The sequence below is a fragment of the Chryseobacterium geocarposphaerae genome, assembly GCF_002797535.1.
GTDB lineage: Bacteria > Bacteroidota > Bacteroidia > Flavobacteriales > Weeksellaceae > Chryseobacterium > Chryseobacterium geocarposphaerae.
Genome location: NZ_PGFD01000002.1, coordinates 632,687 through 748,029 on the forward strand (window position 1 = coordinate 632,687; position 115,343 = coordinate 748,029).

At 35.2% G+C, this 115,343-nt stretch carries 111 protein-coding genes, 2 tRNA genes and 2 pseudogenes (2 of these 115 running past the window's edge); 47 read left to right on the forward strand and 68 right to left on the reverse strand.

Annotation, left to right across the window (positions count from 1 at the left end; all coding sequences use genetic code 11):
• From mutL to CLV73_RS14575, 6 genes are all read left to right on the forward strand, one after another.
• Window positions 1-1,658, forward strand: partial view of a DNA mismatch repair endonuclease MutL gene (gene mutL / locus CLV73_RS14550; protein WP_100377593.1) — the 3' portion only. 136 nt of this gene lie to the left of the window's left edge; only the last 1,658 of its 1,794 coding nucleotides appear in the window; the start codon falls outside the window, past its left edge; it ends in the stop codon at window positions 1,656-1,658.
• A gap of 2 nt (window positions 1,659-1,660) precedes the next feature.
• Complete coding sequence (locus CLV73_RS14555; protein WP_100377594.1) at window positions 1,661-2,374, forward strand: rhomboid family intramembrane serine protease; 714 nt, start codon at window positions 1,661-1,663, stop codon at window positions 2,372-2,374.
• A 9-nt stretch (window positions 2,375-2,383) separates the two neighbouring features.
• A complete protein-coding gene (locus CLV73_RS14560) occupies window positions 2,384-3,379 on the forward strand; it encodes an endonuclease/exonuclease/phosphatase family protein (RefSeq protein WP_100377595.1) in 996 nt (331 codons plus the stop codon).
• A gap of 72 nt (window positions 3,380-3,451) precedes the next feature.
• Window positions 3,452-4,423 carry an endonuclease/exonuclease/phosphatase family protein gene (locus CLV73_RS14565; protein WP_100377596.1) on the forward strand — a complete coding sequence of 324 codons (972 nt, stop codon included), beginning with the start codon at window positions 3,452-3,454 and terminating at the stop codon, window positions 4,421-4,423.
• A 4-nt stretch (window positions 4,424-4,427) separates the two neighbouring features.
• Window positions 4,428-4,784, forward strand: a complete 357-nt coding sequence (locus tag CLV73_RS14570) for a membrane lipoprotein lipid attachment site-containing protein (protein WP_100377597.1) — start codon at window positions 4,428-4,430, stop codon at window positions 4,782-4,784.
• Window positions 4,785-4,796: 12 nt separating this feature from the next.
• A complete protein-coding gene (locus tag CLV73_RS14575) occupies window positions 4,797-5,141 on the forward strand; it encodes a hypothetical protein (RefSeq protein ID WP_100377598.1) in 345 nt (114 codons plus the stop codon).
• A 29-nt stretch (window positions 5,142-5,170) separates the two neighbouring features.
• Here CLV73_RS14575 and CLV73_RS14580 read toward each other — a convergent pair whose 3' ends face one another.
• The 18 genes from CLV73_RS14580 to mraZ form a co-directional block, all read right to left on the reverse strand.
• On the reverse strand, window positions 5,171-6,685 hold the full coding sequence (locus CLV73_RS14580) for a GH3 auxin-responsive promoter family protein (RefSeq protein ID WP_100377599.1): 1,515 nt from the start codon (window positions 6,683-6,685) through the stop codon (window positions 5,171-5,173).
• Window positions 6,686-6,791: 106 nt separating this feature from the next.
• A complete protein-coding gene (locus tag CLV73_RS14585) occupies window positions 6,792-7,202 on the reverse strand; it encodes a BrxA/BrxB family bacilliredoxin (RefSeq protein ID WP_047099553.1) in 411 nt (136 codons plus the stop codon).
• 534 nt (window positions 7,203-7,736) lie between these two features.
• Entirely contained in the window at window positions 7,737-8,183 is a 447-nt protein-coding gene (locus CLV73_RS14590) for a GatB/YqeY domain-containing protein (protein WP_100377600.1), read from the reverse strand.
• A 102-nt stretch (window positions 8,184-8,285) separates the two neighbouring features.
• On the reverse strand, window positions 8,286-10,196 hold the full coding sequence (gene ftsZ / locus CLV73_RS14595; RefSeq protein WP_100377601.1) for a cell division protein FtsZ: 1,911 nt from the start codon (window positions 10,194-10,196) through the stop codon (window positions 8,286-8,288).
• Window positions 10,197-10,287: 91 nt separating this feature from the next.
• The gene (gene ftsA / locus CLV73_RS14600) at window positions 10,288-11,679 is read right to left on the reverse strand and encodes a cell division protein FtsA (protein ID WP_100377602.1); all 1,392 of its coding nucleotides are present in this window, start codon (window positions 11,677-11,679) and stop codon (window positions 10,288-10,290) included.
• A gap of 22 nt (window positions 11,680-11,701) precedes the next feature.
• Window positions 11,702-12,658 (reverse strand): cell division protein FtsQ/DivIB, encoded by a 957-nt coding sequence (locus tag CLV73_RS14605; protein WP_185116778.1) that lies wholly within the window; start codon window positions 12,656-12,658, stop codon window positions 11,702-11,704.
• 36 nt (window positions 12,659-12,694) lie between these two features.
• On the reverse strand, window positions 12,695-14,053 hold the full coding sequence (murC, locus tag CLV73_RS14610; RefSeq protein WP_100377603.1) for a UDP-N-acetylmuramate--L-alanine ligase: 1,359 nt from the start codon (window positions 14,051-14,053) through the stop codon (window positions 12,695-12,697).
• 55 nt (window positions 14,054-14,108) lie between these two features.
• Window positions 14,109-15,212: an undecaprenyldiphospho-muramoylpentapeptide beta-N-acetylglucosaminyltransferase gene (gene murG / locus CLV73_RS14615; protein WP_100377604.1), complete on the reverse strand. Its 1,104-nt coding sequence runs from the start codon at window positions 15,210-15,212 to the stop codon at window positions 14,109-14,111.
• Window positions 15,213-15,220: 8 nt separating this feature from the next.
• On the reverse strand, window positions 15,221-15,463 hold the full coding sequence (locus CLV73_RS14620) for a hypothetical protein (RefSeq protein WP_100377605.1): 243 nt from the start codon (window positions 15,461-15,463) through the stop codon (window positions 15,221-15,223).
• A gap of 11 nt (window positions 15,464-15,474) precedes the next feature.
• Window positions 15,475-16,713 carry an FtsW/RodA/SpoVE family cell cycle protein gene (locus CLV73_RS14625; protein ID WP_100377606.1) on the reverse strand — a complete coding sequence of 413 codons (1,239 nt, stop codon included), beginning with the start codon at window positions 16,711-16,713 and terminating at the stop codon, window positions 15,475-15,477.
• 22 nt (window positions 16,714-16,735) lie between these two features.
• Window positions 16,736-18,073, reverse strand: a complete 1,338-nt coding sequence (gene murD, locus CLV73_RS14630) for a UDP-N-acetylmuramoyl-L-alanine--D-glutamate ligase (RefSeq protein ID WP_100377880.1) — start codon at window positions 18,071-18,073, stop codon at window positions 16,736-16,738.
• Window positions 18,074-18,154: 81 nt separating this feature from the next.
• Window positions 18,155-19,396, reverse strand: a complete 1,242-nt coding sequence (mraY, locus tag CLV73_RS14635) for a phospho-N-acetylmuramoyl-pentapeptide-transferase (RefSeq protein ID WP_100377607.1) — start codon at window positions 19,394-19,396, stop codon at window positions 18,155-18,157.
• 28 nt (window positions 19,397-19,424) lie between these two features.
• Entirely contained in the window at window positions 19,425-19,814 is a 390-nt protein-coding gene (locus CLV73_RS14640) for a four helix bundle protein (protein ID WP_228424386.1), read from the reverse strand.
• 45 nt (window positions 19,815-19,859) lie between these two features.
• Window positions 19,860-21,320, reverse strand: coding sequence for a UDP-N-acetylmuramoyl-L-alanyl-D-glutamate--2,6-diaminopimelate ligase (locus tag CLV73_RS14645; RefSeq protein ID WP_100377609.1), 1,461 nt, complete (start codon window positions 21,318-21,320; stop codon window positions 19,860-19,862).
• Window positions 21,321-21,339: 19 nt separating this feature from the next.
• Entirely contained in the window at window positions 21,340-23,331 is a 1,992-nt protein-coding gene (locus tag CLV73_RS14650; protein ID WP_100377610.1) for a penicillin-binding transpeptidase domain-containing protein, read from the reverse strand.
• Entirely contained in the window at window positions 23,315-23,680 is a 366-nt protein-coding gene (locus tag CLV73_RS14655; RefSeq protein ID WP_100377881.1) for an FtsL-like putative cell division protein, read from the reverse strand. The genes CLV73_RS14650 and CLV73_RS14655 overlap by 17 nt, the downstream gene beginning before the upstream one ends.
• 91 nt (window positions 23,681-23,771) lie before the next feature.
• Entirely contained in the window at window positions 23,772-24,665 is an 894-nt protein-coding gene (gene rsmH, locus CLV73_RS14660) for a 16S rRNA (cytosine(1402)-N(4))-methyltransferase RsmH (RefSeq protein WP_100377611.1), read from the reverse strand.
• Between the two features lie 42 nt (window positions 24,666-24,707).
• Window positions 24,708-25,166 carry a division/cell wall cluster transcriptional repressor MraZ gene (gene mraZ / locus CLV73_RS14665; RefSeq protein WP_100377612.1) on the reverse strand — a complete coding sequence of 153 codons (459 nt, stop codon included), beginning with the start codon at window positions 25,164-25,166 and terminating at the stop codon, window positions 24,708-24,710.
• A 273-nt stretch (window positions 25,167-25,439) separates the two neighbouring features.
• Between mraZ and CLV73_RS14670 the strand changes: the two genes are divergently transcribed.
• The 3 genes from CLV73_RS14670 to CLV73_RS14680 all read left to right on the forward strand — a co-directional run bounded on the left by CLV73_RS14670 (window position 25,440) and on the right by CLV73_RS14680 (window position 27,336).
• A complete protein-coding gene (locus CLV73_RS14670; RefSeq protein WP_100377613.1) occupies window positions 25,440-26,201 on the forward strand; it encodes an alpha/beta fold hydrolase in 762 nt (253 codons plus the stop codon).
• A 69-nt stretch (window positions 26,202-26,270) separates the two neighbouring features.
• Window positions 26,271-26,894: a ribosome biogenesis GTP-binding protein YihA/YsxC gene (yihA, locus tag CLV73_RS14675; protein ID WP_100377614.1), complete on the forward strand. Its 624-nt coding sequence runs from the start codon at window positions 26,271-26,273 to the stop codon at window positions 26,892-26,894.
• A complete protein-coding gene (locus CLV73_RS14680) occupies window positions 26,887-27,336 on the forward strand; it encodes a GNAT family N-acetyltransferase (RefSeq protein ID WP_100377615.1) in 450 nt (149 codons plus the stop codon). The genes yihA and CLV73_RS14680 overlap by 8 nt, the downstream gene beginning before the upstream one ends.
• Before the next feature lie 60 nt (window positions 27,337-27,396).
• On the opposite strand, the gene CLV73_RS14685 is transcribed toward CLV73_RS14680, so the two are convergent.
• The 13 genes and pseudogenes from CLV73_RS14685 to CLV73_RS14740 form a co-directional block, all read right to left on the reverse strand.
• Window positions 27,397-28,278, reverse strand: a complete 882-nt coding sequence (locus CLV73_RS14685) for a hypothetical protein (protein WP_100377882.1) — start codon at window positions 28,276-28,278, stop codon at window positions 27,397-27,399.
• 10 nt (window positions 28,279-28,288) lie between these two features.
• On the reverse strand, window positions 28,289-29,629 hold the full coding sequence (locus tag CLV73_RS14690) for a beta-carotene 15,15'-monooxygenase (RefSeq protein WP_100377616.1): 1,341 nt from the start codon (window positions 29,627-29,629) through the stop codon (window positions 28,289-28,291).
• Between the two features lie 5 nt (window positions 29,630-29,634).
• Window positions 29,635-30,042: a hypothetical protein gene (locus CLV73_RS14695; RefSeq protein WP_100377617.1), complete on the reverse strand. Its 408-nt coding sequence runs from the start codon at window positions 30,040-30,042 to the stop codon at window positions 29,635-29,637.
• 5 nt (window positions 30,043-30,047) lie between these two features.
• Complete coding sequence (locus CLV73_RS19265; protein WP_169925770.1) at window positions 30,048-30,218, reverse strand: hypothetical protein; 171 nt, start codon at window positions 30,216-30,218, stop codon at window positions 30,048-30,050.
• A 21-nt stretch (window positions 30,219-30,239) separates the two neighbouring features.
• A pseudogene (locus CLV73_RS19270) lies at window positions 30,240-30,449 on the reverse strand (DUF6804 family protein); the annotation flags it as partial.
• A gap of 10 nt (window positions 30,450-30,459) precedes the next feature.
• Entirely contained in the window at window positions 30,460-30,675 is a 216-nt protein-coding gene (locus tag CLV73_RS14705) for a TM2 domain-containing protein (protein WP_100377883.1), read from the reverse strand.
• Between the two features lie 4 nt (window positions 30,676-30,679).
• Window positions 30,680-31,306: a PH domain-containing protein gene (locus CLV73_RS14710; RefSeq protein WP_100377619.1), complete on the reverse strand. Its 627-nt coding sequence runs from the start codon at window positions 31,304-31,306 to the stop codon at window positions 30,680-30,682.
• A 16-nt stretch (window positions 31,307-31,322) separates the two neighbouring features.
• A complete protein-coding gene (locus tag CLV73_RS14715) occupies window positions 31,323-31,838 on the reverse strand; it encodes an SH3 domain-containing protein (RefSeq protein ID WP_100377620.1) in 516 nt (171 codons plus the stop codon).
• A gap of 2 nt (window positions 31,839-31,840) precedes the next feature.
• Window positions 31,841-32,911 carry a type I restriction endonuclease gene (locus tag CLV73_RS14720; protein WP_100377621.1) on the reverse strand — a complete coding sequence of 357 codons (1,071 nt, stop codon included), beginning with the start codon at window positions 32,909-32,911 and terminating at the stop codon, window positions 31,841-31,843.
• Between the two features lie 4 nt (window positions 32,912-32,915).
• Window positions 32,916-33,254 (reverse strand): YegP family protein, encoded by a 339-nt coding sequence (locus CLV73_RS14725; RefSeq protein ID WP_100377622.1) that lies wholly within the window; start codon window positions 33,252-33,254, stop codon window positions 32,916-32,918.
• A gap of 126 nt (window positions 33,255-33,380) precedes the next feature.
• The gene (locus tag CLV73_RS14730; protein ID WP_100377623.1) at window positions 33,381-34,043 is read right to left on the reverse strand and encodes a response regulator; all 663 of its coding nucleotides are present in this window, start codon (window positions 34,041-34,043) and stop codon (window positions 33,381-33,383) included.
• A 14-nt stretch (window positions 34,044-34,057) separates the two neighbouring features.
• A complete protein-coding gene (locus CLV73_RS14735) occupies window positions 34,058-35,707 on the reverse strand; it encodes a tetratricopeptide repeat-containing sensor histidine kinase (RefSeq protein ID WP_100377624.1) in 1,650 nt (549 codons plus the stop codon).
• Window positions 35,708-35,770: 63 nt separating this feature from the next.
• Window positions 35,771-35,995, reverse strand: coding sequence for a hypothetical protein (locus CLV73_RS14740; RefSeq protein ID WP_100377625.1), 225 nt, complete (start codon window positions 35,993-35,995; stop codon window positions 35,771-35,773).
• Between the two features lie 375 nt (window positions 35,996-36,370).
• Here CLV73_RS14740 and CLV73_RS14745 point away from each other — a divergent pair, with 375 nt between their 5' ends.
• The gene (locus CLV73_RS14745) at window positions 36,371-37,183 is read left to right on the forward strand and encodes a hypothetical protein (RefSeq protein ID WP_100377626.1); all 813 of its coding nucleotides are present in this window, start codon (window positions 36,371-36,373) and stop codon (window positions 37,181-37,183) included.
• A gap of 54 nt (window positions 37,184-37,237) precedes the next feature.
• Here the strand turns inward: CLV73_RS14745 and msrA are convergent, their stop codons facing one another.
• The 10 genes from msrA to CLV73_RS14795 form a co-directional block, all read right to left on the reverse strand.
• Window positions 37,238-37,792, reverse strand: a complete 555-nt coding sequence (gene msrA / locus CLV73_RS14750; protein ID WP_100377627.1) for a peptide-methionine (S)-S-oxide reductase MsrA — start codon at window positions 37,790-37,792, stop codon at window positions 37,238-37,240.
• 199 nt (window positions 37,793-37,991) lie between these two features.
• A complete protein-coding gene (locus CLV73_RS14755) occupies window positions 37,992-38,144 on the reverse strand; it encodes a bacteriocin-like protein (protein WP_157798810.1) in 153 nt (50 codons plus the stop codon).
• Window positions 38,145-38,299: 155 nt separating this feature from the next.
• A complete protein-coding gene (locus CLV73_RS14760; RefSeq protein WP_100377629.1) occupies window positions 38,300-39,268 on the reverse strand; it encodes an ROK family protein in 969 nt (322 codons plus the stop codon).
• Window positions 39,269-39,339: 71 nt separating this feature from the next.
• Window positions 39,340-40,566, reverse strand: coding sequence for a PepSY-associated TM helix domain-containing protein (locus CLV73_RS14765; protein ID WP_100377630.1), 1,227 nt, complete (start codon window positions 40,564-40,566; stop codon window positions 39,340-39,342).
• A gap of 74 nt (window positions 40,567-40,640) precedes the next feature.
• Window positions 40,641-42,758: a TonB-dependent receptor gene (locus CLV73_RS14770; protein WP_100377631.1), complete on the reverse strand. Its 2,118-nt coding sequence runs from the start codon at window positions 42,756-42,758 to the stop codon at window positions 40,641-40,643.
• Entirely contained in the window at window positions 42,755-43,960 is a 1,206-nt protein-coding gene (locus CLV73_RS14775) for a PepSY-associated TM helix domain-containing protein (protein ID WP_100377632.1), read from the reverse strand. Before CLV73_RS14775 ends, CLV73_RS14770 begins: the two co-directional genes overlap by 4 nt.
• A gap of 41 nt (window positions 43,961-44,001) precedes the next feature.
• Complete coding sequence (locus CLV73_RS14780) at window positions 44,002-46,182, reverse strand: TonB-dependent siderophore receptor (protein ID WP_100377633.1); 2,181 nt, start codon at window positions 46,180-46,182, stop codon at window positions 44,002-44,004.
• Between the two features lie 150 nt (window positions 46,183-46,332).
• Complete coding sequence (secA, locus tag CLV73_RS14785; protein WP_100377634.1) at window positions 46,333-49,407, reverse strand: preprotein translocase subunit SecA; 3,075 nt, start codon at window positions 49,405-49,407, stop codon at window positions 46,333-46,335.
• 124 nt (window positions 49,408-49,531) lie between these two features.
• Entirely contained in the window at window positions 49,532-49,753 is a 222-nt protein-coding gene (locus tag CLV73_RS14790; protein ID WP_027382805.1) for a DUF2795 domain-containing protein, read from the reverse strand.
• A 131-nt stretch (window positions 49,754-49,884) separates the two neighbouring features.
• Window positions 49,885-50,916, reverse strand: a complete 1,032-nt coding sequence (locus tag CLV73_RS14795) for a GDP-mannose 4,6-dehydratase (protein ID WP_100377635.1) — start codon at window positions 50,914-50,916, stop codon at window positions 49,885-49,887.
• 91 nt (window positions 50,917-51,007) lie between these two features.
• Between CLV73_RS14795 and CLV73_RS14800 the strand changes: the two genes are divergently transcribed.
• A complete protein-coding gene (locus CLV73_RS14800; RefSeq protein ID WP_100377636.1) occupies window positions 51,008-51,805 on the forward strand; it encodes a DUF2797 domain-containing protein in 798 nt (265 codons plus the stop codon).
• A 29-nt stretch (window positions 51,806-51,834) separates the two neighbouring features.
• A complete protein-coding gene (locus tag CLV73_RS14805; RefSeq protein ID WP_100377637.1) occupies window positions 51,835-54,489 on the forward strand; it encodes a hypothetical protein in 2,655 nt (884 codons plus the stop codon).
• Window positions 54,490-54,508: 19 nt separating this feature from the next.
• Here CLV73_RS14805 and CLV73_RS14810 read toward each other — a convergent pair whose 3' ends face one another.
• A complete protein-coding gene (locus CLV73_RS14810) occupies window positions 54,509-54,859 on the reverse strand; it encodes a hypothetical protein (protein WP_100377638.1) in 351 nt (116 codons plus the stop codon).
• Window positions 54,860-55,010: 151 nt separating this feature from the next.
• Between CLV73_RS14810 and CLV73_RS14815 the strand changes: the two genes are divergently transcribed.
• From CLV73_RS14815 to CLV73_RS14845, 7 genes are all read left to right on the forward strand, one after another.
• Window positions 55,011-55,205 (forward strand): hypothetical protein, encoded by a 195-nt coding sequence (locus tag CLV73_RS14815; protein WP_100377639.1) that lies wholly within the window; start codon window positions 55,011-55,013, stop codon window positions 55,203-55,205.
• A 123-nt stretch (window positions 55,206-55,328) separates the two neighbouring features.
• Complete coding sequence (locus CLV73_RS14820; protein WP_100377884.1) at window positions 55,329-56,372, forward strand: PA0069 family radical SAM protein; 1,044 nt, start codon at window positions 55,329-55,331, stop codon at window positions 56,370-56,372.
• A 164-nt stretch (window positions 56,373-56,536) separates the two neighbouring features.
• On the forward strand, window positions 56,537-58,066 hold the full coding sequence (locus CLV73_RS14825) for a vitamin K epoxide reductase family protein (RefSeq protein WP_100377640.1): 1,530 nt from the start codon (window positions 56,537-56,539) through the stop codon (window positions 58,064-58,066).
• Between the two features lie 75 nt (window positions 58,067-58,141).
• On the forward strand, window positions 58,142-58,387 hold the full coding sequence (locus CLV73_RS14830) for a bacteriocin-like protein (protein WP_100377641.1): 246 nt from the start codon (window positions 58,142-58,144) through the stop codon (window positions 58,385-58,387).
• Between the two features lie 54 nt (window positions 58,388-58,441).
• Entirely contained in the window at window positions 58,442-60,634 is a 2,193-nt protein-coding gene (locus CLV73_RS14835; protein WP_100377642.1) for a peptidase domain-containing ABC transporter, read from the forward strand.
• Window positions 60,635-60,742: 108 nt separating this feature from the next.
• Window positions 60,743-60,955, forward strand: coding sequence for a bacteriocin-like protein (locus CLV73_RS14840; protein WP_100377643.1), 213 nt, complete (start codon window positions 60,743-60,745; stop codon window positions 60,953-60,955).
• Between the two features lie 76 nt (window positions 60,956-61,031).
• The gene (locus CLV73_RS14845) at window positions 61,032-62,333 is read left to right on the forward strand and encodes an HlyD family secretion protein (RefSeq protein WP_100377644.1); all 1,302 of its coding nucleotides are present in this window, start codon (window positions 61,032-61,034) and stop codon (window positions 62,331-62,333) included.
• A gap of 89 nt (window positions 62,334-62,422) precedes the next feature.
• Here the strand turns inward: CLV73_RS14845 and CLV73_RS19285 are convergent, their stop codons facing one another.
• The 3 genes from CLV73_RS19285 to CLV73_RS14855 form a co-directional block, all read right to left on the reverse strand.
• A complete protein-coding gene (locus CLV73_RS19285) occupies window positions 62,423-62,590 on the reverse strand; it encodes a bacteriocin-like protein (RefSeq protein WP_449384842.1) in 168 nt (55 codons plus the stop codon).
• Window positions 62,591-62,816: 226 nt separating this feature from the next.
• Window positions 62,817-63,767 carry an isopenicillin N synthase family dioxygenase gene (locus CLV73_RS14850; protein ID WP_100377645.1) on the reverse strand — a complete coding sequence of 317 codons (951 nt, stop codon included), beginning with the start codon at window positions 63,765-63,767 and terminating at the stop codon, window positions 62,817-62,819.
• A 120-nt stretch (window positions 63,768-63,887) separates the two neighbouring features.
• The gene (locus CLV73_RS14855) at window positions 63,888-65,279 is read right to left on the reverse strand and encodes an RCC1 domain-containing protein (RefSeq protein ID WP_100377646.1); all 1,392 of its coding nucleotides are present in this window, start codon (window positions 65,277-65,279) and stop codon (window positions 63,888-63,890) included.
• A 270-nt stretch (window positions 65,280-65,549) separates the two neighbouring features.
• On the opposite strand from CLV73_RS14855, the gene menD reads away from it, so the two are divergent.
• Complete coding sequence (menD, locus tag CLV73_RS14860; RefSeq protein ID WP_100377647.1) at window positions 65,550-67,226, forward strand: 2-succinyl-5-enolpyruvyl-6-hydroxy-3-cyclohexene-1-carboxylic-acid synthase; 1,677 nt, start codon at window positions 65,550-65,552, stop codon at window positions 67,224-67,226.
• A gap of 49 nt (window positions 67,227-67,275) precedes the next feature.
• On the opposite strand, the gene CLV73_RS14865 is transcribed toward menD, so the two are convergent.
• Together CLV73_RS14865 and CLV73_RS14870 are read right to left on the reverse strand one after the other, a co-directional pair.
• Window positions 67,276-67,902 (reverse strand): aminotransferase class IV, encoded by a 627-nt coding sequence (locus CLV73_RS14865; protein ID WP_100377648.1) that lies wholly within the window; start codon window positions 67,900-67,902, stop codon window positions 67,276-67,278.
• Complete coding sequence (locus tag CLV73_RS14870) at window positions 67,886-68,863, reverse strand: aminodeoxychorismate synthase component I (RefSeq protein WP_100377649.1); 978 nt, start codon at window positions 68,861-68,863, stop codon at window positions 67,886-67,888. Before CLV73_RS14870 ends, CLV73_RS14865 begins: the two co-directional genes overlap by 17 nt.
• Window positions 68,864-68,910: 47 nt before the next feature.
• Between CLV73_RS14870 and CLV73_RS14875 the strand changes: the two genes are divergently transcribed.
• The 4 genes from CLV73_RS14875 (at window position 68,911) to CLV73_RS14890 (ending at window position 71,791) form a co-directional block, all read left to right on the forward strand.
• Window positions 68,911-69,633 carry a hypothetical protein gene (locus CLV73_RS14875; protein ID WP_100377650.1) on the forward strand — a complete coding sequence of 241 codons (723 nt, stop codon included), beginning with the start codon at window positions 68,911-68,913 and terminating at the stop codon, window positions 69,631-69,633.
• Between the two features lie 67 nt (window positions 69,634-69,700).
• Window positions 69,701-70,438 carry a beta-carotene 15,15'-monooxygenase gene (locus tag CLV73_RS14880; RefSeq protein WP_100377651.1) on the forward strand — a complete coding sequence of 246 codons (738 nt, stop codon included), beginning with the start codon at window positions 69,701-69,703 and terminating at the stop codon, window positions 70,436-70,438.
• Complete coding sequence (locus tag CLV73_RS14885) at window positions 70,438-71,526, forward strand: AI-2E family transporter (RefSeq protein ID WP_394336980.1); 1,089 nt, start codon at window positions 70,438-70,440, stop codon at window positions 71,524-71,526. The genes CLV73_RS14880 and CLV73_RS14885 overlap by 1 nt, the downstream gene beginning before the upstream one ends.
• A gap of 10 nt (window positions 71,527-71,536) precedes the next feature.
• The gene (locus CLV73_RS14890; RefSeq protein ID WP_100377885.1) at window positions 71,537-71,791 is read left to right on the forward strand and encodes a DUF3820 family protein; all 255 of its coding nucleotides are present in this window, start codon (window positions 71,537-71,539) and stop codon (window positions 71,789-71,791) included.
• Window positions 71,792-72,075: 284 nt separating this feature from the next.
• Here CLV73_RS14890 and uvrB read toward each other — a convergent pair whose 3' ends face one another.
• The 3 genes from uvrB to CLV73_RS14910 form a co-directional block, all read right to left on the reverse strand.
• Window positions 72,076-74,067 carry an excinuclease ABC subunit UvrB gene (uvrB, locus tag CLV73_RS14900; protein WP_100377654.1) on the reverse strand — a complete coding sequence of 664 codons (1,992 nt, stop codon included), beginning with the start codon at window positions 74,065-74,067 and terminating at the stop codon, window positions 72,076-72,078.
• Window positions 74,068-74,135: 68 nt separating this feature from the next.
• Window positions 74,136-75,938, reverse strand: a complete 1,803-nt coding sequence (locus tag CLV73_RS14905) for a M56 family metallopeptidase (protein ID WP_100377655.1) — start codon at window positions 75,936-75,938, stop codon at window positions 74,136-74,138.
• Window positions 75,939-75,941: 3 nt separating this feature from the next.
• Window positions 75,942-76,313, reverse strand: a complete 372-nt coding sequence (locus CLV73_RS14910) for a BlaI/MecI/CopY family transcriptional regulator (RefSeq protein WP_100377656.1) — start codon at window positions 76,311-76,313, stop codon at window positions 75,942-75,944.
• Window positions 76,314-76,423: 110 nt separating this feature from the next.
• Here CLV73_RS14910 and CLV73_RS14915 point away from each other — a divergent pair, with 110 nt between their 5' ends.
• Entirely contained in the window at window positions 76,424-77,635 is a 1,212-nt protein-coding gene (locus CLV73_RS14915; RefSeq protein WP_100377657.1) for a PQQ-dependent sugar dehydrogenase, read from the forward strand.
• Window positions 77,636-77,715: 80 nt separating this feature from the next.
• Here CLV73_RS14915 and CLV73_RS14920 read toward each other — a convergent pair whose 3' ends face one another.
• The 6 genes from CLV73_RS14920 to CLV73_RS14945 form a co-directional block, all read right to left on the reverse strand.
• Window positions 77,716-78,873 (reverse strand): pyridoxal phosphate-dependent aminotransferase, encoded by a 1,158-nt coding sequence (locus CLV73_RS14920; RefSeq protein ID WP_100377658.1) that lies wholly within the window; start codon window positions 78,871-78,873, stop codon window positions 77,716-77,718.
• Between the two features lie 3 nt (window positions 78,874-78,876).
• Entirely contained in the window at window positions 78,877-79,962 is a 1,086-nt protein-coding gene (locus tag CLV73_RS14925) for an FAD-dependent oxidoreductase (protein WP_100377659.1), read from the reverse strand.
• Window positions 79,963-80,140: 178 nt separating this feature from the next.
• Entirely contained in the window at window positions 80,141-80,758 is a 618-nt protein-coding gene (locus CLV73_RS14930; RefSeq protein ID WP_100377660.1) for a DUF502 domain-containing protein, read from the reverse strand.
• A gap of 10 nt (window positions 80,759-80,768) precedes the next feature.
• Complete coding sequence (gene miaE, locus CLV73_RS14935; RefSeq protein ID WP_100377661.1) at window positions 80,769-81,350, reverse strand: tRNA-(ms[2]io[6]A)-hydroxylase; 582 nt, start codon at window positions 81,348-81,350, stop codon at window positions 80,769-80,771.
• Between the two features lie 68 nt (window positions 81,351-81,418).
• Entirely contained in the window at window positions 81,419-82,516 is a 1,098-nt protein-coding gene (locus tag CLV73_RS14940) for an acyltransferase family protein (RefSeq protein ID WP_100377662.1), read from the reverse strand.
• Window positions 82,517-82,626: 110 nt separating this feature from the next.
• Window positions 82,627-83,514, reverse strand: coding sequence for a neutral zinc metallopeptidase (locus CLV73_RS14945; protein WP_100377663.1), 888 nt, complete (start codon window positions 83,512-83,514; stop codon window positions 82,627-82,629).
• Window positions 83,515-83,695: 181 nt separating this feature from the next.
• Here CLV73_RS14945 and rplU point away from each other — a divergent pair.
• Window positions 83,696-84,067: pseudogene (gene rplU / locus CLV73_RS14950) on the forward strand (50S ribosomal protein L21); the annotation flags it as partial.
• A 33-nt stretch (window positions 84,068-84,100) separates the two neighbouring features.
• Window positions 84,101-84,358 carry a 50S ribosomal protein L27 gene (gene rpmA / locus CLV73_RS14955; RefSeq protein WP_089857756.1) on the forward strand — a complete coding sequence of 86 codons (258 nt, stop codon included), beginning with the start codon at window positions 84,101-84,103 and terminating at the stop codon, window positions 84,356-84,358.
• 71 nt (window positions 84,359-84,429) lie between these two features.
• Here the strand turns inward: rpmA and CLV73_RS14960 are convergent, their stop codons facing one another.
• Together CLV73_RS14960 and CLV73_RS14965 are read right to left on the reverse strand one after the other, a co-directional pair.
• The gene (locus CLV73_RS14960) at window positions 84,430-85,257 is read right to left on the reverse strand and encodes a T9SS type A sorting domain-containing protein (RefSeq protein WP_100377664.1); all 828 of its coding nucleotides are present in this window, start codon (window positions 85,255-85,257) and stop codon (window positions 84,430-84,432) included.
• Window positions 85,258-85,383: 126 nt separating this feature from the next.
• Window positions 85,384-87,912 carry a DUF5686 family protein gene (locus CLV73_RS14965; protein ID WP_228424388.1) on the reverse strand — a complete coding sequence of 843 codons (2,529 nt, stop codon included), beginning with the start codon at window positions 87,910-87,912 and terminating at the stop codon, window positions 85,384-85,386.
• A 307-nt stretch (window positions 87,913-88,219) separates the two neighbouring features.
• Between CLV73_RS14965 and CLV73_RS14970 the strand changes: the two genes are divergently transcribed.
• A complete protein-coding gene (locus CLV73_RS14970; RefSeq protein ID WP_100377665.1) occupies window positions 88,220-89,287 on the forward strand; it encodes an alpha/beta hydrolase family protein in 1,068 nt (355 codons plus the stop codon).
• Window positions 89,288-89,401: 114 nt separating this feature from the next.
• On the opposite strand, the gene CLV73_RS14975 is transcribed toward CLV73_RS14970, so the two are convergent.
• The 4 genes from CLV73_RS14975 to CLV73_RS14990 form a co-directional block, all read right to left on the reverse strand.
• Window positions 89,402-89,475 (reverse strand) — tRNA-Asn (locus CLV73_RS14975).
• Between the two features lie 193 nt (window positions 89,476-89,668).
• Window positions 89,669-89,745 (reverse strand) — tRNA-Asn (locus tag CLV73_RS14980).
• An 81-nt stretch (window positions 89,746-89,826) separates the two neighbouring features.
• On the reverse strand, window positions 89,827-91,173 hold the full coding sequence (gene rseP, locus CLV73_RS14985; protein ID WP_100377666.1) for an RIP metalloprotease RseP: 1,347 nt from the start codon (window positions 91,171-91,173) through the stop codon (window positions 89,827-89,829).
• A 104-nt stretch (window positions 91,174-91,277) separates the two neighbouring features.
• Window positions 91,278-91,718 carry a DUF6646 family protein gene (locus tag CLV73_RS14990; RefSeq protein ID WP_100377667.1) on the reverse strand — a complete coding sequence of 147 codons (441 nt, stop codon included), beginning with the start codon at window positions 91,716-91,718 and terminating at the stop codon, window positions 91,278-91,280.
• Between the two features lie 102 nt (window positions 91,719-91,820).
• On the opposite strand from CLV73_RS14990, the gene CLV73_RS14995 reads away from it, so the two are divergent.
• Window positions 91,821-92,573: a nitrilase family protein gene (locus CLV73_RS14995; RefSeq protein WP_100377668.1), complete on the forward strand. Its 753-nt coding sequence runs from the start codon at window positions 91,821-91,823 to the stop codon at window positions 92,571-92,573.
• A gap of 36 nt (window positions 92,574-92,609) precedes the next feature.
• On the opposite strand, the gene CLV73_RS15000 is transcribed toward CLV73_RS14995, so the two are convergent.
• Window positions 92,610-92,909 carry a thioredoxin family protein gene (locus CLV73_RS15000; protein ID WP_100377669.1) on the reverse strand — a complete coding sequence of 100 codons (300 nt, stop codon included), beginning with the start codon at window positions 92,907-92,909 and terminating at the stop codon, window positions 92,610-92,612.
• A 175-nt stretch (window positions 92,910-93,084) separates the two neighbouring features.
• Complete coding sequence (locus tag CLV73_RS15005) at window positions 93,085-94,494, reverse strand: MBL fold metallo-hydrolase (protein WP_100377670.1); 1,410 nt, start codon at window positions 94,492-94,494, stop codon at window positions 93,085-93,087.
• Window positions 94,495-94,763: 269 nt separating this feature from the next.
• On the opposite strand from CLV73_RS15005, the gene CLV73_RS15010 reads away from it, so the two are divergent.
• The 16 genes from CLV73_RS15010 (at window position 94,764) to CLV73_RS15085 (ending at window position 111,084) form a co-directional block, all read left to right on the forward strand.
• On the forward strand, window positions 94,764-96,290 hold the full coding sequence (locus tag CLV73_RS15010; protein WP_100377671.1) for a helicase HerA-like domain-containing protein: 1,527 nt from the start codon (window positions 94,764-94,766) through the stop codon (window positions 96,288-96,290).
• A gap of 133 nt (window positions 96,291-96,423) precedes the next feature.
• A complete protein-coding gene (locus tag CLV73_RS15015; protein WP_100377672.1) occupies window positions 96,424-97,647 on the forward strand; it encodes a 3'-5' exonuclease in 1,224 nt (407 codons plus the stop codon).
• A 16-nt stretch (window positions 97,648-97,663) separates the two neighbouring features.
• Entirely contained in the window at window positions 97,664-97,855 is a 192-nt protein-coding gene (locus CLV73_RS15020; protein WP_100377673.1) for a DUF5808 domain-containing protein, read from the forward strand.
• 233 nt (window positions 97,856-98,088) lie between these two features.
• The gene (lysA, locus tag CLV73_RS15025) at window positions 98,089-99,291 is read left to right on the forward strand and encodes a diaminopimelate decarboxylase (protein ID WP_185116779.1); all 1,203 of its coding nucleotides are present in this window, start codon (window positions 98,089-98,091) and stop codon (window positions 99,289-99,291) included.
• Between the two features lie 184 nt (window positions 99,292-99,475).
• On the forward strand, window positions 99,476-101,209 hold the full coding sequence (locus tag CLV73_RS15030; protein ID WP_100377675.1) for a thiamine pyrophosphate-dependent enzyme: 1,734 nt from the start codon (window positions 99,476-99,478) through the stop codon (window positions 101,207-101,209).
• On the forward strand, window positions 101,209-102,447 hold the full coding sequence (locus tag CLV73_RS15035; RefSeq protein WP_100377676.1) for an MFS transporter: 1,239 nt from the start codon (window positions 101,209-101,211) through the stop codon (window positions 102,445-102,447). The genes CLV73_RS15030 and CLV73_RS15035 overlap by 1 nt, the downstream gene beginning before the upstream one ends.
• Window positions 102,448-102,533: 86 nt before the next feature.
• A complete protein-coding gene (locus tag CLV73_RS15040; RefSeq protein WP_100377677.1) occupies window positions 102,534-103,019 on the forward strand; it encodes an energy transducer TonB in 486 nt (161 codons plus the stop codon).
• A 5-nt stretch (window positions 103,020-103,024) separates the two neighbouring features.
• Complete coding sequence (locus CLV73_RS15045) at window positions 103,025-103,447, forward strand: energy transducer TonB (protein WP_100377678.1); 423 nt, start codon at window positions 103,025-103,027, stop codon at window positions 103,445-103,447.
• A 54-nt stretch (window positions 103,448-103,501) separates the two neighbouring features.
• Complete coding sequence (locus CLV73_RS15050) at window positions 103,502-104,224, forward strand: hypothetical protein (RefSeq protein ID WP_100377679.1); 723 nt, start codon at window positions 103,502-103,504, stop codon at window positions 104,222-104,224.
• 156 nt (window positions 104,225-104,380) lie between these two features.
• Complete coding sequence (gene miaB, locus CLV73_RS15055; RefSeq protein WP_100377887.1) at window positions 104,381-105,817, forward strand: tRNA (N6-isopentenyl adenosine(37)-C2)-methylthiotransferase MiaB; 1,437 nt, start codon at window positions 104,381-104,383, stop codon at window positions 105,815-105,817.
• A gap of 57 nt (window positions 105,818-105,874) precedes the next feature.
• Window positions 105,875-106,303 (forward strand): hypothetical protein, encoded by a 429-nt coding sequence (locus CLV73_RS15060; RefSeq protein WP_100377680.1) that lies wholly within the window; start codon window positions 105,875-105,877, stop codon window positions 106,301-106,303.
• Window positions 106,304-106,378: 75 nt separating this feature from the next.
• Complete coding sequence (locus CLV73_RS15065; protein WP_100377681.1) at window positions 106,379-107,671, forward strand: sigma-54 interaction domain-containing protein; 1,293 nt, start codon at window positions 106,379-106,381, stop codon at window positions 107,669-107,671.
• A gap of 15 nt (window positions 107,672-107,686) precedes the next feature.
• Window positions 107,687-108,394, forward strand: coding sequence for a hypothetical protein (locus CLV73_RS15070; RefSeq protein WP_100377682.1), 708 nt, complete (start codon window positions 107,687-107,689; stop codon window positions 108,392-108,394).
• A complete protein-coding gene (gene lptE / locus CLV73_RS15075; RefSeq protein WP_100377888.1) occupies window positions 108,384-108,932 on the forward strand; it encodes an LPS assembly lipoprotein LptE in 549 nt (182 codons plus the stop codon). Before CLV73_RS15070 ends, lptE begins: the two co-directional genes overlap by 11 nt.
• 1 nt (window position 108,933) lies before the next feature.
• On the forward strand, window positions 108,934-110,883 hold the full coding sequence (locus CLV73_RS15080) for a hypothetical protein (RefSeq protein ID WP_100377683.1): 1,950 nt from the start codon (window positions 108,934-108,936) through the stop codon (window positions 110,881-110,883).
• Between the two features lie 9 nt (window positions 110,884-110,892).
• On the forward strand, window positions 110,893-111,084 hold the full coding sequence (locus tag CLV73_RS15085) for a hypothetical protein (RefSeq protein ID WP_100377684.1): 192 nt from the start codon (window positions 110,893-110,895) through the stop codon (window positions 111,082-111,084).
• A gap of 59 nt (window positions 111,085-111,143) precedes the next feature.
• On the opposite strand, the gene CLV73_RS15090 is transcribed toward CLV73_RS15085, so the two are convergent.
• The 4 genes from CLV73_RS15090 to CLV73_RS15105 form a co-directional block, all read right to left on the reverse strand.
• The gene (locus tag CLV73_RS15090; RefSeq protein ID WP_100377685.1) at window positions 111,144-111,749 is read right to left on the reverse strand and encodes a DUF4126 domain-containing protein; all 606 of its coding nucleotides are present in this window, start codon (window positions 111,747-111,749) and stop codon (window positions 111,144-111,146) included.
• A gap of 53 nt (window positions 111,750-111,802) precedes the next feature.
• Complete coding sequence (gene rnpA / locus CLV73_RS15095; protein ID WP_100377686.1) at window positions 111,803-112,177, reverse strand: ribonuclease P protein component; 375 nt, start codon at window positions 112,175-112,177, stop codon at window positions 111,803-111,805.
• A gap of 130 nt (window positions 112,178-112,307) precedes the next feature.
• Window positions 112,308-113,033: a tRNA threonylcarbamoyladenosine dehydratase gene (locus CLV73_RS15100; RefSeq protein WP_100377687.1), complete on the reverse strand. Its 726-nt coding sequence runs from the start codon at window positions 113,031-113,033 to the stop codon at window positions 112,308-112,310.
• Window positions 113,026-113,652 (reverse strand): TatD family hydrolase, encoded by a 627-nt coding sequence (locus CLV73_RS15105; protein ID WP_100377688.1) that lies wholly within the window; start codon window positions 113,650-113,652, stop codon window positions 113,026-113,028. The genes CLV73_RS15100 and CLV73_RS15105 overlap by 8 nt, the downstream gene beginning before the upstream one ends.
• A 97-nt stretch (window positions 113,653-113,749) precedes the next feature.
• Here CLV73_RS15105 and CLV73_RS15110 point away from each other — a divergent pair, with 97 nt between their 5' ends.
• Together CLV73_RS15110 and CLV73_RS15115 are read left to right on the forward strand one after the other, a co-directional pair.
• The gene (locus CLV73_RS15110; RefSeq protein ID WP_100377689.1) at window positions 113,750-114,379 is read left to right on the forward strand and encodes a TetR/AcrR family transcriptional regulator; all 630 of its coding nucleotides are present in this window, start codon (window positions 113,750-113,752) and stop codon (window positions 114,377-114,379) included.
• A 101-nt stretch (window positions 114,380-114,480) separates the two neighbouring features.
• Window positions 114,481-115,343 carry the 5' portion of an outer membrane protein assembly factor BamD gene (locus tag CLV73_RS15115; protein ID WP_100377690.1) on the forward strand. It continues 133 nt past the right edge of the window, so only the first 863 of its 996 coding nucleotides appear in the window; it begins with the start codon at window positions 114,481-114,483; the stop codon falls past the right edge of the window.

The following is a 115,343-nucleotide window of genomic DNA, read 5'->3' on the forward strand; positions in this document are numbered from 1 at the left end:
TGATTATAAGAGATGCTGGGAAAAACCTTATTCAGGTGGTGGATGATGGAAAAGGAATGTCTGAAACTGATGCAAGAATGGCTTTTGAAAGACATGCAACTTCAAAGATCAGAGGAACGGAAGATATTTTTAAAATTGCGACCAAAGGTTTCAGAGGTGAGGCTTTGGCTTCTATTGCGGCCGTTTCCCAGGTTGAACTGAGAACCAAACAAAAAGATGCAACGATTGGAACCAACATTTACATCGAAGGAGGTGTTTTCCAATTCCAGGACCCCATACAAACCGCAGACGGATCTAACTTTTTAGTGAAGAATCTATTCTATAACGTTCCGGCAAGAAGAAAATTCCTGAAAAATAATAATATAGAATTCAGACACGTCATCGACGAATTTCAAAGAGTTGCGCTGGCTCATGAAAACCTGGAATTTTCCTTATTTCATGATGATGAAGCTGTTTTCAGACTGAGAAAAGGAAGTCAGATGCAGCGTATTGTGGATATCTTCGGAAGAAAGCTTCAGCCACAACTGATCCCGATTAAAGAAGATATTATCTGGTGCAAACTTCACGGGTTCGTTGCAAAACCGGAGGGGGCCAAAAAAACAAGGGGCGAACAGTTTCTTTTCGTTAACGGAAGATATTTTAAAAGCCCATATTTCAATAAAGCTGTTCAGGAAGCATTTGAAGGACTGCTTTTACCGGGATATATTCCAACGTTTTTCCTTTTCTTAGAGCTTGATCCTGAGAAAATAGATGTCAATATCCACCCACAGAAAACAGAAGTAAAGTTTGAAGACGAACATCTTATTTTTGCTTTATTGCGTTCAACAATTAAGAGATCGCTGGGAATTTATAATGTAGCTCCGAGTCTTGATTTTGAGAAAGATCCGCAACTCGATGAAATGCTGCAAAAAACGTTTCCAAGTAAAAGTAACAGTGGAGGAGGAAGTGGATTTATTAAAATGCCGGAGATCATTGTAGATAAGGACTACAATCCTTTTTTGGAAGAAAGGGGTGCGATAAAGCAGGCTGAAATTCAGAATCTGGCAGAAATGTATCATCAGAATATCGCTGCAGAGCCATCGAAAATCAATCTGTTTGAAGATGAGGATTTTGATGAGGATCTGATGAGACTGCCCAACGGATACTGGCTTTTCAATAAAGGAGACAGAACGCTGATGCTGGATTTGGGAAGAATGCATAGATTAATGGTTTCGGAAAACAATAAATCCGACAAAAAAGGATCTTCTCTTAGTCATGCCCTTCTTTTTTCTCTGGAATATCATATGAACGAGATTGAGAAAAATAAATATAAATCTATAAAAAAATACCTTCCGGAACTTGGATTTGAAATGAGTATTGCTCATGAAAATGTACTGAGAATAGATGCCGTTCCCGAAGGATTGAAAGAAACCCAGGTAATGAAGTTTCTGGAAAATCTTTTTGATATTCTTGAATATAAAACGGAAGAAGAATTTATGCAGTTTTATCAGAACCAATGGAATAAAATGCAGTCTAAATCCCGTTTCGATTTCATTTATAAAAAAGATGCAGAACAACTTATCAGAGACTTTACAGCATTAGGTTTCCCGGAATTTCTTCCCAATGGGAAAAGATGTTTCTATGAAATTCCGTTTAATGATTTTAAAAACAAATTTTAAAAATGTTTAATAACATACCACCGATTACCAGGAATATTATTATTATAAATGTTATAGTATTTATTGCTGTATTTTTTTTGCCACAGTTAAATGACTTACTTTCCGCATATTATCCTTTTTCTCCAGAATTTAAATCATGGCAGATTATTACCCATATGTTTATGCATGGAAATCTGATACATATTTTATTTAATATGTTGACTCTTTATAGCTTCGGACCTATTTTGGAATACAGACTGGGAGATAAAAAGTATTTACTTCTTTACTTTTTAAGCGGTTTAGGAGCTTTTTTCCTATATAATCTTTGGAATTTTATTGAAGTTCAGCAATTAGTTTCAGAACTTCAATCGATGAATATTGATGCAAAAGATTTTTTGAATTCATTGATAGACAATCCGGATAAAGTATTAATTCATAATGAGGCGGAACAAAATTTGGCAGGAATTTATTTTGGAAGAATGGTAGGAGCCTCCGGAGCAATTTTCGGAGTTATTGCTGCTTTCGCAACATTATACCCTGAAGCAAAAATTGGAATCATGTTTATTCCGGTTCCTATGAAAGTAAAATATGTGATTCCTATCGTTATTGTGATCTCGATTTATTTAGGCGTTTCAGGAAACGGAGGAGGAATTGCTCATCTTGCTCACGTTGGAGGAGCTTTGGTAGGATGGATTTTAGCCAGAATCTGGAAGAAACATTTATATAGATTTAATTAAAATCATTCTGTGAAAGTTTTTCGTCTTATCCTCTTCATACTGCATTTAGGAATTTTCATTCTCTTATTGGGAGTATTGATGAACAGTATTGTTCCGCCTAAAGTATTCCCGTGGCTCAATTTACTTTCCTTAGGATTTCCCATTTTAATTAGTGCATATATTCTGCTTACTTTTTTCTGGATTATAAGCTGGAAAAAACGGGCTTTTGTATTTCTTTTATTTGGATTATTGTTTTTTAAACCCGTTATAAGATGGGTAAACTTTTCATCAAAAAAAGATCAGGAAGCGAATCTGAAAATTGTTTCTTTAAATGCAAAAGGAGGAAAATTTGGAGCAGATCAAATCCAGGATTATATTGACAGGCAAAATGCAGATGTAGTTTTTTTGCAGGAACCTTCTATTCCTGATATTAATCTTAAAAATCTTTCGGGGAAAAGTAATATGCCTGTACTTTCTTTTTATTCCAGGTATGAAGTGGTAAACCATAAAAATCTTTTTGAAGGCTTAGAAAATAAAGATATAACGGCACAGTGTGAAGTGATTGATATTAACATTCGGGGGAAAATCTACCGGTGTATTAATGTGCATTTGGAGTCTTTTGGTATTGTAAAAGATATGGTAAAACTCAATGGCAATAAAGATGAAGATGAAATAAAGACGAAAAATGTTCTGAGAAAGCTTCTCAGTAATTTTAAAAATCATCAGGATCAGATTGATAGTATAAAAAAAGAAATAGAGAATTCTCCTTATCCCGTATTTGTGGTTGGAGATTTTAATTCTGTACCCAATTCTTATGAATATTACAAAGCCTCCGACAATCTTACAGATGCTTTTGTAGAAGTCGGAAGAGGAAGCGGGACCAGCTTTCACGATTTTAAATTTCCGTTACGTATCGACTATATTTTTACCTCAAAATCCATACAGCCGGTGAGCTATAAAGTCGATCATCATGTACAGATTTCGGACCACTTTCCGGTGATAGCTACCTTTAAACTAGCAGATTAAAAATCATAAAAAGCGTTAAATAAATTCAATTGGTAGGGTTTTTGTTAAAACAAATGTGATTACACCGTTTTTATGAAGCCGAGCCAGTTATTGTTATTTTCTCATATCCTCGTTGCAATTCTATTGTTATGTACTTTAGGAAATGCCTGGATTGCGCCTAATTTACTCGGGAATTTGAATCTGCTTTCTCTGGCGTTTCCCTATCTTATCATTATTCATATTTTGTTGACCATGGTATGGGTTTTTAAAAGAAAAAAAATTGCTGTTGTGTTTGCTTTGGGAACGCTTATTTTTTTGAACCCTATCCGAAGATGGATCAATTTTTCTTCTAAAACAGATAATGTCAGAAGTATAAGAGATATTAAAGTACTGACCTTTAATGTTAAATACGGAGATTTTGGATGGGAAAAAGTGAAAAAATATATAAGAGATCAAAATGCGGATATTATATTGGTGCAGGAAAAAGATACCAACAGGGCTTTGCGTAAAGATATGGTGAAATATCCTACAGTAATCTTAAAAACTAAACACAGAATCGTAAGACAGGAGGAACTGATTACGGATAAATCAAGAGGAAATTCCTTTTATGCGGATGTCGATATTAACGGAAAAATCATTCGTGTGGTCAATGTATATCTGGAACCGTTTAGACTAAATAAAGGGATGTTTAATTTTGCAGATTTTGGAAAAGAAAACAAAATCAACACTCTGCTTTCCCATATGATTCCCACGTTTCAGGCTCACGAAAACCAGATCAAAAAAATCAGAAAAGTTGTTGATCTGTCTCCTTATCCTGTAATATTGGCTGGAGATTTTAATTCTGTACCCAATTCTTATGAATACTATAATCTTGGTAAAGATCTTCAGGATGCATATTTAACTGCAGGAAACGGTATTTCCACAAGCTTTCACGATTATAAGGTTCCACTTAGGCTAGATTATATATTTAGTTCAAAATCAATTATTCCATTGAGCTATAAAGTTGATCATTCGGTTAAATTATCAGATCATTATCCGGTAATTGCAGAATTTCTATTAAATTAGTTCCATGAAAAATATTTTCTCAGCGATACTTATTTTATTAATTTTAAGTGCCTGTTCGAATAAAGAACCGGTTTCTGTTGATCATTCACAGGATTTGAAACCTAGTTATGATACTACGGCAATAGATTCTTTTTCTGCGGGAGCCACTTCTGAAGCTGTGATTATGAAAATAAAAATGTCTTCTCAGCAATATCAGGATTCTATAAAACAGGCTGCGAAGCTTCAGGCAGAAGAAAAAAGAATTGCAGAGGAGCTGGAGAAAGAAAACAAGAAGAAACAGGAAGAGGAAAAGAAGAAAGCCAGTGAAGAAAAACAACAAAAGACATCAGAATCTTCAGAAGTAAAAACTGAACAAAACTAAAATTATATAAATATGAAAAAACAAATTTTATCCGCATTGGCTATTTCCATTTTAGCCGTTTCTTGTACTAAATCCACTACCAAAACAGAACAGGTGGAAAATCCGGACGGATCTGTAACCACAACTACAACTACGGTTACTGAAACTCCTTCAGGAGTAGATTCTACTAAAATCAATGAAACGAAAAAAGAAATACACGAAAAAGTAGAAGAAACAGGCAATAAAATAGATAATGCAGCTCAAGATATTAAATCTGGCGCTCAAGAGGTTGGTAAAGATGTAAAAGATGCCGCGGCAAAAGGAGCTGAAAAAGTGGAAACCGGAGCCAAAAAGCTAAAAGAAGACTTGAAAAAATAATAAAAAAACCGCAGTAATTTGCGGTTTTTTTATTTATTCATTTCCAATAAAGGATCAATGTATTCCCGGTCGTTGCTTAGTCTTGGAACTTTATTTTGTCCCCCTAACTTTCCTTTTGATTCCAGCCAGTTGTAGAATAAGTTTTCTTTTGCAATATGTACAATAGGCCTTTTTAGGGTCATATTATTATACCTTTTAGCTTCGTAATCAGAATTTATTGATTTTAAATGCTGATCAAAAATATCAATAAACTGTTCCAGGTCTTCCGGTTGCTGGCAGAATTCAAAGATCCATTCATGGGCCCCGCTTTCATTGTTTTTCATAAAAACAGGAGCCCCGGTAAATTCGGTAATCTTTGCGTTGGTAAGTTCGCAAGCTTTGGTAAGGGCAGATTCCACATTGGTAATCATGAGCTCTTCTCCAAAGGCATTGATATAATGTTTTGTTCTTCCTGTAATTTTTATTCTGAACGGATTAACTGAAGTAAATACAACTGTATCTCCGATCAGGTATCTCCATAAACCACCATTGGTCGTAATGACCATGGCATAGTTTTTCCCTACTTCCACATCTTCTAGACTTACAACCTTAGGGTTTGAAAAATGAAACTCATCCATAGGGATAAATTCATAGAAAATACCATAATCAAGCATAAGCAGCATTTCATCACTATTAGGTTTATCCTGGATTCCAAAAAAGCCTTCAGAAGCATTATAAATCTCATAGTAATTGATGTTTTTACCTATGATCTGTTTAAACTGTTCTTTATAAGGTTTAAAGCTGATTCCGCCGTGAAAAAATACCTCCAGATTCGGCCACAATTCTGAAATGTTTTTAACCTCAGTTTCCTTTAATACTCTTTGCAAAAGAACCATCATCCAGCTCGGAACTCCAAGAATACTTCCTACATCTTCATTCTTAACTTCTGAAGTAATTGCCTTAAGCTTGCTTTCCCACTCCCCCATCAAAGAAACCTTTTTACTCGGAGTGGTGGTAATTTCCACCCAAAATGGTAAATTATCGATTAAAATAGCAGATAAATCCCCAAATTTGGTGTTAAAATCCGCATACAATTCCGAACTCCCTCCTAAACGTAAGTTTTTATAATTGAACAGCTGATTTTCCGGATGGTTATTGGCATAAATGGAAACCATATCTTTTCCGGCCTTCATATGACAGTATTCTAGGCTTTCATCAGAAATAGGAATGAACTTACTTTTGGCATTGGTAGTTCCGGAAGATTTGGCGAAATACTTAATATATCCCGGCCAGCTTACATCCTTTTGCCCCTGTCTTGCTTTTTCAATATAAGGCTCAAAGTCTTCATACGTAACAATCGGGACTTTATTTTTAAAATCCTGATAGCTCGATATGGAGTTAAATCCATACTTTTTGCCATATTCCGTATCCTCGGCATGAAACAATTGAGAAAAAAGAATACCTTTCTGAGTCTCAATAGGATGATTCATAAAATTCTGAATCTGATCCATCCTTTGGCGGATAAACCAGTTGACGACAGTATTGAATAGTGCTTTTGTTGCCATTTCAACAAATATAATGATATTTGGATTTTCAGGGAATTTTTTAAGAGGATAAATAAAAAAACCGCTACAAATTTTGTAACGGTTTGATATTTAGATTTATTGTTTCTTAGCAATATTCATCATAAGCTGCCTGAAGGTTGGCTGCGATAGCTCCTGCAGGATTTCCTTCAATATGATGTCTTTCAAGCATATGAACCAGTTCACCATCTTTAAATAAAGCTACACAAGGAGAGCTTGGAGGGAATGGAGCCAAATGTTTTCTTGCCTCTACTACAGCTTCTGTATCGAAACCTGCAAAAACAGTAGTTAAATGATCAGGTTTTTTATCTCCTGTCAAAGAATATACAACTCCCGGTCTTGCAGCTCCTGCCGCACATCCGCATACAGAGTTGATCACCAATAGAGTGGTTCCTGATTGCTTTAATGCTTCTTCTACCTGAGCCGGAGTTGTCAAATCTTGGAAGCCTTTATCTGTAAGTTCAGCCTTCATAGGCATTACTAAATCTGTTGGATACATGTTTTGTTTTTTTAGTTCTACGCAAATTTACAACATTTCTAAGTTTTTCATTAATTTATAATAACTATCATTCAATTTATTAAACCAAATAGTTTTGTAATTAGAATATTAAAACAATAATAAATTTCAACAATGTTTGATTTATATGTGCTAATATTGGAAAATATTTATTAATTTTGAAACAGATTCTAAAAACAATCTTCCATGAAAAAAAACTTATAATTAAAATATAAGGATTATATCGGGTGTAAAAATCTGATTGATAGTGTATTCCCTCACCTTTAGTTTATCCGTATTATGTTTTTAGAATTGACATCGGATAAATGAAGAACTACAATAAAAGCCTGTAACAATTGTTATGGGTTTTTTTATTTGCCTGATGTCTTTGTATAAATGAAGCCCGGAACCTAGGTTCCGGGCTTCTTTAATCAAATCGATATGCAAAGGTTGAATATCCGTTTTTAAAATTGGTTGATGGGTTTTAGTTGATAGTTGACAGTATTAATCCAACAACCAACAACTACTAACCAACAACTAAGAAAGCAGCTTCTTAGCCATCTCGGAGATACTTTTTCCGTCAGATTTTCCGGCCAATGTCTTTGATGCTACTCCCATTACTTTTCCTAAATCTTTTACAGATTCAGCGCCTGTTTCAGCGATAATGTTTTTCATTTCTGCTTCAAGTTCTTCTGCAGAAAGCTGTTTGGGAAGAAATTGCTCTATGACTTTCATTTGGGCTTCCTCCACTTCTGCAAGGTCATTTCTTCCTTGTGCAGTAAACTGATCGTAAGAGTCTTTACGTTGTTTTACCATTCTCTGAAGAATAGCAATTTCTTGTTCTGCTGTAACTTCTGCTCCTACAGCTTCCGTCTTTAGCAGTAATATTTGAGATTTTACAGCACGAAGAGAATCCAAGGCCACTTTGTCTTTGGCTCTCATTGCTGTTTTTATCGCTTCGTTTATTGTATTTTCTAAACTCATGTTATTAATTTGAAAATTTGAAAATGAAATAATTTGAAAATGTAATAACTATTTTATGAAAGAATTGAAGAATTTTCAAATTACCACATTTTCAAATTAAATTTAGTCTACATCTTTATTTAAAAATCTGTTTTCTCTGATCTGCATATTTCCGTTATTATCGGAAAGATAAGTATTGATGTTCTGGTCAGAAGCATTGTTCCCATCAATGGAAATATTCTTTCTCTTGAATGCAGGTACAGATTCAAACTCACTTGAGCTGTCAAAACTTTGATAACGTGAGTTGAACTCTTTTAGTTTATTTCTTCTCTCAATAATTCTATCCTGATCAATTGTCTTGTTCACAAAAGTGAACTCTTCTTCTGCCGGTTTTGAAACTTCAGCTTCTGTTTTGTTCTCAAAAGTTGATCTGGTTTCCATTTTAGGCTCTTCTTGTTTCGTCTGGAAGAAGGTTTCAACTTTTTGAGCAGGCTCCTGAACTATTGTATTGCTTGGAGTTGTAAAGTCTGTTTTAGGTTGCCCGAAATCAGCTTTAGGCTCATTAATCGTTTCGTTGACAAAGAAATTAAACTCTACCGGCTTCTCTTCTGAGTAAGAATTGCTGAAGGTATTTGTCTGAGGTTCTTCTTTTTTATTATCGAAATCGAACTTGAAAGATTCAATTTCCAGATCGTTAGGATCTTCTGCTTCCTCATCTAAAGAAAATAGGTTGAAAGACTCTTCCTGTTCTTCTTCATTTCTCCAGTTCTGAGCAGGGTTATCTAATGTATCTTCCTCTTTATCAAAGAATTTTATTTCAGTTTTTATTTCTTCACTGTCAACAATCATTTTTTTTTCAGTAGTCGTAGACCCGAACTGTGGAGTATCGTTGTCATCATCCAGCCTGAATAGGTTTTTACCTCCAAAATCATGTGTTTCTTCTGTTGTTGCCTCTCTTTCTTCTCTTGTTTTGAAAGGAGAAGCTTTTGGAGTATCAAAAGTATCATTTAGGCTGATCTTGATCTTTTCAGTAGGCCCTGAAAACTTTTTATTGTCATTTGAAAAACCTGTAGCAATAACAAGAACGCTTACAGAATCTCCTAATTCTTCATCGGCACCAACCCCGAAAATGATATCAGCCGTATTTCCTGCCTCTTTCTGGATATGATCCATAATCACCCCGATTTCATCCATGGTAACTTCTTCTACACCACTTCTGATCAACAATAGGACGTTTTTCGCTCCGGTAATTTTGTTGTCATTCAATAATGGAGAATCTAATGCTTTTTTCACTGCTTCTTCAGCTTTGTTTTCGCCCGAAGCAATACCTGTAGACATCAAAGCCGTTCCTGAATTTTGAAGCACAGATTTAGCATCTCTAAAGTCAATGTTTACATCGAAGTAACCTGTAATAACTTCTGCCATTCCTTTGGCAGCGTTTGTTAAAACTTCATCGGCTTTGGAGAACCCTTGCTTAAATCCAAGGTTTCCGAACTGTTGTCTTAATTTATCGTTATTGATGACAATTAATGAGTCAACATTATTTCTTAATTTATCAAGGCCGTTTTCTGCCTGCTCCAATCTTCTTTTTCCTTCAAAGCTGAAAGGAACGGTAACAATCCCTACGGTAAGAATTCCCATATCTTTTGCCACTTTAGCAATAACGGGAGCAGCTCCGGTTCCTGTTCCACCACCCATTCCGGCAGTGATGAATACCATTTTGGTATTTTGTCCCATAGCTGCTTTGATGTCTTCGATACTTTCGATAGCCGATTTTTCTCCTACTTCAGGATCAGCTCCTGCACCAAGACCTTCTGTGATGGTTGTTCCCAACTGTACTTTGTTGGCAACCGGGTTATTGTCTAATGTCTGAGCATCAGTATTACAGATCACGAAATCTACTCCGTGAATTCCTTTCTCGTACATGTGTTTTAGTGCGTTGTTTCCACCGCCACCTACACCAATTACTTTGATGATCGATGAATTTCCTTTTGGTAAATCAAATGAAAATCCCTGTGTACCTATATTTTCCATAACTGTTCTTTTAATAATTATAATTGATAATTGATGAATGATAGCTGATAAGGAAAAGATCGTTTATCGTTTATGATCCATCATTTATAATTTACTCTACTTCTTCGAAGAATTTTTTTACTTTTTCCATAAGCGACTGTCCGAAAGTAAGCTTTGCCGCTCTTTTGTTCTCGTTTTGTTCTGCTGCAACTTCTTGGTGCTGTACGGTTTCAATAGGCTGAACAGGCTGTTGCACTGTTTCCGTTTGAGTCGTTACAGCTTCCGTTTTTGGCTGAGGTTGCTCCATAACAGGTTCTTCTTCAATACTATTAATCTTTTTATCTCTGATTTTCAAACTTTCCATTAGTAATCCAATAGAAGTCGCAAATTCAGGTCCTTTAAGATATTGATTTTTATCATTCGCAATGTATTCGTTTGCAAAACCTATTCTGCTGTCGAAACCTGTTGTATAGTTAGCCAGCTGACGAAGATGTTTCAGGTTTGAACCACCACCGGTCAGAACAATTCCAGCAATCAGTTTTTTCTTTTGTTCGAAAGCACCGTAAGCTTTTAGTTCCGTATTTACCATTTCCAATATTTCTTCTACTCTTGCATTGATAATCTGTGCCAGAGTTTTTAATGAAATTTCTTTATCCGGCCTTCCGTGAAGTCCGGGAATGGTAACATATGTACTGTCTTTTTCCAGTTCAGGAACTGCAGAACCGAACTTCACCTTTAATTGCTCGGCGTGCTTTTCAATAATTGAACAGCCTTCTTTAATGTCTTCTGTAATAATTCCTCCTCCGTAAGGAATGACGCAGGTATGACGAATGATATTGTCTTTAAAGATGGCAATATCCGTTGTTCCACCACCGATATCCACGATGGCTACCCCCGCTTCTTTTTCTTCTTTTGTAAGAACAGCTTCTGAGGATGCTAAAGGCTCCAACGTAAGGGCTTCCATTTCTAAGCCGGCTTCACGAACGCATCTCGCAATGTTTCGGATGCTTCCCATTTGCCCCACTACAACGTGGAAATTGGCCTCCAGACGTTTCCCGTGCATTCCGACAGGCTCCTGAATTTCACCTTCGGAATCTACTTTATATTCTTGAGGAAGTACATGGATAATTTCTTCACCAGGAAGCATTACCAGTTTTTTTACCTGGTCTTTCAATGCTTCAATATCATCATCTGTAATGAATTTATCCGGATGTTCACGCATAATATAATCGGAGTGCTGCAGAGAACGAATGTGTTTTCCAGCAATTCCCACCGTTACTTTACGGATAGGAACTCCTGCGCTGGACTGTGCTTCAGAAACAGCAGCTTTGATTGAATTAATGGTTTGCGAAATATTATTCACAATACCTTTGTGAACACCAAGACTCTTTGCCTTTCCTACACCGAGAACTTCTATTTTCCCGTGTGCATTCCTCCTTCCGACAATGGCGACAATCTTTGTTGTCCCAATGTCCAGACCTACTGAATACTCTTGATTTTCCATTTGTTGATATCGATTTGATTTTTTATTCTATTTTAACTTTTGCTTTAGGCCTTGCGGCCGCTGCTTTTTTCTCTGTTTTCTTCGTTTCCTTGGGCTTGGTTGTAGCTTTGGGTTTTGAAGAGGTGGAGCTTGTTTTTTTTACTGCCGCCGCTTTGGGAGCTTCTGGTGTTTTCCTGACTGCGGGTGGTGTCGTTGAGGCTTTTGCCAGTTCTTTATTTCCTATATTCAGAATACTGTCATTTTCTTTAAAATACGGATTCAAAGTCGTGACAATCTGGTTCTGATATTTTACAGAAATCTTGTTGTATTTCTGAGGATCCTGATAAACCAGATATTTTTCTACGAAGGCCTTGAAACCTTTTACTTTAAATTCAATATTATCTAAGTCTCCGATTTCCACTTTATAATTTCCCTCACTGGTCAGGAGGTTATAATTTCCTTTATAATCTTTTGATATTCCTATAAAGTATTTTTTACTGAAATCATCTTTATCAATTTTTTCAACTAACTCGGCCAGCTGACGGTATTCATCTTTCTGTACATCTCCGGTTACCAGCATACAAGGATGCGAATAAGTTTTTGAAATCGGAAACTCGGTTCCTTTTTCATCCACATAAAAATCTCTTCCTTCTTTGTTTAACCTGAAAACCGGGACTCTCTGTTTAATGTCTAAATTTAATTTTCCATTTAGATTCAAATAAACATTCGCGCTGTCAACAGCCGGAAGATTATTGATTTTCTTTTCCAGGGCCGGAATATTTAAATCGCCAACTTTTCCGGAAGGGTTTTCTTTTTTTACGATCTCCCGGATGTCCTTTTCATCAACAAAATACACCGGAGTTTTCCCACTATTCATTTTTACAGAAATCCTATCGTCCGTAATCTTCTGTCTGCTGAATTTTCTCAAGGAGAAACTCAACAGAAATCCTAGAATGATTACTGTAATGACAATTTTTAATATTCTGTATTTATTTTTCATAAATGAGTTCCGGTTTTGGTTTTTTGGGTCCGGGTTTTATTTTTTACTTAACCACTCACAGATAGGATCGTACAGGGTATCAATATTTCCTGCACCTACTGTAAGAAGGATATCAAAATCTTTTTCTTTTATTTTATTGAAAGCATCACTTAAAGTAGATACTTCCTTTTTATCTAATGTTGCTTTATCTAATAGCCAGCTTGAAGTAATGCCTTCAAAGTTTTCCTGAAGTTCTCTTGCCGGATAAATATCAAGCAAAATCAATTCATCAGCATGGCTTAAACTTTCCGCAAATCCGTCCGCAAAATCTCTCGTTCTGCTGAAAAGATGAGGCTGGAAAGCCACCAATAATTTCTTTTCCGGATAAAAAGTTCGGATAGAACTCATCACCGCATTGATTTCTGTCGGATGATGAGCATAATCGTCGATATAAATTTTACCGTTTTCGTATCTGTGTTTGGTATATCTTCTTTTAATTCCCTTGAAATTGGCAATCGCTTTTTTCAACGTTTCGAAATCTACACCCAAATTGCTTAAAATTGCCAACGCAACGGTTGCATTTTCAACATTGTGAATACCTGGAATTTCCCAGATAAAGTCTTTAACAGTTTCTGCTGGCGTATGGAAATCAAAATAGATTTTATCGTTCTCCATTCTAAGGTTATCTGAATAATAATCAGCAACCTCGTTTACGGCATACGTTAAAGATGGTCTCCCGATCTCAATTCCTTTTCTTACAAAAAGCTGTTTATCATTCGGGACTAAAGCGGCAAACTGTCTGAAACCTTCTTCAATATGGTTTTTATCCCCATAAATATCCAAATGATCCGCATCTGTGGAAGTGATTACCGCCCAATCCGGAGATAGGTTGAGAAAACTTCTGTCGTATTCGTCTGCTTCCACCACGGAATACTGTGAACCGTTGTAAAGGAAGTTAGATTTAAAATTCTCAGAAATTCCACCTAGGAAACAAGAGAAAGGTAGATCTGCTTCTTTACAAAGATGCGAAACCAGGGTAGAAGTTGTTGTTTTGCCATGAGTTCCCGCAACGGCGATACAATCTGTGTTTTCTGTAATTAAACCTAAAACTTTTGCACGTTTTAATACTTCAAACTGATTTTCATTAAAATAGTCTAAAATCCCCAGAACCTTGATCGCAGGAGTATAAATTACCAATGTATCTTCTTTCTGAAGGGAAGAGATTTTTTCATCAATGACATCTTCAAAAACAATATCAATGCCTTCGCTTATCAAAGCCGTCGTCAATTTGGTGTTGGTTTTATCGTAGCCCAAAACTTTTTTGCCCGAAGCATGGAAATAACGAGCCAAAGCACTCATTCCTATCCCTCCGATTCCAACGAAGTAAAAATTTTGATATGTTTCTAAAACTTTCATTATTTAATTAAAATATTTAAAGATTAAATGATTAAAAAAATTAATTCAAATTATCTTATTTTATCACTTTAAAAATCTCATCTACAATCTCTTTTGCAGCGTTTGGCTTAGCAAAATATTTAAGATTGTCAGACATTTCTTTTCTTACATTTTCATTTTCGCAGATTTCTGAAAGGGTATTCCAGAATTTTTCCTGCATTTCTGAGTCTTTTACCATTCTGGCTGCATTTTTCTCAACCAGATTCATGGCGTTTATGGTTTGATGATCTTCCGCTGCAAAAGGGAAGGGTACCAATAAAACCGGCTTCTGCGCTACCGCCAACTCTGAAATGGCAATGGCACCAGCTCTGGAAACAATCACATCTGCTGCAGAGTAAGCTGTTTCCATGTCTTTAATGAACTCCTTTAACTGGATTTGAGATCCGAGATCCGAGATTCGGGATTCGTTGCTCAGTTCTTTATAATCCAGTTTTCCGGTTTGCCAGATCAATTGATAGCCTTTTTCTTTCAGGTTTTCTAAATTGTCTTTCCAACCATTATTTAATGTTCTTGAGCCTAAAGATCCACCAACCGATAAAATGGTTAATTTATCCTGAGCCAAGCCCATTTTTTCTTTTGCCTGAGTTTTTTCCTGCATTCCTGAAACAATATTCTCACGAATCGGATTTCCCATAAACTTTATTTTTTCAGCCGGAAAACCTTCCACTTTCGGGTAGGCGGTAAATACGGCTTTTGCTTTTTTACTTAAAATCTTATTTGTTACCCCTGCATGTGCATTCTGTTCCTGAATAAAAATAGGAATTCCAAGCTTGCTGGCTTCATACAAAGCAGGCCCGCTTGCAAAACCTCCTGTCCCTACTGCAAAATCCGGAGCGAAATTTTTAATGATCTTCTTAGATTTAGATAAGCTTTTTAAAATCTTAAAAGGCAAACCTAGGTTCGACAGCATATTTCCTCTGTCAATTCCTGCAATGTCGATTCCTTCAATTTTATAGCCAGCCTGCGGAACTTTTTCCATTTCCATTTTTCCGTTGGCTCCGATGAACAAAAACTCAGCATCAGGAAATCTTTTCTTGATTTCATCTGCAATAGCGATGGCAGGGAAGATGTGACCTCCTGTTCCTCCGCCGGATAATAATACTTTTAGTTTCTTGTTCATACTACTAATTATGCTGTTGGCAAATTTTCAATTAAATCAATAAAATCAACATATACCCAAATCTCAATTTTATCTTCAATCAGTTTAACTGAAATCTCTTTAACATTATAAACAGAATCATTAAGTTCAATAATTTCGGTAGATTCTAATTTATATGATTCCAAAAAATTAATGATCTCCACATCGGTATCAAATACCAATATGTCTTCAGCGTTTTTGTTATCAATAAATCTTATTAAACTTATTTCCATTTTATTTTGTTTTAAGCAATGTCATTGATCTCGGCTATACTTTGTTTTTTGCCCATTCCTTCTTCATCATATATCTGGATTCTAGAGCTTATATTTAAGATAATTCCCAACTGCAAATACGTTACCAACATTGAGGTTCCTCCATAACTTATTAATGGGAGAGGCTGCCCCGTTACAGGAATTAAATTCACTGCAACGGCAATATTTACAGAGAGTTGTATAAAAATCATCACTCCGAGACTGAGAACGAGCAAAGACCCGAAAAAAGCAGGCATCTTACTGGCTATCATTACGATACGAATCATCATGATTAAATACATACTTATTAGAAATGCAGCTCCAATTACTCCATATTCTTCTACAATTACCGCAAAAATAAAGTCGGAAGCAGACTGCGGAAGCATTTGTTTTAAAGCACTTTTCCCAGGTCCCATTCCTGTTACTCCACCATGAACGATAGCTGCTTTAGCCATCATTACCTGATAGTTTTTGGCTTTTACGCTTTCATCATCAACATCCGCTGTTTTTGCTTTGCTTGAGGTGAATGTCTCGATACGGCTCATCCATGTATGGACACGGTTTCCTCCGATAAGGTTGGTATTTAAAGCAACCAATAAAAACAGAACAATGGCTACAAATGATGCGGAAATAAATCCGGCAATGTATTTCCAGTGTAGCTGACCGATAATCAAAACAATCACAGAGACCATTAAAATCATCAATGCGGTGGAACCGTTATCTTTTGCTACCAATACGAAAACCAATAGGATAGGTCCGAAAATATACATGATATTCTCAATCGGAAGCCTTTCCCGGGTTATTTTCTTGGTTAAATATCGGCACAGATAGATAATCAACATTAAAAAAGCAAACGATGATGGTTGGAAGGAGATCGGTGTTCCCGGAATTTTCAGCCATCTTGAAGCACTTGCTCCGTCGATGGTTTGTCCGGTAAACATGGTGACAATCAACAATACAATCATTAAACCAAGCAGGATACTGCTGAGCTTTCCGATGTATTCATACTTCACCATTCCGACTACCCTCATAATTCCCAAACCTAAAACCACAAAGAACATATGTTTGATAACGTGACCTGTTGTAGTCCCGTTATTGACGATATATTCCAGATTCGAACTTGCAGAATATACAGGGAAAATAGAGAAAATGGAGATCACAAGAATGACCATCCAAAGTACTTTATCGCCCTTTAGAAATTCAAATCTGTTGTCTGTATCTTGTTCGTTCATATATTATGCTCTAGGCTTTTGGCTAATTGCCATTGGCTTTTAATACTTGTTCTTTAAACTGGCGGCCTCTGTCTTCATAGCTTTTGAATAAATCAAAACTTGCACAGCATGGAGACAATAAAACCGTATCTCCTGCTTTGGCCAGCGATTTTGAAATCTTCACTGCTTCTTCCATACTAGAGGTATCATAAATAAATTCTTTCTTGTCTTTAAAGAAATTTATAATTTTTTGATTGTCAATTCCTAAGCAGACAATTGCTTTTACTTTTCTTTTAACTAAATCCTCAATTTCGGTATAGTCGTTCCCTTTATCCAGACCTCCAACAATCCAAACCGTAGGGTTTTTCATGCTTTCTAAAGCATAATACGTTGCATTAACGTTTGTTGCTTTACTGTCGTTGATATATTTAACGCCTTCAATCTCGGTCACAAACTCCAGTCTGTGCTCAACCGCCTGAAAAGTCATTAGCGAATTTCTTATGCTTTCGTTACTGATGTTCAGTATTTTACCTGCAATTGAAGCCGCTAAGCTGTTGGCTACGTTATGATTTCCTAACAGAGATAATTCTTCAATTTTCATGGAGAACTTATCCTGAAGATCCACTTCAATATTTTCACCATCAACAAATCCTCCCTCAGATAATTTTTCTTTTGTTGAGAAGGGGATCATTTTTGCCTTTATTTCCAGCTTTTCAAGAAGATTTTTACTCATTTCATCGTCTTTATTATAGATGAAAAAATTATCATTTTCCTGATTTTCAGTAATTCTGAACTTCGCTAAAGCATATTCTTCATAATTGTAATTGTACTGATCCAGGTGATCCTGAGACAAGTTCAATAATAAGGAAATATAGGGTCTGAAATTCTGAATATCATCTAACTGGAAAGAGCTTACTTCCAGTACATAATATTCATGGTTTTCATCAGCAACCTGTTTCGCAAAGCTGTATCCGATATTTCCTCCTAAGCCGACATTTAATCCGTCATTTTTTAAAATATAATAGATTAGAGAGGTCGTTGTTGTTTTTCCGTTACTTCCTGTGATCGCGATGATTTTAGCATCAGTAAACTCCGAAGCAAATTCAATTTCAGAAGAAAGTCTGATTCCTTTTTCCTGAATTTTATGAATGATTTCTGCTTTTTTCGGAATCCCTGGGCTTTTTACAATCCAGTCTGCATTTAATATTCTTTCTTCATCATGGTTTTCTTCTTCAAACTCAATGTCATTCTCCGTAAGAAACTGCTTATAGTTATCTTTAATGGCTCCTTTGTCTGAAAGAAAAACTTCCAGGCCTTCTTTTTTAGCCAAATAAGCAGCTCCGCAACCGCTTTCTCCTCCTCCTAAAACAACTATTTTCATACTCATTTTGATTTAATGATTGAAAGATTTAAATGATTCAAAAATTTTAAATACTTAAAGGTTTCAATTTTAAATTAATTCTTATCTCATTTTTAATGTGATCAGACATACAATTGCCAGAATTACCCCAATGATGATCATTCTGTTAACGATCTTACTTTCGTGAAAACCGCCTTTCTGATAGTGATGGTGTAATGGTGACATTCTAAATAATCTATTGTTTTGGGCATATTCCAGCCCGAATTTTTTCTTTCTGTATTTGAAAACCACTACCTGAAGCATTACAGATAGGTTTTCAATTAAAAAGATTCCGCATAATACAGGAATCAACAGTTCTTTTCTTAAAATAATGGCTAGAACGGCAATCACTCCTCCTAACATCAAGCTTCCGGTATCACCCATGAAAACCTGTGCAGGATACGTATTATACCAGAAAAATCCGATTACAGCTCCTACCATTGCCACGGCGAAAATGGTGGTTTCCCCCATATTCGGAAGGAACATGATGTTGAGGTAATCTGCAAAAATGATGTTTCCTGACAGGTAAGCAAAAAGTGCCAAAACTAAAAGGATCACCGCACTCGTTCCCGCTGCAAGACCATCAATTCCATCGGTAATATTAGCTCCGTTGGAAACGGCTGTTACGATGAAAATTACTATAGGAATGAAAACAATCCATGCCCATTCGTGAGCGTCTTTATCATTCATCCAGAACAATATTCCGCTGTAGTCAAATTCATTATTTTTAGCAAAAGGAACCGTAGAAACTGTGATTTTTTCAGTAGGCATAAAGTTTTGCTCTACATTGTTTCTGTTTACTACCTTTGCATCTGCATATTTTCTTTTAACCGTAATATCAGGATGGAAATACATTGTAATTCCGACAATTAGCCCTAATCCGACCTGTCCTACAATCTTGAATTTACCGCTTAATCCGTCTTTGTTTTTCTTTATTTTCTTTAAATAATCATCCAGAAAACCAATCGCTCCCATCCAGATCATCGAAACTAAGAGAAGGACAATATAAATATTTGTAATTCTGGTAAATAACAGTACCGGAATGATGGTAGCAATGATAATGATAAGCCCCCCCATTGTAGGCGTCCCTTCTTTTTGCTTCTGTCCATCCAATCCAAGATCACGAACCAATTCGCCCATTTGTTTTGATCTCAAATAGTTGATGATTCTTTTTCCATAAACAAGAGCAATGATCAAAGAAAATAAAACAGCCATTCCTGCCCGGAAGGAGATGTATTTCAACATTCCTAATCCGGGAACATGAATTCCGTGGTTGGTTAAATATTCGTATAGATAGTATAACATCGGTTTCTTGATTTAAAAATTTAATTATTTAAAGATTTAAAGATTGTGGTTTCTCAATATTTTCACTTAAATATTTAATAAAGTTTGAAATATTAGAAGAAATTTCTCTTGACAGATTGATAACTTCATCAGCACTATTTTTATCTCCCAGTTTTAATCTTTTACTCACAATCATCATACTTCTAACTTCGGCACAACTGCCTTTTGCAATTTTTAAATACTTAATAAATTGTCTGTTATTATTATACTCTGAGCCTTCTGCAATATTATTTGATATTGAAAAGCCCGCTATTTTTATTTGGTTATTAAATTCAAATTCTTTTTCAAAGCTTTCGTTTTGAAGGAATTGATAAAGTTTTTCAATTAAATCTAAACTTTTGATGTAAACCGGAAAGTTTTCAAAATTTTTTGTCATCATCAAATTTTTAAATCTTTAAATCAATTCAATCTTTAAATTAGTAATCTACTTACTCATTAATTTCCAAAGCTCATTGATGGTCTCTTTGTCATCAAAATGATGTTTCACACCATTGATCTCCTGATAAGTTTCGTGTCCTTTTCCGGCTACGAGCACAATATCTTTAGGTTCGGCAAACTTTATCGCCATTTTTATGGCTTCTTTTCTGTCAGGAATTGAAGTGTATTTGCTGAAATTCTGAGGTTCAACGCCTGCTTCAATTTCCTTTATGATGGCTGCCGGATCTTCTGTTCTCGGATTGTCTGAAGTGATGATTGCCAACGTTGATTTTTTGGTGGCAATATTTCCCATTTCAGGTCTTTTTGAGTGATCTCTGTCTCCTCCGCAGCCGAAAACCGTAATTAATCTTTCGTTTTTGGTTCTGATATCGTTGATGCTGTCCAAAATGTTTTCCAAAGCATCCGGAGTATGGGCATAATCTACGATGAAGAAAATTCCGCCATCGGATTTAAAAGTTTCAAATCTTCCGGAGACTCTTTTCAGCTGACTGATGGCCTGAAGAATTTCATCCTGTTCAAAGCCAAGTTCAGACGCAATTCCGAAAACCAATAATAAATTGTATACATTGAATTTTCCTGTTAATGTCGTCCAGAATTCTTTTCCGTTGAAATTCAATAACATTCCGTTGAAATCAACTTCTAAGAGCTTTCCGTGAAAATCTGCCATGGTTTTTAAGGCATATGTTCTTTTGGTAGCTTTTGTATTCTGAAGCATAACATTTCCGTTTTTATCATCCACATTGGTGATGGCAACGGCTGTACTTTCCAATTGGTCAAAAAATCTTTTCTTGGTCTTTAGATACTCATCAAATGTCTTATGATAGTCCAAATGATCATGTGTAAGATTGGTAAAACCTGCTACTTTAAAATGAAGACCTTCAATTCTGTTTTGAGCTATTCCGTGAGAACTTACTTCCATGAAAGCGAATTCACAGCCTTCTTCCACAGCCTGAGCCAAAATTTTATTAATGGTGATCACATCCGGAGTGGTGTGTGTTGCTGGAATTATTTTTTCTCCAATTCTGATCTCAACAGTAGAAAGCAAAGCAGAATCATATCCTAAGTTTTTGAAAACATCAAAAAGCAGCGTAGAAACGGAAGTTTTTCCATTAGTTCCTGTAACTCCGATTAATTTTAATTTTTCGGAAGGATTTCCGTAGAAATTGGAAGCTAATTGCCCTAAAGCTTTGGATGAATCTTTTACCTTTACGTAGGTAATGTTTTCATTCAAACTTTCGGGGAACTCTTCACAAATGATTGCTTTTGCTCCTTTTTCAACAGAAGATGCAATAAATGAATGCCCATCCACAACCGTTCCTCTCATTGCAATATACAAAGAGCCTTCCGTAACCTTTCTGCTGTCGAAAACCAATTCTGTAATTTCGCGGGTATCGTCACCGTGAATTTCTAAAACTGGAATTCTTTTTAATAATTCAATTAATTGCATTTCTTTGATGCTTTATATTTTAATTCTGCAGAGATAAATAAATTCTCTGATTCTTACTTATTGTTGTGCCTTCCAACGGGAACTGCTGTGTAATTCTTCCAACGCCTTTATAATCGACGCGGTATCCTAAATTTTCCAATTGTGGGATCACGTTTTTACCGATCAATCCTACGACATTGGGCATTTGTTTATTATTTACGGCTACTTTCACATTAGGTTCCACCATTTTGTTAAGGTCTACCTTATTGCTCACCAGCATTTCTCTTTCGATGTTTTGTGGAGTTTTTAAGAATGTTTTTCCAGCAATTTCCTTAAACACCGGTGCTGAAACCGTTCCCCCGTAAAATCCTTTTGCCGTATTCGGTTCGCTGATCATTACATAACAGGTGTATTTCGGATTATCAGCCGGATAAAACCCTGCAAATGACGCACGATATTTCATTGGACCTGGCAACCAGTATTCAAATCTTGCGGTTCCTGTTTTTCCAGCCATTTTTAAATTCGGCGTGAAAATACTTTTTCCTGTTCCTTTCTCTACGGCTTTTGTTAAAGCATGAGTCATCATTTTAATGGCTTTTTCAGAGGCCATTTTATTCACCATTACTTCTGGCTTTGCGCTGTACATTACCTTTCCGTCTTTCATGATCTTATCGATGAATAAAGGTTTTAGCATTTTACCACCATTAGCAACTCCGTTATAGAAAGTTGCTAATTGTAAAAGGTTAATATTGGAAGCATATCCGTAAGCTAAAGAAGCTAAAGCGGCCGGATTCCATTTTTTGCTTTCCGGAGTTACAAATCTAGGTTTTGTGATTCCCGGAAGTTCAATATCCATTTTGTCGAATAGTTTCCAGCGTTTTAAATGATCCAGGAATATTTGCGGATTGTCAGCATAGTATTTTGTAATCAGTTTTGCAGAACCTACGTTACTTGATTTTGCCAAAACATCACTGATGTCATAAGTTCCGCCTCCGTGGCCGTCTGAAATTCTTTGTTTTGCATACACCCAGACTCCGTTTCCTACATCTACTGTTGTGTTTTCATCAATGAACCCGTCGTCCATTGCTGCCAATAACGAGATGGTTTTAAAAGTAGAACCGGGTTCAATATTATCTTTTATAGCATAGTTATAGGAATCAACATATTCTCCATTATCGTCTCTTCTTAAGTTGACCATGGCACGAACTTTTCCTGTTTCCACTTCCATTACAATCACCGTTCCGTGTTTCGCTTCGAAATTGATCAGTTGCTTTTCGAGTGCAGAATGTGCAATGTCCTGGATTCTGAGATCTAATGTTGTGTAAACATCTTCTCCGTCAATAGGTTCCTGAACTTTCCAGAAGTCAATCGGTTTCCATTGGGACGAGTTGATTCTTTGTTCCAGTCTTTTTCCGTCAGTTCCTCTCAGGTATTTTGAAAAAGCACCTTCAAGACCGGCTTTGTGTTCGCCATCATCCATTCCGATAGTTCCGGCTCCGATTTCTGAGGTGGCCAGTTCTCTCTTGTAGTTTCTGTCTACGATAAACCCTCCCTTATTTTTACCTTTTTTAAAAATCGGAAATTTTCGGATTCTGTCGTATTGGTCGAAGTCAAGACCTTTCACCAGTGTATAATACTGGTTTTTATTTTTTCTTTGTTCGTCAAATTTTTTTCTGAATTCACTTCTTGGTTTTCCGAACATTTTACTTAAAGAATCTGTTAAAGCACCGATATTATTAGTGTAAACAGTATCTTTCATCGTTTTGAAATCCAGGTAAATGTCATAGCGCATTACGGTTGTGGCAAGAATAGATCCGTCGGAAGCGAATAAATTTCCACGGGCCGCTTTCAGAGTGGCTTCCCGATAATTTTTATTGATGTAATCGTCTTTAATTTCCTGAACATTAGTGTTTTGTAAGATGATTATTCTTGTCAAAAACATTACAAACACGCACAAAGCTACCACTGCGAAGAGGTAGCCCCATCTTAACGTTTTTTTACGTTTGTTGTCGTATTCATTTGGCTTTTGCATCTGTACTGTCCAGTTTTATTAGCAGTTTGTGAGGATGGTTTTCCAAGGTCATCAAAGAATCCCGTGCCACTTCTTTCCCCAACTCCGATTCCATTTTTACTTTGATCAGCTTACTTTGTGCGTAAGCGTTTCGTGATTTATATTCTTCAGTTTCTTCTTTTAAAGCATTAACAATCTTTATCTTTTTGTTGACGAGATGGTTGCTGTAAATCATGGCCATCATCAACACAAACAACAGGAGAAAATACTTGTAATGTATTTTGATCTCATCACGGTTCAGAAAGTTTCCTTTTATAATGTCTATAAAAGTTAATTTTTTCTGAGGACGATTTGTTGTTCTTTTTGCCAATTTAATGTCAATTTGCTTTTGCAGTGAATCCACTTCGTTGGTCAATTGTCAATGCTAAAAATTCACTATTGACAATTCAATCATTCACTTTTTATACTTTTATTCCTGTTCTCATTTTAGCACTTCTGGCTCTGGAGTTTTCTTCGATTTCCTTTTCATCGGGAATAATCGCTTTACTCTTTACCAGTTCGAATGCCTTTTTATAATTTCCGTAAATGTCTCTTTCGGGCTCTCCCTCAAACATTCCGTTTTTCAAAAATCTTTTTACCAGCCTGTCTTCTAAAGAATGGTAGGAAATTACCACCAATCTTCCTCCCGGCTTTAATACATTATATGCCTGAACAAGCATTTCCTTCAGCACTTCAAGCTCTTGATTGACTTCAATTCTTATTGCCTGAAATAACTGGGCATAAAATTTATTCACTTTATGTGGTGGAAGATAGCTGAACAATTTTTTCAGATCTTCTGTTGTTTCAATGCTTTTTGTTTTTCTGTGATGAACAATGTCTCTCGCCAATTTTCTGGCTTCTCTCAGTTCACCATAGTAATAAAAAATATCAGCAAGTTGTTCTTCTTCATAATCATTGATGACTCTTTTGGCATCAAGTCCCTGCATAATGTTCATCCTCATATCCAAAGGAGCATTGCTTCTTGTGGAAAAGCCTCTTTCCGCCTCATCAAACTGATGGGAAGAAACTCCCAAATCGGCCAGAACTCCATCGATTTGAGAAATTCCATACATTAACAAAGAGTTTTCCAGAAATCTGAAATTCTGATTGATTAATGTAAATCTCGGATCATCAATTGCATTTTTAAGAGCATCTAAATCCTGATCAAAACTGAACAGTTTTCCTTTGTCAGAAAGCCTGCTCAAGATCTCTCTGGAGTGACCGCCTCCTCCAAAAGTACAGTCTACATATATTCCGTCTGGATTCGTTACCAAATCATCTACACTTTGCTTCAACAAAACGGGGTTATGATACATACTTAAGTTGTGTTTTTTTTTCGCTTTTAATGATCAGCGTAATTATTCTTCATCGAAAGAGCCCATCACATCTTCGGCAAGACTGGCGAAATCGGTTTCATTGGTAGAGATCACCTTTTCGTAGGCTTCTTTATCCCAAATTTCAAACAATTCTCCTGCGCTTGTAATCACAATATCCTTTTGGAGATTTGCAAAATGAGTCAGATCTTTAGAAATCTGTAATCTTCCTGCGTTATCCAGTTCCACTGTTTTTACCCCTGCCGTAAACATTCTAATGAAATCAGCATTCTTTTTAATGAATCTGTTCAATTTATTAATTTTGCCCATCAATTTATCCCATGCGTTCATAGGGTAAACTTCCAGGCAAGATTGGAACACAGATCTTTTGACTACAAATGCCTTGTCGTCGAAGTTTTCCATCTGTTTGATTAAAGATGAAGGAACTTTTAAGCGGCCTTTGTCGTCAATTTTACACTCATATGTCCCAATGAAACTTTTCATTTGGAGCAAATTTATATAATAATTTCTAAAATTTCCCACTTTTTCCCACTTTTTCCCTTAATGTTAATAAGTTTTATTAAAGATTGAGCTTCCGGGATGTAATTGTTTGATATGAAGAGGATTGTATTTATTGCTATTCGCGCCATAATAAAGAGATTTTCAAAAAAATAGCTAAAAAGGAGATTATTATGTTATTTTTATTTTAAATTAGAGTATTCAAAATTTTTTTGAGGTTTAATTTGTATTTTTGCAAGGCTTTATTACAGGCATTATATGATATTTAGTACAAAAAAAGAAAAGAAATATACCTTTGTAGAAGCTGGGGAAGGACATCCGTTGGTGTTGTTGCACGGTTTAATGGGTGGTTTGAGTAATTTCGATAAAATGGTGGATTTTTTTTCAAACAGAGGATTTAAAGTTTATGTTCCTCAGTTACCAATCTACGATTTGCCGGTACTCAATACCAATCTTACAACTTTAGCAAAATATATAATAAAGTTTATTGAGAACCATGTTCAGGGACCTGTTACTATTGTTGGAAATTCAATGGGAGGTCATGTTGGGTTAATTTTAACACTGGCAAGACCTGATCTGGTTAAAAATCTTGTTCTTACAGGGAGCTCTGGTTTGTACGAAAGAACTTTCGGCGACAGTTTCCCAAGAAAGAATGACCGTTCCTACATCAGAAAGAAAACAGAAGAGGTTTTTTATGATCCTGCTATTGCGACTGAAGATTTGGTAGACGAAGTTTTCGGTGTTGTAAATGACAGAATGAAGGGGATTAAAACTGTAATGTTGGCAAGAAGCGCCATCAAACACAATATGCTGAATGATTTACCCAAGATTCTGACACCGACATGTCTGATCTGGGGGAAGCAGGATAATGTAACACCTCCTGAAGTTGCCGAGGATATGCACAAATTTATCCCGAATTCGGATCTGTTCTGGATTGATAAATGTGGTCATGCGGCAATGATGGAAAAACCAGATGAATTCAATGAAATTCTTTATAGCTGGATAAAAGATAAAGTTTAAAATTAAAATAAAAAATGACCATTAAGAGCTTTTTCTTAATGGTTTGTTTTTCTAAAATATTCTATAGAAATGGTTATTAAAACAGCAACGTTTGTAAAGAGCAGTGGAAAATGGCAGGATTGTCCGGAGCCTACAATTCCTGAATATGCTTTTATCGGGAGATCTAATGTTGGAAAATCTTCATTAATTAATGCAATGATGAATCATAAGGATCTTGCTAAAACTTCACAGACTCCGGGGAAAACACAGCTTATTAATCATTTTTTAGTTAATGAAAGTTGGTATTTAACCGATTTACCGGGATACGGATATGCAAAAGTTTCCAAATCGATCAGAAAAGATTTTGAAAAGCTGATCACCAATTATATTTTAAACAGAAGGAATTTGGTGAATCTTTTTGTGCTGGTGGATTCAAGACATAAACCTCAGGCGATTGACCTGGATTTTATTCAATGGTGCGGAGAAAGTGGGGTGCCATTTTCTATTGTATTTACCAAAGTGGATAAACTAAAGCCGAATGTTGTCATAAAGAATGTAGAAGACTATAAAGCCGAACTTCACAAAACCTGGGAAGATCTTCCTGAACTTTATGTGACTTCTGCGGAAAAGAAAGTAGGAGGAGAGGAAATTTTAAACTTTATCCAGAAGACCAATGAGTTTCTGGTTAATAATAATGTGAGTTTTGATGAGTAATATTATCTGGAAAATAAAAGCATTCGAAGAGTTTACAGTTCCCGAGCTTTATGCTGTGCTAAAAGCAAGAATCGATGTTTTTGTTATTGAACAGAATTGTCCTTATCCGGATCTGGACAATTATGATCAGAAGGCAGTTCATATCTGGGCGGAAGAAAACGGAGAAGTTTTGGCAAACTGCAGAATTTTCGACAGAGGGATAAAATATGATGAAGCTTCTATCGGAAGAGTTTTGACAACGGAAAAAGCGAGAGGAAAAAGCTTGGGGAAATTATTAATACAATATGCTGTTGAAACTATTGAAAACCGTTTTCATACTTCTGAAATCAGGATTTCTGCACAGGATTATTTATTGAAGTTCTATGGGGACTTCGGGTTTGAAGATACCGGGAAAAAATATCTGGAAGACGAAATTCCGCACACGGAAATGTTGAGAAAATAAGTAACAGAGGGGAAATTAAGTTCCCCGCTGTTTTGATAGTTAAATATATATGAAGTGTTTTTATTTTCCTGAAATTGCTTTTAAGATAATAGGTTCCAGATTAGAAGGAAGGTCTGCAGATTTAATCTGATAGTTTTTGATCTTCATTTCTTTAAACCAGTTTTCCCAGTATTCCTTAATCACAGCTTCTTCAAACGGATTTCCTTTTTCCGGGGTGATTCCTAAGACGATAACCTCGAGATTGCTCAGATTATCATTGGCTTTTACAAAACCAAATTTGTTTTTTTCGATAAGATCTTTAAAATTTGAAGTTGTGAGATTGTTCGCTTTTATTAATCTGGTTGTGAGATAAGACGTTTTGCTTTCCTCTGCAAATTTTGTGTCTTCATGATACATATATCCGTCCGTTAAAATGAAAAGGATATTTCTTTTATCATCCTTAATGCAATAATCTTTCACCTTGTTCTTAAAAAACTCCCAAATATCCGAGCCAACATATTTTCTGTCCTTTATAGCTGACTGATAAATATTTAAAGGTAATTCTGAATATTTTTTATCAACCAAATCAAAATAATTTCGTTGTGTATTTTTATCGAAAGAGATTTTCAGTTCTTTTGTAAATTCGTTCATCTTCGGATCGGAAGGTTCAGGATTAAAGAAAACCTGCATCTGATCGTCATAAGTAATAATTTTCTTTGATTTAATATGATTTAAAAATCCCCTCTCAATGGCTTTGATGTATTCCGTATCTCGTTGAAAGTATTCCATTGTGGGATTCGGATTGGTTGCGGGATCGATTCTGTCGGATAAATCAATTAAAATACTGACATTGATATTGTTTGAATCGACTTCAGGTGGACAATTTGTACAAGGTGATGAAGGTGGAGTTTTATTGCAAGAAGCTAAAGAAATGATCATTAATAAATAAAATATCTTTTTCATAATCTGTGATTTATAAAGATGATAAATAAACAAGGTTCTGATTGTCAGAATTGGCTCCAACGTTTTCCAGATTGGTATTATACGTTGCTATACAATCATCGATCATAGTTTGTTTTTCCGTTCTTGAAACCGCAATTTTTTCTCCGATAAAAGTGATCCAGCCCTGAACATATTCCGATGCATATAATTTGTAATCTTTGGTCGGAATGATCACTCCGTCGATGATATTCTGAAGCTCTTCGATTCTACCGCGTGTTTTGATGATCAGCTCTTTTGTGTTAGCAATATTGGCGATAACTTCTTCAATTTCTTTTTTTAAAACATTGATCTTTTCTGAAAGAGAAATTACTTTTTTCTGTCTGATTTCCTGTTCACTTTTGATTTTGTCTTTTTCCCGATGTTCTTTCATGACAAAATCAAAAACAAGCCCCCAAATAATGTAAACAATAAATCCGGCGAAAATAATTCCCCAAAACTGAATTTTGGTAAAGGCTATTTTAAGATCAAAGGGTGGCGAATCAAAAGTTTTGTTTAATTCATATAATTTTGATTCAATTTCATAGGCTAAAATAGAGTCGAAAACAAATGTCACGATAAATAATAGACCCAATTTGATATAATTGGCTCTTATTTTATTTTCACCAAACATGTGAATCAGAAATCCTAACCCAAGGAATACAAACGGAATTAAAGTAACGAAGGCTACTTCTATAAAACCATCATACCATGCTTTCATCCATGCATTTGCATCTAAAACACTTTGAATGACAGTGCTTTTTGCATCAAAACTTTTAAAAAATGCCGAATAAGAAGTTGAAATATAAAATGTTGCTAAATATAAAGTGATGGGAATCAGAAGAATCAATCCAATCCAGAATTTTGCTGAAGCGCCTTTTGTCGCTTTTACATTATACTTTTCCGGATTTCTTGGAAGATCGAGGATTTCAGCTTTTAGGCTTTCAATGGTATTCTGATGATTTTCGATTTCTTTGTTTTTATTTCTCAGTTGTTCCTCTTTGGTTTCTTGTGAAACAGTTAGAGCTTTGATCTCTGTTTCCCTGTTTTTTTGTTCATTAACATAAGATTCTTTTAATTTTTGCTGCTTTTCAACCATTTCTTTCTCTTCGTTTTGAAATTTTGAGTATACAGCATCAAGACAGATTGAAAGGGTAGAGTGATTTCCGTTGGTTCGTGAACTGTCTCTGTATCCTGATTCGTGATAGGTTCTTTTCCTGCTTTCTTCGGGAGATTCCTCTTCCGTATTTTGCTCTGTTTTGGGTAACTGTTCTATTTTAGGCTCAATAGGAACAGATTTTAGTTTAAATAAATTTTTTATGCTTGTGGTATCCATAGTAGTTAGTTTTTTAATTCGCATAAAATTTCGCTTTTATTCTTGCCGATTTTTACGGCTTCGATGAGATAATCTACGATTGCCGTTACATTTTCTTCCAAAAAGCCAAACATCAGGACATATTTTTGCAGAGCAGAATATTCGTTCGGAGAAACAATTCCGTCTGTCCAGATCATTACTGTGAGATCGTAGAGATAATCTACTTTTTCCTCGATCGTTTGTGGAACTAGTGATTTTAAATTGATCGGATTCAGAAGAATTTCGTCCAGATTTTTAGATGAAATACCTCTTTCTTCGGCGCATTTATAAAGCATTTTCAGTTCTAAAGCACTGAAATCATCATCACAAATTGCCATTTGATAAAGCCGGAGAAAATGAGCTTTAAGATTTTCGGTAATTTGATTGTTTTCCATATAGTCTAGTCTTCTTTTGGTTGTTTGGGATTAATGATTCTGTCTCGTGAAGGAGATCTTTGGTGTATTGATAAAGATTGCTTTGAAGTTTCTTCGGTAGTTTCTTCCTCCTTTTTTTGTATTGGTTTTTCCAGGAAATTAATCAACAGAAATAAGATCCCCGTTATGATATCCACTGGGATCCATAAACTTTTTCGATATAAATAAATAGGAAAAACGGGATTGAAAAGAATAAGTATGACAAGAAAAATTATACTTAAATAATGTTGTTTAAAGCTTAAAGTATTGTATAAAACCAACAAAGCTCCAATGGAAATAAGGATTCTGAGAAAAGTATAATATTCTAAGGGAAGTCTGAAAATACCAATGAAACAACATAACGCACAAAAATTGAGGAATGGTTTCATGCTTTTGTTTTTAAAATCCTGTTTTGAGATTATATTTGTAATTAAAATTGTCTTCGGACATAAAAATGAATACAAAAAAATCGAAAAGGGCAATCAATGAAGGAATGAATGTCCAACAAAATAACAGACAAAGTATTCCTCTGCTATTTTGCCCCAAATAAAATCTGTGGATACCTAGTCCTCCTAAGAAAAATGCTAGTAGTGCGGTTGTGAATTTTGATTTCATAAGTTTAAACTCTTGATAAAATTTCGTTCTTTTTTTCTTCAAACTCTTCGGGAGAGATTATACCGTTTTCCATTAAACCTTTTAATTTCTGTAAAAGGGCAAAAGGATCTTCATTTTCTATTAATAATGGTTTTTGCTGTTGCTGAAATTGTTGAGGTTGGGTAATGATTGGTGTTGTATTGTTCACTGTAACGCCACCAGCAGAGGCCCTTCTTGTCTCTAAATCTTTTTCTCGTCTTACACCTCTCATCTGTTCTTCAATTTCCTGAGCATATTGATACAATTTTCTGGCTTGTGCTTTTGGAAGATAATCCATCATATTGGTAAGGTTTCTTGTTGTTCTCATCATAAAAGTAGAACCTATTATTCCTTCTTTAATATGGCAATCTGCGACATCTACCCAACTGTAGTCCTGAAAATCCATAGATAAGCCGAAGGTTTTAGGCCTACAAAAAATAATTCTTCTATTGGTAAGGGCAATACAATCAGGAGATAAATTGAGAGCTGGTTTTTTCTGAACAGCAATATATTCTACAAATTCCTGAGAGGTAAGGAGACTGTTGATTCTCTCCAAAAGTTTTTCTACTGCTTTTGGATCTTGTTCTTCATTTAAAAATTTTTTTAGGTTCATGATATTTTGTTTTTAGTTACTTTATATCTTTATAATAAACATATCCCATTTTCCCATCCTTTTTTACTCTGTACCAGGAATTTTGCTTGGAAACTTGGATTAGCTTTGTGTTTTTAGGAACTATGGCTATTATTTTAGATTTGAAAGAGGGCTTTTCGTAAATATTGGTTGTTGAGATTCCTGCAATATATCTGTTGGAGTTGACGTTGACATTTACCTTATCAATAAATACTTTTGGTGGTTTATTGGATTTTGTTTTTGATGCTTTATAAGAATCTGATGATTTGTGTTTCTTGGATTTGCTTCTTTTGGCAGAACTTCCGGAAGAAGAGTTGCTTCCGGAAGAACCACTACAGACGCCGCAGGTTCCACCGCTGCTGCAATGTCCACATCTTGAACAGTTAGCACAGGCAGTGCAATATGCAGAACCGGTGCATCTTCCGTCGTGTCCTATGTTGTCGTTTGCTTTTACACAAGAATTTAAAATAAATAAAGTGAAGGTAAGTATGATGAATGGTATTAGTTTTTTCATGGTTAGTTATAATTTTCCAGTGTCTGATGAAGTTGATTTCTGTAATTGTAGATTTCATCAAGATTATTTAATAAGACTTTTTCTCCCGCTTCTTTTCCGTTGTGAAAAGTTTCTAGATATTTATTTGCGGTATTAAAATGCAGTCGGCAAAGTGGTTTTCGGTTGTTATCATCCAATAAAATTCCGAAGTAAGACAAAGTGTCTCGATAAGCAATTCTTGCGGAAGGAACTTTTTCCCTCAGAATGGCTTTTACGATTTGAAACCCTTCCAATTCTTCTTCTGTTGTTACAGTTTTGGATTCGTTATTTTCATCGATGGGCTGCGAGTTTTTTACATTGTCTTCCCGTTTTTCGATCTGTTCGTTAATGCTTAAAGCTGATTTTAACCGGAAACTGATGGATTCATTAATAGAAGTTGTTAATGCTTTTTTTGCATATTCTTTAAACGAAATCATTCGGTTTGCCGTTAAAGGTTTTTCAAAGAAACGATTGACCAACAGCTTTACCAGTTCATCAGACGGATTTTCGATCTCTTTTTCGAATTCTTTTCTGATGGCTTTGATATATTTTAAGGCTTCTGCAGAATCGAGGATGCTTTCCAGATTATAATCCTTCTTCGTGAAACTTTCCAGAATTTTAATGGAACTGTCTTTTAGATCTTCAATATTAATCGTGAAAAAAGGCTTTTCATCCATAATATTGGGCTTCTCAAGATCTGTATAGAAGTTGTATACAATTCCGTTCGTCAAAACTCCGAATCTTGTTTTCGAAACATGATAATACCGGTGAAGCTGAGAATTATGGGCATCCGCATTTTCTTTCCAGTGCTTACATTCGATAATGAAAATCGGTTCATCATTGTTTTTGATCACATAATCTACTTTTTCACCCTTTTTGGTTCCGATATCACAAACATGTTCGGGAACAACTTCTGTTGGGTTGAAGATATCATATCCTAAGATTTGTATAAAAGGCATTACAAAAGCATTTTTTGTTGCTTCTTCTGTTCCGATTTGCTCTTTTAAGCCAATGACTTTTTGATGAAGCTGCTCAAGTTTAATTTTAAGATCCATACTTTTAGCTTTTTAGAGTTTCATCAACAATTTCGGCGGTTGGAGCATTGGATTTTACGGAGGCGATTCCGTTTTCCATTCCCGATTTTGAGCTGTATAACTGGCTTTTTCCAATGATCTCGCCGTTTCTTGCCTTTAAGACGAAGTATTCTTTTCCGTTTACGGCAGTCCTTCTCTCATACCTTGAATCATCCTGAGAGTTAATTCTCACCGATTCTATTCCTTTATGGCAAGATGCTTTTTGGACATAGCCTTCGCTGGTTAAGATAATTTCGCCATTTGTGGCTTTCAGGTTAAACTGATACTCTTTGTTTACTCTCTGAGTAATAATAAATTTTCCCATGATTGTTTTTTATTTAACACTCCAAAAATATGAGCATTAATTTGCGTCTCCTTACGGGAATCCGTAAAACGAAAAAACCTTTCATGAAATGAAAGGTTTTATTAATAGTTTTCAGCAAAATTCAGATCAAATAATCCCGATATCCTTACAAAAAGCGACCAATTGCTCATTGCTTGTCACTTCAAGATCTTCTTTTAAGCTGTTTAATTTTTTCTCAACACTGCTTAAGCTGTATTTTATGCCCTTTTCCAGAAGATGATCGGGAATGTTTTTCTGTAAAACACCTTTAGAAAGAAGGGTAACTACCGTAATGTCATACGCAGAAAATTCATAATTGTTGAATTTTTTCACTTCCTGCTTCAGGTCTGTCGAAAGATAATTTTCATTAATAAAAACCGAGGCGATAGATTTTTTTAGTTCTTTAGAGTCATTTCTGGCTTTCCGCACATACCCGTTGATATGATAATTTTTAAAAAGCGAATCTATAATTCCTGATTTATGCTGGCCGGAAAAAACAATCACTTTGAGAGCCGGTTGAATTTCCCTCACTTTTTGAATTAATTCCTGCCCGTCTTTAATGTTTTGTGTGTAATGATCTTCTTCAAAAGAAAGGTCGGTGATCAATAAATCATAAGGATCGTTTTCCCGTAAAGCTTTTTGAACTTTTGCCAAGGCATCATCACAATAATATACATAATCAACTTTCGGAATATTAAGATCCTCCAATGTTTTTTGGACAGAAAGACTGCCCATTTCGTGGTCTTCGGCGATTAAAATTTTTTTGAACATTCTGTTTAAGTTTTTTAGGAAGCAGGAAATGAAATAGTAATTTTAAGTCCCTTTTCTATTTTGGTGTCAAAAATAATTTCTCCGTTGATGGTTTCTATACGGGAAACCGTAGAAGATAATCCGTTTTTATAAATTACATCTCCTGAAATTCCAATTCCATTATCCGTATAGAATATTCTGATGAGGTCATTTTCTCTTTCAAATCTAAACGAAACGATGGTTGCCTTGCTATGTTTTTTCATATTTACAAGCAATTCTCGGATGATCTGATACACTTCTTCCTTATTTTTAGTGCTCAGATGTTTCCAGGTGCCACTGTCGTTTCCGGCAAGATAAGTATTCACTTCATCATTTTTAAATGAGCTGACCGTTTCAGAAATTTTTTCGCTGAAATCTTTTTCTTCACCTTGGTTGTCTGTCTTCTCGTAAGAAATATCCCTGGACTTTTCGTAAACAAATTCCAGTTCGTCAAGCGCCTCGTCTTTATTAAAATGCTCCTGGTTTTCAATCTTTGTCATTACCTGATAAATACCATTGGCAACTACATCATGAACCTTTTTTGACATTTTAAGCTGGGTGTTTTTTACTTCAAGTTCTTTTTCCTGTTCGAGACGTTTTTTTCTTTTTCTATACAAGAATAAACCTCCGATCAGAATTATTAATAAAATTCCAATACCAAAATTTTTCTGTAATCCTTCTATTTCTTTTTCGGCCTTTTCTCTTTGTATTTTTTCTACATCATATCTTACTACTGCAAATTGGTTTTTAGCTTTACTTCTTGCAATTTGAATACTATCATTTAATGCTTGAAATTTCTTAAAATTTTCTAAATAATTTTCTTTATCCAAATTAATGATTTTCTGTAATGCTTGTAATTGATCCTCCTTGCTATTATTTTTTACAGCAACTTCCAACATTTTTTTCGCATAATCAAGAGCTTTTATTTTATCCTTATCAAAAAAATAAATCGATAAAGTTGCATAACTCGAATTTTGCCCTTGTAAATCGTTGTTGTCTTGTCTTATTTTTAAAGCTTTGTAAAATTCTGGGAGAGGATTGTAATTAGGGTTTTCATAATATTTTGCTCGCGCCATATTATTTATGAATGTTGCATACTTCAAACTATCTTTAGTTTGTAATGCTATAGATAAGTTTTTCTGTGCTTCTGGATACTTTCCTAAAGTTATTAAAACATCTCCTAGATTATTATAATAAAGATATTTGTTTGATGGTATATTTACATATTTTAAAGCCTGATTATAAAATAAAATGGAATTTTCGAACTCATAAAGATAAGATGAACAGATCCCCATATTATTAAAACTAGATGCAAGAGTACTTCTTGTTGTGCTATCATCTATTTTTCGTAGAAAGTTGTTTGCCTCAAGTGATGTTTCAATACTTCCATAATAATCTTGCTTATTATGTTGTAAGATTGCCATGTTAACTAAAGATTTGCCTACGCCCAGAGAATCCTTTCTTTCTAAATAGGCATTTTTTGCTAAATTGTAATATATAAAAGCTGAATCAGATACATTAGAGTTTCTAAATACTTTAGCTTTATTATATAATTTTGCTGCTATGCTTTCATCGAAGTTTTTTTTATTTTCTTTCTTACAAGAAAGTAAAATCATACATATAAGTAATAAGAAATAGTTTTTCATGAATTAGTTTTATTCTGCAAAGTAATAAAAAGAGCAGATTAAAAACAATCTGCTCTGTTATAATTAAGGGTTAGTAAATGGAGGTGGGGTTTGCCCTGTGTTACCTCCTGTACTTCCTCCGTTTCCGCTACCTGGTCCTCCTGTTCCATCTCCCGGATCTATTCCGTCTCCTGGATCAGTATCGCTCTGTACGATTACGGTGGTTGAATTATTATCGTTGCATGTTGATGTATTGGCATTATTGTGTCCGAATGCTAAACCTAATAGCATTAAAATAAACTGGATCATTTCCTTAAAAATTTTGAGGTTTGAAATTGTTTTCCTTCCTCTCGGAATATTTATCCCGAGCTGTACACGATTAAAATTTCGAAGCGCTTCTTAAATTTTTTGGGAAGTGAACCATCAAAAACGGAAGAGAAACATCTGCTTCCCAACCCGGAGTTTTCTTCCGTTTTTGATGGCAATTTTTGAAATCAGATTTTTATTTTCTTTTATTTTTTGTCTCTGATTTCTTTTACAAATATCTGACAGATATGTTGAAATTTATGGACAGACGATGGACAGTTGGACAGTGCGTAAATGTTTGATTTTTACGGTAAACCGTAAATTAATTGTCCATTTTTTGTCTAATTTGGACAGCAAATAACTAATACTTGAAAATTTATGTATGAGAAGAAAAGATTTTTGGTAAAAACGGTGTTTGAAAAAGCTAAAAATGAAATTCCCCGTGGGAAAAAAAGTTCTATTGCATCATATCTAAGTTCACTTTTTGAAGAACAATATGGTTTTGAAAGAGAAGAAAGAGCATATGTAAGATATTATAAGAATTTAGTCGAAGAAAATAGAGATTATAATATTGATGATCTTGCTTTAGATTATTTAAGTAAATACATTGGCTATGATAATTTTGAAGATTTCTGCGAAAGAGTAGAGAATGATGATCTGAAGACTTTTACATTAAGTTTTAAAGATTTATCTGAAAAAATTCATCAAATAATTATTACGGTAACTCCAACAGTATTGTTACCTGATTTTATTAAGAAAAATGGATTAGGCATTTTAGAAATGACTTTTGTTTTACTTTTAGTCACAGGTGGAGTTGTCTTCTCCAATAATAAAAGCTCTAATCCAATAAGATTTCTTTCAGAAAAGGGATTTTCAATTGATAAACCTTTTATGTATTGGGATGGTGACAGGTATATGGCAACTGATAGCAGTTCTTTGGGGCCGCAGATTGATGTTATTCCGATGGATAAATTTAGATTTAAGTATTTTAAAAAAATTACACGGCCAGACACTCTTAATGCTACAAATTCTATGGGAAAGGTTTGGTATGATAAGACTAACAATAATGTTGAATTTTTTACAAGCTATGGAAAACATCCAATTAATGATAAAGCTTTAAAAGATGTCTCGGAACGTATACTTAATCATTATGCTGGATACCAGCAATCAGATTCAATAGAAGTGGAATGATAAAAAAATAACCACAAAGAATCCTTTGTGGTTAAATATAAAAATTGTTTATTTTTATTCTGCATTCAGCATCCCCAGTTCACCGAAATGCTTTTTGAATTTCTGAATTTTTGGCCCTACTACGGCGCTGCAATACGGCTGAGTTGGATTTTCATTGTAATAGCCTTGATGGTATTGTTCAGCGGGCCAGAATTTGTCGAATTTCGTTAATTCTGTGACATAAGTTCCTGTCCATCTTCCAGACGCTATAGAGACTTTAATGGCTTCTTCAGCTTTTGCTTTTTCAGCTTCATCTTTATAATAAATTACAGAACGGTATTGCGTTCCGATATCATTTCCCTGTCTGTTTAATTGGGTAGGGTCATGAAGGAAAAAGAAAACATCCATCAATTGTTCATAGGAAATAATTGCCGGATCATAAGTGATCTGTACAACTTCTGCATGACCTGTTTCTCCCGTACAAACTTCCTGATAAGTCGGGTTGTCTTTATGTCCCCCGGAATATCCGGAAATGGCAGATTTAACGCCCTTCAGCATATTGAAACAGCTTTCCACACACCAAAAACATCCGCCTCCGAAAGTGATCTGTTCTAAATTATTGTTATCCATTCTAAGTTGATTATGTATTTAAATATTTTCTCGTTTAAGGAATATTCTTGGAGAAAAAACTAATCAAAAATAAGGAAAAGTTTTCCATTTTATGTTTAATTAAAGCCTGAAACGCAAATCATACTCATAGATTTCACAAATAATAAAAAAAACAACTCCAAAAGGAATTGTTTGAAATTGATTTTAATGCTGTAATATTTTATTCAGGTCCAACAGGACTATAAACGCACCATCCTTTAACGCAAGTTGCGGTATACAAAGGTTTCGGAACACAATAATTTGTACAAGGTCCCTGCACTCCTCCTGAAATTGCTTTTTGTTGTTTTCTGCTTAATGCTTTAAGATTTTTCATATTAATGATTTTTTTGGTTTTAATACAGTACAAGTTAAACAATTTTACTTGATTTTTAATCATTAATAATTTCACATTGTTGGATTCTTTATAAGTACTTTAGAAACAAAAAAGCATCCTAAAAGGATGCTTAGTATTATTGAAATAGCTTTCGATTATTTTTCCCAAACCAAGGCACTTGCTCCTAAAATTGCAGCATCTGCTTCGTCCAGCTCACTGAAAACCAATTTTACTTTATTTCTGAAAATAGGAAGAAGGTTTCTTTCCATGTGAAGTTTCGTAGGTTTTAAGATAAAATCTCCTGCTTTAATTACTCCTCCAAACAAAAGAATAGCTTCCGGGGAAGAGAACATCACGAAGTTAGCCAGGGCTTCTCCTAGTTTTTGTCCTGTATACCTGAAAACTTCTATGGATATCGGATCTCCTTTCAAAGCACATTCGTGTACTGTTTTAGAATTAATGGCTTCTTCAGGATATTGATTAAGCATAGATTCAGGAAACTCTGCTCTCATTTTCTTTGCGGTAATAGCAATACCTGTTGCAGAAGCATAAGCTTCAAGACTTCCTTCAGAACCGGTGCTCCAGTGTTTTCTTCCGCCTGGTTTCACAATTGTATGCCCCAATTCTCCGGCAAAACCATCGTGCCCGTAGATTAATTTACCTCCTGCGATGATTCCGCTTCCTACACCTGTACCCAGAGTAATCATAATAAAATCTTTCATTCCTCTGGCTGCTCCGAAAAGCATTTCTCCGATGGCGGCGGCGTTGGCGTCATTGGTTATTGTACACGGCAACCCAAATTTCGCTTTCATCAATTCCGCAAAAGGAATAATTCCTTTCCAAGGTAAATTGGGAGCCTGTTCTATAGTCCCGGTATAATAGTTGGCATTGGGAGCTCCGACTCCTATCCCATCAAAGTTTTTTTCTTTTCCGTGGCTTTCGATCATAGGATGAACAGCCTCGTATAAAGCGTCAATATATTCTTCTACAGTAGCGTAGGCATCTGTTCGGATATTTCCTTTTTCAAGAACTTCACCCCGGTGGTTTACCACTCCAAATTTTGTGTTTGTTCCGCCAATATCAATTCCCAGCGCAACGTGTTTTGACAAATCTACTAATGACATTTCTTTGCTTAAAATTCTAAAAGGCTAAAATTATAAAAAAGATCTTAGTTATTAGACGATTAAGCACATATTTATTTAAAAAAAGTTTTAACGGTTTTAGGAGTTTTCTTTTTTCTTCTTCCCCACCAGATCATGAAGCCAGTGACTGGTAATGAGGCACATATCAAACTTACAATAAAAGCAATGATCTTTGTAGGAAGTCCCAAAATGGATCCTACATGAATATCATAGTTGGCTCCAACTGTTTTTTCACCAAAATTTTTGTCTTTCATGTCGTGAGTATGCAGCAATTCTCCTGAGTTTTCATCAAAAATCAAGCTGCTGCTTTTGTGGTAAGAATATGATAAGTGTTTCACATAAACTTCAAAGTTCGGATGTGCATGATCATCCATGTGTTCGTGCCCAAGATCGATAGAAAAGCCATAAGAATCCGGATATTTTGTTTTAACGGTATTGCTGATTTTATCTAGCGTTCCTTCTGTTCTCAACTCGATCGGAGCTTTAGTCTTAATGGATGAAAAGTCAGGGTAAACTGTTTCTCCTCCTGAAAAGATGAAATAGAATGCAGCCTGAACTACAAAAAACGCATAGAACAATCCCGTTAATGAAAATATTAAAGCAAAAACGGATGCATAAAACCCTAAGACATTATGAAGGTCGTAATTTTTTCTTTTCCAGCTTTTTACATTCTGCCATCTGAAAGAAAAACGCTGTTTTCTGGCTGCTTTATTTTTAGGCCACCAGAGAATAATCCCGGAAATCAGCATAATGACAAAAATAATTACAGGGATTCCCACAAGATAGCTTCCCCATTCCTGTTTCAAAAGATAGCTCCAGTGGATCATTTTTACGATCTGAAAGAATCCGTTTTTCTCGTCATATGTTCTTAAAACCTTCCCGTTGTAGGGATTGACATAAGCTACTTTGTAGATAGGAAATTCATCAAAATAATTCCAGCCTTTCGGATTGTGTTCATACCAATAAAAAAGATAAGACATCTTTTTGTCGATCGGAATATTTACCCAATGAACAGGATATTTTTCTTTTACCTGATCTACTACCGAACGTTCCAGAACACGGATGGGAAGAACCTGCTTCTGTTCGATATTCTGCTCGTTGTGATAAATGACATCTTTACGGGTAAAGTTTTCAATTTCATCCTTAAAAACGTACAATGCTCCGGTAATGGAAATAATGAAGATCAGAAACCCAATTCCAAGACCCAACCACAAATGCAGTCTTCCTGTCCATTTCTTTATTATGCTTGGCTTTTTTTTATGATGATGTTTTTTCTTCATAGTTTCCTTTGACTGGGCAAAGATAAGTTTTAATTTTTATTTAGAATATTTATAAATTAAAAAAATGAATGGTACTAAAATTTGTATTCAACCATAAAAGTGCCCCTCATTCCTAAAGAATTGGTAAAGTCAGCATCTCTTGCGGTCCACCATGCAATTGCGGGTTGATACATTGTATTAAACAGGTTTTCTATACCCAGAGATACTTTCCAGTTCTTATTTACGTCGTAGCTTGATTTTAAATTAAAAATCGTGTATTCAGGAACTTTTCCTTCGCCATATACATACAAGCCGGTTTTGGCATTGGGTTCAAATCTGTCCTGTCCGAAAGCATGAAGCATATCCAATCCCACCGATATTTTCTGAATCGGTTTTACCTGAACATAAGCTAAAACTTTAGGTGCGGATATTCTGCTGTTATTGATTTTTGTGGAGTAGTCGCCATCATTTTTAGGAGAAGTAATCCCTTCCATCCAGCTATAGCTGCCTCCGAAATTGATCCAGTTTACAGGGGTAAAATGTAAAAAACCTTCCACTCCATACACTACTTCAGGTGCTCTTTGAATCGTTAAGGCTCTGTCCGGGCTCTGGATAAAAGTTGCTCCCAATTTGGAAGTACTTACGTAAGAAGTCACTTCATAGTTCAGCCATTTTGTAATTTGGCCAGTTGTTCCCAGTTCATAATTGTTAACGATGATGGGTTTTGTTTCCAGGTTGCTGATGGTGTCAGAAGTTGATGTTCTCAAAATTCTTCCCAATTCGTTGATTGAATAGGCCTGGGAAAAACTTCCGAAAATATTGATCATCGGATTGATATTGTAACGGATTCCGATGTTTCCCACCAATGCATTATATTCTAAGTTTCCTCCGGTTACAAAAATACTTTTTGTAAAAGTTCCGTCTGATTTAATTGTCGAAAGAGTGTTGAAATCTCCGACTTTTACCTTCATATTTTCATATCTTAAACCTCCTTTGATGGTTAACTTCTTTAATAAATCAATCTTAACCAAAGCAAAAGGTGCAATATTGGTCATGTTCATATCCGGAGTCCAGTAACGGCCGTCTTCCAGCTTCTGAACAGTTTTGTCGTTCAAAATATCAACTCCGTAAATAACTTCTGCCTGAGAATTCTGAGTGTTCCAAAGTTGGGTATCAAAGTTGGCTCTTGCCCCGTATTTTTTTGAAATCACGTTGGACTGACCACCGTTGAAAAAAGTATCGCTATATCCGTAAACCGTTCTGAAATCCTGCATATAAAGGTTTATATTCAAAGACGTTCCTTCCCAGATATTTTTATTGTCGTAGCTTACTTTTACGTTATGATTTCTCGGAGTTCCCTGTGGCGTGGTTTCCAGATTTTTTCCTTCACCTTCGCCTATAGTTGGAGTGATGCCATATTTTCCTGTTTTTAGCCCTAAATTTAAATCAGATTTTGAAGCATATCCAATGTAAGAAGCTTCAATTCTTTGATTATCATTAATATTATAGCCTAACTTCAGCATTCCGTTGTAATTATTCATTTTTGCGGGGCTGTATGTCGGGCTTAAATTCACACCATCTGCATCTTTCATGTAACCCGTTCTTTCATAGGCAAACGAAGCCACATAATCGAACTTTTTAGCTAAATTTCCGGAAAGTAGCTGGCTTGCTCTGAAACCTAAAGTTCCGCCATAAGGTTGTCCGGTGATACCCACCTGGGAAATCCCTGAAATTTTTTTATCAGAAGTGCTTTTTCTCGTCATATAGTTAATAATTCCTCCATCTGCTCCATTTCCATAAATAGAGGACGCTCCTTTAATGACTTCAATTCTTTCAATTACTGAAGGATCGATTGATCTTAAATCTCTAGCTCCGTTTCGAAGCGGTGTAGATTGAGGGATGCCATCAATTAAAACTAAAACCTGACGGCCTCTCAGTGTTTGTCCGGTGTTGGAAGTTTGTCCCGAACTTGTCGCTAAACTCGGAACAGTATATTGTAAAATGCTTGTAATATCAGAATTTACCGTCAACTGTGACTGAATCAGCTTCTGATTAACAATCGTTACCGAGCTCGGAATTTCTTTTATATTTTCTTTTTTTCGGGAAGCGGTAAGTACTACTTCTTCAACGTTAGATGTTTTTAAACTATCTGTTTTCTGTGCAAAAACAGCTACAGATCCTAAGCAAGCTACTGATAAAAGAGCTTTTTTCATGATTTCTTCTTTCCTTGTTTTTTATATTTTCCCCACCAAATCAAAAAACCCGTTACAGGTAATGATGTGCAAACCAATCCGGCTAAAAACCAAATAATTTTTCCAAACAGTCCAAAATAGGAACCTGTATGAATATCATAATTGGCATTGGCATATTTTTCAGCATTAGTAAGGCTTTGATGAAGTTTATTTGATAAGATTTTTCCTGAATATTTATCAAAAACAATCAGGCTTCTTTCACTGAATCTTCCCTCTTTCTGATAGACTGTTACAGGAATATTTTTTAATTCTTTTCCTTTTTTATTTTTTCCGTTTAAAGGAATTCTGAAGCTTGATGATTCCTGGTACAGGTTTTTAGTCTCCTGAGCCGTAATATCATAAATTGAATGGTTTTTTACTAAAAGAGAGTCAGGCGATTTGATATCTTTCTCTTTCGGAAGTTCCAAAGAGCCGGAAAGTGTAAAATTGAATACATTTTTCACGCATGGATAGGAAAAATAGATTCCAGTAAGGCTCATCAACAGAGCGATAAAGGATACATAAAAACCTAAAATACTGTGAAGATCATAATTTTTACGCTTCCATGTTTTTACGTTTTTCCAGTCGAATGAGAAGCGTGCTCTTCTTGCTTTTTTATTTTTCGGCCACCAAAGCACAATCCCTGTAAGGAGCATGATGATAAATAATACTACCGGAATTCCGACGGCATACTTTCCCCAGTCTGTTTTTAACAGTAAACTCCAGTGAATGGCTTTTAAAATAGGGAAGAGGTCGTATTTTTCATCATAAACTCCTAAAATCTGCCCCGTATATTGATTGACATAGACAAGTTTATTAATCTTAACTTCCTGAAAATAATTCCAGCCTTTTTTTTCTTTTTCGTAATAAAGAAACTCGTAAGATTTATTTTTATCTAAAGGAATCTCAACCGAGCTGATCGGATATTTTTCATTGACTTCCAAAGAAACTTTTTCTTTAAGGACTTCAATGGGGACTGGAGACTGTGTAATGGCTTCCGGCTTAACCCAGATTGCATCTTTTCTGAGAATGTTCTGTATTTCATCCTTGAAAACATACATACTCCCCGTTAGGGAAACAATAAAAACAACCAGACCAACGGATAAGCCCAACCACAAATGCAGTTTGGCTGACCATTTTTTTATCCATGAAGGTTTCTTCTTATGATGATGTTTTTTCTTCATAGTAAAAAGCTAACCTTACCAAAGGTTAGCTTTTAGGTTTTTTAGAATTTGTAAGTAATTGTACCCAAAGCATTGATTAGCTTTTGAGGATTTCCTGTGGTGTAACCAATCCAGTAGTGTTGGTTTGTAAAATTGTCAACTTTCAAACCAATTCTGAATTTTTTAGCATCATAAAATGCGTTGGCATTTAACACAAAATATTTAGGTAATGTAAATATTTCGAATCTGGTTGTTGCCGGATTTACCTGATTGTAGATCTTATTAGCATTTGCATAGTTTCCTCCGATTCCAAAACCAAAACCTTTTAAACTTCCATCAACAAACTGGTAGCTTGCATTAAAATTTGCTAGCCATGGAGATCCTGCTGTACTCGGTCTGAAGCCTGTGCTTAAATCTGTTGTGTCATTATAAGAAACACCTCCGATTAAAGAGAATCCTTTTATTAAATAAGCATTTACTTCAAGTTCTATTCCTTTACTCTGGATTTCTCCTGTCTGTGTTTGTACAGCATTACCTGCAGCAGTGTATTGCCCAGTGCCAAATAACATATTTTTTGCTTTAATGTTGTAATAACTTACTGTAGCATTGATTTTCCCATTGATAAGATTTGCTTTAAAACCTGTTTCAAACTGGTTTGCTCTTTCAGGATCAGAAAGTGCAATACTTCCTGCCAAATCTGTCGTGTAATAGCCATTACTTTTAAAGCTGTTCTGATAATTTCCAAAAACTGAGAATTTATCTTTAATGATTTGATAGACTAAACCTGCTTTCGGAGACCATGCAGATTGGTTGTAAGCCGGAGTGTCGTTTACCCAAACTTTACCTCCTAAGAAATCATTGTTTTCATAACGTAATCCTAAGACAATATTAAGTTCTGAAATTGGTGTAAAAACGTTTGAAATATATCCGCTATAAGTATTTGTATCTCCGTCCACATCATAGTGACTGATATTTTCAGGATTATCATAAAGTGCTCCTAAAGTTGTTCCGTTAAAATCTGAATAATCTCCTCCGTTTGCAGGAACTGTATAAGTAGCCCCGTTTGCAAGATAAATAAAACGAGATCTGTCTTTTGTTTTAAGATAATCAAAACCTACAACCGTTCTGTTTCTCATTCCGTTTCCGAAAGAATAATCGAAATTAAAGTTTTGTTGTATCTGTAAATATTTTTTTCTGCTGTCTCTTGTAGCTTGATCAAATCTGCTTACAGAAACATTATTGTTTGTGTCAACTGATGCTGAAAAATAAGGCCCAAATCCATCAGAATAGCTACTAGATGTATTAATATTAGTTGAAGATTTAATATTATTATTAATCTTATAATTAACCTGCCCAAAGATATTGTTTACTCTTGCAGTAGTGTACAAATCGTCGCCAATGTAAGATTCTTTATAATTAAGTCCTGCTTTTTCAAGATCTTTCATATTATCAATTCCATTTAAACTACCTGGATTTAAATAAAAGAAAAATTGATCGCCGATAGCTCTTGTATTGAACATTTCATATTCAATATTAAATTGAAGTTTGTCGTTCAAATTATATGTTAATGATGGTGTAAATGCAAAGTATGAATTTTTTGCATCTGTTTTTTGGAAGGTTCCCTGGTTGGTATATGCAGTATTAATTCTGAAAAGTAATTTCTTATCTTTTGTTAGAGGGGTATTAATATCAGCCTGTGCTCTATAAGTATTGTAACTTCCCCCCATGAAACTTACTTGTCCTTCAAAATTCTCGAAAGGTCTTTTAGTTATTCTGTTCACCAAACCACCATAAGAAGCTACGTTACTACCATATAATGTTCCTGATGGGCCTTTTAAAACTTCAAGTCTCTCAATATTTACTGCATCAATTGTTGTTGTAACAGGAGAAACTAACCCATTTCTCATGGAGTTATTGGATGGAAATCCTCTTAAAACAATAAAAGAACCACCGTCTCCGGCTCTGCTTGTTGGGCTCCACATTTGTTGTAGACCTGTAATGTTTCTATAAGCATCGTCAACTGTAAAAATGGCTTGATTTTCTAAGACAGATTTATTTATTGAAGAAAATACTTGCGGATCTTCGATGGCCTTGATAGACATTTTATTTGAAAAGTCAGAATCCTTTTTTATATAAGTGTTGATGATAACTGCATCAATATTCTTAGTCTTTGTTGAATCTTTTTCCTGAGCAAAAGTTAGCATAGAACCCAACAGCGAAGCGCAGATCAGTACATTTTTCATGAAACAAAAATTTTTGCAAATATATTGTTTTTAATTATTCTAAATAAATTTCATAATTGATATTTATCATAAAATTATTATACAATAAATAGCAAAAACCCGCAACAATCTGTATTGATGCGGGTTTTGTATTATGAATTAATTATTTTCTTATGCAGGAATTTCTCCTTTGTACAAGAATGAAATAATTTCTTTATTCAATTTGTCAATCATTTCACTGAATAAGTGGAAAGATTCCTGTTTGTAAATTACCAGCGGATCTTTTTGCTCGTAAACGGCTCCCTGAGAGGATCTTCTTAAATCATCCATTTCACGAAGGTGAAGTTTCCAGTTTTCATCAATAATAGATAAAGTGATATTCTTTTCAAAATCATTAACTAAGCTTTCACACTTGGTTTCGTAAGCTTCCTTAAGATCTGCAACGATCGTCATGGTTTTATGACCGTCTGTAAAAGGAACCTGGATCATTTTAAACATTGAACCTTGATTCTGATATACATTCTCAATGATAGGGAATGATTTTTCTTTCAGCAAGTTCAGTTTCATTTGATAATCTTCCTGAGCAGCCTTGAATAAAATATTTGTTAAGTCCTGAATATTTTTATTCTTGAAATCGCTCTCAGAAACAGGAGATTCCATCGTGAAAGTTTTAATGATTTCATATTCGAAATCTTTATAATTTCCTGTAGCTTTTCCTTTTGCAACAATAGAGTTGGCAACATCAAAAATCATATTGGCGATGTCATACTTCAGGTGATCTCCAAATAAAGCATTCTTTCTTCTCTTGTAGATAACATCACGTTGCTTGTTCATCACGTCATCATATTCAAGAAGTCTTTTTCTGGTTCCGAAGTTGTTTTCCTCTACTTTTTTCTGAGCTCTTTCGATAGATTTAGAGATCATAGAATGCTGGATAACTTCCCCTTCCTTATGACCCATTCTGTCCATCATTTTAGCGATTCTTTCAGAACCGAACAAACGCATTAAGTTGTCTTCCAAAGACACATAGAACTGAGAACTTCCCGGATCTCCCTGACGTCCTGCTCTACCTCTCAACTGTCTGTCAACACGTCTGGAATCATGTCTTTCAGTTCCGATAATAGCTAAACCTCCTGCTTCTTTTACCTCTTTCGTTAGTTTAATATCGGTACCACGCCCCGCCATATTGGTTGCAATGGTTACAACTCCGGGATGCCCTGCTCCGGCAACAATTTCCGCCTCTTTTTTGTGAAGTTTCGCGTTCAGAACCTGATGTGGAATTTTTCTTAACTGAAGTGCTTTTGATAATAATTGAGAAATTTCAACTGAAGTTGTTCCTACAAGAACAGGTCTTCCGGCAGCTGTTAATCTTTCAATTTCTTCAATTACGGCATTATATTTTTCTCTGTTAGTTTTATAAACTAAGTCTTGCTTATCATGTCTCAAAATCGGACGGTTGGTTGGAATAACCACAACGTCTAATTTATAAATTTCCCAAAGCTCACCCGCTTCCGTTTCAGCAGTACCGGTCATCCCCGCAAGCTTATTATACATACGGAAATAGTTCTGAAGGGTAATGGTTGCAAAAGTTTGAGTTGCAGCTTCGATCTTTACATTTTCTTTAGCTTCGATCGCCTGGTGAAGACCGTCAGAATAACGTCTTCCCTCCATGATACGACCGGTCTGCTCATCAACGATTTTTACTTCACCATCAATTACAACATACTCATCATCTTTTTCGAATAAAGTGTATGCCTTCAAAAGTTGGCTCATTGTGTGAACTCTTTCTGATTTTTCAGCAAAATCGGAGAAAAGTTTTTCTTTAGCTTCAAATTCTTCTTCTTTAGATAAATTCTTGGCTTCTAACTCAGCGATTTCGGTTCCGATATCAGGAAGTACAAAGAAATTCGGATCAGAGTTTCCTTGAGACATGTATTCAACACCTTTGTCTGTAAGGTCTACCTGATTGTTCTTTTCTTCGATTACGAAGTAAAGATCTTTATCTACAATCGGCATATCACGGTTATTATCCTGCATATATTGCGCTTCCACTTTCTGAAGCAACGCGCGGTTTCCGCTTTCCGATAAGAATTTAATTAATTGTCTGTTTTTAGGAAGACCTCTGTAAGCCTGAAGCAATTTGAATCCTCCTTCTTTTGTGTTTCCTGCCGCGATTAGTTTTTTCGCTTCATTAAAGATGGTAGAAACTGTTTTTTTCTGAACTTCAACAATTCTGTCGATAGAAGGTTTCAGAACATCAAACTCCTGTCTGTCACCTTGTGGAACCGGACCAGAAATAATCAATGGCGTTCTTGCATCATCCACCAATACAGAGTCAACCTCATCCACGATCGCAAAGTTCAATTCTCTTTGTACCAGTTCTGAAGGTGAAGTCACCATATTATCTCTCAGGTAATCGAAACCGAATTCGTTATTGGTTCCATAAGTGATATCTGAGTTGTATGCTTTTCTTCTTCCGTCTGAGTTCGGTTGGTGATTATCGATACAGTCGATCGACATACCGTGGAATTGGTATAGTGGCCCCATCCAAGCCGAGTCTCTTTTGGCAAGGTAGTCATTCACTGTTACAACGTGAACACCTCTTCCCGGAAGTGCATTTAAGAAAATAGGAAGCGTACCTACTAAAGTTTTACCTTCACCGGTTGCCATTTCGGCAATTTTTCCGCTATGAAGAATAACCCCTCCGATAAACTGAACATCGTAATGTACCATATCCCAGTTTACAGGTGTTCCGGCAGCATCCCATGAGTTTTTCCAAACCGCTTGATCTCCCTGAATTTCTACAAAATCTTTTCCTGCAGCAGCCAGTTGTCTGTCCCAATCAGTTGCTGTTACTCGGATTTCTCCGTTCTGTGCCCATCTTCTCGCTGTTTCTTTTACCAAAGCAAAAACTTCAGGAAGAATTTGGCTCAAAACTTTTTCTTCAATTTCGTAAGATTCTTTCTTTAGAGCTTCAATCTTTGAAAAAAGAGCTTCTTTTTCATCAACGTTTGTCGAATTTTTTATCTGCTCTTGAATCTGTTCTATTTGAGCTGTGATTTTGCTGATTGCAGATTTAATATTTTCTTTAAACTCAGCAGTTTTCTCTCTTAAACCATCATCAGACAATTGCTGAATTTCTGGTTCAACAGCTTTGATTTTTGTTACAACTTTTTTTACTTCTTTTAGGTCCTGCGCTTTCTTGTCTCCCAAAAACCCCTTAAGAACTTTGTTTAAAAAACTCATAAAATTTTTACTTTATGCCTAAAGCGATATACTTTAAGCGTTTTTAATAACACTTATCGTGTAAAATTGATATTTAAAAAGGGCAAAAAAGCTCTAAGCTATTGCCTAAAGCTTGATGCTTTAATTAATATTCGTCTTCGTTCCAAAGATAATCCTCGTCCGTAGGATAATCGCTCCAGATCTCATCGATTGCGTCATAAATTTCCCCTTCATCTTCGATCGCCTGAAGATTTTCTACTACTTCCATCGGTGCACCAGTTCTGATTGCGTAGTCGATAAGCTCTGCCTTTGTCATCGGCCAAGGTGCGTCACTTAAGTAAGATGCTAATTCTAATGTCCAGTACATAATTTTCTAATTTTTTGCAAAAGTATAAAAATAGCTTATATTATATGCTTTTTTATACTTGATTTTCAACTCTTTTTATTAATTTTTGTTCATTCTCCTTTTAACAACTGCTTTGCAATCGTTATTGAGGATTATTGAATGTCATTTCTCAAAAACCATTCCACAAATTTTTTTATGCCATTTTGGAAGTTGGTGGCAGGTTTGTAGCCAATTAATGTCTTCGCTTTTGTAATATCTGCATTGGTTTTAAGGACATCTCCGGGTTGCATTGGCAGATTTTTTTTAATGGCAGATTTTTCCAAAGTAATTTCCAGGCAAGTAAGCATTTCGTTTAGACTGATAACTTCACTTTCTCCAAGATTAATGATCTCATACAACCCTGAATTGTTTTCTAAATAAATCATAGATTTAATAATTCCGTCAATGATATCATCAATATAGGTATAGTCTCTGGAAGTATTCCCGTCCCCGTAAAAAGGAATTTCTTTTTCTTCAGTAATAAGTCTTGTAAATTTATAGATGGCAAGATCCGGTCTTTGCCTTGGTCCGTAAACGGTGAAAAAGCGAAGATGGATGCTGTCTATATTGTATAAGTTATGATAAACGTGACCCAAAACTTCTACGCATCTTTTAGTAGCGGCATAAGGGGAAATAGGCCGGTCAACATTGTCGGTCTCTGTAAAAGGTATTTTTTCATTGTTTCCATAAACACTTGATGAAGATGCATTAATAAACTTTTTGATATTAAATTCTTTACAGAGTTCCCAAAGATTCATGGTTCCTTTTATATTCACTTCCTCATATTCTAAAGGTCTCTCTATTGATGGACGAACCCCCGCTAAAGCTGCTAAGTGAACAACAAGATCAACAGAATGATTTTCAAATATAGTTTTTAAGGTATTTTTGTTCCGGATATCTTCTGTATATAATTTATAATTAGAGGATTCTGTAATAGAGTAAAGCTTTGTTAAATCGCTTTCCTTATCTGAAAACTCAAAAACAGAATTATTACCAATAGATTCTAAAGTATTCCTGATTTTTATTTTATAATCATAAAAATCATCGAAGTTGTCAATGTTTATGACAGAATGTCCATTTTTTAATAATTGTTCAATTAAATGAGAACCTATAAAACCACTTCCTCCTGTAACAAGATAATTCATCTGCGTTTTTTACTTTTACAAAAACTATAAAATTAAGTTTTCAAATTTTAATTCATTAAATTTACTTAAAAAAGTAATACTATTCAATATTATGCAGTTTCAAGGGCAAATTTTAAAAATGACGAGCTTCAATGATGAGCCGATTCAATACTATCTTAACCTTTCCGGAGATTTAATTCATATGAATGAATTGTTTGGTAAAGAGTTAATGATAAAGCATGTAGGTTTTCAATGTGTTAATTGTGGGGAGAATAAACCTATTTACAGAATGGGATTTTGTAAAAGCTGTTTTTTTGAAAGCCCTTATGCCAGTGATACGATCATTCGTCCGGAGCTTTCCACGGCGCATCTGGGAATTGCGGAACGTGATCTGGAGATTGAGAAAGAAATACAGTTGCAGCCACACACTGTATATTTAGCATACACCGGTGATGTAAAGGTAGGAGTAACCCGAAATACACAAATTCCTACACGATGGATTGATCAGGGCGCGACTTTTGCACTGCCCATTGCGAGAACAGAAAACCGCTATGAAGCCGGAATGATAGAAGTAGCGCTGAAAGAACATCTTCCGGATAAAACCAACTGGAGAAAAATGCTTCAGGATGATTTTGAAGACGAAGTGGATTTGGCGGATTTTCAACAAAAAATTAAGGAATATTTCCCTGAAGACTTTCAGAAGTTTTATAGTGAGGGAGAAAATCTCTGGAAATTTGATTATCCTTTTGAAAAACCGGAAAAAATAAATTCATTTACTTTAGACAAAAAGCCGGAGTTTACAGGGAAACTGACCGGAATCAAAGGGCAATATCTTGGTTTTGATGGAGGGAATTTTATCAATATAAGAGGCCATGAAGGGTACGTAATAGAGCTGCATGTGAGGAATTGAATAATTTAAAATAAAACCAAATCACAATTATGAAAAAATCCTGGGTAAAAAAGTTCCTGATCGCAACTGCAATACTACTTGGGATTGTCTTGCTTGCTAATTTCGGGTTTAATTTTTGGCTTAAAAACAAACTTCCTGATTATATCAAAAAAAATACGGATTACAAGGTCTCCTATAAAACCTTAGATGTAGATCTCACCACCGGAAATATTTTTGTAACCGGAATTACAGTTAATAACAAAAATCCTCAAAATACTGAAGTGATAGGACTTCAGGGGACCATTGATACACTAAAAATAAGCCGCTTCGGGATTTTTGATGCTGTTTTTAATAAACGGATAAGTTCTACAGATCTTTTACTGGGTAATCCCAATCTGAATATTATTCTTGCTAAACCCGTTGATGAAAAAACCGGAAAAAAGAAAAATCCGGTGATGTTTGAGAATATCAGAATTCATAAAGGAGAAATTACAATTTTTAAATATACAAGGCAGCCGTTTCTGAAAATAGAACAGCTGGATTTGTATGTTGAAAATCTGCAGATGACAGAAGAATCGGTGGAAAATAAACTTCCGGTAGTGTTTGACAGCTATAGCATTAAAGGGAAGAATTTTTTCTTCCGGCCGGATAATATGTATACCCTTAGAATAGATAAGATCACCACGTCAAACGGACAAATGTCGGTAGAAAATTTCAGGTTGGATCCGCTGGTTACCTTTGATCAGTTTAAACAAAGCTACCCTCAGAAAAAACAGCTTTTTCAGTTCAGCATTCCTAAAATGGATTTTAAGGATGTTATTCTAAAGAAAAATATTATCTCACTTTCTCAAGCGTTTTTTTATCATCCTAATCTGACTGTTTATACAAATTCAGCAACAAAACCCAGCAATAAAAAGCCTTTCAATTTTGAGGTGGATCTCAATGGGGTAAAACTGGATCATGCTGCTGTTCAGCTTATAAAACCAGATGGAAATAAGCTTTTTTCTGCAAAAGAATTAAATCTGAATATTAATGAATTGAAATTCAGTAAAGATACTTCGGAAGAAACCATTCCTATCCGATATAGGGACTTTAATATCACAGGAAAAGATATTGCCTATTTTAATGCTGAACATATTATTTGTGAAAGCTTCGGATTAAATCCTAAAAAAGGGGAATTCAGAAATATTGCAATCACCTCTCCTGAAACGGCTACAGATTTGAAATTACATCAACTTGCCGTTACAATAAATAAATGGGAAACAATCGATAAAAAACTCGATCTTGAAATTAATGAGATTTTGGTCGACCGTGTAAATGGAGTTTTTAAAGCACAAGAAAAGGAAAAAACAGTCCCTAAAAAGAAAGAAATAAAAGGAATTCAGTTTCCTCTTACAATAAAGAAAGTGACGGTGAAAAATTCAAATGTTGTGTATGATAAAGAGAATCAACCTTTAAAGTTCAATAATTTGAATGCGTCTTTAAATCATTTGGAAATCAAGCAAAAATCTGACGGAACGGGATTAGGGGTTAATGTAGAAAATTATATGTTTTCAACTAAAAATTTTACTTATAAAACCAAATTTTATAATATGTCTGTGGCAAATGTTGAATTTGGGAATAATAAAGTTAAAATTGATCAGTTTGCCATGAAGCCCCTTGTTTCAAGAGCTCAGTTTATTAAAATGATCCCGGTTGAAAGAGATTTGTATGACATAACGGCAAAACAGATCACAGCGGTTGGAAACTGGAACTTGTTTTCTCAGAATAAGTTTATCAACGCCTCCAATGTGAATATTCAGTCTGCAGATGCCAATATTTTCCGAAGCAAAATACCAAAAGATGATCCAAAGGAAAAAGCGTTGTATTCCAAAATGCTTAGAAGTATTAAGTTTCCGCTACAAATAAATAATTTAGATGTAAAAAATTCGGTCTTGGTATACGAAGAAGATACGCCTGAAAGTGCAGGTCCCGGAAAATTGACTTTCAGTAATTTCAATATGAATGTCAAAAATCTGAATTCAGCTAAAACAAAAGGAAAACCGACAAGAGTAGATATTAAGATCAACTGTTCATTTATGAACCTGTCTCCTTTGGCCGTTAACTGGAATTTCGATGTTGCCAATTCAAATGATGTTTTTGCTATTTCCGGAAGAACCACTAATCTTCCTGTTCAGGGAATCAATCCTTTCATTAGGCCTTATCTGCATGTAACAGCAACTTCAGGGACTATTCATGAGATGCTTTTTAATTTTAAAGGAAATCCTGAAGGGATAAACGGTATCTTTAATTTAAAGCATAAAGATTTAAAAATTGCCATTCTGGATAAGAAAAACCATGAGAAAAAAGGTGTTCTGACGGCAGTTGCCAATTTATTTATAAAATCAGACTCAGGTAAGTTTCCTGAAGAAGTAACGGTTGAAAATGTAGAAAGAGATCCTACGAAATCGTTCTTTAATCTTTTCTGGAGAGGAATTGAAGATGGGCTGAAAAAAACGCTGATTGGTAAGAATGTTGATAAAACCGAGACAACAGTAAAGAAGGCGGTATCTGCAGTTAAAGACATGAAGAGTTCTGTAAATGAATTAAAGCAGGAGGTTAAAAATGCAAAAGACCAAAAGCAACATGATGACGCCCAGCCTAAAAAGAGAAAAGGTTTTTTAAAGAATGTCTTTAAGAAAAAAGAAACTCCCGAAACCGAATAGTTTCAGGAGTTTTATATATTTAAAAATTATAATCGTCAATTTCTTCTACAGGAATACTTCTTAAAAAGTTATCGAATTCTTCACCGGGATAATTGCTGTCGGCTCCGTAGGAATCAATAATCATCCCATGATTTCCCATATTGTCTTTTACTACATAGAGTACGGCGTTGTCGTCCGGGTTGCTGTCTCCCTCAAAACGGTATGTTTTTAAGATGACTAATTCAGAAGATTCATATTTTTTTTCTGAGTCTTCAAACCTCATTTCTCCCTGATCATTCATTCTCAGTTCTTTATCAATTCCTCTTTGTCTCAGTTTTTCCATTACCTGGCTCAGTGTCACCATTCTGTCTATATTGTCTGCGTTTTCCATAATGTTTTTTCATAATCACTACAAGAATTAAACCATTTATACCTGTAATATGACTATTTGTGCCAAAACCAATGTTAACAAAATTTATAATTTGAAAAATAACAATAGGTATGCTTTTTGTAATGAATATATAGAAATTAAATAACAGAATATGAAAAAAGAAGTTGGAGTATTACTGGCAGGAGGAGTTGGTTTTTTGGCAGTATTGAGTTTTATCGGAATTAAAAAAATATTGACTAAAAAGGATAAAAAATATAATGATATTTACTCAGATTATCACAGACATTTTGATGGAAAAAATCATGATGAAGATTATCATGGAGTAGAGTTTTATGCATTGAAGTAGTAAAAGAATATATTTAAATTATGTTTAAAACCGGTCCTTTTGAAAGGGTCGGTTTTTTTGTGGAAAACTTTAGTGTTAAAACTCATTATTTTCAGAAAATTCCATTCTAATTTTACATTCGAAATGCAGAACGAAAATAGTATAAAAGGTCAGGGTGCACAGCGAAATGTTATCAATCGTTTTGACAGATATACATTTGAACCTGATGATGAGGATTTCGAAACGGTAAAAACAACCTTTACCGAAGTGTTTCCGAAAACTATTGTAAATCAGGTGAAAAGTGAAGATCTACCGATGGAATATTCTATGAATCCTTATCAGGGGTGTGAACATGGATGTTCTTATTGTTTTGCAAGGCCTACTCATGAATATTGGGGATATAGTGCCGGAATTGATTTTGAAAGAAAGATCATGGTCAAAAAAAATGCTCCTGAGCTTCTGGAAAAATTTTTCCGTAAAAAAGGATATAAACCCGCGCCTATTCTGCTTTCAGGAAATACGGATTGTTATCAGCCGGCGGAAAGGCAATTTGAAATTACCCGGAAGATGTTACAAGTGTGTCTGGATTACAGACATCCTGTAAATGTTCTGACAAAAAATGCTTTGGTTTTGCGGGATCTGGATATTCTAAAGCCTTTGGCCGAACAAAAGCTGGTTTCGGTTTCATTGAGTATTCCAACCATAAATGAAGATCTGCGAAGAAAAATGGAGCCAAGAACAAGCTCTTCGAAAAACAAACTGAAAGCTGTAGAAATTCTTTCTGAAAATCATATTCCCGTGAATGTAATGGTCGCTCCCATTATTCCCGGGTTGAATAGTGACGAACCTTTATCGATTTTAAAAGTTATTTCGGAAGCAGGAGCTAACAGCTTTGGATATACTTTGGTACGGTTAAATGATACTGTAGAACCAGTATTTGTGCGCTGGATTGAAACCTGTTTCCCTGATCGAGCTCAGAAAGTTTTAAACCTTATTCGGTCAATGAGAGGAGGGAAGCTTGGAGAAAAAAGATATTTCGACAGGCAAAAGGGAGATGGAAATATTGCTGAAATGATTCACAATACTTTTAAAATCGGCCGAAAGAAGTTTTTTGAAGGGAAAGAATTCCCAAAATTATCTACCGAAAACTTTACCGGAACTAAGGAGCAGCAGTTGAGGTTGTTCTAAATTTATTCAAAATCAATTATTTACTCAAATTTCTTAAAATTAACACAGAATAATTCCTTTATTTTGGAAATATTTTGAATGAAAGCAGTATATTTATCCGATGTACTTCTTGAATGAGATAGGACAGAAGTAATATTATACCATGATAAATTACAGAACTATTTATGAATTTTGAAAAACTAATAGACTATTTCAAGCTTGATAAGCAAGAATTTTATTTTCAGTTTAGCTCTCATCCTAATTATCCGTCGGCATTAGCTTTCAGTGATACCTTAAACTTTTTAGGATTGAGGAATGATGCCTATGAACTGGATAAAGAATATTGGGATGAACTTCCGGAAGAATATATAGCTGTGGTTGACAATTCTTTTTCTTTGGTGAAGAAAAGGGGAGATCAATTTACGGTATATTCTGATAAGATAAAAAATGTAACAAAAGAAGAGCTTTATAAGAATTCAAGTGATTTTATACTTCTTTTTGAAAAAACAGAAGCCGCAAAATCGAATTCATCCTTCAATTTTAAGCCCGTTATTTATTCTATATTCGGATTAATTATTTTATATTCTTTGCTTCAGTTTAGCTGGTATGAAAGTATTTTTAATATATTGTCTTTAGCGGGAGTTTATATTTCATTGGAGCTTTTTAATCAAAAATTCGGACAAGAATCTGTGATCGTGAATAATATTTGTGGAGCAGGAGCCAAAAATACTACTCAAAGCGCGTGTTCAAAGATCTTTTCTTCTGATAAGACTAATGTTTTAGGATTAAAATTGTCAGATTTCAGTCTGGTGTATTTCTTAGGGATTACTTTTATGGGACTTATTTTTCCTGACGCACAGTTTGTTTTAAGAATTACAGCTTTGGCTTCTGCATTTGTAATTTTATACTCTTTGTATATTCAGTTGTTTGTAGAGAAATCTTTCTGTAGAGTTTGTTTTCTGATCATATTTATTTTGTTGTCTCAGATTGCAATAAGTTCGGTATATTTCAGCTGGGGAGTTTCTTTGGCAATCATTTTTATCAGTGCTATCGTGTTTGCTTCATTGTTTTTTACAACGGCTTTTTTCAATAACTTATTGAATCAAAAAGAAGAGCTTAAAAAATCCAATGCTAAAAACCTTAGATTTAAAAGAAACTATGATCTTTTTAAAAGAGAACTTTTAGATAAAGAAAGAGTTGAATTTACAGATAACAATACTTTTTTCGTCGGAAATAAGGAAGCTAAACTTCATCTTTCTGTTGTTTCTAATCCGTATTGCGGATTCTGTAAAGGAGCTCACAAGATAGTAGAAAACTTACTGCAGCAGTATCCTGATGATATTTCGGTTCAGATGAGGTTTAATTATTCTCCGGATCAGCAAAATGAAAAATTCACTCAATTGATGTCTGATTTCATGTATGTCTATAAAAATAAGACTGAACAGGAGTTTGTAGACTTAGTTGAGTATTGGTTTGAGACAAGGGATGAAAGCAAAGTAAGACAGAAAGCAGGAATTGAATCCAGCCATGAAAATCTCAGTCCGGTTGTCGGTATGTCTGTTGAAAATAAGAATGCGGGAATTAATTTTACGCCTATTATTTTAATTAATGGGTACCAATTCCCGGATAAATATGATAGGGAAGATATTCATTATTTTATTGGTGAGTTGATGGAGGATGAGGAAATTTATAAGGATGTCACTTCCGTTATATAAAATTCACTAATTTAGGAAAATTAATAGCGGAATCCGAAAAGCTTGTAGAGTAGGAAAAATTAATAATCTATTATTATGAAAAATTTAAAGAAAGTTTCTAGAGCAGATTTATCTAGAATTACAGGAGGATACCGAAATCCTAACAGCCCAGAATGGCTTCAGTGCTACAGAGTTGGATATTGTTTTAGTACAACAGATAAAGATGACGTTAATGGAATCGGTGTTCCTAATAACTATTATGACTTTACTGTTCCAGAAAATGCTACTAACATAAGAGTCTGTGGTTGGAGTGCAATTATACCAGCTCCTGAAGGCTGTTAAGAAAAAAATTATTTAGGGGACTGTTAATAACAGTCTCTAATTTTTAAACGGATAATGAAAAAATTTCCTTTTTACCTTCAGCCAGATTCGAAGGATTGTGGTCCAACCTGTCTTAGGATTATTAGCAAATATTATGGCAAGAATATTTCTCTGCAACAAATTCGTAATTTATCTGAAACAACAAGAGACGGCAGTAGTTTATTAGGATTAAGTGATGCTGCTGAAGACATGGGATTTCGGTCTTTAGGTGTTCAGGTGGATTTTGAAACGCTGGCCGTAGAGGTTCCGTTTCCTTGCATTGTTCATTGGAATAAAAATCATTTTGTTGTAGTTTATAAAATTGATAAAAACAACCATGTATATATTTCCGATCCAAGCTACGGACTTATTTCTTATACAAAGGAAGAATTTATTACGCGATGGATCGGAGAAAATGCCAATGAGAAAACAGAAGAAGGGATAGCACTTATTCTTGAAACAACACCGGCATTCTTTCAAACCGAATTTGATGATCAGGAAAGTAAGGCCAGTTTCTCTTTTCTTTCAAAATATCTTTTAAAATATAAATCGCTTGTTATACAGTTGGCGATGGGATTGTTGGCGGGAAGCTTACTTTCTCTTATTCTCCCGTTCCTAACTCAAAGTATTGTAGATGTCGGGATTCAGAATCAGGATCTGAGTTTTATCTATATTATACTTTTAGCTCAGATCATGCTTTTTCTGGGAAGAATGGGAATTGAGGTTATCAGAAGCTGGATTTTGCTCCATCTTTCGACAAGGATAAATATTTCCATTATCTCAGATTTCTTTATCAAATTAATGAAACTTCCTATCAGTTTCTTTGATACCAGAATGACGGGAGATATTATGCAGAGAATCAATGACCATCACAGGATTGAACAGTTGTTGACCAGTTCTTCGCTAAACACTTTGTTCTCATTGGTCAATCTTATTATTTTCAGTATTGTTCTGCTATTTTATGATTACAGGCTGTTTATTGTATATTTTATTGGAGCTGCATTGTATATAGGCTGGATAACATTCTTTCTTAAAAAAAGAAAAGAGCTTGATTATAAAAGGTTTTCTCAGGTTTCTCAGGAACAAAGCAAAGTTATTGAGCTTATTAATGGCATGCAGGAAATAAAAATGCACAATGCCGAAAAGCAAAAACGCTGGGATTGGGAGTTTTTACAGGTAAAACTGTTTAAGCTTAGAATAAAATCTTTATCATTGGAACAATGGCAGTCAGTAGGAGGAAATTTTATCAACCAGATGAAAGACATTCTTATAAGCTTTTTATCTGCTAAACTTGTACTGACAGGGAACCTAACTTTAGGGATGATGCTTTCAGTACAGTACATTATTGGGCAGCTTAATAGTCCTTTGATGCAATTAATTGACTTTATCAGGCAAACTCAGGATGCCAAAATCTCCCTTGAAAGATTAGGAGAGATTCATGATAAAGAGGATGAAGAAAATAAGGACGAACAATATGTGACAGAAATTCCTCAACAGGATATTGAAATTTCGAATATGTCGTTCAGATATGTTGGTTCAGATCAATATGTTTTTGAAAACTTAAGCTTAAGTATTCCTTATCAAAAAACTACAGCTATTGTTGGAGCCAGTGGAAGTGGGAAAACCACACTCCTGAAATTATTAATGAAGTTTTATGAACCCAATGAAGGGGAGATAAGAATAGGCAATACCCAAATGGGAAATATTTCTCCTAGGTTCTGGAGAGATCAGTGTGGTGTGGTAATGCAGGAAGGATATGTATTTAATGATACGATTTCCAATAATATTGCAGTGGGAGAAGACTATGTGGATAAAGCAAAACTGAGAAGATCTGTAGAAATTGCAAACATTAAAGAATTTATTGAAAGTTTACCTCTCAGTTATAATACTAAAATTGGTAATGAAGGAGTGGGAATTAGTGGAGGACAAAGGCAGAGATTATTTATTGCCAGAGCGGTGTACAAATCTCCGGAATATATTTTCTTTGATGAAGCTACAAGTGCGTTGGATGCAAATAACGAAAAGGTGATTATGGAAAACCTTGAACAGTTTTTCAAAGGGAAGACTGCGGTTGTTATTGCGCACAGATTATCTACTGTGAAGCATGCCGATAAAATTATTGTATTGGATAAGGGAAAAGTAGTAGAAGAGGGAAGCCATGCAGAATTGGTGGCTTTGAAAGGAGAATATTACAGACTTGTAAAAAATCAATTGGAATTAGGGAATTAAATTTGAAAATAAATCAAACAGTGAAGAAATATTTTTATATTTAAACATAAAATAAAAGCGGAATCCGAAAAGCTAACAGAGTAGGAATCAAATTAAACTAAAATTATTATGAAAAATTTAAAAAAAATCGCAAGAAAAGATCTTAAATCAATCAAGGGAGGAGGAATTGGAGATGATTGTTTTGCACAAATTATTCCTGGAGATCAAATACCTGAAAATGATGGATATGCTTGTCCATGCAATTTAATATGGTGCCCGAAGGGGGGATCTTGTATTTGGGAAAATATGTACGATGAGCAAAGATGTGTAGGAACACTCTAAATCTCTATAAAAGAAAGATTTATTTAAATTAAATAGTGTTAAATCCCCGTATATGGGGATTTAACTTATGATAAAGATGCCAGAAAAAGACGTTTTAGACAATATAGAACTACGCTCGGAGAGCGTTCAGGATATTCTTACGCAGCCTCCTCATTGGATGGTTCGTTGGGGAAACACAATTTTTCTCATCATATTAATAATGATATTGATGATGAGTTATATCATCAAATATCCTGAATTCGTTCCGGCCCCTATTGTAGTGACTTCTCAAAACCCTCCGGAGAAAATTGAAGCGAGAAGCAGTTCAAAAATTGAAAAAATATTTATCAGAGATCATCAGAAAGTTAAAACCGGTGATATTCTTATGGTTTTACAATCAGCGGCAAATTATGAGGATATCCTAAAGCTTAAAAAGATCGTGGATACCATTGCTTCAAATCATTTATCATCTTTTCCGGTGCATGAAAGTTCTTATTTCAAATTGGGAGAACTTCAGGGTGAGTATAATAATTTTGCAAAAGCACTTCAGGATGAAAATTTATTTACCAGACTTCAGCCTTATGCTCCTGAAAATTTAGCGGCTAATCAAAGTATTGTAGAATCTAGAAGCAGGATCTCTACTTTAAAACAACAAAAAAACCTTGAGACCTTAAAATATACCCTTACAAAGAAAAATTATCAACGGTCTCAAAAGCTTTTCAATCAGGGGGTTATTGCGGCGGTAGAATTGGAAAATGAAAAAATAAAATATCTTCAGGCCCAGCAGAATTTAGAGAATATCAATATTTCCATATCCCAAATGGAGGAAAGTATTTCTAATCTAAACAAGACAAAAAGCGGTACAGCTATTAATACCGAAAAAGATAAAATAAACTATTCTTCTCAGACCTTGCAATTATTTGAGCAACTTAGAAAATCATTAAAGCAGTGGGAGCAAACCTATCTTATTACTTCTTCAACTAATGGTGTTGCCAGCTTTCAACAGTTTTTTGGTGTTAATCAGTTTGTAAAAACCGGAGATCCTATTGTTTCTATTTTACCTGATAAAAAGGAAGCTTTGGTAGGGAGAATGTCTGTACCTACAGTGAATTCAGGAAAAATTACCGCAGGAGAAAAGGTATTAATAAAGCTTGATAATTATCCTTATCAGGAGTTTGGTATTATTGAAGGTAAAGTTCAAAATATTTCTCTTATTCCGGATGCAGAAGGGAATTATTATGTAGATGTTATTCTCTCTAAAGGACTGAAAACATCTTACAATAAGACTTTAAAATTTGATAAAGAACTAAGAGGAAATGCTGAAATCGTAACGAAAGATTTAAGACTTATTGAAAGGATATTCTATCAGATAAGAAAATTATTAGGCTATCAAAGTTAAAACAGATCTGCTAGTCCTTACAATTCAAACATTAAAGAAAAACCGCTCCAAAGGAACGGTTTCTTTTTATTAAGCGTATTGAATTTCAATTAGATTGAATTATCTGGACATTTGAAGTCGTCGCTACATGCAGCGCAAACAATTGTCCCATCCGGACATGAATACATGCAAAATTCAGGTTCTGTAGGTGTTTTGATTCCTCCTGCTCCAGTAATAGCTTTTAGCTGGCTTTTGTTTAATTTCTTTAAATTTTTCATATTGTTTTAGTTAAAAATTTGACACTAACGTAAAGGTAATCAAAAAACTAATAACTCAAACAAATGTGGGATATTTTGTAATTAAATTTTGTTCAATAATTAAAATTAATGTATCCAAAAGCTTGTAAAAAAAATTGGTAAGAGTTGGAAAATACAAAAATATTTTAGAAGAAAAACTTTAATTTAAATAAAAAAAAAACGGGTAAAATACCCGTTTCATTATTTGTTATTTTTTGATCAATCCTAATTCAATTAATCTTTCATGTAAAAATTCTCCTGCAGTAGTGTCTTCGTACAATTTAGGATTGTTTTCGTTTACACAATTTTCAAGAGCATTTAACGACATTCCGCTTACTGGATGCATAAAGAAAGGAATTGAATATCTTGAAGTTCCCCATAATTCTCTTGGCGGGTTTACCACTCTGTGAATGGTTGACTTCAGTTTATTGTTGGTATGTCTGGAAAGCATATCTCCAACATTGATCATCAATTCATTTGGTTCTGCAATTGCATCAATCCATTCTCCCTTATGATTTTGAACCTGAAGGCCTTTTCCCTGGGCTCCCATTAAAAGAGTGATTAAGTTGATGTCTCCATGCGCAGCTGCTCTTACAGCGTCATCCGGCTCTTCTGTGATTGGAGGATAATGAATAGGTCTTAAAATTGAGTTTCCTTCTGCAATTTTGTCGTCAAAATAAAACTCATCCAGTCCAAGATGTAATGCCAAAGCTCTCAAAACATACTGTCCAGTTTTCTCAAGCATTTGATAAGCTTCCTTACCTACTTCGTTGAATTTTGGCAGTTCATCAACGATTACATTATCAGGATACTCACTTTTGTATTTTGAATCATCAGACAGATACTGTCCGAAATGCCAAAATTCTTTTAAGTCCCCTTTTTTGAAACCCTTTGCGGTTTCTTTTCCGAATCCTACATACCCTCTTTGTCCACCAATTCCCGGAATTTCATACTTCTGTTTCGTTTCCGTTGGAAGTTCAAAAAAGTTTTTAACTTCTCCATACAATTCACTTACCAGCTTATCATCTAAGAAGTGCCCTTTTAAGGCAACAAATCCGATTTCTTCATAAGCTTTTCCGATTTCATTTACAAATTTCTGTTTGCGTTCCGGTTCACCCGAAAGGAAATCACGCAGGTCTACACTAGGTATTTTATCCATTTTTAGAAATTTACGAAGTGCTAATTTACAGATTTTTTATATACCATTATGTTTTCATTTATGTTAATGAAATAGTGGGAAGTTCGATGTTATGCAAGTAAAAAATAAACTCCTTTATTCTTATTTTTTAACAAATTTCGAGTTATAGAACGTTTTATCTTTCTTTTCAAGTTTTATCATATAAGTGCCCTTTGTGAGATGTGAAACATTCACAGAGCTTCCGGATACATTTTCTGATAATACTTTTCTCGCACTCATATCGTAAATGGTAACTTTTTCAATAGGAATGTTTTGTGCCCATGAAATTTTATCTACAGTAGGATTCGGGTATAATACAAGATTGGATAATTCTTTATCATTTTCAGAAGTAGATAGTGACTCACATTGAAAAATGAGTGTAGGAGTAGTGTAAGTAGTATATACGCCATTGTTAAAAACACCTCCCCAAGCCCAAACGGTATTGTCTGCTCTTAAGGCGTAATTAGCACAGCCTCCAGCAGCCACTTTTACCCAGTTAGATTCTGTGCCGACCTGTACAGGAGAAAGCGAATTAGGCGGTACAACTATTGCTCCAGATGTATCCCAGCAGCCTCTTCCCCATCCCCAGAGAGTTCCATTACTTTTTATTCCTATTGTATAAGATGTGCCCGCTGCTACGTCTTTCCATGTATCGTTTCCAATTTGCACTGGGGTTTGTACGAGTTGGCTAGTTCCGTTTCCCACAGCACCATCAATATTGTCACCCCATCCCCACAAGGTATTGTTTGTTTTTATCGCAAGTGTAAAATCATTCACAGATGAAGAAACCTTTTTCCAATCTGCCGTTGTTCCTATTTGGGTTAAATTAACTACGCAGGTTCCATCGGCCAAAAGCGGAGCTCCAACGGAGAATTTGTCATTTCTGCCTTTTCCCCAAAGAGTTCCATTGCTTTTGATGGCAAAAGTTCTGGCGCCTCCGGAAGCGATGTCAATCCAATCGTTATCAGGACTAAGCTGTACGGGTTGTGTATAAAAATTATTAGGATATGGAGCTGCTTCAGCACTTGTAAGTTCACATGCAGAATTATTTCCCCATCCCCAAAGAGTTCCGTTGTTTTTCAGTGCAATAGTATGGGCGTTTCCGGCTTGTGCTTTCACCCAATCTGTATTAGAGCCTACTTGTACTGGGGTTAGTTTGTTTATGATTGTACCGTCTCCTAGGGCTCCTCTGTCGTTTCTGCCCCAGGTATATATTTTCCCATCATCACTTACTGCAGCCGCATGATTGATGGAGGGATATATATTAACGAATTTTGGTGTTGTCGGGCGAAGCCACGGGGTATTTTGAGTTTGAGTTGTTCCATTTCCTACCTGTCCATAAGGATTTTGCCCCCAAGTATAGATTTTTCCATCATTAGTAAATATAGATAATGTGTAATATTTAAAAGATATATCAGTTACACAAAGGTTGCTTTGTGAGTGCAGAAATTGAAATGATCCCAACATTGCCAGGAGATAGTAAACTTTTTTCATAGTCTAGTTTTTGATTTGCTTGTAAATAATGAATTTAAAGTAATAAAAATCCCACCATCGTGATATTTTTTTATGTAAATATATGAAATTTGGTATTTTTCTTATCAATATTTGTGAAATTTAAGGTGTTGGGTTCGGATGGAATAATCGGGTATCGAAAACGCTTTGTTTTTTTAGCCAATACTGAGCATTAATACATTTAATTGTATGAAAACCAAAACACCTCCTAAATCATTTTACAGTTAAGTAATTATGAATTAAATTTGTCGTATGAAAAAATATTCTTCTAAAAGAAGTATTCAGATACTCGCACACCTTCTTCAACAATATGGAATTTCAGACGTAGTTATCTCTCCGGGATCAAGAAATGCTCCTTTGGCGATTCATTTTTCAGAAATGGATAATTTCCATTGTTACAGTATTGTAGATGAAAGAAGTGCTGCTTTTGTAGGAATGGGAATGGCAAAGAGTGAGAAAAAGCCGGTTGCTATTACCTGTACAAGCGGATCTGCTGCGGCCAATTATTATCCGGCCATTACAGAAGCATTTTATCAGAATATTCCTCTGTTGATTTTAACGGCAGACAGACCTACGGATTTTGTAGATCTTTTTGACGGACAGACCATAAGACAGAACAATATTTTTCATCAGCATTCATATGGCGATTTTCAGCTTTTGGAGGACAGCAAGGAAAACGCAGAAGACCAGAATTTTGAAACCATTAAAAAGGCAATTGAGCTTTGTTTTGAAAAACAAGGTCCGGTTCACATTAATATTCCTTTGGAAGAACCATTATATGAATTGGTTTCTGAGCTTCCTACTTTTCCTACAGTGGAAAAAACAATTAAGCATAAAGAATATGAGATTCCATCCAATTTGATTGCAGACTGGAATACTTCTCAACGGATTATGCTTTTGATAGGGACAAGAGATTACAGCCCTGAATTGGAAAATCAGCTGACGCAATTGGTCAAAAATCATTCTGTAGTGGTATTGAGTGAGGCCAATTCTAATCTGCATCACGAAAAATTCTTTAAACATATAGACCGTTATATTTTTAATTTCACGGAGCAAGATTATAAAACCTATGCTCCGGATTTGTTGATTACAGTAGGTCAGAATGTGGTATCAAAAAAAGTAAAGCAATTTTTAAGAAACGCACATCCGAAGCAGCATTGGCATCTGGATGAGGTTTGGCAGCCGGATACTTATTTTTCTTTAACTGAAAAAATTGAAGTAAAGCCTGAAGTTTTCTTTGCTAAACTCTTGAAATTTGTCAGCCTTGAGCCTAAACCTTATTACAATCTTTGGGATGTTTTAAGAGATAAAAAGGATGCTAAACATGAGTTGTTTCTGAATAAGATCGATTTTTCGGATTTCTATTTCTTTAATAAAGCTTCTCAAACGATTCCGGAGAATTATAATATCCATTTCAGTAACAGTTCGGCAATAAGATATGCACAGCTGTTTGATTTTGGGAAAAATAGAATTTACTGTAACAGAGGAACCAGTGGAATTGATGGCTCTACTTCTACAGCAATGGGTTTTGCTATTAAAAATGCGAATCCGACTTTGCTGATTACGGGAGATTTGAGCTTCTTCTATGACATCAACGGACTTTGGAATCAATATATTCCTCCATTTGTAAGGGTGATTATTTTTAATAACGGTGAAGGAAATATCTTTAAAATCATTCCGGGGCCTGGAAATGCTAATCCCAATACGTTAGATGAATTTATTGCTACAAAACACCATAAAAATGCAGAGCATTTAGCCAAGCATTTTGGTTTTTCTTATATCAGAGTTGAAGATGAGCTTACCCTTGACAGAGTAATGGAGAATTTTTTCAAAGCAGATACCCAACCGAAAATTTTGGAAGTCAATACGTACGGAAAAAACAGTGCAGATGTTCTGAAAGCTTATTTTGAATTTATGAAAGAAGAATAAACATTATCTAAAATAAAAGCCTCAGTATTTTAATACTGAGGCTTTTTATTTAAATATCCAGATATTCTTCATTATCGGGAAGATTGATAATTCTGTCGATAGGATAGACAAACATATCATCAAAATCATTCAGTGCATTAATCAGCTGAAAATGTGAGAATTGTTTAATATTTTGCAGAGTGATCTCTGTCTCTTTTATTTTTTTATGTTTCAGTAAATTTTGTCTTTGTACTCCGTTCAGGAGGTATGTAGAAGGAGTAAACCAGTCTTTTCCTTTCAAAAAAAGAAGATTAGAGAAAGAGGTATCTGTAATATGGTTGTTTTTTACAATAATAATCTCTTCGGCTTTAGCTTTCATTTTCATCTTGTCGAGCTCTTTTCTGTCCTCAAACTTGAAAGAATAATCGTAGCTGTTGTTTTCTACCAATTGAAAATCGGCTATTTCGGGAATAGCATAAGGAATCATCTGGGTACGCACTTTTTTATCAAGATCATACACGAGTCTAAGCTTGAAAAGGCCATCCTCATCATGTTCAAGATGGTTATATATTTTTTTCAGATCAATAGAGCCTTCTTTTCCAAAATGTGAAAAAGTATGATTGATGCGCTTTTGATGAAATTCCAGAAGAAAAATTTCCTGATCTTCTACTTTAATGCTCTCAATGAATTGGGACATATATTTTGTTTTTCATTTCCTGATATTCGTCTTCTAATTTACTCATGTGCGTTATTCCGCCTCCGCTTTTGAAATAAAGATTATTACCTTCTTTTTCAATAAAGCGTATCATTACACAGCTGTCAAGGCTTTTTCCATCAAACCAGCCGCAAACTCCTGTGTAATATCCTCTTGTATATCCTTCCGCGCTAAGGATGATTTCTAAAGTTTTGGGTTTGGGAGCGCCTAATATAGAGCCGGCGGGAAGGAGTGTTTTCATAATACTGCCTACCTTTCCATTAAACTCAGGCTTTATAAATCCTGAAATTTCAGAGCTCATGGCAAATAAATCTTTTTGTTGTGTTTTTATAAAATCAATGTATTGAAACTTATCTACTTTCACATCATCAGCTACCATGCTCAGATCATTTCTTAGTAAATCCACTACGGTGTAATGCTCAGCTTTTTCTTTTTTATCGTTCTTTAAAATTTCAGCGGCATTATCCAAAGAAGCATCAATTGTTCCTTTCATAGGATAAGTCAGGATTTTCCCATCAATAATCTTCACAAAAGTTTCAGGAGAAAAAAATACAAAAAAATCTTTATAAAAAACCTTGTATTTGGCATTTGAATGATAAAAAATTTCTTCAAGTGTTAAATTCGTTTCAATTTTGGTTTTTCGGGTATAATTAACAAGATACGAGTTCCCTAAACGAATATTTTTCTGAACTTCATTAAATCCTTTTTCAAAGCTTTCCTGAGTTTCCGGAAAAGAGATCCATTCCACTTTTTTATTGAGCTCTGAGACCTTTTCTACGTTTGAAAAGTTTTGAAAATCAATAAGTAAACCTGATTCTTTAATGTCACTTTCTTTAAATACCTCCACATTCTCGCCAAGAAAATCGATGATGAAGAAATAAGGAACCTTCTGAAGAGAAAGTTCGTCCATTTCCATAAATTTTTGATGATTCATTGAAAACATTCGACAAAAGTAATTATTGATGTTTACTTTTGCACAAAAATTTTTTGATGCAGAACAAATATCCACAGAAACCGGGAATTGATTTTATTTTGAAGCAGGCTTTTTTCTATTGGAATAAGACATTGGTTTTTCAGCTGATGTTTTCCATCATTTATTTTGCCATTTTTTTTACGTCTCTTTTTTTCTTTGCCTCTAAATACGGAATTTGGGACCAGCAACAGGAATTGATGGATGCTTTTAAAATAAGTACAGAAGCGTATATTGAAAAAGCTGCAGAACTGGGAGCAACAGAGAATTCTCTATATTTCAGATATGCGTTCTTGGGAACTCTTGTTTTCCTGTATCCTTTAAATATTGGACTTTTCCAGATTTTCAAAAAAATAGATTTGAAAGAGAAATTAGAGCTTTCCGACCTGTTTGTCGGATATAACGGGCTCAATTTTTTCAAATATATATCCTATGCATTATTTTGGTTTATGGTCTATGCGATAGTTTTTGGTACATTTATTTTACCTACAGTATGGGTTTGTATTACACTATTCGTGGCACCGCTTATGTTCTTTGACAACAGAAGAAGTTTTGAAGCCATATCTTTAAATTTTAAAGTGCTAAAAAGCTATTTTGTTGAAATTTTTGTATGCATTATTGTTGCTTTCCTTTTCAAATACATTGGTTTTGCTGTATTTTTTATCGGAGGACTTTTTACGTTTCCATTCTGGAATGCAATGATCTATTCACTTTATAAAGCTGTTTTTACGGATAAAAGTTAAATTTTCAGATACTTAACCTTTGTTTTATCAAAAAAAATTAAATTTGATAAATCATAAAATATTAACCATGTCTGAATTTAACGAATTTGACCAGCAAGGTTCTGTACCCAATCGGGATACCGGATCTATTATTTCGCATGCTTTCGAAATGTATAAAGGCATCTTTCTATATGCTATTGTGAGCATGATCATTTATGTGATTGCGGACTCAATTCTGGAATCTCTTGTAGGATTTAACCTTTGGAGTTTTGGTGAGAATATCAGAGATTCTGATGGTGATATTTCCAATTATAGGTATTATTATTCACCTGGATTTTCCCTGTATTATTCTTTTTCAGGAGTTTTAGGAGCTCTGTTGTCTCCGATATATGTAGGATTGATTTACATGACCAATAAATATAATAATAAAGCGACTATAGAATTTTCTGACCTGTTTATCGGCTACAGACAAAATTTTGTAAATATTCTGATTTATAGTTTAATTACGCATGTTGTGCTAAGAATTGCATTGGCTATGTGTGGTATTCCATTCTTTTTGGTCTTCCCTTTCTTCTTGTTGGGCTATCCTATTTTACTTTTTGAAAATGCTTCGGCAATAGATGCAATGGGAAAAGCATACAATATTGCAAAAGATAATTACGGAACGTTCTTTGTTGTGTCACTTTTAGGGCTCATATTAAGCTTTTGCGGTCTTTTGGCATGTTGTATCGGGGTGCTTTTAACGGGAGCATTCATGACGACTGTAATGTATTCCGCTTACTGTGCTTATTTGGGAAAACCGAGGCAGATAACATACAATAAATAATAATGAATAAAGATAAACAGATCAGCAGTGTTGCCATAAAGCAAGTTTCCCTACTTGCAATCATTCTAATTTTAGCGGGATTAATTTGTTTTAATCTTGCCCTTTTTATTCCTTCCGTACTGGGCGCAATTACCATTTATGTCGTTTGCCGGAAATATAATTTCTATCTTCAGGAGGAAAAAAAATGGAAACCCTGGCTTTCTTCTTTGGTATTAATGCTTGCTAGTTTGATTATTCTTATCCTGCCTATTTATTTTATAGCTGATCTTTTGATTGAAAAACTGGGAAATGCACAGGCTTATATGGACAAGTTTAATGTGTTTCTGGAAAAAATACATTCTTATATTTATTCAAAAGTTGGATTTGATATTTTAAGCAAAGAAAACATGGATAAACTGAAAAGTAACGTTGGGCAGTTCTCAACCAAAGCGTTGAGCGGTACTTTCAATACGCTTACAGTAGTCATATCGATGTATTTTATTCTTTATTTTATGCTGGAAAAGCCCCGCTTTTTTGAAAGAATAATCTCTTCTTCGGCACCTCTTAAAAGAGCAAATGTGTCGTTGATTGGTGAAAAAATGCGAAAATTGATTATTGCAAACGCTATCGGAATCCCGGTTGTTGCGATGGGGCAAGGTTTAGTGGGTTTGGTAGGATATTTCATTTTTGGAGCACCCAGTCCTGTTCTGCTTTTTGCACTTACTGCAGCGGCTTCCATGATCCCGGTCGTAGGTGCGGCAATAGTATATGTTCCGATCTGTATTTTTATGATTGCAGAAGGAAACACAGGACAGGGAATCGGATTAGCTATTTATTGTCTTGTCATTGTAGGATTGACAGACAATTTATTACGGTTTACGCTGTTAAAAAAATTAGAAAATATTCATCCTTTAAATACTGTTTTCGGAATTATCATGGGTATGAATCTGTTTGGCTTTATGGGGCTTATTTTTGGACCGATTCTCATTTCCTTAACCCTTCTTTTAATTCAGGTTTACAGAAATGAATTTTCAGAAGAAAGCGTCCCTGATTTAAAGCTTCCGGATAGTGATGAAGAAACTGATAATAAAATTAATATAATAGTATAAAGTGGAAGGAATAAACCCTGAAATATTAAAAGAAATTTGTGTCGTTAAAATGCCTTTCGGGAAATATGAAGGGACAATTCTAGCCGATCTGCCGGTAAGTTATCTGGAATGGTTTTATCGCAAAGGAATGCCAAACGGGAAGCTAGGCATGCAGCTTTCAACAATTTATGAAATTAAACTGAATGGTTTGATGGATTTATTAATTCCTCTTCGAGGTGGAGCTGTAAATTACGAGAAGCTTAAAACGAAAACATTTAAATTTTAAAATAAGTTTCGGCGGCATCGAAGATGCCGCCGAAAAATAATTATGATTGCTGATTCAATTTATTTTCTTATTACAGGGCTAGTAGCCTTTTTTCAAGGTAGAAATTACTATAATAATGCCAACGAAATCTATTATGAAGAATATGATAAAGCAATAAGCTGGATAAGACAAAAATTCCTTTTTTTATATAAGCCTTCACGTATGCGATTTTTGGGATGTGTACTTATGTTATTAGGAGTAATAAACTTTTTTCTTGTTTTTTATGCATTAGTTAAAGCATATTTTTAATCCCTCAAAGCTGCAATTTCATCTCTCAACTTAGCAGCCTTTATAAAATCAAGGTTTTTCGCTGCAGTCTCCATTTCTTTTTGTTTCTGTGCAATGATTTTTTCTACATCTTCAGAAGTGTAAGAAGCTTTGGTTTCGGCAACTTTCTGTAGAATTTCTTTCTGAGTATATTTTTCGTCTGGGAAATCTTTACTTCGTCCAACCAGATTCTCAGATATTTTTTTATTAAGCGCTTGAGGAACTTTCCCGTGCTCTTCGTTATACTGCATTTGTTTGGCACGACGATATTCCGTTTCATCAAGTGTTGCCTGCATCGATTTTGTAATCTTGTCGGCGTACATAATAGCTTTACCATTGACATTTCTCGCCGCACGACCTACCGTTTGGATCATAGATCTTCGGCTTCTTAACATCCCTTCTTTGTCGGCATCAAGAATGGCAACCAGTGAGACTTCAGGTAAATCCAATCCTTCTCGTAATAGATTGACTCCAATTAAAACATCAAAAAGACCAAGACGTAAATCCTGCATGATCTGAATACGCTCCAAGGTTTCTACATCAGAATGAATATATCTGGTTCGTATCCCGAATTTTGTAAAATATTTGGTAAGTTCTTCAGCCATTTTCTTGGTTAAGGTGGTCACTAAAACCCTTTCATCGGCATCTGCTCTTTTCTGAATTTCCTCCATTAAATCATCAATTTGATTTAAAGTAGGTCTTACTTCGATAATAGGGTCTAAAAGCCCGGTCGGACGAATAATCTGCTCAATATATTCACCTCCGGTTTTTTCAAGCTCATAATCAGCAGGTGTCGCAGAAACATAAATCACCTGATTTTGCATGCCTTCAAACTCCTGGAATTTTAAGGGTCGGTTATCCATTGCAGCAGGAAGCCTGAAACCATATTCAACCAAAGACTCTTTTCTGCTTCTATCTCCTCCATACATGGCGTGAACCTGTGGAATGGTAACGTGACTTTCATCAATCACCATTAAAAAATCTTTTGGGAAATAGTCAATCAGACAGAACGGTCTTGTTCCTGGTTCTCTGCCATCCAGATATCTTGAATAATTTTCTATCCCCGAACAATACCCTAATTCTTTAATCATTTCTAAATCAAGCTCGGTTCTTTCCTGTAATCTTTTAGCTTCTAAAGGTTTTTCAACAGAATTAAAAAAGTCAACCTGTTTTACAAGGTCATCCTGAATATTACGAATGGCACCATTCAATGTTTCCTTTGAGGTTACAAATAAATTAGCAGGATAAATCTGAATTTGTTCAAAGTTTGAGGTTACATTACCAGAAACAGGATCAAAGCTCTGGATTTTTTCAATCTCATCACCAAAAAACTGAATTCTTATAGCGTTATCTGCATAAGCAGGAAACACATCAATCACATCTCCTTTTACACGGAATGTTCCCCTTTGGAATTCGTTTAAGGTTCTTGCGTATAATGCGTTAACCAACGAGTGAAGTAAGGCCGTTCTTGTTGTTTTCTCTCCCAATTCAAGAGAAATAAGTGATTTATGAAATTCATTTGGGTTTCCGATACCATAAATACAGGAAACCGAAGCAACAATCAAAACATCTCTTCTTCCGGAAAGTAAACTAGCGGTTGCAGACAGACGAAGTTTTTCTACTTCTTCATTAATACTTAAATCTTTCTCAATATACGTTCCGGAACTGGCAATATAAGCTTCAGGCTGGTAATAGTCGTAATAACTTACAAAATATTCTACAGCATTTTCAGGGAAAAATTCTTTAAACTCCATAAAAAGCTGAGCGGCCAGTGTTTTATTATGTGCTAAAACCAATGTAGGTCTTTGAACATTGTTCACGACATTGGCAATGGTAAACGTTTTTCCGGATCCGGTTACCCCCAATAACGTTTGGTATTTCTCACCAATTTCTATTCCATGGGTAAGCTTTTCGATCGCTTTGGGCTGATCTCCGGTTGGCTGATATTCTGACTGAAGTTTGAATTGCATCTAACAAAATTACAAAATAAAACCGTTCTGAAATATCAGAACGGCCTTAATCGTCATTTGTATTTTATTTATTGTATGTTAAATGAAACCGGTAACTTAAAAGCTGTTGGAACAGGTTTCCCATTCTCTGTTGCAGGCTTCCACGTTTTATTGTTAACAACTTCTTTCATCGTACGAACAGCTTCATTGTTGAGGGTTGGTGTGTTTCCTTCTGCTTTTATATCTGTGGTTTTGCCATTTTCATCTATTGAGATATAGATATCCGCTTTCATATTTCCTTTTTCATTTTTTCCGAAAACTGAAGAGTTAAAGGCATTGCCAAACTGCTTTCTCAGTTCATGGTTGCCTCCAGGAAATTCTGCCTGAACGAGATTTTCAGCTGGAGCTGTAGGAGGTGCAACTGCTAAATCTTTTACAGTATTATCATCATTTGTGTTTTTAATTTCCTGAAGTTTTGCAGTTATTTGTGTATTAGGGGTAATGGTGTCTTTATTACCCTTTTTAGCTTTAAATCCCATTATAATTTTAGTCTTCTCTTGTAAATATTTACTAAAATATTCATTGGTCATTAAGTTAACCTGGTAAGGCTGTGGATTTTTTTTACTGATAGCGTTGGGATATCTTTTACTAACGAATTGATGGGAGAAATCATTTGAGCTATAATTTTTTAAATCCTGATTGTTCGTTTTCTTTCCGTCAATCCACAATCCATACTTGCTGGAGTTCATATATTCTTGTAGGTTTTCTGATGACGGAATATTTTTTTCAAACTTCCCAGGATTAATGAAAAAGATAAAGGTTTCTTTTTTTTGTTCGGTTGTCAATTCACTATAAAATTCATATAGTTTTTCTCTATCCGATGTACTAATGGTCCTTTCAAACTTTGCATATTCTTTCTTGTTCAGAAGATGAGCATATTTTTCTAATATCTTATTAAAATTCGTATAAGGGTCATTCGATGTAATTTCAGAAATTATACTGTTTTTTTCTTGAATTAAGTTTTCCGGATTTTCTTTCGCATAAGCTTTATCGGCAAAAATTACTGCCAATGCTATAAAACTTGGAATTGTGAGGTACTTTTTTGCTTTCGCAAATTTTGAATTTTTACTTGTCATCATAATAAATCGTTTTTTGGTGTTGTTAAAATTGAATTGGTGAATCAGATTCAAATCCTGTTGTTTAAGAATTTCTTTTAGGATAAGCTCCTGATAAGTTTTGATATTTTTATTTTTATAAATTACCTGTTCATCCGCAATAAATTCGTGATTGGTAACCATTGCCCTTTTATAGAAATAAACAAATGGATTAAACCACAGTAAGATTTTAAGGATCTCTGTAAATAAAACATCTGCAGTATGCTTTTGCTTTACATGGATTTCTTCATGAAGAAAAATACTGTTTTCAATTTTGCCATCTTTAAAATAGTCCTTAGAAATATAAATGGTATTCATAAAACTAAAGGGAGGCATATTGTTTTCAAGTACTTTGATTACTCTGTTTCTATAGATGATTTTGCTTCCTTTAAGACTTTTGATTTTATAAATTGAAAACAGAAGCTTACAAAGTAAAATTCCTGATATCAAAAGATAAACCGGGAGAATTAAGGAGGTATAATCAAATGATTGTTCTGAGACGGTAATTGGTGTATAAGAAACCGTTTGCAGGATGTTTTCATCCTCAAAAAGTATTTTTTCTGCAGGTGCCTTTTGTTGGGTTTTTATAGTCATAAAAGGGACTACGTAAGAAAATACCAGAGCAAAAATCAGGAAAAACCGGTTGAAAACAAACGTTTTTTCCTTGGCCAGAAACAGATGATAACATCCTAGCAGAATTCCTGAACAGATAATGATTTTTAAAACAATAGTTTCCATTTTTTATTCTTTTATCTGTTGATCTATAATGTCACGAAGCTCTTTAAGTTCTTTTTGTGTCAGTTTTGAATTAGAGGTAAAGAACGAAGCAAACTGTGCAACCGAGCTGTTGAAAAAACGGTCGATCATGGAGGTCATTTCTTCTTTAAAATATTCCCCTTTTGCCACTTTAGGATAATATTCACGTGAATTACCATAAAGAGTAAAGCCAACCAAATCTTTATTCTGCATTCGTTTCAGTAATGTGGCAACTGTTGTGGCGGCCGGCTTAGGTTCAGGATAAGATTCTAAAATATCTTTCATAAAAACCTTTTCTTTTTCCCATAAGATCTCCATGAGTATTTTTTCGGAACCTGTAAGTTTTATCTCTTTCATATTCTACGTTTTGATATTTTTTTCTACAAATGTAGAATAAAAAATTAATTATGCAAATTTTTTATGGCATTATTTTTCCACTCATCGTTATAACCTCTTAAATATCAATTATGAAAATCTACAATTATCTTTCAGGAATCCTTTGTGTTGTCATTTTTTTCTCCTCATGTAAAAAGACGACAGCCCAGCAAACACATTCTGATGGAAGTGCTGAAACCCTTGAGCCTAACACTTCTTACAAGCCTGCTTTCGTTGGGCAGACAAGAATAAAAGCTGTAAAAACTAAAACGCCATATAAATTCGAGGTTTTAACTAAAAGTTTAGGTAGACCGTGGGGAATTATCAATTTACCGGACGGAAGATTCCTGATTACTGAAAAATCAGGGTATATGAATGTGGTTTCTACAGACGGAAAACAAATTTCAAAAATTGAAGGTTTTCCAAAAGTCGATTCAAAAGGACAAGGCGGAATGTTGGATGTAGCTCTTGATCCGGATTTCAAATCCAACAATATTATCTATTTTAGTTTTTCTGAGCCATTTGGTAAAGGGAATTTAACGTCTGTTGCTAAAGGTGTCTTATCTCAGGATTTGAAAACTATTTCAGGAATACAGGTGATTTTTAGGGCAGAACCTTCTTATGACGGGGATAAACATTATGGAAGCAGATTGGTTTTCGACAAAGACGGAAATCTGTTTGTAAGTACAGGGGAACGCTCAGATAAACAAACGAGAGTGTATGCTCAAAAAACGGATAATTATTTAGGTAAAATATTAAAAATAACTAAGGAAGGAAAACCTGCACCGGGAAACCCTTTCATAGGAAAAGATGGATATAAGCCTGAAATCTATGCTTATGGAATCAGAAACCCACAAGGTTTGGCGATAGATCCCAATGGAAATCTTTGGGATGTGGAAATGGGACCGAGAGGAGGAGACGAAATTAATTTAATTCAACCCGGAAAAAATTACGGTTGGGGCGATGTCACCTATGGAATTGAATATTCAGGGGAAAAGATAAATGGTGGAACAACGCAGAAGGCAGGAACAGAACAACCTGTTTATTATTGGGATCCTGTAGTTTCACCCAGTGGAGTTACTTTCTATACAGGGAATATTGACGAATGGAAAAATAATTTATTCATCGGTTGTCTGAGTGGAGAACATATCAACAGAATTGTAATGAAAAATAATAAAGTCATTGGTGAAGAGCGATTGCTTCTAGATCAAAAAGAAAGATTCCGGGATGTGCTGAACGGAATGGATGGAAATCTATATGCGGTAACCGACAGTGGAAAATTATATAAAATCTCGAAAAAATAGTGATAAAAATTCCCACAGATTTCATGAATTACACAGGCTTTTGAATCTGTGCAATTTGTGAGATCCGTGGGAAAATATATTTAGAAACTATTAATTATTCTATTCAATCCTTCCGTAAGAATTTCCTGAGACGTTGAGAAGCAGATTCTGACATGTCCTTCCGCTCCTTTCCCGAACCATCTTTCCGAGCCGGGAACAATTGCCACTTTCCCTTGCTGTAAAACATGCTGTGTAAATGCCTCACTCGATATTCCATTTTCAATCTTAGGGAAAATTACGAATGTTGCTTCCGGAAAATTAGGCGTTAAAATTCCTGAACTGCTTAGCATACTGTGCGCAAGATCTCTGTTGTGCTGTAAGTGTGTCAGAAAATCATTAAACCAGGGTTTCGCTTTATCAATGGCTACACTGGCTGCAATCTGTGACAGGGTAGAAACCCCTTCAATAGTAGAATTAAAATTTGATTTTTCAGTAAAATCATCCAAAAGATCCTGGTCGTTACATAAAACCGCTCCGATTCTTAATCCTGCAATTCCGAAAGATTTTGAAAATCCGAAAACCGTAAAGCTTTTCTTTTTTGCTTCTTCAGAAACAGAAGAATAGGTATTAAACTCTCTTTTGTCATACACGATATCACTCCAGATTTCGTCACTCATTACCCACAGATCATGAGCCGCGGCAATTTCTGAAATTTTCTTTAAAACTTCTTTGGAATATACTCTTCCGACAGGATTGTGTGGGTTGCAAATGCTGATAAGTTTGGTTTTCGGACCAATTAAAGAAACCAGCATTTCAAAATCGATGTCTCCTGTTTTGGAGTCGACTGCGCATAATTTGATGTTTCCGCCAACAGCATCTACTGTTTTTTTGAACAGGAAATCAACTGGATCAAAAATAATCGCTTCATCTCCCGGATTCAGAACATATTTGGCTACCATGAACATGCCCATTGCAGCACTGTTTACCGCTAAAACATTTTCAGGAGTAAAGCTTCCGTTTTTCCCGCTGTTAAAATGTTCTGCAACGCTTTTTTTAAACTCAGGAATTCCTGAAAAAGGGCCGTAACTAAGGTAGCCGTCTTTGATGTATTCAATAATGCCGTTCTCAATTTCCTTTGACATTCTGAAATCCGGATCAGCTGCGGTAAGAGGAATGATCCCGTCTTCCAGTGTTGCCCATCTTCCGTTGTAGGCTTTCCTTTTCAGAGCCTCAAAATTAATATCGTTATTTGTAAACATGTTTTATTTGTAAGAGATTGGTAAAGTGTTTTTAGGTTGTTCGCTTAATGGCAAAAGAAACTGATTCAATAATGCTCTTCCGTTTTTGATATGGATCTCAATTTCCGGCTTTCTTTCCTCTTCATACTTTTTGAAGGTTTCCTCAAGATCCTTTTCTTCCAGTAAAAGCTGAGTCAATGTGAACGAGTCCTTCAAAGCAGAAGTTACTCCCTGGCTTGTAAAAGGAATAAGCGGATGTGCGGAGTCACCAATGAAAACTACGTTTTTGTGATAGAAAGGATTCAGTTCTTCCAATTCGTAGACTCTCCAGATGTGAGCATTTTCATAGCTCGAGCCTTCAATAATTGAGGAAATAAGAGGATTCCAGTCTCCGAAATGATCCTGCATGAATTGCTTAATGCAATCCGGAGTATAATCTTCATTGATGAAAAACTTGCTGATATCGAACTGGCAATACCAAAGAATTTTTGATGAAGAAAGCTTTAAAACTCCAAAAGTAAGTCCTCCGTTTTCATGGTGGAACTTCAGAAAGTTGCTTTCGATCTGGCTGGCTAGTTCTTCGTTTTCAATAATGTTTACAACTTCATTTTCAAGAACAGCCTTCATCGTTTCGTGCTGAAAAATTGTTCTTCTGATTCTGCTTCTTGATCCGTCCGACGCGATTACAATATCAGCTTCTAATGGAGCTATTTCATCAAGCGTAATATCTGCTTTTCCGTTGGAAAATCCGTTCAGGGCAACTGTCGTTTCGTAAGAAATCTTTTCTGCGGGAATTCCTTTAGCCAAGATTTCGATCAATGCGCTTCTGGAAACCACAAATACATCATCAAGATCTTTTTCGGAAATAATTTCTCCGCTTTGGCTGTAATGAAGATATTTTTTTAAAAAACTTCCTTTTGTATAGAGATCGTCAATATTAATAATGCTTGAAAGGTGCTCTATTCCTTCTTTCGGAAGAATAAATCCGTGGCCTTTAAGATCATTTGGGGTTCTTCTTTCATAGATATGGTAGTCGATATTATTTTTTTCTAAATAATTGGCCATACTCAATCCGGAAACTCCGGCTCCTATGATTGCAACTTTGCTCATCCTTTTAATTTAAGTCGTATTGTTAGTTTTGTTTTTTTATTTGTCAGAATCGATAAAACTCTATACACTGTGGTCAATAATTAAATCCAACAGCTTATTCCTTTTTAATCGATTTATGAAATGTTTCTTTAATTGAAAAGTGATATCAAAAGAAGCGAATAATATTATTTAGTAGAGATTATTCCGGTGCCTTGAAGATGTTATCATCGGAATGGAATCCTGCAACACCGCCACTTACCGCAAATTTCATTGCAGAAGCAGCAGTCATCCCTACTACAGGTTTGATATTTTTTTCTTCAGTTACGATTACCCAGCCGGAGATGGCATAAGAATGAGGAAGGTAAACAGCAACATAATTGTGTTTATCCACGTCTGACATTTCTTTCTGGGTTAAAAAACCGATTCTCCATATTTCAGGATTTTCGTTGGTTTTTACCCAAACAGGATCGTTAAATTTCTTAGTATCTCCCACAAATGAAGACATCACATCTTTTGTGGGAGAATAAATATGCTTTATACCCGGAGTTTTTTCTAAAAGCCGATCTATAGCATCAACAAAAAATCTTCCTACTACAAATTTGTTTCCCAGATAGCCTAGTAATGCGGTACCCAGCAATATAGAGATGAAAACGATTCCCGGAGCTTCTTTAGAAATCGACGGGATTATATTATCTATGGAAGTGACAATATACCAGATGACAAAAACCGTAAGACCGATGGGACCAATAATAAGCAATCCCTGAAAAAAATTCTTCAGAAAATAACTCATAATGCTTTCAAAAGTCGGTTTTTTCAAAATTTATTCTTTATCCGTGGATGCTTTCTTTGTTTCCGTACGACTGGATGATTTTGGCTTCATATTCCAGCCATTCTTCCCAACGTTGATTTACTTTTTCAGGATCGCCAAGCTGTCTTGCAAACCCGATAAATGTGGTATAATGGTTAGCTTCCGAAATCATTAGGTCTCTATAGAACGTTTTTAATTCTTCGTCTTTGATGTTTTCTGTTAAAACTTTAAATCTTTCACAGCTCCTTGCTTCTATCATGGCTGCGAAAAGCATTTTATCAACGATCAAATCGTCTCTGTTGCCTCCTTTCTGAATGAAATTGACAAGTTCATTCACATAATCATCTTTTCTGGTACGTCCGAAAGTATAGCCCCGTTTTTTTATAATTTCATGAACCTGATTAAAATGGTCCAACTCTTCCTGTGCAATGGCCAGAAGTTCTGTTACAATTTCCGGATATTCCGGAAGCATGGTAATAAGCCCGATAGCGTTGGTAGCTGCTTTTTGCTCACACCAAGCATGATCGGTTAAAATTTCCTGAAGGTTTCCTTCTGCAATATTTGCCCACCTTGGATCGGTAGGAAGTTTCAGCTTAAACATGACTTAAAAAATTTTTGTAAAATTAAAATAATTTGTAATAAGAATATTATTTTATTTCAAATTGGTTTTTATGCAGACGTGGATGCGGTTTTCTTTCTTAAAAACTCCAGGATTTTCCATCCGAAACTATCAAATTTCTTTAATCCGGCTGCAATAATGAATGCTAAAATGACATTCACAATGTAAATAAGAACCATTAAAATCCACCACGGCATATTTTCTTTTAAGGGAACGACTAAGAAATACACCAAAGAAGAGCTGATTCCCTGGGCAAAATAAAAGAAGATCGCGTTTTTACCGATATGGGTAACGAAGCTTTCTTTTGAAATTTTAAGTCTGTTGTAAAAAACAAATAAGGTGATAAGAGAAAATAAAGTCCAGATAATATAAATAATTGTAGGAGGGAATTTATTTTTATTGATCTTATAGAAAACGTCCTTTCCATAATGGGAAAACATCCAAGCTAAAGCTAAGGCCACCAGTCCGTACAGTACAGGAATCCATTTTGTTGGGATTTTTTTGCCTTTCATTTGGTGAGCAATCAGAAAAACGGCCATATAAAAAGCCACATATCCTACCTGTCCTGAAGGATAATATTCCGGAAATATATTGAAAATTAATGTCAGTGCAATACAAATTCCAATGAACCAATTAATGTGTTTCGGGAAAAATTTTAAAATTAATACACCGAATACGCTTAGTATAAAATAAACTTTAAGATACCAGAAACTTCCCATTACGACAGGAAATGTATCCGCATTGGTGTATTGGTGAAGGTACCAGTTTCCAAGATTCTGCCATTGAGGTTGTGTTGAAATGCCTATTGCAGCATACTTAGATCCGAAAGTGGAATAGAAGTTTTGAAGCCATTCGAGAGAGAAAAAAGCAAGTCCGAAAACTTTGAAGAGATAATCTAAAAAGAAAAGCAGTGTCACAAAAATCATATAAGTGATCTGTAACTTCAAAAGCCTGTAAAATGTTTTTTCTATGTTTGAACCAGAGGTGATTCCACTTAAAGCATAAAATAAAGCGACATCAAAAACCAATGAGAAAACTCTCACTTCCGGGGCAATATAAAACTGACCGGACCAAAATGCAGTATGAATGAAGATGATGGAAAGTGTAGCCAATCCTTTTGCGAAATCTATATAAAGGTCTCTGTTCATGATGATTTAATCTGAGCTCAAAAGTAAATAAACTTTATGAATTTTTTTGACAAAGAAAAAGAGACAGGAACAATTCCTGCCTCTTAAGAAAGATATTTCAAAAAAGGATGTTACTTTAAATTTTTAAATTCTTCCGCAGAAATTTCTCCATTCTGAATTTGTTTCAACTCCTCCAGATATTGCTTCATATAATTATCGAGCTCCGGATATTGAGAATTTTTTGCCATTTTATAAGTTCCGTTCAAAACGCCCTGATAATAATAAAAGAAGTTATAATCAAAAGCAGAAGCTGAAAGATCATACTGACCCAACAAGAACCCCAAACGAACTGCAGATCTTCTTTGTGACGGCGTTCCGTGATGTCCTGCACTTGTTGTTTGATAATCTCCGATGCTTTGTGCAAATTCATAAGCCGCTGCAATTTGTGCAAAACTGGTTTGATTGTAGCCGTTGGGTCTTCTTAGATAATATCCGGCAAAACCATCAGCTTCCAGTTCGTTTGGTCTTGCAGTAGATTCACTTACAGAAGGCAATCCGAATATATACTGCAATTGATGACCATATTCATGGGCCAAAATCATTGCATTCACAATGTCCCCGCCTTTCGATTTCGCGTCATAATAAATAGCATATCCGTAATAGATTTTTCCTGTCGAATAAGAAATCGCATTGTAAGTGGAATTAAAATTCGAAGGATCGTTCACGAATCTTAAAGTAGGATTGCTTCTTCCCCACATACTTGCAATTTTTGTCATCTGAGAATTCATAAAATTGGTGTCTGTAGAGTTTTGCAGAGACGTCAATAAAACAGATGAGGAACTCCAGTATTGATCTACATAATAACAAACTTTTTCCAGTTCGTTCGGTTGGTCGATCTTTAAGTTTTCTGTTTGCTGTTCCTGCTGAACAGGAGTTTCCATAGTGTCGTCGTTACATGCTGATAATGAGAATACAGCAATTGCTCCCAGTACTATTGGGAAGTGGAAGATTCTTTTCATATATATTAAATATTTGGTGTAAACGAAGTTATTAATTTAAACGAAAAATATTATCACTTTATTGTGAAAAATTATTCAAAACATAGTTAAAAAAATATTTTAAAAAGATTGAGTTGAATTTGAGAGGATTAGAAAATATTTCTTATATTTGCACCTCGAAATAACTAAAAATTTATAAACAATGTTTGCAATTGTAGAAATAGCAGGGCTTCAATACAAAGTTGAGCAAGACCAAAAATTGTTTGTGAACCGTTTAGCAGGAGATAAAGGAGGTAAAGTATCTTTCGATAAAGTACTTCTTACTGTAAACGGAGCAATCACTGTAGGCGCCCCAGCTGTAAGCGGAATCACTGTAGAAGCAGAGATCCTTGATCATGTAAAAGCTGATAAAGTAATCGTTTTCAAAAAGAAAAGAAGAAAAGGTTACAAAGTGAAAAATGGTCACAGACAGTCATTAACTCAGATCAAAATCACTGGTATTACAGGATTTGACGGAGCTAAGAAAGAAACTAAAGCTAAAAAAGCTCCTAAGACTGAGGAGGTTAGCGCAGAATAATTGTTAAACCACACAAAACCTTAAAATAAAATGGCACATAAGAAAGGAGTTGGTAGTTCCAAAAACGGTAGAGAATCTCACTCTAAAAGATTAGGTGTAAAGATTTTCGGAGGTCAGGAAGCTATTGCTGGAAATATTATTGTTAGACAAAGAGGTACTCAACACCACCCAGGTGCAAACGTAGGGATCGGTAAAGACCATACTTTGTTCGCTTTAGTAGACGGTAAAGTAGTTTTCACTAAGAAAGCAAACAACAGATCTTTTGTATCTGTAGAAGCAAACGCATAATTTTAAGCATTTCATAAAAATAAAATCCTCAGCAAATTATTGCTGAGGATTTTTTATTTACAGAATCTTTTTTATTTTTTTATAAACTTGGAAGTGTTATTGGTTCCGTCGGAATACTGTACAGTTATGAAGTAGGTACCGGATTTTAAATGCTGAATGGAAATCTGGTTCTTGGAGGATTTATTCTCTATTTTCATAAGCTTTCCGGATATGTCATGAATTCTTATGTCTGTAATCTCTTCTTTTGAGCTAATATTTAAGATATCGCTTGCGGGATTGGGTGAGATCTTTAATTCTAAAGGCTTTTTATTTACTTCAGAAACTGCCAGGTTGCCCGCGCTTACTTTCAAATTATCAACATCCAGGCTGTAACCGTATTTTGCGACGCCTTCCAAAGCAATCTGGTACGTGGCCGAAGGATTGGGAAGAACAATAGGCCCGGAATTCGTCCATGAAGAGATATTGCTGTTGAAGGAGGTGATAAGTGTCCATGATCCGGAAGATGAGGTACGGTAATAAATATTCAGGATATTCTGGTCGGTTCCCCAAAGCATATTTCTGTAATAGAAATCTAAAGTGGGGTTGGCTACTGAAGATAGGTTCATTACCGGACCGATGAATCTTGCTATAGCATCTCTTGTGTGTGATCTGGTATCAAATACGGCCATTTTAGAACCTTGATAAGCCCCGGTTGTTCCATAATACCCAACACTCGTTGTGGTTTGTATCGCCCAGAAAAGACCGCTGGGTACAGAAGTGTTGGTTCCTGCGATGTACTGACAGGTCCATTGAGAGGATGTTGGGGATGAGTCTTCAAAGGTTTCTGTCCAGGGATAGCTGGTCACTTGTGCGCTGGTAAGAGCAGCAGCAAACATAAAAGAATAAAGTAATTTGTTCATAATCAGTATTTTATTTGTTCTAATTTATGAATTTTCATTGAATTAAAACAAATTGTTATAAAAAAAATGAAATTATTTACTTTTCTTGAAAATTATTCTTGCTTTTAAATTAATTGGTGTATTTCTTTAAAATCCTACCTGGAAGCCTGCTTTAATGCCAAATGTTGAGATATCCGGTCTATCCAGATAATTCCCTCTCCAGTTGAAATCTACTCTGAAAATCCTAAGATTTCCAAAACCGATATTTTCAATTCCTACACCATATTCGTAGTAAATATGTTCACTTGGTGCTGAATATTTAAATCCAGCCACATTGATCGCTTTGGATGCATCACTCAAAGTTCCGTATGCTCCTCTGATAAATGCAATTTCTCTTAATTTCAATTTCTTGATCAAAGGAATATAAGAAAGGATTTTACCGTTAAAATGATGCTCTAAATGAAGCGTTGTATAGGTGTCTGCTACAAATTCATAGTAATTAAGCTGGGCAAAAGTATTCTGAGCTAAACTGTAAGACTGATTTCCCGGAATTACATTTTGTAAAGCCAAAGGAACGGTGTCGAAGTTTTTTCCGGCTTCAAAATTCAATAATAATTTACCCCAGCTTCCGATCAGGATAGGCTTGTAGAACATGAATTGTAGCTTATTGTAGTTAAAGTCAGAACCAAATAAGCCTTCTATTCCTCTTGTGTATTTTAAAACGATCGTTGGTGCTAATGTTCCGTGTTCATATCTGTCGATACCGGTTTGCGAGAACTTAGCTCCGGGTCTTGCGATTAAGCTTAACGTGATGTGCGAATCATTGGTTGTTTGTCTCAGATTTCCGTCTTTATAATACATTAAATTGAATTCTGAAGGATTAGCTGATTTAATGCTCTGCATCGTTCCATCCAGTCTGATTTGAAAATTTTTCCAGGGTTCGATGGCGGTGAAAACATTAGTTTGATTTACAGAGCTTAATGAAGCGTTTTCCCCTCTCGCAAAAAGGGTCGAAGAGGCGAAGGTTCTTGCCATAATTCCATCATCGTTGGTAAGCTGAACTCCCAATTGTAAAATATCTCTTCTTGTTCCTGCTCCAATGGTAAATCTGTTCACTCTGTTGAACATGAATCTTGCTTCAGCTCCATATTTCACCTGCTGGTCTTTAAACCCATAAGCGGTGTAAAACTGAACTCTCCAAGGGTCGTTTCGGGTGAAATACGTTCTTGCTCCCAATCGGATTCGGTCGCCTTCCACTTCATTCTTTCCGTAAATAGAGAAAATAGGGCCTAAATCTATTCCTTTGACAACATTATAATATCCTGAACCTAAAGTTTCATACAGCTTTACAATTCGGTTGAATTTCGGGGTTTGCTGAAGCTTATCCAGCATGTCGTAAATTCCCTGTTCGCTTTTTGATAACGAGTCAGGTCTTGCTTTTAACCAATAGGCATCATCTTTATCAACAAATTTATCATCATATTCTTCCTCCTTTCTTTTAAAAACATTGTCTTCGAGAGGTTTGTTGAACTGATATTCCGAATAATCAACAGATCTTTTGGCGATGATGCTTTTAGAGGTTTTCTTTTTGGAAAAAGGGGTCATTTCGATTTCCGTAACAAATTTTCTGGGTAAAAATGTGTTTTCGTCGGGATTGTCATATTCTAGTTCTGTAGAAATTCCATTGATGAAATTGACATTGATTTTCTGTGTGGATTTTAAAATTGCCCCTAAAACGGCATAACTGTCTGTATCAATATAGAGATACCCCTGAAATGCTAAAACTTCAGTTCTTTTGGGTTGATAACGGATTTTAAAAGCTTTTTCTCCGCGAATGGAAATGGTGTCAACCAAATTATAATCATAGGTGCTGAAACCTGTTTCTCCGGCCGGACTTGGAAATCCAATGTCGAAATAATTTAAGGTATTATCATAAATATTAATATCACGATACAGGTTTTTCGCAGTTAAAGTAATGATTTGATTGTCCTGAAATCCGGAAGTTTTTTGGGCAACTAAAAGTCTTTTGGTTCTTTTGGAAGGTTTGTTTTCCCCATAGTTTTCATAGATGGCTTCATTCAGGAAAACGGGAAGTCCTATCTTTCCGCTTGCGGTAGAATCTTTATAATCGAAAATGAACTCAAGTTTATTGAAGATTTTTCTCTTCATGAATGCGCTGTCCAGATTATTGGCATCAAACTGAATTTTTTCATATTCTTTATAGGTGTAGGTATCAAATTTATCTAAACCATTGTTTCGTTTTCTTTCCCAGACTTTCTGCATGATGGCATAAGCCGGGTTTTCTTTTTTATTTTTGAATTTTGGACGTTCATTGTGAATCACTACCGCTTCAATATTGCTTACTTTTTCTGCAGACATCTTGATGACCAAGTCCTGAAAACTTTCAGGGCTAATGTTGATGCTTTCTACAGCGTAATTCTTTTTTTGAAATTTAAGCTTATAGATGATTGTGTCAGACTGTATACTGAAGTTTCCGGAAGATGTAGTCGTATAAGGAGTGTTGCTGTCGTTTATAAATATAGCTACGCCTGTAACAGGAGCATTGGTTTTTTCATCAATAATCCTTCCGCTCGCAGAGTTTTGAGCCTGTAAAAAGCCGAAAAGAATAATGGAAAAATAAGAGAGATAATATTTAAAATTGTTCGTTAACATCATTTGTTTTTCAAGCATTTAGCATAATCAAAAACCGTGCTGCTTTGCAAAGTGTTTAAAAGGTTTTGCGGTTGGTTTATAAAACTGCAAAGTTAACGAAAATAACGGTATTAATATTGTGGAAGGAAGAAGCTTTCTTTGAAGGAATAAAAGACCTATATTTTGTAGATCTTTTTTGCAGGGTTCGGATCAATGTGTGTGTCTGATTGGCAATCAAGTTTTATTAATACTTAATTTAAAACAATTCTGACATTGTCTTTAATTAAATCCATACATTTGAACTGTTTAAAACCTTTAACCTTGATCATTTATGAACATTAAATTAACTATTTTCCTATTTTCATTCCTGCTTCCATTCTGGACCTCTGCACAAACAACAGATAATCTAAATAATACAATTCCTACTCGTCAGATTCATGAAGAGCAATATGTTCCTATCAATGGTATTGAACAATGGGTAACCATTAACGGAAATCCTTCCAAGCCTGTTATTCTGTTTCTGCACGGAGGACCTGGTAGTCCCATTACTCCCTATATTGATGTTTTGTATAAAGCTCTCGAAAAAGATTTTATCATTGTTCAATGGGACCAGCGCGGTTCCGGAAGGACATACGGACACAATAATCCTCCTGAAGAGTTGACACCGGAATATTTAAAAAACAATCCGCTCACTCTGGAGCAAATGACTAGCGATGGCATTGTGCTTTCCCGATATCTTTTACAACACCTTGGAAAGAAAAAAATTATTCTTTCCGGCACATCTTGGGGATCTGCTCTTGGAGTAAAAATAGCCACCAAAGCTCCTGAGCTTTTTTACGCGTATATGGGGCATTCTCAAATTGTAAATCCTAATTTTAGTACAGAAAGATATTCAAAGCTTTACAAAATGGCAGAGAACAGAAAGGATAGTGACGCCTTACAAATATTAAACACAATTGGTAAGCCTCCTTATTCCAGTGCAAAAAATACAGGAATGCTTTATAGGGTAATCAAAAAATATGAAAAGGCAAATTCTACTCCCGCTCCGCAAAATTGGTTTGCTCTGGCTCCGGAATATAACAATGAAAAGGATAATAAAAATAGAGAAGACGGTGACGATTACTCGTTTGTCAATTTTGTTGGTGATCAGAAATTGGGCGTACAATCGATGGGAGTTTCTATCGACATGATGAAGGATAATTTAAATTTTAAAATTCCTGTTTACCTTATTCAGGGTGAAGAAGATATCCTGACTCCTAAAGAAATGTCCAAAAAGTATTTCGATGCTCTGAAGGCTCCTAAAAAAGAATACTTCTTATTGCCTAAAGCGGCGCACGGATTTAATCAGTCAGTTGTAGATACTCAATATAAAATATTCAGAAGTATAAAAACGAATTAAGGAGATGGAGGGAGTAATGAAGGTTATGTAAAATAGTTAATTTCTTTCCAGAATATGTGATGAATGTTTTTGCAGTGAAAATAAAAAAGACTTACATTTCTGTAAGTCTTTTTGCTCCTCCTGCTGGGCTCGAACCAGCGACCCTCTGATTAACAGTCAGATGCTCTAACCAACTGAGCTAAGGAGGAATGTTCCTTTGTTTTAGTGGTGCAAATATAATATGAATATTACGATTACACAAATTTTTATTTTAAAAATATTGAAAAAATTCCTTTGCTCATGGGGTTTTAAAGGCTATTTGATTATTTTTCAATAAATTAAGTTACCATAAGGATTTAAAAAAGAGACATAAAAAAAGACTTACAGAAATGTAAGTCTTTTTGGCTCCTCCTGCTGGGCTCGAACCAGCGACCCTCTGATTAACAGTCAGATGCTCTAACCAACTGAGCTAAGGAGGAATGTCCTTTGTTTTAAGTGGTGCAAATATAGGACGAATATTTATACCCTACAAATATTTTTATTAAAAATTTTTAAAAATATTATAAGTTTCCGGTTAGTGCTTTGAAAATATCGCTTCCGAAAATCAGTAACATCAATCCTAACAGGAAGATAACACCTACCATCTGTGCATTTTCCAATACTTTTTGAGGAACAGGTTTTCCAACAATCATTTCATATAATGTGAAAATAACGTGTCCACCATCCAATCCTGGAATTGGGATTAAGTTCAAAAATGCCAACCAAACGGAGAACATTGCCGTAAAACTCCAGAAAGCAGTCCAGTTGATAGAGATGCTTCCGTCTTTCGATTGGTCTACCGGCATATTTTTAATGATAGCAAGAGGTCCTCCTACTTTTTTATACCCCTGTACTTTTTTGTTGAAGATTAATTTGAATTGTTTAACCTGATAAGTCAAACTCTCAATACTTCTTGTAAAACCTCTTCCGATGGATTGTCCAAATGTGAAGTGTTGAGTACTTGCATATTTTTCCAATTGCTTATAAGAGGCAATACCGATTGTTCCTTCTTTTGAAACAGGAATACTTAAAGGTTGAACACTTCCGTTTCTTAGCACTTCGATATTAATTGGCTTTCCTGCGCTTTTTCCAACTGCAGCCTGAAATTCATCATAATAATTGATTTTTTGTCCGTTTGCAGAAACTACCTGGTCGCCAACTTTTAAACCTGCTTCTGCTGTTTTAGGATTAATAATCGTGTCAATTACTGCGGCATATCTTGGCGTAAGGAATCCTTTAGGGTTTTCATCTTTAAAAGCAAGAGCTTTTCCGTCGTCATTAGTGTTAAAAGTGGTTTCTTTGCCGTTTCTTAAAACAGTAACCTGGTCACTTAATAAAATATCCAGAGATAGTTTATCTAAATTATTCTGAGTTTTTCCGTCTACTTTTAAGATCTTATCACCATCCTTGAAGCCCATTGCTTTTGCTACGTTGGTATAATGCATTGGAGTATCAACCTTCGTTGTGTCGAAAGTCGTTTCCCCGTTGAAGAAAGACAGACATCCGTAAATAACCCAGGCTAAGAAGAAGTTCACTGTAACCCCGCCCAACATAATAATCAATCTTTGCCAAGCTGGTTTTGCCCTGAATTCCCAAGGCTGTGCAGGTTGCTTCAGTTGCTCGGTATCCATGCTTTCGTCTACCATTCCGGCAATTTTTACATATCCTCCGAAAGGAAGCCAGCCGATACCATATTCGGTTTCACCAATTTTTTTCTTAACGATAGAGAACCACGGATCGAAGAATAGATAGAATTTTTCAACTTTGGTCTTAAACCATTTTGCAGGTAAGAAATGCCCAAGTTCGTGAAGGATTACCAAGATAGAAATGCTCAATATAAATTGAAACAGTTTGATTGCTATTTCCATTAATGCTTTTTATGTTTAATTTGCAAAGGTAACAATTATCAAAACTATGCCAAATAAAAAAGCTCCCCGAAACGAGAAGCTTTGTCATATAATAAGATGATTTCTTACAGATTAATTGAAACTCCAAGGCTGCCATTGTTTCCGACTTCTGCAAAAACTCCGATTCTTTCAGTGAAAAAGTATCTTGCGCCGATGTGAGCCCCGATTCCGAAATCTTTCCCTAGAACTCCGACATCAACACCTGGATAGATATCTAATTTCTCAGGCAACTGTAAAGCCTCTTTTAAATGGAAATTCAGTCTTCCGAAGATAAAAACATTATTATCGCTGTCATTATCCTTATAATTATCAAAATAACCATTCAGGCCGGCTCCTATCGAGATTAAATTATTTAAACCGTAATCATAAGTCCCGGTAATTCCTGTTCCATATCCCCAAGCGCTTAATCCTGCGTTGATTTTCTGATCTCCCTTTCCTGTCCATGCCTGTGCGTTGGCTGTTGCTCCTGCAAAAACCAACGCCAACATAAAAACCAATTTCTTCATAAATTTTACAATTTTATAGTATTATTAAAAACAATCCGTATCAAAAATAGAACCGAAATCATTGGAAAATCGTATTTTTAGTGAAGTTTTTTAACAAAGTTTATGAAGATCACAGGACTGAATTTAGATATCATCTGGAAAAATAAAACAGCAAATTTTGAGCTTATAGAAAGAGAATTGCAAGATCAGGAAGTAGATTTATTTCTACTTCCGGAAATGTTTTCGTCGGGATTTTGTATGGATGCATCTGAAGTTTCAGACCGAAATCAGGAGTCTTTAGAATTTTTAAAGAAAATGTCTGAAGAAAAAAATGCAGCTTTTTGTGGGAGCGCTCCTGTGGAAGATGGTGGGAAATTTTACAACAGGATGTATTTTGTACAGCCAAATTCTCAGGTTGACTTCTATGATAAAAGGCATTTATTTTCTTTTTCAGGGGAAGATAAAGTGTATACTCCCGGAAAAGAGCGGGTAATTGTGAACTACAAAGGTTTCAGGATTTTGTTGCAGGTTTGTTATGATCTTCGTTTTCCTGTTTTTGCAAGAAATAATAATGATTATGATGCCATTTTATATGTTGCCAACTGGCCTGAAAAAAGAGTAGGAGCCTGGGAACATTTACTGAAAGCAAGAGCCATTGAAAATTTATCTTTTGTCTTTGGACTAAACCGAATCGGAACAGACGGCAATAATCTGCTGTATCAGGAAAGCTCACATTGTTTTTTTGCAGACGGAAAAGAAATTACTCAAAAACAGGGAAATATTGTTTCCGCAGAATTAAATATGGAGGAATTGAAAGACTTCAGAAATCATTTTCAGTTTTTAAATGACCGGGATTCTTTTTCAATAGAATTATAAAATTAAGGCTAAGATTTCTCAACCTTAGCCTTAATCTTAAGCATATTGTTTTAAAAGTTGCGTTAAGGTGTTAACGTCATGCACGCCGCTTTCTTTCCAAAGCATTTCTCCTTTTTTAAAGATCGCTAAAGTCGGAACACCGCGAACACCATATTGGGCTGCAATAGCAGGATATTGATCTACATCTACCTTGATGATTCTTGCTCCTTCACCTACATTCTCTTTTACTGTATTTAAAACCGAAGACTGTACCTTGCAAGGTTGGCACCAGGTTGCAAAAAAGTCAATCAGGACAGGTCTTTCGGAATCTATGATTTCTTGAAATTTTTGTGACATTTTTGAGTTTTTATTAAAAAACACCTTAGTTTATCAGATGTAAATTTTAAAATCACTTAAAAGAATAATTGAATAATACAATCTAAACTTTGTGTTTTTAATACTTATTGTTCAATAAACTAAAGTGTTACGAATTTGTTATGTAGTTAAATCTATTGCAAAAATAATTCCAAAATTATATCGTTTTTGACTGGCAAACGAAATCTGAAGTTGGGAATTTTTCTGTTTTTTTGATTCCGTTGAATCCTCCTTCGATTTCAGTGAAATTTCTGATTCCGTGTGAATTAAGAATGCTTGCGGCAATCATGCTTCTGTAGCCTCCCGCACAATGAAGGAAGAAATGTTCAGAATCGTCAATAGATGTAATCCAATCGCTGATTGTGTCCAATGGTTTGTTGTAAGCGTTGCCAATATGTTCAGCAGAATATTCTGTCAGTTTTCTTACATCAATTACTTTAGAATCTTCGTTGAACACTTCTGCAAACTCAGAAGGCGAAATTCTTTTTACTTCGTCAGTCTCTTTTCCTGCATTTTTCCATGCTTCAAAGCCTCCTTTTAAATATCCCACAACATGGTCAAATCCAACACGGCTTAATCTGGTAATAGCTTCCTCTTCCGTTCCTTCTTGGCAAACTAATAATATCGGATGTTTTACATCAACGATCAAAGTTCCTACCCAAGGAGCAAAATCACCTTTTAAGCCAATGTTTATAGAATTGGGAATAAACCCTTTGTGGAAATCTGCAGCACCTCTCGTATCTAAGATTAAAGCTCCGGTTTCTTCTGCAAAAGCTTCAAAGTCTTCAACGAAAATCGGGGTTAATCCTTTATCCATCACGGTTTCAAAACTCTCATAGCCGCCTTTGTTCATGGCAACATTCATTCCGAAATATTTGGGTGGAGCTGTCAATCCGTCTAATACTTCTCTGATGAACGATTCCTTATCCGGTTGATTAAGAGCATAATTGGTTCTTTTTTGATTACCCAGAATATCAACAGTCTCTTTCTGCATGTTTTTTCCGCAGGCAGAACCTGCTCCATGAGCCGGATAAACGGTAATGTTATCATCCAAAGGCATAATTTTCGTCTGAAGGCTGTCATATAAGATGCCTGCAAGATCCTCTTGGGTAACACTTCCCGCTTTCTGAGCAAGATCCGGTCTTCCCACATCTCCTAAAAACAAAGTGTCTCCTGTGAAAATTGCCGTTTCTACACCATTTTCGTCAATCAAAAGGTAAGTGGTACTTTCCATGGTATGACCGGGAGTGTGTAAAGCTTTTATCTTTACTTTTCCGATTTCAAAAATCTGGTTGTCTTCAGCAACGATTGTTTCAAACTGTGGCTGTGCAGTAGGTCCATACACAATGGAAGCTCCTGTGTTTTTGCTCAAATCCAAATGCCCCGAGACAAAATCTGCGTGGAAGTGGGTTTCAAAAATATATTTTAAGGTTACCCCGTCTTTTTCCAAACGATCAAGATAGGGCTTTATCTCTCTTAAAGGATCAATAATTGCCGCTTCATTTTCGGATACGATGTAATATGCTCCCTGAGCAAGACATCCTGTGTATATTTGTTCAACTTTCATTATCTGATTGTAAAAGCTTTAATGTTTATTTAAGTACAAAAATCGCGTTTATTTTTTTAATACTTATCAAAAATAAAGAATCTATACCGATAGAATAAATCTATAAAGTTATGTGTTTTTAGTTTGCTTCCCTTTTAAATTGCAATAAATCAGTTTTTTATCACTAAAATAAGGGTTTTCTGAATTGTATCAGCTGAAATTAATCATGATTAAATTCAATGCTGAAATGTTTTCTAAAAAATTTTATATTTATAAGATAAAAAAATCAAATGGCAGACAAAGCACAATTTATTGAAGAACAAAATGCAAGATATACTCCAAAAGGAGAACATATTATATTAGGAAAAGGAATGCTTGACGGAGAAGTGGTTCCTGAAGTAAATGTTACCATTCCTCTGAAAACAATCAACCGTCACGGACTTATTGCGGGAGCAACGGGAACGGGAAAAACCAAGACATTGCAGGTTTTTGCAGAACAGCTTTCTCACCAGGGAATTCCATCTTTAGTATTGGATATTAAAGGAGATTTTTCAGGAATTGCAGAAGCGGGAACGGAAAATCCCGCCATTCAGGAAAGGTATGCAAAAACCCAGCTTCCTTACAACCCACAGGCTTTTCCGGTGGAGTTAATGACGATTTCAGGAGAGAGAGGAGTGAAATTAAGAGCTACGGTTACAGAATTTGGTCCCGTTTTATTGAGTAAAATCCTGGAGCTGAATGAGACGCAGCAGAGTATCATGGCAATAGTATTCAAGTATTGTGATGATAAAGGATTGCCTTTAATTGATCTTAATGATTTAAAAAAAGTCCTGCAATATGTAACGGATAATGCGCAGGGGAAAGCGGAACTGGCGGCTAATTACGGCTCAATTGCTTCGGCTTCTTTAGGGGCTATTTTAAGATCTATTGTTGCTTTGGAGCAGCAGGGCGCTTCGAGCTTTTTTGGAGAGCTGAGCTTTGATGTTCATGATTTATTGCAAACCAGAGACGGAAAAGGAGTTGTCAATATCTTGAGAGTTGCCGATATTCAAAGTAAGCCACAACTGTTTTCCACTTTTATGCTTTCGTTATTTGCGGAAATCTATATGACTTTTCCTGAAGAAGGAGACAGCGGAAAACCAAAACTGGTTCTTTTCATAGATGAAGCCCATCTGATTTTTGATGAATCTTCAAAAGCATTGGTTTCACAAATTGAAACTATGGTGAAGCTGATTCGTTCCAAAGGAGTCGGGATTTATTTTATTACCCAGATCCCTGGAGACGTTCCTGAATCGGTTCTTTCTCAGTTAGGATTAAAAATCCAGCACGCATTAAGAGGCTTTACGGCCAAAGATAAAAAGGAAATTTCAAAAGCGGTGGAAAATTATCCGACAACGGAATTTTATGACGCTGCCACACTGATTCAAAATTTAGGAATTGGAGAAGCTTTTGTCACAGCTTTGGATGAAAAAGGAATTCCTACGCCTTTGGTTCATACCTATTTAATTTCTCCGGAATCAAGAATGGATGTCCTGGACGACGCGGAAATTTCTGAGCTGACCAATAATTCGGCTTTAGTTGCGAAATATCAAAATGCAATCAACAGTGAATCAGCTTATGAAATATTGGTAACTAGAATGGAACAGGCAGCACAAAATGTGGCTCCGACTCAGAAAACAAAACCGGTAAAAGAAGAGCCGGGAATGTTTGAACAGGTTCTTAACAGCAGGCAGGGAAGAACTTTTACGAATACTTTGCTGAGAGAAGGTGCTAAAGCGATCTTGGGAATGCTCGGATTAGGAGGGAGAAGAAGATAAGAAATTAATAAATTTTAGTATTTTAGCGGGATTTCAGTATCTTAAATTTGATTAAAATGGCACAAATTCTGTTGTTTTATGATAAAGTTTAGGGCTTAATAATAATCTTAAAAGAAAGTTGTATAAAATTTAAATGTATTCAATTATTGACATAGAGAGTAATGGTGCAGGTTACAGGAAAGAATGCATTATAGATATTGCTGTTTATAGGTATGATGGACAGAAGATTGTAGATCAGTTTATTTCGTTGGTGAATCCGGAAAGTGATATTACTCCTTTTGTTCAGAAACTGACCAGTATTACTCCGAAAATGGTTAAAACGGCTCCGAAATTTCATGAAATCGCCCGGAGAATTGTTGAAATTACCGAAAATACAACCTTGGTAGGTCATAATATCGATTTTGATTACAGGATGCTCCGCCAGTCTTTTCAGAGGCTGGGATATGATTTTAAAATCAATACGTTAGATACCATTCCGTTGGCCAAAAAACTGATTCCGGATGAAGTCAGCTATTCGCTTGGAAAACTGGTAAAATCTCTTGGTATTCCCCTGACTAATCACCACAGAGCAGAAGGTGATGCAAGAGCAACGTTGGAATTATTTAAGCTTTTAGTTTCGAAAGATACTGAGAATGAAATCATTCAGAAGCAGCATGAAGAGACGAATGCTAAAACGTATATCAATAAAATCAAGCAGCTGACTCAGGATCTTCCTAACGAAAAAGGATTTGTTTACTTTCAAAATGAAGGTGGGAAAATCATTTTTTCAGATCATGTGCAGGATATTAATAAATTTTCGAAGAAGGTCTTTAATTCCAAATCTAAAAAATGGGAGGAGATTCAAAATGAGGTTGAGCAAATTAATTATGAGCTTACCGGAACAGATATTATTGCCAAGCTGCTCTTGAATTCAAAAGGAATCAAGAAGAGAGATCCGCTTCCATTCGGATTATACCACAGAAATGACAAGTATTTGGTTGAGAAGAATAAACTGAACAAAGTTGAAAAACCAATTCTGAAATTCAGATCTTTCACACAGGGTTCAAAAGCGATGCAGTTTATCAATGCTATTGCTGAATTCAGTGCTGTTGAAAACCTCAAAAAGAAAATCGATTTCAAAAAAAGAAACGAGCTCTGGCTGGGAAGCGGTAGAAAATTAGGCGAAAAACTATTCATTATCATCGAAAATGGGAAAGCTGTTTCTTACGGATTTTATGAATTATTTACACAAATTCAGACGATGAGCAAGATCTCGAAACTCAAAATAGATTTACCGTTACCGACATCTGATCTTACTAACGAACTGCAGTTGGCTTTGCTACGTGGTGATTTTGAAACGTTACCGTTACCGAAGTAATTTTAAAATAAAAATTATGAATAATGTAGATAAAGAACCTTCTCACTGGAAGTTTGGGCTTTTTTATTACAATAAAGGAGATAAAAGGATATTTCCTCCCAAAAGGTTTGGATACGGCTGGACGACAAATTTTGCCAACCCGTTATCTGTATCAGCATTTTTATTGATCTTGATTATAATCGGAGTTATTTCGCAGTTCTTCAAATAAGCCCAGATTTACATTTTATAGGAATTCCGGCCAATTTTCTCAAAATAAATAGTATTTTTGCAAAAAAATAAGTAAAAGCAATGCAAAATTTTAAACAAACTAAAACTGGAAAGAAGGGAGCTGTAAAGTTCTCTAAGGTTTGGAATATTTAAAAGAGTTGTCTTGCATAAAAATAATCATTGCGGCAGACTCTTTTTCGAAGAATCTGCCTTTTTTTATGTTAAAGTGAAATTATGAATCCAAAAGAATTATTAAAGATCGCCAATGAGTTTGGCACCCCGGTGTATGTTTACGATGCTGAATCTATTAAAAATCAATACGAAAAACTTACATCTTCTTTTTTAAAACATACAAAGTTCTTCTACGCAGCAAAGGCGTTGACAAACATTAATATTCTTAAATATGTAAAGAACCTAGGTGCTTCTTTGGATTGCGTATCAATTAATGAAGTGAAGCTTGGATTAAAAGCCGGGTTTCCGAAAGAAAAAATATTATTTACACCCAATTGTGTAGATTTGGCGGAGATTGAGGAGGCCATGACCTTCGGAGTGCATATCAACATTGATAATATCTCTATTCTTGAGCAGTTTGGTAATAAATACGGAAATACCTATCCGATTTTAGTAAGAATCAATCCGCACATTTTCGCGGGAGGAAACTACAAAATTTCTACGGGGCATATCGATAGTAAATTCGGGATTTCTATTCACCAGGTCCGTCACATCGAAAGAGTGATGAAATCTACCAATCTGAATGTAGAAGGTCTCCATATGCATACAGGAAGTGAGATCAAAGATCCTGATGTTTTCCTGCAGGCTTTAGATATTATGCTTGAGCTTTCTGAGCATTTCCCGAACTTGAAATATCTTGATATGGGAAGCGGATTTAAAATTCCTTATCAGGATACTGAGGAAGAAACTGATGTGAAAACTTTAGGTAAAAAAGTAGAAAAAGTAATCTCGGAATTTTCAAAATCAACAGGTAAAAAATTCGAATTGTGGTTTGAGCCGGGAAAATTCCTTGTGGGGAAAAGCGGCTATTTATTGGTGAAAGCAAATGTGATCAAGCAAACAACAGCTACGGTTTTTGTGGGAGTAAACTCTGGTTTTAATCACCTGATCCGTCCAATGTTTTATGATTCTTACCATGTTATTGAAAATTTGTCTAATCCAAAAGGAGCGGAAAGAATTTATACAGTCGTGGGAAATATCTGTGAAACAGATACTTTTGCCTGGGACAGAAAACTGAATGAAGTGAGGGAAGGAGATATTTTAGCTTTCCATAATGCAGGAGCTTACGGTTTTGAGATGAGTTCAAATTTTAATTCAAGATTGAAACCAGCCGAAGTTCTTTTCTTGGATGGGAAAGCTCATTTGATTAGGAAAAGAGACGAATTTGAAGATTTATTGAGAAATCAGATTGAAGTAATCAATTAAAATATTGAAACTCTGTAAGAAATTACAGAGTTTTTTTATGGACTTAAGCTAATTTTAATAGTAAAGAATCTTTGAAATATTTATTATTTCCTAAATTTGATAGAGGCTAAATAGTAATGAAGCCTTTCCGATCCATATTCACAACCGTTTTCTTCAAATAATTATAACACCAAAAAATATTATTATGGCTAAAAACATCGCTGAGCAAATTGTTGAAATGCTCGAAAATGCCAATGTGAAAAGAATTTATGCAGTAACAGGCGACAGTCTCAATCATTTAAATGTTGCCGTAAAAAAAAGCAGCATTGAATGGATTCATGTACGGCATGAAGAAGCCGGAGCATATGCAGCAGCGGCAGAAGCTGAACTTGATGGTTTTGCGGTTTGTGCGGGAAGTTGTGGACCGGGACACGTTCATTTGATCAATGGAGTGTATGACGCTCATCGTTCTCATGTTCCGATGCTGGTAATTGCATCTACTATTCCAAGTGACGAAATGGGAATGGATTATTTTCAGGAAACGAATACCATAAAATTATTTGACGATTGCAGTCATTATAACCAGATGATTACAAGACCGGAACAGGTTCAAAGAACCGTTCAGACTGCAATTCAGCATGCGATTTCCAAAAAAGGAGTTGCCGTAATCGGTCTTCCGGGAGATGTTTCTGAACTGAATGCTGAAGAAGCAACAACCTCTAATAAAGTTTTTAAAACCAATCCCATTATCAGACCGTCTGATGAGGAGTTGAATCAATTGGCCAGTCTAATTAATGAAAGCGAAAAAGTGACTATCTATTGTGGAATTGGAGCAGGAAACGCTAATGCTGAGGTGGCAGAAGTTTCAAAATATTTAAAGGCGCCAGTCGGCTATTCTTTCCGCGGAAAAATGGCTATTCAGCCAAATAATCCTAATGAAGTCGGTTTAACCGGGCTTTTAGGGCTTCCTTCTGCTTATCATGCTATGCACGAGGCGGATCTGCTCCTTCTGCTGGGAACAGACTTTCCTTATCAGAAATTTATGCCCGTTAAAAATAAAATCGTTCAGATTGATGAAAGCCCGGAAAGACTGGGCAGAAGGGCGAAGCTGGAATTAGGACTGGCAGGTGACATAAAAGAAACCATTAAAGCTTTATTGCCATTATTAAAAGAAAAAACGGATGTTCATTTCTTACATCAACAATTGGAATTTTATGGAAAAGTAAAAGAGACCCAATTGACCTACGTTAAAGATTCCGGGAAGGAAAATGCTATTCAGCCTGAATTTGTAGCCTATACTCTGGATAAACTGGCTAAAAAAGATGCTATTTTTACTGTAGACACAGGAATGTGCTGTGTTTGGGGAGCAAGATATATTACAGGAACGGGAGAAAGAAAAATGCTAGGCTCATTCAATCACGGTTCTATGGCGAATGCAATGCCAATGGCTATCGGAGCTGCCTTGGCTCATCCCGGAAAACAGGTGATTGCCATGTGTGGAGACGGCGGGTTATCTATGTTGTTGGGAGATATGGCAACAATTTTTCAATATAAATTACCCGTAAAACTGATTGTATTCAACAACAGAGCATTGGGAATGGTAAAGCTTGAAATGGAAGTAGGAGGGATGCCTGATAACGAAACGGATATGATTAATCCTGATTTCGGAATGATTGCGCAGGCTATGGGATATCCCGGGAAAAACGTTCACAGGCCGGAAGAAGTTGAAGCTGCGATTAAAGAATGCCTGGAGTACAACGGACCTTATCTGCTTAATATTTTCACCAATCCGAATGCGTTGGCTTTACCTCCTAAAATTGAGTTTGAGCAGGTTTTAGGAATGACAAAATCTATGGCTCAGCTCATGTTGGGCGGAAAAATGGAAGAAGCATTGGATACTGTCAAAACAAATTACAAACATATTAAAGGATTGCTGTAATGAGTACATCTTTAAAAAGATATTACGTTATAGCCTGGGTTTTCGGACTTGTCTTTTACTTTCTGGATTACGTAATCAGATCGGCTCCTGCGGTAATGATCCCTGAATTGATTAATAATTTTAATACTACCGAGCTGAAACTCATCAGTATAGTTGGAACCTATTATTATACCTATTCTACCTGTAGTTTAATTGCCGGAGTTGCTTTAGATAAATTTGGAGGCAAAAGATCCCTCTTTGCCGGAGCTTTAATTCTGGGAATCGGATGCTTACTGTTCTTAATTTCCAGTCAGGTGGCCGGTGTTTCAGGAAGATTGTTGCAGGGCGCTGGTTGTGCATTTGCATTTCCCGGCTGTGTTTATCTGGCAAGTAAGGGGTTTTCTTCAAAGTCTTTGGCTACGGCTATTGGAGTTACTCAGTGTATCGGAATGTTGGGAGGAACGGCTGGTCAGTTTGTAGTTGGTCCCTGGGTGGAAGAAGGAGTGAATATTGATACATTTTGGCTTTGGTCCGGAATTATAACCCTGATTACTGCATTCTGTTTGTTTTTTGTGATTCCCAAAGAAACAAAAGCAGAGGAGCCTACAGAAAACGGAACAAAACCAATTGGCTATCTTGAACCCTATAAAATTGTTTTCAGAAATCCTCAATCCTGGTTATGTGGAATTATTTCAGGATTGTTATTTGCGCCGACAACTATTTTTGCAATGACTTGGGCGGTTGCTTTCTTTGAAAAAGACAAAGGCTTTGCTTTTCATGATGCTGCAATTACCAGTGCTATGGTAGCTTTTGGATGGGTTTTCGGGTGCCCGTTGTTAGGGTTTATTACCGATAAAATAGGAAGGAGAAAACCTGTGTTGATTGGAGGTGCTGTTGTAATGATTACGAGCTTGTTGCAGTTAATTTATCTTCCTGATTTATATCCTGCAAAAATAAGCATGTTTATTTTGGGACTCGGTTCCGGTGCAGCAATGATTCCTTATTCTGTCATTAAAGAAGCTAATCCTGATTTTGTAAAAGGAAGCGCAACAGGAGCAATTAATTTTATCACTTTTGGGGTTACTACCTTGCTTAGTCCTGTTTTCAGCAGATGGTTCGGGAAAAGCTTAGAGCTTTCTGCCGGAAATGTACATTTTCAGCATTCTGTTCTGTTTTGGATTTCAGGAATTGTCTTGGCTATTATGGTTTCATTGATGTTAAAAGAAACCGGAAGCAAAGCTCAGGTCGGTCTTCAATAAAATATTAAAAGGAATTTTGCTCTATGGTAAAGTTCCTTTTTTGGTGTAATTTTGGTATTTGTAATTAATAATCTAAAAAGGATATTATGAAAGCAATAGCATTATTTGTAGGGCTCTTTTTGGCGAACTTTAGTTTTGCACAAACAGATCTTGAAGACAGAGATGATTCCTTTATTGTAGAAAACAACAAGAATCTTTTAAAAATAGATATCAAAGAACCATTTTTGCAGATCGCAGCAAAAAACTGCAATGATTTTAAAGCGGCTAGTTACGAAGGCGGAGCTACAGCTTACAAAGAGATATTGAAAAAATATATGTATACCTATCTTAATTCTGATTTCTATACATTGTCAGGAGACTTTACTTTTACTTTAACTATTGATGCTACCGGAAAAGTAACCGATATTTCCGGAGACCCCAAAGTATTGAATAGTGAGGTATTCTTTGATGATATGCAGTACGTGGTGAGAAGAATTAAAAAAAACTGGACTCCGGCTACCTGCAACGGACAGCCTGTAAAATCCGAGATGAAACTTAAGATGACGTTCTCATCAATGTCTGCGGATATGTAAACGCTATGAAAAAAACTATTATAACCTTACTTTTATTCTTTATCGGCTTTAAAGGATACGCTCAGGAATCACAATCTCAAATTCAAAAAGAAAATATAACAAACTCACAAACTGCCGAATTTCCCGGTGGAGATTCGGCTTTTGCCAATGAATTTCTGAAAATGGTTCACGCTTATATTGATTTGCAGAAATATGCTGTGAACGGAAAATTTGTTTTCGTTTTTGATGTAAATCCGGATGGTAAAATTGGAAATCTTGATGTCTTACCCAAAGTAAAAAACAGCGAAATGTTTATTGAAGACATGGAATTTGCGATCAAAAAAGTAAAAAAGAAATGGAAGCCCGCAATAAAAGATGGACAACCGGTAATTTCTAAGAAAATAATTAAAATCAATTTTACAACAGACCATTTTGATCATGGAGATTAGCTGAAGTATTAATTGTTATTAAAAACACACTAAAAATGAATTAATATTTATAACATGAAACTTAAAATTTTTATTCTTATTCTCTCAACTTTATTTATCAGCTTTAATGCGCAAGTCTTATACAATTATCCAAAAGGTCAGGTATTTTATGAAGGAGGAAGACAAGGGTTTAATGACGATATTCAGAAGGTTGTTGTCAAAAATAACATGAAGCCTTGTGAAAAAACAGAAGCGTTATTCATGAGATTTATAATTTATCCCGATAACAAAGTTAAATATGTTGCAGATGCAGATACGATTGCAGTTAAGAACAACAAATGTATGAAGGATAAAGTTTTGGAAATAATGAAAAATGTAAAAAACTGGAAGGCAGCAGAAGTAGATGGTAATAAGACGGCTGCAATGTTTTGTACTCTTTTTACGGATGATTTGTTATTTAAAAACAAATTCAGTGAAGATGAGTTTTCAATGCCTGTTTATATGCATAAAGATAAAGAAAGCAATATTATGAAGTTTAGGGAAAACTTTGTGAAATGTTTTGATGCGAATGGATATAAAACCAATGTAGATTATTCATTCACCATTAATTTTGACGTAGATACAAGCGGTGAAGCTGGCTTTTTTTATATTGATAATCAATCGGATTTGGAAAAGTTTAACAAAATGGTTGTAGATTGTGCATCAAATACAAAAAAGTCTTACTGGAAACCCAGTTATTACAAAGGAGTGCCTGTTAAACAAGTTTTCACAATGCCTATAAGATTTAATGCAAATTAATTCTAATCTGTTCTAAGGTATTTTTTGCTTCAAATCATTTCTATGACAATCTGTCACAATATTTTGTATCTTTGCAAATTAATTCAAAAGTTCAAAGTTTAAAATATCAAGTCGGAAAACCTTGAACTTTAAATATTGAACCTTAAACAGACTGTTGTGCAAGAAAAATATATAGACGAAACAAAACAAGGTGAAGCTTTTGCTATTGCTGAAAAAGAGGGGAATTCTAAAAAATTGTTTTTGGAGAGCTACGGTTGTCAGATGAATTTTTCTGATTCTGAAATTGTTGCATCCATTCTTAATGAGCAGGGATATAATACCACCTTGAAAGCAGAAGAGGCAGATCTTATTCTTTTAAATACATGTTCTATCCGTGAAAAGGCAGAGCAGACGGTGAGAATGCGTCTTTCTCAGTTCAAAAACCTGAAGAAAGAAAAACCAAATATGACGGTGGGTGTTCTTGGATGTATGGCCGAAAGACTGAAAACCAAATTCTTAGAAGAAGAGCAATTAGTTGATCTTGTAGTGGGTCCCGATGCCTACAGAGACTTACCCAACCTGTTGAAAGAAACGGAAGATGGAAGAGATGCGATCAATGTAATCCTTTCAAAAGAAGAAACATATGCAGACATCAATCCCGTTCGTTTAGGAGGAAATGGTGTTACAGCTTTCGTTACCATTACGAGGGGGTGTGATAATATGTGTACATTCTGTGTCGTTCCATTTACAAGAGGTAGAGAAAGAAGCCGTGATCCGCATTCTATTTTGGATGAATGTAAGGATCTTTGGAACAATGGATATAAAGAAATTACATTATTGGGTCAGAATGTAGACTCTTACCTTTGGTATGGAGGTGGGCCTAAAAAAGATTTTGCTAAAGCATCGGAAATGCAGAAGGCAACGGCGGTGAACTTTGCACAATTGCTTGATTTAGTAGCTAAAGCTGTCCCTGAAATGAGAATCAGATTCTCGACATCAAATCCTCAGGATATGAGTCTTGATGTTTTCAGGATGATGGCAAAACACGAAAATATCTGTAAATATGTTCACTTACCAGTTCAGAGTGGAAGCAACAATATGCTGGAGGCGATGAACAGACAACATACCCGTGAAGAATATTTAGAATTAATTAAAAAAGCTAAAGAAATTGTTCCGGAAGTTGCATTTTCTCAGGATATGATCGTAGGCTTCTGCAACGAAACTGAGGAAGATCACCAGGATACATTAAGCTTGATGAGAGAAGTGGAATATGACTATGGTTATATGTTTGCCTACTCGGAAAGACCAGGAACTCCGGCTCATAAGAAAATGGAGGATAATATTCCTGCAGACGTTAAACAAAGAAGATTAGCAGAAGTCATTGCTTTACAGGGAGAGTTGTCCAGAAAACGTATGAAATCTTACGTGGGAAAAACGCATAAAATTCTAATTGAAGGGATTTCTAAAAAGAATAAAAACCAGTGGAAAGGAAGAAATTCTCAAAACGCGGTTTGTGTATTTGATATGTTGGAAGGTCAGAAAATTGGTGACATTGTGGACGTTTTTGTATTTGACAATACACAAGGCACACTTTTAGGGGAAACTGTAAAATAATCTTCCCGGAAGTATAATAACAAATTATTATCATTATTAACTTTTAAAACTCAGACAATGGAAAAATTTCAGAAATATTGCCTCAGTGTTTTATTGGTGATAATTTGCAGCAATATTTCGGCACAGATAAGCAATGGTGCTACGGAAGCTGATGATTGCGGATTCTATGAAATTTATAACCAATTTTTAAATCATGAATGTGAAGCTTCACAGAAGTTCTGCATAAAAGAAAAATCTGGGCATAATTTTGCGATCCATTATAAACGGAATGCTGCTGAAGTTTTTGGCAGATTTTTTACTGAAAATCAGCAGAGTCAGTTTTATAAAAATAAAGCAGAAGCTAATTTTTCTGAAAAAGAAAAACATAACAGGCTTCTGAAGAACTTTGAAAAAAACAGTAAAGAAAATCTCTTTACTGAAATCCTATATTTTAAAGCTAAAGTTACAAAGGTTAGAAATAAAGATGATTTGAATGTGATTGGTTAAAATTTAATCCATTTTAAACTAATTCAAGATCTACGGCTGTAGATCAAATTTAAATCAACAATCTAAAATTTACTTATGAGTAACGAGTTACAAAATATAAAAAACCGTTTCGGGATCATCGGAAACTTCCCGGCTTTAAACCGCGCTTTGGAAAAAGCCATTCAGGTTGCACCAACCGATATTTCAGTCCTTGTGATTGGAGAAAGTGGGGTAGGAAAAGAATTTATTCCTAAAATTATTCACTCAGAATCAAAAAGAAAACATCAGCCTTATATTGTTGTGAACTGTGGGGCGATTCCGGAAGGAACCATTGACTCTGAATTATTCGGTCACGAAAAAGGAGCTTTTACAGGGGCAACAGCAACAAGAAAAGGATATTTTGAAGTTGCGGATGGAGGAACGATTTTTCTTGATGAGGTAGGAGAATTGCCATTACAGACGCAGGTTCGTTTGCTGAGAGTCTTAGAAAGCGGTGAATTCATGAAAGTGGGTTCTTCACAGGTTCAGAAAACGAATGTAAGAATCGTGGCAGCTACCAATGTGAATATGATGAAGGCGATTCAGGACGGAAGATTCCGTGAAGACTTATATTACCGTCTGAATACTGTACAGATTGATATGCCTGCTTTGAGAGAAAGAAAAGGAGATATCCATTTGCTGTTCAGAAAGTTTGCAATAGATTTTGCAGAAAAATACAGAATGCCGGAACTGGAGCTGGAGCCGAGTGCTGTTCATTATATTGAAAACTATACATTTCCGGGGAATGTCCGACAGTTGAGAAATTTGGTCGAACAAATGACGGTGGTAGAAAGAAACAGACATATTACGGTCGAGAAACTGGCAGAATATATTCCTATGGATGCTCACTTGCCAATGGTTGTCAATCAGCCGAATACACAAAAACAAAGTGATTTCAGCAGCGAAAGAGAAATTATGTACAAAATTCTCTTTGATATGCGAAATGATATAAATGATTTAAAATCCTTAACTTCGGAATTAATAAAGAACCGCGGAGCTGCAGATCTGAGCAATCATGAGAAAAATTTGATCAACAGAATTTATACTCCTGAAACTCAGCAGAATGTAGCGCCGAACTCTTTGCTGTATTTTGAAAATCAGAACAATAACAATCAGCATATTCAAAATCCTACCATTATCTCGAATCCGGATGATAATTTTGAAGATTTTGAGGATATAGAAATTGAGGAAAATAAACCGGAATCCTTATCACTTCAGAATAATGAAAAGGACCTGATTGTAAAGGCATTGGAGAAGCATAACGGACGCAGAAACAAAGCTGCGGATGAACTGGGAATTTCGCAGAGAACTTTATATAGAAAAATAAAACAATATAATCTAGAAGACTAACATCAAACATAAGAAATGAATATAAATTTAATGCCTAAACCAGTCAATTTTAAGTTCGGAGAATATATTAATAAAGGAATTGATCTTTTAAAGAAAGATTTTGGAAATGTTTTTGTGGGGTTTTTAATGTGCTTTATCATGTCAATTATCCCTTTCTGCGGACTTCTGGCAGCGGGAAATTTATATAAATATCTTCAAAAGCTAAATAGGAATCAGCCGACAAGTCCTGGAGAAATATTTGATTTTAAAGACTTTATGCCCTATTTTATTTTACAGTTAATTATTATTGCGGGTGTCATTGCTTTGTATATCCCAATAATGATTTTAGGTGTTTTAGGAGGATTGATGTCGAATGAGAATGGTGAGCCAAGTGCAGGAGTAATGATTTTTATGTTTCCTTATATGTTTTTAATGATTATAGCATTATATTATTTCTTGTTGAGAGGGTTTTATATGATTCCATTAATCAGCTTTAAAGGAATTACGGATATAAAAACAGTTTGGAATATTTCAACAGCAATGACTAAAGGTAATTTGTGGTCAATTCTACTTTTTGCAATTGTTGTGGGTATTTTATCCCAAATTGGCATCCTGGCTTGTGGTATTGGTATTTTTATTACCATTCCGTTTATGTATGCTGCTAATTATTTTGCCTATGAAGATGCTATCCAACAAATCGAGCATGATGAAATTACAGAAATCGGATCTAAAAATGAGTTTTAAAATTAAAAATATCAAAATAAACCAGCCAAAAATCTTTTGGCTTTTATTGCTTTGTTTGAATGTGTTACATTCCTGCTACGGCTTTTCGGGTTCATCCCTTAAAGATGAAAAAACAATACAGATTAATGAATTCCCAAACAATGCAGCATTGGTGAATCCGGCTCTGTCACAGCAGTTTTCTACAGACATTCAAAACAGGTTTTTACAAAGAACTACGCTTAAAGGAACAAAACAAAATCCTGATATTTTGGTGGAAGGGGAAATTACAGATTATTCCATCACTCCTACTACGATTAGCTCAACTACTTCTAACACAAGTGCAGGGGTTATTCAGGACTCACAGAATAAACTGACAATTACCGTGAAAGTCCATTATGAAAATAAGGTGCATCCTGAGCTGAGCTTTGACAGGACGTATACAGATGAAGCGACTTTCAACAGTAATTTATCGCAAAGTGATATAGAAGCATCTCAGGTAAAAATTGTCAACGAGAGAATTATTAATAAAATATTTAACGATATTGTAGCAAACTGGTAAGATGAATCCTAGAGTTTTAGAGCTATTAAAAAATCCGAAAAACATTCAGCCGGAAGATGTACATCTTTTGAGAGGGGAGATTGATGCTTTTCCTTATATTCAAAATATCAGAGCATTGCATCTGTATGGAGTGCACTTGTATGAAAAAGAGAATTATCAAAGAGAACTTTCCACTACGGCTGCATATACTACAGATAAAAAGATTCTTTACCAGCTTATCAATGGTAAGATCCAACAAAAGCCTAAACCCAAGATTCAAGAGCAAATTGTTCAGGAAGATAAAACAGACCAGGAACCTAAAACTGCTCCTAAACAGCAATTCTACCAGAATAGTAGTTTTCCTTTAAGAAGAGAAAATGAAACAACTAATGGTGCTTCATGTGATTTTCAGTCGGCCGGACAAGTGGCTACTTACGTTTATGTAAACGGAGAAAGAAACCGGATTTTATTTGAAGGGGAAGAAGATTTCCTTACAGACGAAAATACTCATACAATTACCCTGACTCCGGATTCATTGAACATATCAAACAATGAGTTTTTTGAAGAGATTGAAGAAGCAGAGCCGGAAACAATTGTTGAGGAAAAAGAAATTGAATCAGAGCCAGTAAAAGAAGAAATTCTGGAAGAGCAGGAAGTAAGCTTCCATGAAATAGAAACTTTACAGCCGGATATTCAGATCGAATCTAATGAAGAATTGGAAGAGGTTGCTGCGGAAATGGAAGTGAAAGAAGAGGATAAAGCAACAGAAAAGGCTGATTTTACTCCTGAGAAGATCATTGATGAAGATCAGATTTCAACAGAAAAAGAAAATATTCAGGATAAAGAAGAGCTGAGCTTCCACGGAATGGAATCTTTCCTGCCGGAAGTAAAAATTCAGACAAGTAATTCTAAAGAAGTGATTACAGAAATTTCTCAACCCAATCTCACCAAGCATGAAGAAGAAATGCGCCGTCTGATAGAAGAAGTTGAGAAAAAAATGAAAGAGAAGGCAGCTTCTGAAAAAATAAAAGAAGAAGAACCTGAAAATATTGGTCATGAAATAAGCTTTGCAGAAACTCAAAGTTTTGAAATAGTGGCTCCTCAAGCTAAAGAAGAATTAAAGGAGGGAAATAGTATTGAAGAACTTGAGCCTGAGGTTGTTGAGGAAGAATCGGAAAAAGGAAATGTAGAGGAAAAACCGACGGGAGAAGAGCCGGTGGAAGTAAAATCTGCATGGAAACCAATGTCTATCGAATCGAATCTTCCGGATTCTTTACTTAGCAAACCGCTGGAAATTACAAGCCCAAAGATAGAGATGCCTCAGGAAGAAATACCACGAGAGGAAGAGATATTACCTAAAGTAGAAGAAGCTTCTGAAGTCGTTAATGATATTCCTGAGCAAAAAGAGGAGCCTTTAGAAGAGCTTAAAACAGAACAGGAAACTTCGCAAGTGCCGGAAGAAAATAAAGAAGATGTTCCGGTGATGAATGTTTCTTTCTTTAGCTCGAACTGGACGATTGCCCAACCCGAAAAGGAAGTTCAGAATACAGAAGAAAAAGAAGACGTTAAGGAAGAAAAGAGAGAAGAAGCTTTACCTGAAGCTCCAAAGAAAAATCTTCTGGACAGTAACGTTCCAGGATTTATTAATACGTGGCAAAGCTGGCTGAAGATTGACAGAACGGAAGAAGCTGAAAAAGAAAAAACGGAAATAAAAGCTAAAGCGATAGAAAGCTTTATAGAAAACAATCCGAAAATCAGTCAGTTAAAAGAAGAAAGTACTTATGTAGTGAAAGAAAAAAATGACGATATTTCTCACTTAATGACCGAAACGCTGGCAACGCTATATTTCGAGCAAAAGCTATATACAAAAGCGATAAAAGCATTTGAAATATTGATTAAAAAGAACCCGGAAAAAGAAGAATATTTTAAAGATAAAATTCAGGAAATTAAAGATTTCCGTAGTAAAAACTAAAATTATTGTATGCATTTACTTGTAATCACACCGTACGAAATACTATTGTTCGCTGTCGCCGTTATTGTGCTGTATATTGTGGCAATTTCGACCCTCTTTAAAAATAAGGCAGGTATTTTACCTTATCTCGCACTTATTTTATTTCCGGTCTTTGGTCCTCTAGGGATTGTTTTTGGAGATTATATGAAGAAAATAAAATAAAAAATGGCGGCTGAAAATTCATTTTCAGCCGCCATTTTTTATCATTGAAATCAAATTTTTCAGTCTGAACTGGCATTTTGGTTTCTTCTTAGTTTTTTCCAGGCTTTTCTTCCTACGGAAAGTGCAAGGAAAATAAAAATTATAGCAAGTATACCTGCAAAAATAGGAGCTGCCATGGCTAAAACAGACATAAGCCCTGCTCCTGCAGTCTCAGTGGTTCCCACCACAGGATTTCCTAATCCTCCGGTTGTTGCCGTAGAAGCCGCCCGAATTCCTGCAAATCCGGTGCTGATGGTTGCTGCCGTTCCTCCACCGGCAATTAAAGCCAAAGCCCATTGTGGAAAGGTGCCTAAATCGGTAAACTGACTTGCAAATAAGATAGATCCTGCTATGGTAGCCATAGGAATAGAAATGGTATCTAAAAGATGATCTAAAAAAGGAATATAATACGCAAGAATTTCAAAAACAGTTGCTACACCGGTTGTAATAAGAGTAGGAAGACCTGCAAGCCATTCAAAGCTTTCACTCATAGGAATCCAGTGGAGGTATGAGGCTAAGCTTACAGCAAAAAGCGGAAGAAAAACCCTGAATCCGGTGGCTGCAGCCAAACCGATACCAATAAATGCACTCAGGATATAAGGAAGGTAAGGAATATTATCTAACATTTTATTTTTCAGATTAATAGTTCCTTTTAAAGGTACAAAAAATAGATAAATATTTATTGCCTTTTTTGAGATGCACAAAGTTTTATAAACTGTTCCTCTACGTCCTGAAATTTTGCAGGAATTTCAGAAGAAACCCAAAACAGCATGGCAAAAGTTTTATCACCGAAAGCTTCTTTAAATATATCTTTATTTAAACGATAAGCTTCCCTTAAAAGTCTCTTCACTCGGTTTCTGTGAACAGCCTTTTTGAAATATCTTTTAGAAACCGAAACCCCGAATTTAGCCTGATCAATAGGAATGGTCGGTTTTTCCTTTAGAACAATAATTCTCAGATTTCCACATGTTTTCCATTTACCTTTCTCGAAAAGTAAAGCGATTTCAGTCTCTTTTTTGAGCTTTTCGGCTTTGGAATATTTGAAGTTTGTCATTTACGGACTGTAAATATAGTGGAATTTTTATTTAAAAGCCTCGACTTCGCTCAGTGTAGCAATCCAAAGATAGTATTAGGAATGTCATGCTGAGCGAAGTCGAAGCATCTTTAAATATTTTAGTGAAAGTCTAATCTTTCTTTACAAGATAATTAATCACTTCGGCGGCAGCATATAATCCAAAAATAGCAGGAATAAAGCTTATGGTTCCATAAAAAGAACGTTTAAAGTTGGTTCCGTCAGTCATTTTCAGGCTGTCATCTTTTTGAAGCTCATCAGAGAAAACGCATTTAAATCCTTTATTGATTTTATCTTTTCTCAATCTTTTTCTTACCTGTTTTGCCAGATAACAGTTTTGGGTTTTGCTGATATCCTTTACCATGACTTTGCTTGGGTCGGTCTTTCCTCCGGCTCCCATAGAGCTTACAATTTTTATTTTTCTCTTTTTGGCAGCTTTTATCAGGCAAAGTTTTGGAGTTACGCTGTCGATACAGTCAAGAACATAGTTGAAATGTCCTTCATCAAGAACCTGATCCATTCTTTCAGGGTTCAGAAATTCGTTAATTTTTATGAGATTGAGATTAGGGTTGATATCCAAAAGCCTTTCCGCAACAACTTCTACTTTATGTTTTCCTACTGTAGAATGCAATGCCGGAAGTTGTCTGTTGATATTGGTGATGTCTACGGTATCTCCGTCTACAATCGTCATGTTTCCTACTCCGGCTCTGGCGAGAAATTCCGCTGCAAAAGAACCTACACCTCCCAATCCGACAACTAAAATATTCGCTTTGTTAAGCTTTTTCAATCCTTCTTCTTTAATGAGAAGTTCTGTTCTTTCCAACCAGTATTTATCCATGTGTTATATGCTCTAAATTTTCTAAAATCTGTTCATTCAGTACTTCTAAAGAAATCCCTTTTATATCCGCTACTGTTCTATATAATGTTGCTATATCAAAATCTTCGTTATCGGTTTCCAGAAAGATTCTGTTTAAAGGGGTAATTTTCAAAGTATTCTGCAAAGATAAATTATACAAAACGGCTTTTCCAAAACTCAGGTAAAAATTATTTTTAAGAAGATCCTGGGCAATGTTTTCTTTTTTGTTGAATCCGTGAATAATCATCGCCTGATTCGCCTTTTTTCTGAAAGAAATTACTTCATAAAATTTTCGGACACAATGAATGATGAGAGGCTTTTTCACTTCGTTGGAAATTTCAATCTGTTTTAAAAAAACATCTTCCTGTATTTTCTGGTCAATAGGAACCAAAGAGTCTAAACCACATTCTCCGACAGCAAAACAGTTTTCTGTAATATTATCTTTCAACCAGTGAAACTGTTCTGTGATCTTATCGTGTTGAATATCTTTAGGATGAATTCCAATAGAATATAAAGAATCTGGAATCTTATCGGAGAGGCCCATATTATAAATTCCAAAGGGTATATTTTTCTTATGATGATGAAAATCAAAGTAATTCATGATCAAAAATACGATTTTTAAGACTTGGATCAACAATCCTAAACAAACGTTTATAAATATGTTAAAAATTTCCTAACTTTACTCAAACTCAATCCTCATGAGAAAAAAGTTTACCGAAAAGCAGATTCATATTTTAGATATAGCAGAAGAACTGATCGCAAAAAAAGGATATGAAGGGACCTCCGTAAGAGACATTTCTTCTAAAGCGAATATCAATGTAGCGATGATTTCATACTATTTTGGGTCTAAGGAAAAAATGATGTCTTACCTCTATCAATACAGGGTTTTAAAAACAAGAGAGAACTTTTCAGAATTTGCGGATACGATTAAAGACGGTAAACCCGAAATGCAGATGAAGGAGATGATTAAGTTTATCGTAACCCAGCTTTTTAAATACAATTATTTTCATGGTTTCGTAACTCAGGAGCTTAGACATACCGATAATTTAAAAGATGAACTGTTGGATTTCTACCAGCTTTTTGTAAAAAAAATAGATGAAGTTATAAAGAAAGGAGTGGCTTCCGGAGTATTTACCTTTACTCCTAAACCTGAAGATATTTTAACCACTATTATCGGGTCTACATTATTCGTGATCAGAAACAGGAATTTTTATGAACTGTATGTTCCTCATAAAAATGATGAGACCTATGCAAAAGAAGCCGAGAAAAAAATAAGAATGAATCTCCTATTAAGTGTTTTTGCAATTTTAGGATACGCTGCAGACTAAAATTACGTTAAATAATCATAAAAAAAAATCTTTTGGCAAAAAAGTTATATTTTTGCAAATTAGTAAATCTGCTAAAATCCGAAAACTGTTGAATTTTTTATATGAAAAAATATATTTTAGGTCTTTTTGCACTATCTGTTGTTGTATCATGTGTGAGCCAGCAGGAAAGAGCTATGAGAAGTGCTGATAAAAACTACATTTTAAAGGCGGCAAACGAAAATTTTGCAAAGAAGAAGTGGAAAAATGCTTTAGCTCTTTATGATAGACTTACCAATCTGGTAGCAGGTACGGATGATTTTCCTAATGTTGGTTTCAATACGGCTTATGCAAACTATTATGATAAAAACTATAAGCTTGCAGGGCACCAGTTTAAAAATTTTGCAGTAAGTTTTCCTAAAGATCCTAGAGCGGAAGAAGCGGCCTATATGTCTGCTTTGTGTTATTATGAAGGATCTATGGATTATAATTTGGATCAGTCTAGTACAGAACTGGCCATTAATGAACTTCAGGATTTCTTAAATAACTATCCTAATTCTGAAAGATCTAAAAATATCAATACTCTTATTGAAGAACTTTCATATAAATTGGAATTTAAAGCCTACGAAAACGCAAGACAGTATTTTAAAATGGGAGATTATAAATCTGCCAATATTGCGTTGGAGAATGTTTTGGAGGATTTTCCAAGTACAAAACTTCGTCCGAAAATTTATGATTTTATCATGAAATCCCGTTACGAGTTAGCTGCTAGATCTGTTTACGATCTGAAAGAGGAACGTATTGAAAGTGCACTTTCTTTTACAAAACAGGTAGAAAAAGAACTTCCTAATACGGAATATGCAAAAACAGCTTTAGATCTTAGACAAAAACTGGAAAAAGATAAGAAAGACTTTGCTGTTGTAAAGAAAAATACAGAAGCGAGAATAGCTACTCTTACCGAAAGACAAAAGAAGGAAGCTGCTAAGCT

What these genes read in the sequence shown, in the direction of transcription:
- CLV73_RS14555 (WP_100377594.1), top strand. Translation starts at nt 1,661, where the DNA reads ATGTTTAATAACATACCACCGATTACCAGGAATATTATTATTATAAAT.
- CLV73_RS14565 (WP_100377596.1), top strand. Translation starts at nt 3,452, where the DNA reads ATGAAGCCGAGCCAGTTATTGTTATTTTCTCATATCCTCGTTGCAATT.
- CLV73_RS14570 (WP_100377597.1), top strand. Translation starts at nt 4,428, where the DNA reads ATGAAAAATATTTTCTCAGCGATACTTATTTTATTAATTTTAAGTGCC.
- CLV73_RS14575 (WP_100377598.1), top strand. Translation starts at nt 4,797, where the DNA reads ATGAAAAAACAAATTTTATCCGCATTGGCTATTTCCATTTTAGCCGTT.
- CLV73_RS14580 (WP_100377599.1), bottom strand. Translation starts at nt 6,685, where the DNA reads ATGGCAACAAAAGCACTATTCAATACTGTCGTCAACTGGTTTATCCGC.
- CLV73_RS14585 (WP_047099553.1), bottom strand. Translation starts at nt 7,202, where the DNA reads ATGTATCCAACAGATTTAGTAATGCCTATGAAGGCTGAACTTACAGAT.
- CLV73_RS14590 (WP_100377600.1), bottom strand. Translation starts at nt 8,183, where the DNA reads ATGAGTTTAGAAAATACAATAAACGAAGCGATAAAAACAGCAATGAGA.
- ftsZ (WP_100377601.1), bottom strand. Translation starts at nt 10,196, where the DNA reads ATGGAAAATATAGGTACACAGGGATTTTCATTTGATTTACCAAAAGGA.
- ftsA (WP_100377602.1), bottom strand. Translation starts at nt 11,679, where the DNA reads ATGGAAAATCAAGAGTATTCAGTAGGTCTGGACATTGGGACAACAAAG.
- CLV73_RS14605 (WP_185116778.1), bottom strand. Translation starts at nt 12,658, where the DNA reads ATGAAAAATAAATACAGAATATTAAAAATTGTCATTACAGTAATCATT.
- murC (WP_100377603.1), bottom strand. Translation starts at nt 14,053, where the DNA reads ATGAAAGTTTTAGAAACATATCAAAATTTTTACTTCGTTGGAATCGGA.
- murG (WP_100377604.1), bottom strand. Translation starts at nt 15,212, where the DNA reads ATGAACAAGAAACTAAAAGTATTATTATCCGGCGGAGGAACAGGAGGT.
- CLV73_RS14620 (WP_100377605.1), bottom strand. Translation starts at nt 15,463, where the DNA reads ATGGAAATAAGTTTAATAAGATTTATTGATAACAAAAACGCTGAAGAC.
- CLV73_RS14625 (WP_100377606.1), bottom strand. Translation starts at nt 16,713, where the DNA reads ATGAACGAACAAGATACAGACAACAGATTTGAATTTCTAAAGGGCGAT.
- murD (WP_100377880.1), bottom strand. Translation starts at nt 18,073, where the DNA reads ATGAAAATAGTTGTTTTAGGAGGAGGAGAAAGCGGTTGCGGAGCTGCT.
- mraY (WP_100377607.1), bottom strand. Translation starts at nt 19,396, where the DNA reads ATGTTATACTATCTATACGAATATTTAACCAACCACGGAATTCATGTT.
- CLV73_RS14640 (WP_228424386.1), bottom strand. Translation starts at nt 19,814, where the DNA reads ATGATGACAAAAAATTTTGAAAACTTTCCGGTTTACATCAAAAGTTTA.
- CLV73_RS14645 (WP_100377609.1), bottom strand. Translation starts at nt 21,320, where the DNA reads ATGCAATTAATTGAATTATTAAAAAGAATTCCAGTTTTAGAAATTCAC.
- CLV73_RS14650 (WP_100377610.1), bottom strand. Translation starts at nt 23,331, where the DNA reads ATGCAAAAGCCAAATGAATACGACAACAAACGTAAAAAAACGTTAAGA.
- rsmH (WP_100377611.1), bottom strand. Translation starts at nt 24,665, where the DNA reads ATGTATCATAACCCCGTTTTGTTGAAGCAAAGTGTAGATGATTTGGTA.
- mraZ (WP_100377612.1), bottom strand. Translation starts at nt 25,166, where the DNA reads ATGAAAAGTTTCATTGGGACATATGAGTGTAAAATTGACGACAAAGGC.
- CLV73_RS14670 (WP_100377613.1), top strand. Translation starts at nt 25,440, where the DNA reads ATGATATTTAGTACAAAAAAAGAAAAGAAATATACCTTTGTAGAAGCT.
- yihA (WP_100377614.1), top strand. Translation starts at nt 26,271, where the DNA reads ATGGTTATTAAAACAGCAACGTTTGTAAAGAGCAGTGGAAAATGGCAG.
- CLV73_RS14680 (WP_100377615.1), top strand. Translation starts at nt 26,887, where the DNA reads ATGAGTAATATTATCTGGAAAATAAAAGCATTCGAAGAGTTTACAGTT.
- CLV73_RS14685 (WP_100377882.1), bottom strand. Translation starts at nt 28,278, where the DNA reads ATGAAAAAGATATTTTATTTATTAATGATCATTTCTTTAGCTTCTTGC.
- CLV73_RS14690 (WP_100377616.1), bottom strand. Translation starts at nt 29,629, where the DNA reads ATGGATACCACAAGCATAAAAAATTTATTTAAACTAAAATCTGTTCCT.
- CLV73_RS14695 (WP_100377617.1), bottom strand. Translation starts at nt 30,042, where the DNA reads ATGGAAAACAATCAAATTACCGAAAATCTTAAAGCTCATTTTCTCCGG.
- CLV73_RS14705 (WP_100377883.1), bottom strand. Translation starts at nt 30,675, where the DNA reads ATGAAATCAAAATTCACAACCGCACTACTAGCATTTTTCTTAGGAGGA.
- CLV73_RS14710 (WP_100377619.1), bottom strand. Translation starts at nt 31,306, where the DNA reads ATGAACCTAAAAAAATTTTTAAATGAAGAACAAGATCCAAAAGCAGTA.
- CLV73_RS14715 (WP_100377620.1), bottom strand. Translation starts at nt 31,838, where the DNA reads ATGAAAAAACTAATACCATTCATCATACTTACCTTCACTTTATTTATT.
- CLV73_RS14720 (WP_100377621.1), bottom strand. Translation starts at nt 32,911, where the DNA reads ATGGATCTTAAAATTAAACTTGAGCAGCTTCATCAAAAAGTCATTGGC.
- CLV73_RS14725 (WP_100377622.1), bottom strand. Translation starts at nt 33,254, where the DNA reads ATGGGAAAATTTATTATTACTCAGAGAGTAAACAAAGAGTATCAGTTT.
- CLV73_RS14730 (WP_100377623.1), bottom strand. Translation starts at nt 34,043, where the DNA reads ATGTTCAAAAAAATTTTAATCGCCGAAGACCACGAAATGGGCAGTCTT.
- CLV73_RS14735 (WP_100377624.1), bottom strand. Translation starts at nt 35,707, where the DNA reads ATGAAAAACTATTTCTTATTACTTATATGTATGATTTTACTTTCTTGT.
- CLV73_RS14740 (WP_100377625.1), bottom strand. Translation starts at nt 35,995, where the DNA reads ATGATCCAGTTTATTTTAATGCTATTAGGTTTAGCATTCGGACACAAT.
- CLV73_RS14745 (WP_100377626.1), top strand. Translation starts at nt 36,371, where the DNA reads ATGTATGAGAAGAAAAGATTTTTGGTAAAAACGGTGTTTGAAAAAGCT.
- msrA (WP_100377627.1), bottom strand. Translation starts at nt 37,792, where the DNA reads ATGGATAACAATAATTTAGAACAGATCACTTTCGGAGGCGGATGTTTT.
- CLV73_RS14755 (WP_157798810.1), bottom strand. Translation starts at nt 38,144, where the DNA reads ATGAAAAATCTTAAAGCATTAAGCAGAAAACAACAAAAAGCAATTTCA.
- CLV73_RS14760 (WP_100377629.1), bottom strand. Translation starts at nt 39,268, where the DNA reads ATGTCATTAGTAGATTTGTCAAAACACGTTGCGCTGGGAATTGATATT.
- CLV73_RS14765 (WP_100377630.1), bottom strand. Translation starts at nt 40,566, where the DNA reads ATGAAGAAAAAACATCATCATAAAAAAAAGCCAAGCATAATAAAGAAA.
- CLV73_RS14770 (WP_100377631.1), bottom strand. Translation starts at nt 42,758, where the DNA reads ATGAAAAAAGCTCTTTTATCAGTAGCTTGCTTAGGATCTGTAGCTGTT.
- CLV73_RS14775 (WP_100377632.1), bottom strand. Translation starts at nt 43,960, where the DNA reads ATGAAGAAAAAACATCATCATAAGAAGAAACCTTCATGGATAAAAAAA.
- CLV73_RS14780 (WP_100377633.1), bottom strand. Translation starts at nt 46,182, where the DNA reads ATGAAAAATGTACTGATCTGCGCTTCGCTGTTGGGTTCTATGCTAACT.
- secA (WP_100377634.1), bottom strand. Translation starts at nt 49,407, where the DNA reads ATGAGTTTTTTAAACAAAGTTCTTAAGGGGTTTTTGGGAGACAAGAAA.
- CLV73_RS14790 (WP_027382805.1), bottom strand. Translation starts at nt 49,753, where the DNA reads ATGTACTGGACATTAGAATTAGCATCTTACTTAAGTGACGCACCTTGG.
- CLV73_RS14795 (WP_100377635.1), bottom strand. Translation starts at nt 50,916, where the DNA reads ATGAATTATCTTGTTACAGGAGGAAGTGGTTTTATAGGTTCTCATTTA.
- CLV73_RS14800 (WP_100377636.1), top strand. Translation starts at nt 51,008, where the DNA reads ATGCAGTTTCAAGGGCAAATTTTAAAAATGACGAGCTTCAATGATGAG.
- CLV73_RS14805 (WP_100377637.1), top strand. Translation starts at nt 51,835, where the DNA reads ATGAAAAAATCCTGGGTAAAAAAGTTCCTGATCGCAACTGCAATACTA.
- CLV73_RS14810 (WP_100377638.1), bottom strand. Translation starts at nt 54,859, where the DNA reads ATGGAAAACGCAGACAATATAGACAGAATGGTGACACTGAGCCAGGTA.
- CLV73_RS14815 (WP_100377639.1), top strand. Translation starts at nt 55,011, where the DNA reads ATGAAAAAAGAAGTTGGAGTATTACTGGCAGGAGGAGTTGGTTTTTTG.
- CLV73_RS14820 (WP_100377884.1), top strand. Translation starts at nt 55,329, where the DNA reads ATGCAGAACGAAAATAGTATAAAAGGTCAGGGTGCACAGCGAAATGTT.
- CLV73_RS14825 (WP_100377640.1), top strand. Translation starts at nt 56,537, where the DNA reads ATGAATTTTGAAAAACTAATAGACTATTTCAAGCTTGATAAGCAAGAA.
- CLV73_RS14830 (WP_100377641.1), top strand. Translation starts at nt 58,142, where the DNA reads ATGAAAAATTTAAAGAAAGTTTCTAGAGCAGATTTATCTAGAATTACA.
- CLV73_RS14835 (WP_100377642.1), top strand. Translation starts at nt 58,442, where the DNA reads ATGAAAAAATTTCCTTTTTACCTTCAGCCAGATTCGAAGGATTGTGGT.
- CLV73_RS14840 (WP_100377643.1), top strand. Translation starts at nt 60,743, where the DNA reads ATGAAAAATTTAAAAAAAATCGCAAGAAAAGATCTTAAATCAATCAAG.
- CLV73_RS14845 (WP_100377644.1), top strand. Translation starts at nt 61,032, where the DNA reads ATGCCAGAAAAAGACGTTTTAGACAATATAGAACTACGCTCGGAGAGC.
- CLV73_RS19285 (WP_449384842.1), bottom strand. Translation starts at nt 62,590, where the DNA reads ATGAAAAATTTAAAGAAATTAAACAAAAGCCAGCTAAAAGCTATTACT.
- CLV73_RS14850 (WP_100377645.1), bottom strand. Translation starts at nt 63,767, where the DNA reads ATGGATAAAATACCTAGTGTAGACCTGCGTGATTTCCTTTCGGGTGAA.
- CLV73_RS14855 (WP_100377646.1), bottom strand. Translation starts at nt 65,279, where the DNA reads ATGAAAAAAGTTTACTATCTCCTGGCAATGTTGGGATCATTTCAATTT.
- menD (WP_100377647.1), top strand. Translation starts at nt 65,550, where the DNA reads ATGAAAAAATATTCTTCTAAAAGAAGTATTCAGATACTCGCACACCTT.
- CLV73_RS14865 (WP_100377648.1), bottom strand. Translation starts at nt 67,902, where the DNA reads ATGTCCCAATTCATTGAGAGCATTAAAGTAGAAGATCAGGAAATTTTT.
- CLV73_RS14870 (WP_100377649.1), bottom strand. Translation starts at nt 68,863, where the DNA reads ATGTTTTCAATGAATCATCAAAAATTTATGGAAATGGACGAACTTTCT.
- CLV73_RS14875 (WP_100377650.1), top strand. Translation starts at nt 68,911, where the DNA reads ATGCAGAACAAATATCCACAGAAACCGGGAATTGATTTTATTTTGAAG.
- CLV73_RS14880 (WP_100377651.1), top strand. Translation starts at nt 69,701, where the DNA reads ATGTCTGAATTTAACGAATTTGACCAGCAAGGTTCTGTACCCAATCGG.
- uvrB (WP_100377654.1), bottom strand. Translation starts at nt 74,067, where the DNA reads ATGCAATTCAAACTTCAGTCAGAATATCAGCCAACCGGAGATCAGCCC.
- CLV73_RS14905 (WP_100377655.1), bottom strand. Translation starts at nt 75,938, where the DNA reads ATGGAAACTATTGTTTTAAAAATCATTATCTGTTCAGGAATTCTGCTA.
- CLV73_RS14910 (WP_100377656.1), bottom strand. Translation starts at nt 76,313, where the DNA reads ATGAAAGAGATAAAACTTACAGGTTCCGAAAAAATACTCATGGAGATC.
- CLV73_RS14915 (WP_100377657.1), top strand. Translation starts at nt 76,424, where the DNA reads ATGAAAATCTACAATTATCTTTCAGGAATCCTTTGTGTTGTCATTTTT.
- CLV73_RS14920 (WP_100377658.1), bottom strand. Translation starts at nt 78,873, where the DNA reads ATGTTTACAAATAACGATATTAATTTTGAGGCTCTGAAAAGGAAAGCC.
- CLV73_RS14925 (WP_100377659.1), bottom strand. Translation starts at nt 79,962, where the DNA reads ATGAGCAAAGTTGCAATCATAGGAGCCGGAGTTTCCGGATTGAGTATG.
- miaE (WP_100377661.1), bottom strand. Translation starts at nt 81,350, where the DNA reads ATGTTTAAGCTGAAACTTCCTACCGATCCAAGGTGGGCAAATATTGCA.
- CLV73_RS14940 (WP_100377662.1), bottom strand. Translation starts at nt 82,516, where the DNA reads ATGAACAGAGACCTTTATATAGATTTCGCAAAAGGATTGGCTACACTT.
- CLV73_RS14945 (WP_100377663.1), bottom strand. Translation starts at nt 83,514, where the DNA reads ATGAAAAGAATCTTCCACTTCCCAATAGTACTGGGAGCAATTGCTGTA.
- rpmA (WP_089857756.1), top strand. Translation starts at nt 84,101, where the DNA reads ATGGCACATAAGAAAGGAGTTGGTAGTTCCAAAAACGGTAGAGAATCT.
- CLV73_RS14960 (WP_100377664.1), bottom strand. Translation starts at nt 85,257, where the DNA reads ATGAACAAATTACTTTATTCTTTTATGTTTGCTGCTGCTCTTACCAGC.
- CLV73_RS14965 (WP_228424388.1), bottom strand. Translation starts at nt 87,912, where the DNA reads ATGATGTTAACGAACAATTTTAAATATTATCTCTCTTATTTTTCCATT.
- CLV73_RS14970 (WP_100377665.1), top strand. Translation starts at nt 88,220, where the DNA reads ATGAACATTAAATTAACTATTTTCCTATTTTCATTCCTGCTTCCATTC.
- rseP (WP_100377666.1), bottom strand. Translation starts at nt 91,173, where the DNA reads ATGGAAATAGCAATCAAACTGTTTCAATTTATATTGAGCATTTCTATC.
- CLV73_RS14990 (WP_100377667.1), bottom strand. Translation starts at nt 91,718, where the DNA reads ATGAAGAAATTGGTTTTTATGTTGGCGTTGGTTTTTGCAGGAGCAACA.
- CLV73_RS14995 (WP_100377668.1), top strand. Translation starts at nt 91,821, where the DNA reads ATGAAGATCACAGGACTGAATTTAGATATCATCTGGAAAAATAAAACA.
- CLV73_RS15000 (WP_100377669.1), bottom strand. Translation starts at nt 92,909, where the DNA reads ATGTCACAAAAATTTCAAGAAATCATAGATTCCGAAAGACCTGTCCTG.
- CLV73_RS15005 (WP_100377670.1), bottom strand. Translation starts at nt 94,494, where the DNA reads ATGAAAGTTGAACAAATATACACAGGATGTCTTGCTCAGGGAGCATAT.
- CLV73_RS15010 (WP_100377671.1), top strand. Translation starts at nt 94,764, where the DNA reads ATGGCAGACAAAGCACAATTTATTGAAGAACAAAATGCAAGATATACT.
- CLV73_RS15015 (WP_100377672.1), top strand. Translation starts at nt 96,424, where the DNA reads ATGTATTCAATTATTGACATAGAGAGTAATGGTGCAGGTTACAGGAAA.
- CLV73_RS15020 (WP_100377673.1), top strand. Translation starts at nt 97,664, where the DNA reads ATGAATAATGTAGATAAAGAACCTTCTCACTGGAAGTTTGGGCTTTTT.
- lysA (WP_185116779.1), top strand. Translation starts at nt 98,089, where the DNA reads ATGAATCCAAAAGAATTATTAAAGATCGCCAATGAGTTTGGCACCCCG.
- CLV73_RS15030 (WP_100377675.1), top strand. Translation starts at nt 99,476, where the DNA reads ATGGCTAAAAACATCGCTGAGCAAATTGTTGAAATGCTCGAAAATGCC.
- CLV73_RS15035 (WP_100377676.1), top strand. Translation starts at nt 101,209, where the DNA reads ATGAGTACATCTTTAAAAAGATATTACGTTATAGCCTGGGTTTTCGGA.
- CLV73_RS15040 (WP_100377677.1), top strand. Translation starts at nt 102,534, where the DNA reads ATGAAAGCAATAGCATTATTTGTAGGGCTCTTTTTGGCGAACTTTAGT.
- CLV73_RS15045 (WP_100377678.1), top strand. Translation starts at nt 103,025, where the DNA reads ATGAAAAAAACTATTATAACCTTACTTTTATTCTTTATCGGCTTTAAA.
- CLV73_RS15050 (WP_100377679.1), top strand. Translation starts at nt 103,502, where the DNA reads ATGAAACTTAAAATTTTTATTCTTATTCTCTCAACTTTATTTATCAGC.
- CLV73_RS15060 (WP_100377680.1), top strand. Translation starts at nt 105,875, where the DNA reads ATGGAAAAATTTCAGAAATATTGCCTCAGTGTTTTATTGGTGATAATT.
- CLV73_RS15065 (WP_100377681.1), top strand. Translation starts at nt 106,379, where the DNA reads ATGAGTAACGAGTTACAAAATATAAAAAACCGTTTCGGGATCATCGGA.
- CLV73_RS15070 (WP_100377682.1), top strand. Translation starts at nt 107,687, where the DNA reads ATGAATATAAATTTAATGCCTAAACCAGTCAATTTTAAGTTCGGAGAA.
- lptE (WP_100377888.1), top strand. Translation starts at nt 108,384, where the DNA reads ATGAGTTTTAAAATTAAAAATATCAAAATAAACCAGCCAAAAATCTTT.
- CLV73_RS15080 (WP_100377683.1), top strand. Translation starts at nt 108,934, where the DNA reads ATGAATCCTAGAGTTTTAGAGCTATTAAAAAATCCGAAAAACATTCAG.
- CLV73_RS15085 (WP_100377684.1), top strand. Translation starts at nt 110,893, where the DNA reads ATGCATTTACTTGTAATCACACCGTACGAAATACTATTGTTCGCTGTC.
- CLV73_RS15090 (WP_100377685.1), bottom strand. Translation starts at nt 111,749, where the DNA reads ATGTTAGATAATATTCCTTACCTTCCTTATATCCTGAGTGCATTTATT.
- rnpA (WP_100377686.1), bottom strand. Translation starts at nt 112,177, where the DNA reads ATGACAAACTTCAAATATTCCAAAGCCGAAAAGCTCAAAAAAGAGACT.
- CLV73_RS15100 (WP_100377687.1), bottom strand. Translation starts at nt 113,033, where the DNA reads ATGGATAAATACTGGTTGGAAAGAACAGAACTTCTCATTAAAGAAGAA.
- CLV73_RS15105 (WP_100377688.1), bottom strand. Translation starts at nt 113,652, where the DNA reads ATGAATTACTTTGATTTTCATCATCATAAGAAAAATATACCCTTTGGA.
- CLV73_RS15110 (WP_100377689.1), top strand. Translation starts at nt 113,750, where the DNA reads ATGAGAAAAAAGTTTACCGAAAAGCAGATTCATATTTTAGATATAGCA.